Annotated in this window: 105 protein-coding genes and 8 pseudogenes (1 of these 113 cut by a window edge); 56 read left to right on the top strand and 57 right to left on the bottom strand. The window is 73.3% G+C overall.

What is annotated here, in order from left to right; all coding sequences use genetic code 11:
• The 5 genes from hemC to GEV43_RS25080 form a co-directional block, all read left to right on the top strand.
• Positions 1-421, top strand: the 3' portion of a protein-coding gene (gene hemC, locus GEV43_RS25100; RefSeq protein WP_160822797.1) for a hydroxymethylbilane synthase. 602 nt of this gene lie to the left of the window's left edge; 421 of the gene's 1,023 nt are visible here — the last part of the coding sequence; its start codon lies off the left edge, out of view; it ends in the stop codon at positions 419-421.
• 30 nt (positions 422-451) lie between these two features.
• Positions 452-1,450 (top strand): porphobilinogen synthase, encoded by a 999-nt coding sequence (gene hemB, locus GEV43_RS25095; protein WP_160822796.1) that lies wholly within the window; start codon positions 452-454, stop codon positions 1,448-1,450.
• The gene (hemG, locus tag GEV43_RS25090) at positions 1,447-2,583 is read left to right on the top strand and encodes a protoporphyrinogen oxidase (RefSeq protein WP_160822795.1); all 1,137 of its coding nucleotides are present in this window, start codon (positions 1,447-1,449) and stop codon (positions 2,581-2,583) included. The genes hemB and hemG overlap by 4 nt, the downstream gene beginning before the upstream one ends.
• Complete coding sequence (locus GEV43_RS25085) at positions 2,574-2,906, top strand: FAD-dependent oxidoreductase (protein ID WP_160822794.1); 333 nt, start codon at positions 2,574-2,576, stop codon at positions 2,904-2,906. Before hemG ends, GEV43_RS25085 begins: the two co-directional genes overlap by 10 nt.
• A gap of 65 nt (positions 2,907-2,971) precedes the next feature.
• Positions 2,972-4,648 (top strand): MFS transporter, encoded by a 1,677-nt coding sequence (locus tag GEV43_RS25080; RefSeq protein ID WP_160822793.1) that lies wholly within the window; start codon positions 2,972-2,974, stop codon positions 4,646-4,648.
• Positions 4,649-4,820: 172 nt separating this feature from the next.
• On the opposite strand, the gene GEV43_RS25075 is transcribed toward GEV43_RS25080, so the two are convergent.
• The 5 genes from GEV43_RS25075 to GEV43_RS25055 all read right to left on the bottom strand — a co-directional run bounded on the left by GEV43_RS25075 (position 4,821) and on the right by GEV43_RS25055 (position 9,776).
• Positions 4,821-5,447, bottom strand: coding sequence for a hypothetical protein (locus GEV43_RS25075; RefSeq protein WP_160822792.1), 627 nt, complete (start codon positions 5,445-5,447; stop codon positions 4,821-4,823).
• Between the two features lie 82 nt (positions 5,448-5,529).
• Positions 5,530-6,003, bottom strand: a complete 474-nt coding sequence (locus GEV43_RS25070; protein WP_160822791.1) for an L-2-amino-thiazoline-4-carboxylic acid hydrolase — start codon at positions 6,001-6,003, stop codon at positions 5,530-5,532.
• Between the two features lie 100 nt (positions 6,004-6,103).
• A complete protein-coding gene (locus GEV43_RS25065) occupies positions 6,104-7,228 on the bottom strand; it encodes an IS701 family transposase (protein WP_160822790.1) in 1,125 nt (374 codons plus the stop codon).
• Between the two features lie 628 nt (positions 7,229-7,856).
• A complete protein-coding gene (locus GEV43_RS25060) occupies positions 7,857-8,522 on the bottom strand; it encodes a response regulator transcription factor (protein WP_160822789.1) in 666 nt (221 codons plus the stop codon).
• A 657-nt stretch (positions 8,523-9,179) separates the two neighbouring features.
• Positions 9,180-9,776, bottom strand: a complete 597-nt coding sequence (locus GEV43_RS25055; protein ID WP_160822788.1) for a TetR/AcrR family transcriptional regulator — start codon at positions 9,774-9,776, stop codon at positions 9,180-9,182.
• A 144-nt stretch (positions 9,777-9,920) separates the two neighbouring features.
• Between GEV43_RS25055 and GEV43_RS25050 the strand changes: the two genes are divergently transcribed.
• Genes GEV43_RS25050 through ccsB form a run of 3 tightly spaced genes read left to right on the top strand, consistent with a single transcriptional unit; the run spans position 9,921 to position 12,839 of the window.
• The gene (locus GEV43_RS25050; RefSeq protein WP_206681268.1) at positions 9,921-10,955 is read left to right on the top strand and encodes an ABC transporter ATP-binding protein; all 1,035 of its coding nucleotides are present in this window, start codon (positions 9,921-9,923) and stop codon (positions 10,953-10,955) included.
• Entirely contained in the window at positions 10,955-11,716 is a 762-nt protein-coding gene (locus GEV43_RS25045; RefSeq protein ID WP_160822786.1) for an ABC transporter permease, read from the top strand. The genes GEV43_RS25050 and GEV43_RS25045 overlap by 1 nt, the downstream gene beginning before the upstream one ends.
• A gap of 28 nt (positions 11,717-11,744) precedes the next feature.
• Complete coding sequence (gene ccsB, locus GEV43_RS25040) at positions 11,745-12,839, top strand: c-type cytochrome biogenesis protein CcsB (RefSeq protein ID WP_160822785.1); 1,095 nt, start codon at positions 11,745-11,747, stop codon at positions 12,837-12,839.
• A gap of 36 nt (positions 12,840-12,875) precedes the next feature.
• Here the strand turns inward: ccsB and GEV43_RS25035 are convergent, their stop codons facing one another.
• The 7 genes and pseudogenes from GEV43_RS25035 to GEV43_RS25005 form a co-directional block, all read right to left on the bottom strand.
• The gene (locus GEV43_RS25035) at positions 12,876-13,649 is read right to left on the bottom strand and encodes an MgtC/SapB family protein (protein WP_160822784.1); all 774 of its coding nucleotides are present in this window, start codon (positions 13,647-13,649) and stop codon (positions 12,876-12,878) included.
• 47 nt (positions 13,650-13,696) lie between these two features.
• Positions 13,697-15,196 (bottom strand): CoA-acylating methylmalonate-semialdehyde dehydrogenase, encoded by a 1,500-nt coding sequence (locus tag GEV43_RS25030; RefSeq protein WP_160822783.1) that lies wholly within the window; start codon positions 15,194-15,196, stop codon positions 13,697-13,699.
• Positions 15,197-15,228: 32 nt separating this feature from the next.
• Entirely contained in the window at positions 15,229-17,145 is a 1,917-nt protein-coding gene (gene iolD / locus GEV43_RS25025; RefSeq protein WP_160822782.1) for a 3D-(3,5/4)-trihydroxycyclohexane-1,2-dione acylhydrolase (decyclizing), read from the bottom strand.
• Complete coding sequence (gene iolB, locus GEV43_RS25020; RefSeq protein ID WP_302931289.1) at positions 17,142-17,978, bottom strand: 5-deoxy-glucuronate isomerase; 837 nt, start codon at positions 17,976-17,978, stop codon at positions 17,142-17,144. The genes iolD and iolB overlap by 4 nt, the downstream gene beginning before the upstream one ends.
• Before the next feature lie 13 nt (positions 17,979-17,991).
• Entirely contained in the window at positions 17,992-18,843 is an 852-nt protein-coding gene (locus GEV43_RS25015) for an aldolase (protein WP_160824765.1), read from the bottom strand.
• 154 nt (positions 18,844-18,997) lie between these two features.
• A pseudogene (gene iolC, locus GEV43_RS25010) lies at positions 18,998-19,923 on the bottom strand (5-dehydro-2-deoxygluconokinase).
• 86 nt (positions 19,924-20,009) lie between these two features.
• Positions 20,010-20,945: a TIM barrel protein gene (locus GEV43_RS25005; RefSeq protein ID WP_160822780.1), complete on the bottom strand. Its 936-nt coding sequence runs from the start codon at positions 20,943-20,945 to the stop codon at positions 20,010-20,012.
• 183 nt (positions 20,946-21,128) lie between these two features.
• Here GEV43_RS25005 and GEV43_RS25000 point away from each other — a divergent pair, with 183 nt between their 5' ends.
• The 5 genes and pseudogenes from GEV43_RS25000 to GEV43_RS55115 all read left to right on the top strand — a co-directional run bounded on the left by GEV43_RS25000 (position 21,129) and on the right by GEV43_RS55115 (position 24,389).
• Positions 21,129-21,845, top strand: coding sequence for a GntR family transcriptional regulator (locus tag GEV43_RS25000; protein ID WP_160824764.1), 717 nt, complete (start codon positions 21,129-21,131; stop codon positions 21,843-21,845).
• A 107-nt stretch (positions 21,846-21,952) separates the two neighbouring features.
• The gene (locus tag GEV43_RS50995; protein ID WP_241683033.1) at positions 21,953-22,573 is read left to right on the top strand and encodes a phytase; all 621 of its coding nucleotides are present in this window, start codon (positions 21,953-21,955) and stop codon (positions 22,571-22,573) included.
• Positions 22,564-23,316 carry a phytase gene (locus GEV43_RS50990; RefSeq protein WP_309239830.1) on the top strand — a complete coding sequence of 251 codons (753 nt, stop codon included), beginning with the start codon at positions 22,564-22,566 and terminating at the stop codon, positions 23,314-23,316. Before GEV43_RS50995 ends, GEV43_RS50990 begins: the two co-directional genes overlap by 10 nt.
• 237 nt (positions 23,317-23,553) lie before the next feature.
• Positions 23,554-23,892 (top strand): annotated as a pseudogene (locus tag GEV43_RS56260) (hypothetical protein); the annotation flags it as partial.
• Complete coding sequence (locus GEV43_RS55115; RefSeq protein WP_309240034.1) at positions 23,814-24,389, top strand: substrate-binding domain-containing protein; 576 nt, start codon at positions 23,814-23,816, stop codon at positions 24,387-24,389. The pseudogene GEV43_RS56260 and the gene GEV43_RS55115, both read left to right, overlap by 79 nt.
• Positions 24,390-24,425: 36 nt before the next feature.
• On the opposite strand, the pseudogene GEV43_RS24975 reads toward GEV43_RS55115, so the two are convergent.
• The 10 genes and pseudogenes from GEV43_RS24975 to GEV43_RS24930 all read right to left on the bottom strand — a co-directional run bounded on the left by GEV43_RS24975 (position 24,426) and on the right by GEV43_RS24930 (position 33,880).
• Positions 24,426-25,276: pseudogene (locus GEV43_RS24975) on the bottom strand (HAD-IIB family hydrolase).
• Positions 25,273-26,133, bottom strand: a complete 861-nt coding sequence (locus tag GEV43_RS24970; RefSeq protein ID WP_160822776.1) for an inositol monophosphatase family protein — start codon at positions 26,131-26,133, stop codon at positions 25,273-25,275. Before GEV43_RS24970 ends, GEV43_RS24975 begins: the two are co-directional and overlap by 4 nt.
• On the bottom strand, positions 26,130-26,969 hold the full coding sequence (locus GEV43_RS24965; RefSeq protein WP_309239829.1) for an HAD family hydrolase: 840 nt from the start codon (positions 26,967-26,969) through the stop codon (positions 26,130-26,132). Before GEV43_RS24965 ends, GEV43_RS24970 begins: the two co-directional genes overlap by 4 nt.
• On the bottom strand, positions 26,966-28,099 hold the full coding sequence (locus GEV43_RS24960; RefSeq protein ID WP_160822775.1) for an ABC transporter ATP-binding protein: 1,134 nt from the start codon (positions 28,097-28,099) through the stop codon (positions 26,966-26,968). The genes GEV43_RS24965 and GEV43_RS24960 overlap by 4 nt, the downstream gene beginning before the upstream one ends.
• A 2-nt stretch (positions 28,100-28,101) precedes the next feature.
• A complete protein-coding gene (locus tag GEV43_RS24955; RefSeq protein ID WP_160822774.1) occupies positions 28,102-29,925 on the bottom strand; it encodes an iron ABC transporter permease in 1,824 nt (607 codons plus the stop codon).
• A 61-nt stretch (positions 29,926-29,986) separates the two neighbouring features.
• Positions 29,987-30,640 carry a substrate-binding domain-containing protein gene (locus GEV43_RS24950; RefSeq protein WP_160822773.1) on the bottom strand — a complete coding sequence of 218 codons (654 nt, stop codon included), beginning with the start codon at positions 30,638-30,640 and terminating at the stop codon, positions 29,987-29,989.
• A complete protein-coding gene (locus GEV43_RS24945) occupies positions 30,637-31,098 on the bottom strand; it encodes a hypothetical protein (protein ID WP_160822772.1) in 462 nt (153 codons plus the stop codon). Before GEV43_RS24945 ends, GEV43_RS24950 begins: the two co-directional genes overlap by 4 nt.
• A gap of 150 nt (positions 31,099-31,248) precedes the next feature.
• Positions 31,249-31,908 (bottom strand): DUF47 family protein, encoded by a 660-nt coding sequence (locus tag GEV43_RS24940; RefSeq protein WP_160822771.1) that lies wholly within the window; start codon positions 31,906-31,908, stop codon positions 31,249-31,251.
• Positions 31,905-32,888: an inorganic phosphate transporter gene (locus tag GEV43_RS55110; protein ID WP_160822770.1), complete on the bottom strand. Its 984-nt coding sequence runs from the start codon at positions 32,886-32,888 to the stop codon at positions 31,905-31,907. Before GEV43_RS55110 ends, GEV43_RS24940 begins: the two co-directional genes overlap by 4 nt.
• Positions 32,885-33,880: a Gfo/Idh/MocA family oxidoreductase gene (locus tag GEV43_RS24930; protein ID WP_160822769.1), complete on the bottom strand. Its 996-nt coding sequence runs from the start codon at positions 33,878-33,880 to the stop codon at positions 32,885-32,887. Before GEV43_RS24930 ends, GEV43_RS55110 begins: the two co-directional genes overlap by 4 nt.
• A gap of 269 nt (positions 33,881-34,149) precedes the next feature.
• Between GEV43_RS24930 and GEV43_RS24925 the strand changes: the two genes are divergently transcribed.
• Together GEV43_RS24925 and GEV43_RS24920 are read left to right on the top strand one after the other, a co-directional pair.
• On the top strand, positions 34,150-35,499 hold the full coding sequence (locus tag GEV43_RS24925) for a cytochrome P450 (RefSeq protein ID WP_206681267.1): 1,350 nt from the start codon (positions 34,150-34,152) through the stop codon (positions 35,497-35,499).
• A 55-nt stretch (positions 35,500-35,554) separates the two neighbouring features.
• Positions 35,555-35,980, top strand: coding sequence for a VOC family protein (locus GEV43_RS24920; protein WP_206681502.1), 426 nt, complete (start codon positions 35,555-35,557; stop codon positions 35,978-35,980).
• An 84-nt stretch (positions 35,981-36,064) separates the two neighbouring features.
• Here GEV43_RS24920 and GEV43_RS24915 read toward each other — a convergent pair whose 3' ends face one another.
• Positions 36,065-36,703, bottom strand: a complete 639-nt coding sequence (locus GEV43_RS24915) for a TetR/AcrR family transcriptional regulator (RefSeq protein WP_164717211.1) — start codon at positions 36,701-36,703, stop codon at positions 36,065-36,067.
• Positions 36,704-36,816: 113 nt separating this feature from the next.
• On the opposite strand from GEV43_RS24915, the gene GEV43_RS24910 reads away from it, so the two are divergent.
• Positions 36,817-37,449 (top strand): FMN-dependent NADH-azoreductase, encoded by a 633-nt coding sequence (locus GEV43_RS24910; RefSeq protein WP_160822766.1) that lies wholly within the window; start codon positions 36,817-36,819, stop codon positions 37,447-37,449.
• Positions 37,450-37,503: 54 nt separating this feature from the next.
• Here the strand turns inward: GEV43_RS24910 and GEV43_RS50970 are convergent, their stop codons facing one another.
• From GEV43_RS50970 to GEV43_RS24900, 3 genes are all read right to left on the bottom strand, one after another.
• Positions 37,504-37,875 (bottom strand): NAD(P)/FAD-dependent oxidoreductase, encoded by a 372-nt coding sequence (locus tag GEV43_RS50970; RefSeq protein WP_241683828.1) that lies wholly within the window; start codon positions 37,873-37,875, stop codon positions 37,504-37,506.
• Positions 37,812-38,630, bottom strand: a complete 819-nt coding sequence (locus tag GEV43_RS24905) for an NAD(P)/FAD-dependent oxidoreductase (RefSeq protein WP_241683031.1) — start codon at positions 38,628-38,630, stop codon at positions 37,812-37,814. Before GEV43_RS24905 ends, GEV43_RS50970 begins: the two co-directional genes overlap by 64 nt.
• A gap of 127 nt (positions 38,631-38,757) precedes the next feature.
• The gene (locus tag GEV43_RS24900) at positions 38,758-39,927 is read right to left on the bottom strand and encodes an erythromycin esterase family protein (RefSeq protein WP_309239828.1); all 1,170 of its coding nucleotides are present in this window, start codon (positions 39,925-39,927) and stop codon (positions 38,758-38,760) included.
• A gap of 90 nt (positions 39,928-40,017) precedes the next feature.
• Here GEV43_RS24900 and GEV43_RS24895 point away from each other — a divergent pair.
• Positions 40,018-40,751: pseudogene (locus tag GEV43_RS24895) on the top strand (TioE family transcriptional regulator).
• Here the strand turns inward: GEV43_RS24895 and GEV43_RS24890 are convergent.
• A complete protein-coding gene (locus GEV43_RS24890) occupies positions 40,748-41,302 on the bottom strand; it encodes a hypothetical protein (RefSeq protein ID WP_160822765.1) in 555 nt (184 codons plus the stop codon). The pseudogene GEV43_RS24895 and the gene GEV43_RS24890 sit on opposite strands and share 4 nt — an antisense overlap.
• A 412-nt stretch (positions 41,303-41,714) precedes the next feature.
• Here GEV43_RS24890 and GEV43_RS24885 point away from each other — a divergent pair, with 412 nt between their 5' ends.
• Entirely contained in the window at positions 41,715-43,157 is a 1,443-nt protein-coding gene (locus GEV43_RS24885; protein ID WP_160822764.1) for a serine/threonine-protein kinase, read from the top strand.
• 54 nt (positions 43,158-43,211) lie between these two features.
• Here GEV43_RS24885 and GEV43_RS24880 read toward each other — a convergent pair whose 3' ends face one another.
• Complete coding sequence (locus tag GEV43_RS24880) at positions 43,212-43,775, bottom strand: nitroreductase family protein (RefSeq protein ID WP_160822763.1); 564 nt, start codon at positions 43,773-43,775, stop codon at positions 43,212-43,214.
• Positions 43,776-44,105: 330 nt separating this feature from the next.
• Between GEV43_RS24880 and GEV43_RS24875 the strand changes: the two genes are divergently transcribed.
• Both GEV43_RS24875 and GEV43_RS24870 read left to right on the top strand, forming a co-directional pair.
• Positions 44,106-44,690 (top strand): papain-like cysteine protease family protein, encoded by a 585-nt coding sequence (locus tag GEV43_RS24875; protein ID WP_160822762.1) that lies wholly within the window; start codon positions 44,106-44,108, stop codon positions 44,688-44,690.
• Between the two features lie 11 nt (positions 44,691-44,701).
• A complete protein-coding gene (locus tag GEV43_RS24870) occupies positions 44,702-45,484 on the top strand; it encodes a hypothetical protein (RefSeq protein ID WP_160822761.1) in 783 nt (260 codons plus the stop codon).
• Positions 45,485-45,547: 63 nt separating this feature from the next.
• Here the strand turns inward: GEV43_RS24870 and GEV43_RS24865 are convergent, their stop codons facing one another.
• A complete protein-coding gene (locus GEV43_RS24865; protein ID WP_160822760.1) occupies positions 45,548-46,081 on the bottom strand; it encodes a hypothetical protein in 534 nt (177 codons plus the stop codon).
• Positions 46,082-46,294: 213 nt separating this feature from the next.
• Positions 46,295-47,134: an NAD(P)H-binding protein gene (locus tag GEV43_RS24860; RefSeq protein ID WP_160822759.1), complete on the bottom strand. Its 840-nt coding sequence runs from the start codon at positions 47,132-47,134 to the stop codon at positions 46,295-46,297.
• A 75-nt stretch (positions 47,135-47,209) separates the two neighbouring features.
• Here GEV43_RS24860 and GEV43_RS50965 point away from each other — a divergent pair.
• Together GEV43_RS50965 and GEV43_RS24855 are read left to right on the top strand one after the other, a co-directional pair.
• Positions 47,210-47,503 (top strand): annotated as a pseudogene (locus tag GEV43_RS50965) (cupin domain-containing protein); the annotation flags it as partial.
• A 107-nt stretch (positions 47,504-47,610) separates the two neighbouring features.
• Entirely contained in the window at positions 47,611-48,150 is a 540-nt protein-coding gene (locus GEV43_RS24855) for a helix-turn-helix transcriptional regulator (protein WP_375539055.1), read from the top strand.
• Between the two features lie 38 nt (positions 48,151-48,188).
• Here the strand turns inward: GEV43_RS24855 and GEV43_RS24850 are convergent, their stop codons facing one another.
• Complete coding sequence (locus GEV43_RS24850; protein WP_160822758.1) at positions 48,189-48,875, bottom strand: DNA alkylation repair protein; 687 nt, start codon at positions 48,873-48,875, stop codon at positions 48,189-48,191.
• Positions 48,876-48,962: 87 nt separating this feature from the next.
• Here GEV43_RS24850 and GEV43_RS24845 point away from each other — a divergent pair, with 87 nt between their 5' ends.
• Together GEV43_RS24845 and GEV43_RS24840 are read left to right on the top strand one after the other, a co-directional pair.
• Complete coding sequence (locus tag GEV43_RS24845) at positions 48,963-49,505, top strand: DUF1707 domain-containing protein (protein ID WP_160822757.1); 543 nt, start codon at positions 48,963-48,965, stop codon at positions 49,503-49,505.
• A gap of 75 nt (positions 49,506-49,580) precedes the next feature.
• On the top strand, positions 49,581-51,065 hold the full coding sequence (locus GEV43_RS24840) for an MFS transporter (RefSeq protein ID WP_309239826.1): 1,485 nt from the start codon (positions 49,581-49,583) through the stop codon (positions 51,063-51,065).
• 167 nt (positions 51,066-51,232) lie between these two features.
• Here GEV43_RS24840 and GEV43_RS24835 read toward each other — a convergent pair whose 3' ends face one another.
• Complete coding sequence (locus GEV43_RS24835) at positions 51,233-51,628, bottom strand: RidA family protein (RefSeq protein ID WP_160824760.1); 396 nt, start codon at positions 51,626-51,628, stop codon at positions 51,233-51,235.
• A gap of 136 nt (positions 51,629-51,764) precedes the next feature.
• Between GEV43_RS24835 and GEV43_RS24830 the strand changes: the two genes are divergently transcribed.
• Positions 51,765-52,739: a YafY family protein gene (locus GEV43_RS24830; RefSeq protein WP_160822756.1), complete on the top strand. Its 975-nt coding sequence runs from the start codon at positions 51,765-51,767 to the stop codon at positions 52,737-52,739.
• 57 nt (positions 52,740-52,796) lie between these two features.
• Here the strand turns inward: GEV43_RS24830 and GEV43_RS24825 are convergent, their stop codons facing one another.
• Positions 52,797-54,200, bottom strand: coding sequence for a hypothetical protein (locus GEV43_RS24825; RefSeq protein WP_160822755.1), 1,404 nt, complete (start codon positions 54,198-54,200; stop codon positions 52,797-52,799).
• 237 nt (positions 54,201-54,437) lie between these two features.
• On the opposite strand from GEV43_RS24825, the gene GEV43_RS24820 reads away from it, so the two are divergent.
• On the top strand, positions 54,438-55,058 hold the full coding sequence (locus GEV43_RS24820; RefSeq protein ID WP_160822754.1) for a hypothetical protein: 621 nt from the start codon (positions 54,438-54,440) through the stop codon (positions 55,056-55,058).
• Between the two features lie 57 nt (positions 55,059-55,115).
• Here the strand turns inward: GEV43_RS24820 and GEV43_RS24815 are convergent, their stop codons facing one another.
• Positions 55,116-55,514 (bottom strand): helix-turn-helix domain-containing protein, encoded by a 399-nt coding sequence (locus GEV43_RS24815; RefSeq protein WP_160822753.1) that lies wholly within the window; start codon positions 55,512-55,514, stop codon positions 55,116-55,118.
• Between the two features lie 85 nt (positions 55,515-55,599).
• On the opposite strand from GEV43_RS24815, the gene GEV43_RS24810 reads away from it, so the two are divergent.
• Together GEV43_RS24810 and GEV43_RS24805 are read left to right on the top strand one after the other, a co-directional pair.
• On the top strand, positions 55,600-56,790 hold the full coding sequence (locus tag GEV43_RS24810; protein WP_160822752.1) for an MFS transporter: 1,191 nt from the start codon (positions 55,600-55,602) through the stop codon (positions 56,788-56,790).
• Between the two features lie 113 nt (positions 56,791-56,903).
• Positions 56,904-57,413, top strand: a complete 510-nt coding sequence (locus GEV43_RS24805) for a CHAP domain-containing protein (RefSeq protein ID WP_160822751.1) — start codon at positions 56,904-56,906, stop codon at positions 57,411-57,413.
• Positions 57,414-57,485: 72 nt separating this feature from the next.
• On the opposite strand, the gene GEV43_RS24800 is transcribed toward GEV43_RS24805, so the two are convergent.
• The 4 genes from GEV43_RS24800 to GEV43_RS24785 form a co-directional block, all read right to left on the bottom strand.
• On the bottom strand, positions 57,486-58,106 hold the full coding sequence (locus tag GEV43_RS24800) for a GyrI-like domain-containing protein (protein WP_160822750.1): 621 nt from the start codon (positions 58,104-58,106) through the stop codon (positions 57,486-57,488).
• Entirely contained in the window at positions 58,093-58,695 is a 603-nt protein-coding gene (locus tag GEV43_RS53970) for a PadR family transcriptional regulator (protein ID WP_160822749.1), read from the bottom strand. Before GEV43_RS53970 ends, GEV43_RS24800 begins: the two co-directional genes overlap by 14 nt.
• A gap of 64 nt (positions 58,696-58,759) precedes the next feature.
• A complete protein-coding gene (locus GEV43_RS24790; RefSeq protein ID WP_160822748.1) occupies positions 58,760-59,698 on the bottom strand; it encodes a trans-aconitate 2-methyltransferase in 939 nt (312 codons plus the stop codon).
• 133 nt (positions 59,699-59,831) lie between these two features.
• Positions 59,832-60,320, bottom strand: coding sequence for a PPOX class F420-dependent oxidoreductase (locus tag GEV43_RS24785; RefSeq protein ID WP_160822747.1), 489 nt, complete (start codon positions 60,318-60,320; stop codon positions 59,832-59,834).
• Between the two features lie 221 nt (positions 60,321-60,541).
• Between GEV43_RS24785 and GEV43_RS24780 the strand changes: the two genes are divergently transcribed.
• Complete coding sequence (locus GEV43_RS24780) at positions 60,542-61,294, top strand: hypothetical protein (protein WP_241683029.1); 753 nt, start codon at positions 60,542-60,544, stop codon at positions 61,292-61,294.
• Between the two features lie 109 nt (positions 61,295-61,403).
• Positions 61,404-61,787 (top strand): VOC family protein, encoded by a 384-nt coding sequence (locus GEV43_RS24775; protein WP_160822746.1) that lies wholly within the window; start codon positions 61,404-61,406, stop codon positions 61,785-61,787.
• 3 nt (positions 61,788-61,790) lie between these two features.
• Here GEV43_RS24775 and GEV43_RS24770 read toward each other — a convergent pair whose 3' ends face one another.
• Positions 61,791-63,209: a helix-turn-helix domain-containing protein gene (locus GEV43_RS24770; RefSeq protein WP_160822745.1), complete on the bottom strand. Its 1,419-nt coding sequence runs from the start codon at positions 63,207-63,209 to the stop codon at positions 61,791-61,793.
• 368 nt (positions 63,210-63,577) lie between these two features.
• Here GEV43_RS24770 and GEV43_RS24765 point away from each other — a divergent pair, with 368 nt between their 5' ends.
• The 5 genes and pseudogenes from GEV43_RS24765 (at position 63,578) to GEV43_RS55105 (ending at position 68,322) form a co-directional block, all read left to right on the top strand.
• On the top strand, positions 63,578-64,342 hold the full coding sequence (locus GEV43_RS24765; protein WP_160822744.1) for an ArpA protein: 765 nt from the start codon (positions 63,578-63,580) through the stop codon (positions 64,340-64,342).
• Between the two features lie 69 nt (positions 64,343-64,411).
• Entirely contained in the window at positions 64,412-65,122 is a 711-nt protein-coding gene (locus tag GEV43_RS24760; RefSeq protein ID WP_160822743.1) for a LysE family translocator, read from the top strand.
• Positions 65,119-66,567, top strand: coding sequence for a serine hydroxymethyltransferase (gene glyA, locus GEV43_RS24755; protein WP_160822742.1), 1,449 nt, complete (start codon positions 65,119-65,121; stop codon positions 66,565-66,567). The genes GEV43_RS24760 and glyA overlap by 4 nt, the downstream gene beginning before the upstream one ends.
• Before the next feature lie 70 nt (positions 66,568-66,637).
• Positions 66,638-67,251: pseudogene (locus GEV43_RS50955) on the top strand (FAD-binding protein); the annotation flags it as partial.
• Between the two features lie 6 nt (positions 67,252-67,257).
• Positions 67,258-68,322, top strand: coding sequence for a BBE domain-containing protein (locus GEV43_RS55105; RefSeq protein WP_375539104.1), 1,065 nt, complete (start codon positions 67,258-67,260; stop codon positions 68,320-68,322).
• 28 nt (positions 68,323-68,350) lie between these two features.
• On the opposite strand, the gene GEV43_RS46965 is transcribed toward GEV43_RS55105, so the two are convergent.
• Positions 68,351-69,871: a DHA2 family efflux MFS transporter permease subunit gene (locus GEV43_RS46965; RefSeq protein WP_164717210.1), complete on the bottom strand. Its 1,521-nt coding sequence runs from the start codon at positions 69,869-69,871 to the stop codon at positions 68,351-68,353.
• Between the two features lie 306 nt (positions 69,872-70,177).
• Here GEV43_RS46965 and GEV43_RS24745 point away from each other — a divergent pair, with 306 nt between their 5' ends.
• The 8 genes from GEV43_RS24745 to GEV43_RS24710 all read left to right on the top strand — a co-directional run bounded on the left by GEV43_RS24745 (position 70,178) and on the right by GEV43_RS24710 (position 78,112).
• Positions 70,178-70,534 (top strand): glyoxalase/bleomycin resistance/extradiol dioxygenase family protein, encoded by a 357-nt coding sequence (locus tag GEV43_RS24745; protein WP_160822741.1) that lies wholly within the window; start codon positions 70,178-70,180, stop codon positions 70,532-70,534.
• Positions 70,531-70,905, top strand: coding sequence for an MmcQ/YjbR family DNA-binding protein (locus GEV43_RS24740; RefSeq protein ID WP_206681264.1), 375 nt, complete (start codon positions 70,531-70,533; stop codon positions 70,903-70,905). The genes GEV43_RS24745 and GEV43_RS24740 overlap by 4 nt, the downstream gene beginning before the upstream one ends.
• Positions 70,906-71,418: 513 nt before the next feature.
• Positions 71,419-72,408, top strand: a complete 990-nt coding sequence (locus GEV43_RS24735; RefSeq protein WP_160822740.1) for a hypothetical protein — start codon at positions 71,419-71,421, stop codon at positions 72,406-72,408.
• On the top strand, positions 72,351-73,694 hold the full coding sequence (locus GEV43_RS24730; protein WP_309239824.1) for an FAD-binding oxidoreductase: 1,344 nt from the start codon (positions 72,351-72,353) through the stop codon (positions 73,692-73,694). The genes GEV43_RS24735 and GEV43_RS24730 overlap by 58 nt, the downstream gene beginning before the upstream one ends.
• A 27-nt stretch (positions 73,695-73,721) precedes the next feature.
• Positions 73,722-74,525, top strand: a complete 804-nt coding sequence (locus tag GEV43_RS24725) for a VOC family protein (RefSeq protein WP_160822738.1) — start codon at positions 73,722-73,724, stop codon at positions 74,523-74,525.
• A gap of 44 nt (positions 74,526-74,569) precedes the next feature.
• Entirely contained in the window at positions 74,570-75,538 is a 969-nt protein-coding gene (locus GEV43_RS24720) for a VOC family protein (protein ID WP_160822737.1), read from the top strand.
• A gap of 12 nt (positions 75,539-75,550) precedes the next feature.
• Positions 75,551-76,936 carry an FAD-binding oxidoreductase gene (locus GEV43_RS24715; protein ID WP_160822736.1) on the top strand — a complete coding sequence of 462 codons (1,386 nt, stop codon included), beginning with the start codon at positions 75,551-75,553 and terminating at the stop codon, positions 76,934-76,936.
• A 105-nt stretch (positions 76,937-77,041) separates the two neighbouring features.
• On the top strand, positions 77,042-78,112 hold the full coding sequence (locus GEV43_RS24710; RefSeq protein WP_160822735.1) for an amidinotransferase: 1,071 nt from the start codon (positions 77,042-77,044) through the stop codon (positions 78,110-78,112).
• 77 nt (positions 78,113-78,189) lie between these two features.
• Here the strand turns inward: GEV43_RS24710 and GEV43_RS24705 are convergent, their stop codons facing one another.
• Together GEV43_RS24705 and GEV43_RS24700 are read right to left on the bottom strand one after the other, a co-directional pair.
• The gene (locus GEV43_RS24705; RefSeq protein ID WP_309239822.1) at positions 78,190-78,756 is read right to left on the bottom strand and encodes an XRE family transcriptional regulator; all 567 of its coding nucleotides are present in this window, start codon (positions 78,754-78,756) and stop codon (positions 78,190-78,192) included.
• Between the two features lie 39 nt (positions 78,757-78,795).
• Positions 78,796-79,350 (bottom strand): ester cyclase, encoded by a 555-nt coding sequence (locus tag GEV43_RS24700; protein ID WP_160822734.1) that lies wholly within the window; start codon positions 79,348-79,350, stop codon positions 78,796-78,798.
• Positions 79,351-79,486: 136 nt separating this feature from the next.
• Here GEV43_RS24700 and GEV43_RS24695 point away from each other — a divergent pair, with 136 nt between their 5' ends.
• From GEV43_RS24695 to GEV43_RS24675, 5 genes and pseudogenes are all read left to right on the top strand, one after another.
• Positions 79,487-80,512: a methyltransferase gene (locus tag GEV43_RS24695; protein ID WP_160822733.1), complete on the top strand. Its 1,026-nt coding sequence runs from the start codon at positions 79,487-79,489 to the stop codon at positions 80,510-80,512.
• A gap of 3 nt (positions 80,513-80,515) precedes the next feature.
• A complete protein-coding gene (locus tag GEV43_RS24690; protein WP_160822732.1) occupies positions 80,516-80,992 on the top strand; it encodes a (2Fe-2S)-binding protein in 477 nt (158 codons plus the stop codon).
• A pseudogene (locus GEV43_RS50945) lies at positions 80,985-81,584 on the top strand (molybdopterin cofactor-binding domain-containing protein); the annotation flags it as partial. The gene GEV43_RS24690 and the pseudogene GEV43_RS50945, both read left to right, overlap by 8 nt.
• 68 nt (positions 81,585-81,652) lie before the next feature.
• Positions 81,653-83,203, top strand: coding sequence for a molybdopterin cofactor-binding domain-containing protein (locus tag GEV43_RS24680; protein WP_309239821.1), 1,551 nt, complete (start codon positions 81,653-81,655; stop codon positions 83,201-83,203).
• A 5-nt stretch (positions 83,204-83,208) separates the two neighbouring features.
• Positions 83,209-83,625: a nuclear transport factor 2 family protein gene (locus tag GEV43_RS24675; protein WP_160822729.1), complete on the top strand. Its 417-nt coding sequence runs from the start codon at positions 83,209-83,211 to the stop codon at positions 83,623-83,625.
• Positions 83,626-83,682: 57 nt separating this feature from the next.
• Here GEV43_RS24675 and GEV43_RS24670 read toward each other — a convergent pair whose 3' ends face one another.
• From GEV43_RS24670 to GEV43_RS24635, 7 genes and pseudogenes are all read right to left on the bottom strand, one after another.
• Entirely contained in the window at positions 83,683-85,185 is a 1,503-nt protein-coding gene (locus tag GEV43_RS24670) for a DegT/DnrJ/EryC1/StrS aminotransferase family protein (protein ID WP_160822728.1), read from the bottom strand.
• A 6-nt stretch (positions 85,186-85,191) separates the two neighbouring features.
• A complete protein-coding gene (locus GEV43_RS24665) occupies positions 85,192-86,097 on the bottom strand; it encodes a VOC family protein (RefSeq protein ID WP_160822727.1) in 906 nt (301 codons plus the stop codon).
• A gap of 16 nt (positions 86,098-86,113) precedes the next feature.
• Complete coding sequence (locus GEV43_RS24660) at positions 86,114-86,836, bottom strand: PIG-L deacetylase family protein (protein WP_160822726.1); 723 nt, start codon at positions 86,834-86,836, stop codon at positions 86,114-86,116.
• Positions 86,820-88,343: an aminotransferase class I/II-fold pyridoxal phosphate-dependent enzyme gene (locus GEV43_RS55100; protein WP_160822725.1), complete on the bottom strand. Its 1,524-nt coding sequence runs from the start codon at positions 88,341-88,343 to the stop codon at positions 86,820-86,822. The genes GEV43_RS24660 and GEV43_RS55100 overlap by 17 nt, the downstream gene beginning before the upstream one ends.
• Complete coding sequence (locus tag GEV43_RS24650; RefSeq protein ID WP_160822724.1) at positions 88,340-89,116, bottom strand: VOC family protein; 777 nt, start codon at positions 89,114-89,116, stop codon at positions 88,340-88,342. The genes GEV43_RS55100 and GEV43_RS24650 overlap by 4 nt, the downstream gene beginning before the upstream one ends.
• A 56-nt stretch (positions 89,117-89,172) precedes the next feature.
• Positions 89,173-90,989, bottom strand: a pseudogene (locus tag GEV43_RS50935) (CoA transferase).
• A 3-nt stretch (positions 90,990-90,992) separates the two neighbouring features.
• Entirely contained in the window at positions 90,993-92,570 is a 1,578-nt protein-coding gene (locus tag GEV43_RS24635) for a class I adenylate-forming enzyme family protein (protein WP_160822721.1), read from the bottom strand.
• A 230-nt stretch (positions 92,571-92,800) separates the two neighbouring features.
• On the opposite strand from GEV43_RS24635, the gene GEV43_RS24630 reads away from it, so the two are divergent.
• Positions 92,801-93,766, top strand: a complete 966-nt coding sequence (locus tag GEV43_RS24630; protein WP_160822720.1) for a VOC family protein — start codon at positions 92,801-92,803, stop codon at positions 93,764-93,766.
• A 370-nt stretch (positions 93,767-94,136) separates the two neighbouring features.
• Here the strand turns inward: GEV43_RS24630 and GEV43_RS50930 are convergent, their stop codons facing one another.
• Together GEV43_RS50930 and GEV43_RS55095 are read right to left on the bottom strand one after the other, a co-directional pair.
• Complete coding sequence (locus GEV43_RS50930) at positions 94,137-94,340, bottom strand: SCP2 sterol-binding domain-containing protein (RefSeq protein WP_309240031.1); 204 nt, start codon at positions 94,338-94,340, stop codon at positions 94,137-94,139.
• Positions 94,262-94,789: a helix-turn-helix domain-containing protein gene (locus GEV43_RS55095; RefSeq protein ID WP_309239820.1), complete on the bottom strand. Its 528-nt coding sequence runs from the start codon at positions 94,787-94,789 to the stop codon at positions 94,262-94,264. The genes GEV43_RS50930 and GEV43_RS55095 overlap by 79 nt, the downstream gene beginning before the upstream one ends.
• Before the next feature lie 214 nt (positions 94,790-95,003).
• On the opposite strand from GEV43_RS55095, the gene GEV43_RS24620 reads away from it, so the two are divergent.
• Together GEV43_RS24620 and GEV43_RS24615 are read left to right on the top strand one after the other, a co-directional pair.
• On the top strand, positions 95,004-95,687 hold the full coding sequence (locus GEV43_RS24620) for a TetR/AcrR family transcriptional regulator (protein ID WP_160822719.1): 684 nt from the start codon (positions 95,004-95,006) through the stop codon (positions 95,685-95,687).
• 217 nt (positions 95,688-95,904) lie between these two features.
• Positions 95,905-96,777 carry an AraC family transcriptional regulator gene (locus tag GEV43_RS24615; protein ID WP_206681263.1) on the top strand — a complete coding sequence of 291 codons (873 nt, stop codon included), beginning with the start codon at positions 95,905-95,907 and terminating at the stop codon, positions 96,775-96,777.
• A 36-nt stretch (positions 96,778-96,813) separates the two neighbouring features.
• Here the strand turns inward: GEV43_RS24615 and GEV43_RS24610 are convergent, their stop codons facing one another.
• The 5 genes from GEV43_RS24610 to GEV43_RS24590 all read right to left on the bottom strand — a co-directional run bounded on the left by GEV43_RS24610 (position 96,814) and on the right by GEV43_RS24590 (position 107,365).
• Positions 96,814-97,272 carry a thioesterase family protein gene (locus tag GEV43_RS24610; RefSeq protein ID WP_160822718.1) on the bottom strand — a complete coding sequence of 153 codons (459 nt, stop codon included), beginning with the start codon at positions 97,270-97,272 and terminating at the stop codon, positions 96,814-96,816.
• A gap of 5 nt (positions 97,273-97,277) precedes the next feature.
• Positions 97,278-103,181: a type I polyketide synthase gene (locus GEV43_RS24605; RefSeq protein ID WP_160822717.1), complete on the bottom strand. Its 5,904-nt coding sequence runs from the start codon at positions 103,179-103,181 to the stop codon at positions 97,278-97,280.
• A 129-nt stretch (positions 103,182-103,310) separates the two neighbouring features.
• Entirely contained in the window at positions 103,311-104,309 is a 999-nt protein-coding gene (locus GEV43_RS24600) for an RnfABCDGE type electron transport complex subunit D (protein ID WP_160822716.1), read from the bottom strand.
• Complete coding sequence (locus tag GEV43_RS24595) at positions 104,306-106,291, bottom strand: VCBS repeat-containing protein (RefSeq protein ID WP_206681262.1); 1,986 nt, start codon at positions 106,289-106,291, stop codon at positions 104,306-104,308. The genes GEV43_RS24600 and GEV43_RS24595 overlap by 4 nt, the downstream gene beginning before the upstream one ends.
• A 105-nt stretch (positions 106,292-106,396) precedes the next feature.
• Positions 106,397-107,365 (bottom strand): DUF1702 family protein, encoded by a 969-nt coding sequence (locus GEV43_RS24590; RefSeq protein WP_160822715.1) that lies wholly within the window; start codon positions 107,363-107,365, stop codon positions 106,397-106,399.
• A 288-nt stretch (positions 107,366-107,653) separates the two neighbouring features.
• Between GEV43_RS24590 and GEV43_RS24585 the strand changes: the two genes are divergently transcribed.
• From GEV43_RS24585 to GEV43_RS24565, 5 genes are all read left to right on the top strand, one after another.
• Positions 107,654-108,502: a maleylpyruvate isomerase N-terminal domain-containing protein gene (locus GEV43_RS24585; protein WP_309239819.1), complete on the top strand. Its 849-nt coding sequence runs from the start codon at positions 107,654-107,656 to the stop codon at positions 108,500-108,502.
• 20 nt (positions 108,503-108,522) lie between these two features.
• Positions 108,523-109,473 (top strand): hypothetical protein, encoded by a 951-nt coding sequence (locus GEV43_RS24580; RefSeq protein ID WP_160822714.1) that lies wholly within the window; start codon positions 108,523-108,525, stop codon positions 109,471-109,473.
• A gap of 873 nt (positions 109,474-110,346) precedes the next feature.
• Positions 110,347-111,297 (top strand): hypothetical protein, encoded by a 951-nt coding sequence (locus tag GEV43_RS24575; RefSeq protein ID WP_160822713.1) that lies wholly within the window; start codon positions 110,347-110,349, stop codon positions 111,295-111,297.
• Positions 111,294-111,926 carry a hypothetical protein gene (locus GEV43_RS24570; protein ID WP_160822712.1) on the top strand — a complete coding sequence of 211 codons (633 nt, stop codon included), beginning with the start codon at positions 111,294-111,296 and terminating at the stop codon, positions 111,924-111,926. The genes GEV43_RS24575 and GEV43_RS24570 overlap by 4 nt, the downstream gene beginning before the upstream one ends.
• Positions 111,927-111,929: 3 nt before the next feature.
• Positions 111,930-112,136 carry a hypothetical protein gene (locus GEV43_RS24565; protein ID WP_160822711.1) on the top strand — a complete coding sequence of 69 codons (207 nt, stop codon included), beginning with the start codon at positions 111,930-111,932 and terminating at the stop codon, positions 112,134-112,136.
• Positions 112,137-112,141: 5 nt separating this feature from the next.
• Here GEV43_RS24565 and GEV43_RS24560 read toward each other — a convergent pair whose 3' ends face one another.
• Entirely contained in the window at positions 112,142-112,327 is a 186-nt protein-coding gene (locus GEV43_RS24560) for a DUF397 domain-containing protein (RefSeq protein ID WP_160822710.1), read from the bottom strand.
• Between the last annotated feature and the right edge of the window lie 31 nt (positions 112,328-112,358).

Here is a 112,358-nt window from a genome sequence, read left to right as displayed (position 1 = left end):
GGGCCAGGGCGCGCTGGCGATCGAGTGCCGGGCCGACGATCCCGCGACCGCGTCCGTCCTCGCCACCGCCGACGACCCGCCCACGCGCCTCGCGGTCACCGCCGAGCGCGCGTTCCTCGCCGGTCTCGACGCGGGCTGCACCTCCCCGGTCGGAGCCCTCGCCACGCCGGCGAACGCGCGGGGCCTGCGGCTGGACGGCCTCGTCGCCGCGCCCGACGGCTCCACCGTGCTGCGCAGCGCGGCGACCGCGACCGTCGAGACGCGCGCCGAGGCGACGGCCCTCGGCGAACGGCTCGCCCGAGCGCTGCTGGCCGACGGCGGCGCGGCACTGCTCACCACGCCCGCCGGGACGGCCGCCGCCGATCCGCGTACCCGTCCCGACCGGCCCGCCCGCGCCTCCCAGCCGCTCGGCCGCGGCTGACCACCCGCGACGTACCGCAGGAGGATCCACATGACAGGCACTCAGCCCCACACCGCACCGCGCCCGGTCGTACGCCCGCGGCGACTGCGCCGGACCGCGCCGCTGCGGCGGCTCGTCGCCGAGACGCGGGTGTCGCCCGCCGACCTCGTCCTGCCGATGTTCGTCAAGGAGGGCATCGCCGAACCGGTCCCCGTGCCGTCCATGCCGGGCGTCCTCCAGCACACGCGCGACTCGTCGCGCAAGGCGGCGCGCGAGGCCGTCGAGGCGGGGGTCGGCGGGCTCATGCTGTTCGCCGTCCCCGAGCGCAAGGACCCGGTCGGGCTCGCCGCCACCGACCCCGACGGCATCCTGAACGCCGCGGTCGCCGACCTGGTCGCCGAGGTCGGCGACGCCGCGACCGTGATGGCCGACCTGTGCCTGGACGAGTTCACCGACCACGGGCACTGCGGCGTCGTCGCGGACGACGGCACCGTCGACAACGACGCGACCCTGGAGCGCTACGGGCGGATGGCCGTCGCGCTCGCGGAGGCCGGGACGCACGTCGTCGGCCCGAGCGGGATGATGGACGGCCAGGTCGCCGCGGTCCGCGCCGCCCTCGACGCGTCCGGCCACACCGGCGTGGCCGTCCTCGCCTACGCGGCCAAGTACGCCTCGTCGTTCTACGGCCCGTTCCGCGACGCGGTCGACTCCTCGCTCACCGGCGACCGCCGGACGTACCAGATGGACCCGGCCAACGGCGCGGAGGCGATGCGCGAGGTGCGCCTGGACGTCGCGGAAGGCGCCGACGCCGTCATGGTCAAGCCCGCGATGGCGTACCTGGACATCGTGCGCCGCGCCGCCGACGCCGTGGACGTCCCCGTCGCCGCCTACCAGGTGTCGGGCGAGTACGCCATGGTCGAGGCCGCCGCCGCGCGCGGCTGGATCGACCGCGGGCGCGCGGTCGCGGAGACGCTCACCGCGATCCGCCGCGCGGGCGCGTCGATCATCCTCACCTACTGGGCCGAAGAGGCCGCCAGGGGGCTGCTGTGACGGACACCGGAACGCGGCCCGAGGCCGTGAACGGAGACCACGACGTCATCGTCATCGGCGGCGGCGTCACGGGGCTCACCGCCGCCCACCAGATCCTCGGGCGGGCCCCGGACGCCTCGCTCGCCGTCCTGGAGTCGTCCGAACGCGTCGGCGGCATCGTCGGCTCGCGGCACGAGCGGGGCTTCACCGTGGACACCGGCCCGCACGGGTTCGTGGTGTACGGGCCGGGCGGCGTCGGCGACCTCGCCGGCGAGCTCGGCCTCGGCGGGGAGCTCGTGCTCGCCACCGGAGAGGCCGAGAAGCTGCTCCTGCTGCGCCATGACGAGGAGCTGCTCACGCTGCCGACGACGCCGCGCGAGTTCCTGCGCAGCCCGCTGCTGTCGGCGCGCGGGAAGCTGCGCGTCGCTCTGGAGCCGTTCGTCGCCAAGGACCTGAGCGAGGAGCCGGTCTACGAGTTCACGGCGCGGCGCTTCGGCTGGGAGCTGGCCCGCACGCTGGCCGTCCCGGCGGTGCTCGGCGTGACGGGCGGCGACTCGCGGCGGCTGAGCATCGACGCCAAGTTCCCCTACGTCCGCTACCTGGAGGAACGGTACGGCAGCATCCTGCTCGGCGCGCTGCGCGTGCAACTGCGCGGCACGCAGACGGGCCGGTTCTACGTTCCCCGGCTGCCGAAGTTCGGCGAGTTCGGGATGCGGCTGCACACGTTCCGGGGGCACGGCATGCAGCGCCTGATCGACGCGCTGGAGAAGGAGCTCGCGGGCCGCGTCCGCCTCGGCTGCCGGGCCACCGGCATCGAACGCACCGCCGCGACCGGGGCCGGCGCGTCCGGCCGCCGCTGGCGCGTCGCGCTGGAGAACGGCGCGGAGCTGACCGCGGACCACGTCGTCCTCGCGCTCCCGGCCTACACGGCGGCCGGGCTGCTCGCCCCGCACCTGCCCGACGCGGCGGCGGCCCTGGACGCGATCCCCCACCCCGACGTCCGGGTGATCGCCCTCGCCTACCGGCGCGCGGACGTCGCGCGCGAGCCCACCGGCATCGGCTTCCTGACGATCCCGACCGAACGCACGCGGATCCTCGCCAGCATCCACACCTCGGCCATCTTCCCGAGCAGGCGCCCGAGGACATGGTGCTGATCCGCACCCTCGCGGGCGGGACGCAGGACCCGGCGTTCTCCTCGCTGCCGCGCGACGAGGCCGTCCGGAACGTCCACGGGGACCTCGTGCGCATCTTCGGGATCCGGGGCGAGCCGGTGTTCGCGTTCGACCACCTGTGGCGCCGCGCGATCCCCGAGTACCCGGTCGGGCACCGGCGGCGCGTCGACCGCGTGCTCGCCGCCGTCGCCGAACTCGGCGGCCTGCACCTGGCGGGCAACGCCTACCACGGCGTGGGCGTCAACGACTGCGTCCGCGACGCCCGCCGGGTCGCCGCGGACGTCACGTCCGCCCTGCCCGGCTGAGCCGCGGCCACGCCCACGGTCACCCCCGCCATCCCCGCGATCCCCGAGCCTCCGGGAGGCAGCCCATGTCCGGTGACGTCCCGCCCGCCGACCGCGTCCCCGCGCCGGCGGGCGGCGGGCGGCACGACCGCGCCCGCCGCTGGCTCTGCCTCGCCACGCTCAGCGTCGGCGTCTCGCTGATCATGGTGGACGGCACGATCGTCAACGTCGCGCTGCCCGCGATCATCGGCGGGCTCGGGATCGCCTCGACCGACGCCGAGTGGGTGAACGCCGGGTACACGCTGGTGTTCGCGGCGCTGCTGCTGCCCGCCGGGAGGGTCGGCGACGTCCTCGGGCACCGCCGGCTGTTCGCGCTCGGCGTGCTGGTCTTCGGGGCCGCGAGCGCCCTCGCCGGTCAGGCCCAGGGCGGCCCGAGCCTGCTGGCCGGCCGCGTCCTCCAGGGCGCCGGCGCGGCGATGATCCTCCCGGCGACGCTCGCCGTCATCAACACCGCGTTCCGGGGCCGCGACCGCGCCATGGCGTTCGGCGTGTGGGGGTCGGTGATCGGCGGCACGGTGGCGATCGGGCCCGTCCTCGGCGGCTGGCTCGCCTCCGCCCACTCCTGGCGGTGGATCTTCGTCGTGAACGTCCCGCTCGGCGTCCTGGTGCTGGCCGGGATCGCGCTGTGGGTGCCCGAGACCCGCGACCCGCGCGCCGCCCTGCGGACCGGCGCCGTCGGCGCGCTCGCCGCCGGCGCCGGGTTCGCCGCGCTGGTCTTCGCCCTCATCGAAGGGCAGCGGTACGGCTGGTGGACGCCGACCCGCGCGTTCTCCGCCGGGCCGCTGGACTGGCCGGCCGAGTCCGTGTCGCCGATCCCGGCCGCGGCCGTTCTCGGCGCGCTGTGCCTCGCGGTCTTCGCCGCCGACACCGGACGGCGGCGGAGGCGCGGCAAACCCGTCCTGCTCGACCTGACGCTGTTCGCGATCCCGAGCTTCCGCATCGGCAACGTCGCGATCGCCATCGTCGGCCTCGCCGAGTTCGGCCTGGTCTTCGTCCTGCCGCTGTACCTCCAGGGGGCGCTCGGGCTGGACGCGCTGCGCGCCGGGCTGGTCATCCTCGCGCTCGCGGTCGGCGCGCTGCTCGCGGGCCCCGGCGCCGGACCCCTCACCCAGCGGTACGGCGCGCGCCGCGTGGTGCTCGGCGGCCTGGCGCTGGAGACGGCCGGCATCGCGTCCGCCGCCGTCCTGATGGCGCCGGACGCGAGCGCGTGGCGGCTGGTCGGCCCGCTGCTGGTGTACGGCGTCGGGGTCGGGCTGGCCAGCGCGCAGCTCTCCAACGTCGTCCTCGCCGACGTCCCCGTCGAACGCTCCGGGCAGGCGTCGGGCGCGCAGAACACCACCCGGCTGCTCGGGTCGGCGCTCGGCATCGCCGTGCTGGGAACGGTCCTGGTCGCCGCCCTCGGCACCGGCCTGGACCGCCGCCTCGACCGGCTGGACGCGACGCCGCCCGCGACGCGCGAGCGGGTCTCCGCCGAGGTCCGCGACAGCCTCGGCGCGCGCATCCCGGACCTCGCCGGACGGCCCGGGACGGCGGCGCCGGCCGCAGAGGCCCGCGCCGCCCTCACCGGGGCCGCGCGCGCCGTCACGTTCCTGACCGCCGCGATCATGCTCGCCGGCTTCGTGCTGAGCCTGCGCCTCCCGCGCACCGCCGGCGCCCGCCACCACGCACCGTCCCCGGAGCAGGCGGGTCTCGACGTCCGCTGAACGGTCCCGCCGCCCACGCGGGGCCGCCGCGCACGCGGGGCCGCCGCGACGGCCGGACGGGCGCGGCGGGCGGCCCCGCACGGCCGGATGGGCGTGGCCGAGCAGTCCGCGGTGTCCCGCGGCCGCCGTGCACGCTCCATCCGGCTCATCGTGCGTTCCCCTTCCGTCGCGGCTAACCGGCGGGCGCCGCCTCGGGAGGCGTCCGGTACCACTCGTGCACGTCGGCGATGTCGGCGATCTCGCCCTTCATCACCTCGCCGGGGCGCTCCTCCTCGCCGACGGCCAGCACGAACCGCGCGGGCACCTCACCGAGGATCTCCATCGTGTAGGTGCCCTTCTCGGCGGACATGCGGCCGATGCTGTAGCTGATGTAGGACGTGTCGGTGTACGGCTCGTCGAACGTCTCGCTGCGGTTGGCCGTGAACACCTCGCGCTTCCCCGACGGCGCGACCAGCGTCAGCGACGGCAGCCTCTCCGGTTCGATCCCGGTCTCCGGCGCGAGCTTGGGGATCAGCATCTCGACGTACAGGACGTCGTCCTGCTCCAGGTCGGCCCGCACCGTCCGCTTCTCCCCCGGCGCGTCGATCACGCCGTAGAACGCGAACGACACCTTCCCGTCCGGCAGGACCGGCGCCGTCAGCGCGTCCCTGTTCAGCCGGGTCAGGACCACCGGGATGTGCGCCGCCAGCACCCCGGCGCGGTAGTCGCCCGCACTGGCCAGCAGCGCGCCGACGCCGGCGATCGCCGCCTGCGCGCGCCAGCCGAGCCGCCGGTGGACGGCCGTCAGATCGAGTCTCATGGTCACCTCCAGGTCGGGCCGGGACGTCCGTCGCCCCGGCCGGTGTCACGCCGTCCGGACCGTCCGCCGCGGTGGCGGGACGTCACCGGGCCGGCGGGATGTCGCGGCGGTAGCGGAAGACGCAGACGCGCCCGCCGCCGGTCCGGTGCGCGAGGGCGCGGACGTCCAGGCCGGGGAACGCCCGCCGGGTCGCCTCCGCCTCCAGGTCGCACAGCAGCGGCTCGGCCGCCCGCGGGTCGAGGCCGAGCACCTCGGCCGCGGTGGCGCAGGTGCAGGTCAGGGCGATCTCCAGCGCGGCGTCCTCGCCCGGCCGCGAGTCGTCCACCACCTCGTGGACGAGTCCCGCCGCCTCCAGCCACGGCAGGGCGCGGGCCATGCCGGCCGCGAGGCGTTCGCCCTCGACGGCCGGGCCGAGCCGCGCGGCCTGCTTCTCGGGGAGGCCCTCCAGCATCGCCTCGCGGGCGCGTTCGGGGCCGAGGCGCTCGCGCAGCTCGCGGTAGCGGCCGAGCCGCTCCGCCAGGCCGCGCCGGAGCCCGTCGTCGGTGATCTCGTGCATGGCGGTGCCTCCCGGGGATTCGGGGTCCGTACGGGGTGGGGCCGGAACGCCGCGCCGTCCGCGCGGCGGGTCCCGGGGCGGAAAGTCAGGGAGCGGGGAGTCAGGCGGCGGCGGCCAGCGTGACCCCGGCGTGGGCCAGCAGGCCCAGGGTGATGTAGCGGTACCAGGCCCTCCAGAGCCGCACCTCGTAGTGGTCGAGCCCGACCTCGCGGCGGGCGGCGGCCGCGCACAGCGGGGCGCGCTCGGCCTGGCGGGCGACCTCGGCCAGCTCGCGCAGGGACGTGGCCCTCGGCGCGGCGCACACGTACGCGCGCGTCCCGCGGCCGTCGCGGCGGACGAGCAGCCAGCGTTCGAGGCCGTCACCGCCGGGACGCCCGAGGAGCACCCGCGCGGCGTGGCCCGCGAGCCCGTGCCGCACCGGATCGTCGTGGTGGACGGTGCGCTGCCACTCGTTCGCCGGGATGGAGGCGATGGCGTCCTCGGGGACGCCGCGCGGCCTCCGGCCGTCCTGGCGGCTCCGGGAGCGCGGCTCCGTCCGCACGCCGAGGACGTAGGGGACCCCGCGCTCGTCGAGCCGTCCGCGCAGGGCCGCGTCGTGCCCGAACGGCGCCTCCGCGGCGACCCAGGCGGCGGGCGTGCGGGCGTCCAGGGCGCGTTCGACCATCTCCCAGCCGAGCCTTCCGCGGCTCCGGTACGGGACGTCGGCGGGGACGTGCGCCCGCGCTCGGCGGACCGGGTCCCCCGCCCACTCCGGCGGGAGGTAGAGCTCCCGGTCCACGATGGCCTGCGCTCGCGGCGCGGCGTAGGTGAGGAAGACGGCGACCTGGCAGTTCTCCACTCCCCCGGCCGCCGCCGAGAACTGCCGCCGCACGCCGACGGAGCGGTCGCCCTTCTTGGCGAACGCCTCCTCGTTCAGCACCAGCGCCGCGCGCGGGTCGCCGAAGTGCTCGACGACGATGCCGCGCAGGTCGTCCCGCAGCTCGTCGGCGTCCCACCGGGCCGTCGTCAGCAGCCGCTGCATGCCGTCGGGCCGGGCCTCCCCCGCGTTCTCGGCGAGCTGCCTGCCGTTGCGGCGGTCGGCGGACAGGACCATGCCGCGCAGGAAGGCGAACGCGCGGTCCCTCGGCTCGGCGCGCGCGAACCGCGGGGCGATCAACCGGTGCAGGCGGCGGAGCGCCAGCTCGGTGCGCTGGGCGTGCCCGTGGGGCGCGTTCGGAACGGCCACCAGCCTGCCCTCCCCGAGCGCGCCCCTGGCGCGCGGCCCCCCGAGCGGGCGCCCGCCCGGAAGGGGGTCCGCGCCGGGGCCGGGGAACGGGGGCTTGGGCGGGTGGAGTCGCCGTCCCGTCGATCCGACCGAAGAGGGAGAAGCGGAGGAAGAGGAATCCGCGACGTCCTGCCTACACATTTGCGCGCACATCGCCCCAGCCATTCATCAAGCTTTTCCTGGCGTCTTCGACTCGCTTGGACCGATGTCACGGTAATCTGCTCGGCGCGCGGCTGTCTTCAACACGTCGCTGATCTTCGCCCGGCGGCGGATCGACAGCCATTGAGCCGTTCCCGGCGGCGCTGCACATAACGTTCGGCGCGCACTCAACGGCGTGGCGGCGCGATCCGGGGAATCCTCCACCGGTGCGCAGGGAACGGCGCGGCCATTTCCACATCTGTGGAAGCCCGGCCGAAATTCCAGCTCATCGGCCGGCCGGGCCGGAGCGGGCCGGGAAGGGGAAGCCGCTCGTTCCCAATATGCATCATGGTTGCTCTTGCGACAAGTTCGCAAGAGCAACCGGTAAGCATGAAACGGGGGAGGCCGGATCGGCCTCCCCCGTTTCCTGACGCGCCCGGAGAACGGAGGGTCAGCCTCCTCCCGCGGGCTCTTCCACCATCAGTCCCTGGCGATAGGCGAACGCCACCACCTGCGTCCGTCCCGACATGCCCAGCTTCACGGTCACGTGGTGCATGTGGGAGCGCACCGTCGCGGTGGAGACGTGCAGCTCGGCCGCGACCTCGGCGTCCGACAGACCGCTGGACACCAGTTCCAGGACGCGCCGCTCGCGCTCGCTGAGCCGTTCCACGACCGCGTCGCGCACCGCGCTCGCCATCGGGACCCGCGCGGCCCAGTCGAGCAGGTGGCCGGTCATGGTGGCCGTGAGCACCGCCCCGCCCGCCGCCACCGCCCGGACCGTCCGGACGAGCTCCGACGGCGGGCTCTCCTTGCTCGCCACGCCCCGCACGCCCGCGCGCAGCGCGTCGAGCAGCGAGCCCTCGTGCTTCGGGGACGCCATCACCACCAGGCTCGGGCCGTCGCCGTCCCCGGCCGCGAGGACCCGCCTGACCAGTTCCAGGACCTCCAGGTCGGGCAGCGGCAGGCCGACGAGCACCGCGTCCGGGCGCCGCTCGCGCACCAGGGCGGGCAGCCGCCTGGCGTCGCGGGTCTCCCCGGCGATTTCGAGGTCGCGCTCCGGCTCGAATATCGCGCGCACTCCGAGCAAGGTGAGGGTCTGTTGGTCATAGACGATCACCCGAATCGGCATGCGACCCCCCGCCGGAAAAGTGTTGCCCGCCTTTCTCGCGCCATCAGGACACCCCCTGCAACATCCTCTGGACCACGCTCCGCCCGGACGATCCCCGACTCGTACTCACCGCTCATCCGGCGCGGCCGGCGCACCGTGCGGGCGGGCGCCGGCGGACGCGGCAGAAGGGGACGCCCCCGTCTGCGGCTACTGCGAACGGAACGTTCCGGCCACGACCGCCGGGGCGGCGGAGGGAACGGCCATCGCACGGTAAGGGTTTGGAAGCGATACGGACGACAACGCTTCGCACGCCAAAGTCAACCTTCTGTAATCGACCACGGCCTCACTTAATAGCGTATACATGGCGGCGGGTATGACGGCAATGCGCTGACACGAAGCGGTCCAGACAATTCCCGCGGGCCGTCCGCCGGATATTCCCGAAGGCGCACAAGTGCGGGAACGGATAACGACTACCGCACATCGGCGGGCGGCCGGCCCGCACCCGTCGTTACGACCGCCGCGGAATGGAGCGCGTCCGCGAAACGGCACGGCGACGGTCGGCCGGTGCCCGGATCACGGGCACGCCCGCGCGCGTCGTTCGCGGCGGCCGGTCCGTCAATGGCCCGCCGGAGGCAACACCGTCACCTCCGGGACCGGTCGCCCTCGTCACCCGCCGGTGCCGAGGCTGCGCAGGACGAACGTGGTGACCCGTTCGACGGTCGGCTCCAGCTCGCGGGCGCCCTGGCCGAGCGGGTAGCGCTCGGCGCCGAGGCAGGCGTGCACGAGGTGGGCGGTCTCGGCGGGGTCGCAGGGCGCGAACTCGCCGGAGTCCACGCCGTCGCGGATGATCCCGGTGAGAATCCGCCCGAGCGGGCCGACGTGCGCGTGCATCTGCTCGTAGCCGTCCGGGCCGAGCAGGGTGGCCAGCTCGGGGCCGGCGGGCTGCGGGTGCGCGGCGAAGTCGGCGAGCTGCCGGCGGACGTACACCGTGATGCGCTCGGTGGGGCCGTCGGCGCCGGCCAGGGCCCGGTCGAGCTCCTCGGTGAAGCGCGCCGTCTCGTGCTCGGCGTGGGCGATCAGCAGCGCCCGCACGTCCTCGAAGTAGTTGTAGACGACGCTGCGGTTGAGGCCCGAGCGGTTCGCCACCTCCGCCATGGACAGCCTGTCGACGCCGTCGGCGGTCATGATCTCCCGCACCGCGACCAGGATCCGCTCGCGCATGGCGGTGCGGTGCTGATCGAGGGATCCGGAGATGCGGGGCACGCTCTGCATCGTAGGCGACTCCCGTTCCGCGCCGTCCGCTGACCAGCGTGGACGGCCCTCCCGGCGGGCCCCGGCGGAACGTCCTGGCGCGCTACAGGGTGGTACTACAAGACGTAGATACAAAGCGTCTGTATGGTGTGCTGCGTGGCATCCCGCAGCAGGACCGAATCCACGGCCTCGCCGCCCCCGCGAGGGGACGACGCGCACGGAGACGACGCGCGAGGGGACGACGCGCACGGCCGCGCGCGCGAAGCCTCGCGAGCGGTCTGCGAGGCGACCGCGCTGAGCCGTTCGTACGCCGGCGCGTCCCGTCCGGCGGTGGACGGCGTGACGCTGAACGTCCGTCCGGGCGAGGTCTTCGGGGTGCTGGGACGCAACGGCGCGGGCAAGACGACCCTCGTCCGGATGCTCGTGGGGCTGCTGCGCCCCGACACGGGCCGGGTCCTGCTGGACGGGACCGACGTGACGGCCCGTTCCGCGCACGCCGCCGTCCACCTGGCGTACCTGCCGCAGCGCGAGTCGGCGCTGGCCGACATGTCGGTGCGCACCGCTCTGGAGACGACCGGGCGGCTGCGCGGCCTGCCCCGCGCGGCGGCCCGCGCGCAGGCCGACGACCTGGTGGCCGAGCTCGCCCTGGCCGCGATCGCGGACGACCGCGTCGGGCGCCTCTCCGGCGGGCAGCGCAGGCTCGTCGGCGTCGCGACCGCCCTCGCCGGGGAACGGCCCCTGCTCGTCCTGGACGAACCGACCACCGGCCTCGACCTGGACGCGCGCCGCACGGTCTGGGACGCGCTGGACCGGCGCCGCTCCGGCGGGGCGGCGGTGCTGCTGGTGACGCACAACGTCCTGGAGGCCGAGACCGTCCTCGACCGCGTGCTGGTCCTGCACGCCGGGCGCCCCGCCGCCCTCGGCACCCCGGGGCGGCTCAAGGAGCGGTTCGGCGGGCTCGTCCGCCTCGACCTGGCCTGGCGGGACGAGCCCGCGATCGACCCGGCCGGCCTCGGCGGCACGGTGCTGCGGCGCGGCCGCCGCTGGACGGTGCGGCTCCCGGTCGCCGAGGCGCAGGACGTCCTGGCCGGCATCCTCAACGGCCCCGCGTACGCGGCCCTCGACGACTTCGGCCTCGCGCCGCCCAGCCTGGAGGACGTCCTGCTGGCCTGCGACTCCGAGGAGGGGTGATGGCCGTCGCGCGCACGGGCCCGGGAGCGCCGGCCACCATCGCCGCCGTGCACACCGCCCAGCTCGGCCGGGCCCGCGCGGGCGGCGGCGCGGTGGTCCTCGTCGCCACCGTCCAGTCGCTGGCGATCCTGGTCCTGCTGCACGGCATCGGCCGGACCGCGGGCGAGGGGTCGCGCGCCGCGGTCGTCTCCGGAGCGGTCCTCTCGGTCGTCGCGTTCATCGCCTGGAACCTGCTCGCCCAGCGCCTCGCGGCCGTACGGGCGGGCGGCGGCCTGGACTACTTCGGCACGCTGCCCGTCCGCCCCGCCGCGGTGGTCCTGGGCTTCTGCTCCTGCTACGCGACGTTCGCCGTGCCCGGCATCGTCCTGACCGCCGCCGCGGGGACGGCGCTGTTCTCGCTCCCCGCCACCCACCTGTGGGTGCTGGTCCCGGCGGCGCTGACGTCCGGCCTCACCTACAGCGGGCTCGGCGCGCTCAGCGGGCTCGGCCCGTCCCGGCCCGAGACCGCCGCGATCACCGGGCAGCTCGGCCTCACCGCCGTCATCTTCTTCGGCCTGATCCCACCGGACTCGCTCCCGGACGGCCTCGCACCGTTCCGCGCCGCCGTGCCCCTCGCCTACGACATCGACGCGCTCGCGTCCGCCCTGACCGCCGACCCCGACTGGACGGGCATCGCGCTGCGCCTGGCGGGCTCGGCCGCGTTCGGGGCCTGCTGCCTCGCCCTCGCCGCCCGCGCGTACCGCAACGCGCTCGACTCATAGAACGCGATCGACCCACCAAGGGAGAACCATGCCGCCCGATTCCACGCTCGCGACCTGGAGCGACAGCCTGACCAACGGGGCGACCGCCCTCTACACCTTCGCGGCCCTGGCGTTCGCCGCCGTCTTCGCTTACCGCCGCACCAGGACCGAGGCCAAGACCAAGACGGAAGCCTTGGCCGAGTCTCCCGAACGCGTCCTCGTCGCGGCCGGAGGCGGAACGGCCGCCAGACCGGGCCCTCCACCGCCCGCCTCCTCCGCCTCTGCCTCCGAAGACGACGGCGAAGGCGAAGGCGAAGGCGAGCCCGAGCAGCGGATGTTCACCGCCGACTCCCTCGGCCGCTACGCGCTCGGCCTGACCGCGCTCGGCTGGGCCGTCCACCTGACCGCCCTCGCCACCCGCGGCCTCGCCGCCGGGCGCGTGCCGTGGGCGAACATGTACGAGTTCATCTGCGCCGTCACGTTCACCGCGGTGTCGGCGCTGCTCGTGCTGTTCGTACGCAAGCGGACGTTCTACCTGGGCGCGTTCGTGATGTTCCCGGTGGTCGTCGCGCTCGGGCTGGCCACCACCACGCTCTACACGCCGATCGACCCGCTCCAGCCGTCCCTGCACTCGTACTGGCTCGCCATCCACGTGCTGGCCGCGATCGCCGCCTCGGGCGGCTTCACCGTCGCCACCGCCCTCACCGCGCTCTACCTGTACCGCCTGCGCGCCGTTCCCGCGCCCGAAGACCCGGCCGACCGTCCGGCCGAACGCCCGGCCGACCGCCCTGCGGCCCGTCCCTCCGTCGCCGCGCTGGCCTCGCGCCTGCCGGGCGCGGCCACCCTCGAACGGCTCGCCCGCCAGACCCTGATGTTCGCGTTCCCGGTGTGGACGTTCGCGATCATCGCCGGGGCGATCTGGGCCGACAACGCCTGGGGCCGCTACTGGGGCTGGGACCCCAAGGAGACCTGGGCGTTCATCACCTGGGTCGTGTACGCCGCGTACCTGCACGCCCAGACCACCAAGGGCTGGAGCGGACGCAAGGCCGCCGTCATCGCCCTGGCCGGCTACGGCTGCCTGCTGTTCAACCTGGTCGGCGTCAACCTCTGGGGTTCGGGCCTCCACTCCTACGCAGGCCTCTGACCGCCCCCGGGCGCGGGACCGCCGCCGGACGCCGCGTCATTCGTCGTCCCGGTCGGAGCCGATCGTGACGGCGGTGATGCCGGGCAGCTCGCCGAGGACGGCGGTCAGGTCCGGCACCGAGCCCGCCCCTTCGAGCACGAGCGTCACGACCGAGCCGTACGGGTCGCGGCGGTCCGGCGGTCCGGCGCGCTCGCGGCGGGCCGCCGGGCCGTACTCCGCGCCGCCGAGCGGGCGCTCGTGCTCGACGTCGGCCTCCATGACGACGAAGCCGCGCCGCGTGCACTCGACCAGGACGCGGCGCAGCGCGCCACGCCCGTCCCGGTAGGCCAGCCGTACGCGCGCCGCCCCGGTCGGCTGGAACCGCGCCAGCGGCAGGCGCCTGGTCAGCGCGCTCAGCCCGTACACGACCAGGAAGTGGCCCGCGGTCACCGCGACCGCGAGCACCGGCAGGCCGCCGCCCGCCGCCATGCCCACGGCCGCCGTCACCCACACCACCGCCGCCGTGGTCAGACCGCGCACCGCGTCCCGCCGAACGAAGATCAACCCGCCGCCGATGAACCCGATCCCCGACACGATCTGCGCCGCCACCCGCGACGGATCGAACGCCACGTTCTGCCCCGGAACGTTGTCGAAGCCGTACTTGCTGACCAGCATGAACAACGCCGCACCGACCCCCACCAGCGTGTGCGTGCGCAGGCCCGCGCTCTTGTTGCGCAGCCCGCGCTCCAGACCGATCGCGGCGGACAGCACCAGAGCCAGCAGCAGCTCGCCGAGCTGCGTCCAGCCCTGGCCAGGGGACAGCTCCACCACCTAGCTCGACCTCCCGTCCGGCCCGGTGCGGCTCGCGGCCCCGCCGGTCATGTGGCGGTCGGGAACGCCAGCTCACCGGCGGACGGCGCGGCGGCCGGGGCGGACCCGGCCGGCGACCGCGGCCAGCGCGTGGTGATCGCCTTGGCCCGCGTGTAGAACCGCACGCCCTCGGGCCCGTGGACGTGGGCGTCGCCGAACAGCGACGCCTTCCAGCCGCCGAAGGAGTAGAACGCCATCGGCGCGGGGATCGGCACGTTGACGCCGATCATGCCGACGTGCACCCGGCGCTGGAAGTGCCGCGCCGCCTCGCCGGAGGAGGTGAAGATCGCGGTGCCGTTGCCGTACGGGTTGGCGTTGACCAGCGCGACGGCCTCGTCCAACGAGTCGGCGCGCAGCACGATCAGGACGGGGCCGAAGATCTCCTCCCGGTACGCGGCCATCGCGGTGGACACCCCGTCGAGCAGGCAGGGGCCGACGTAGAAGCCGGGACCCGGCAGCCCCCGGCCGTCCACGACGACCTCGGCCCCGGCCGCCTCGGCGGCGTCGACGTGCGCGACGACGCGGGTCCGGGCGTCGTCGCCGATCAGCGGGCCCATCTCGCTGCCCGGGTCGGCGCCGGGGCCGACGCGGAGCGCGCGGGCGCGGGACGCGAGCCGTTCGACGAGCGGGTCCGCGGCCTCGCCCACGGCGACCGCGACGGAGACCGCCATGCAGCGCTGCCCGGCCGACCCGTAGGCGGCCGCCGTGATCTGGGCGGCGGCCAGGTCCAGGTCGGCGTCGGGCAGCACCACCGCGTGGTTCTTGGCGCCGCCGAGGGCCTGCACCCGCTTGCCCGCGCGGGTCGCCGCCGCGTGCACGTGCCGGGCGACCGGCGTGGAACCGACGAACGACACCGCGGCGACGTCCGGGTGCGTGATCAGGGCGTCCACCGCGCGCCGGTCGCCGTGCACGACGTTGAAGACGCCGTCCGGCAGGCCCGCCTCGGCGTACAGGTCGGCGATCAGGTTGGACGCCGAGGGGACGCGCTCGCTCGGCTTGAGCACGAACGCGTTGCCGCAGGCGATCGCGATCGGGTGCATCCACAGCGGCACCATGACCGGGAAGTTGAACGGGACGACGCCCGCGCACACGCCGAGCGGCTGCCGGAACGAGTACGCGTCCACGCCCGCGGAGACCTGGTCGGAGTACTCGCCCTTGAGCTGCTGCGGGATGCCGCACGCGAACTCGACGGCCTCGCGGCCGCGGACGATCTCGCCCCTGGCGTCGTCCAGGACCTTGCCGTGCTCGGCGGTCACCAGCCGGGCCAGCTCGTCCTCGTGCCGTTCGAGCAGGTCGCGGAACGCGAACATGATCCGCGCCCGGCGGGCCTGCGAGACGTCCTGCCAGGCGTCGAACGCCCGCGCGGCGGCGGCGACGGCCGCGCCCACCTCCTCCTCGCCGGCGAGCGCGACCTCCCCGACGGCCTTCTCGGTGGCCGGATCGCGAACGGTGAGGGTGGCGCTCCCGCCGGTGCGGAAGCCGTCGATGCGGTGCTGGATCAGAGACATGTGTCCTCCTCTGGGGTGTGCGGGGGCCGTCGTCACCAGTGCCGCCGCTGGGCCTCGCGTTCCTTCTCGTAGCGGGCGCGGGCGCGCCGCGTGTCGGCGCGTCCCGACACCTCGGCGACGGGCACGTCCCACCAGGCGCCGCCGTCCGGTGCGGCGGGGGCGAGCGGGTCGGTCTCGACGTGGACGACGGTCGTCCGGGGCGACGCGATCGCCTCGCGCAGCGCCGCGCGGAACCCGTCCGCCCCGTCCGCGCGGAGCACGTCCGCGCCGAGGCTCGCCGCGTTGGCCGCCAGATCGACGGGGAGGGGGTCGCCGTCGAGGCCGGTGGCCGTACGGACCCGGTGCCGGGTGCCGAACCGGTCCGCGCCGACGCTCTCGGACAGGTCGCCGATCGACGCGTACCCGTGGTTCTGCACGAGGACGACGACGAGCTTGACGCCCTCGGCGACGGCGGTCGTCAGCTCCTGCGCCATCATCAGGTACGAGCCGTCGCCGACCAGCACGAACACCTCGCGCGACGGATCGGCCATCTTGGCGCCGAGGCCGCCCGCGATCTCGTACCCCATGCAGGAGTAGCCGTACTCGACGTGATAGCCCTTCGGGTCCCGGGCCCGCCAGAGCCGGTGCAGGTCGCCGGGCATCGAGCCCGCCGCGCACACCACCACGTCCCGTGGGCCGGACTCCTCGTTGACGATCCCGATGATCTGCGCCTGGGCGGGCGGGACGCCGTGGTCGCGCGCCACGGACCTCGCCACGTCGGCGTTCCAGCGCCGCGCCAGGTCGCGGGCCCTCTCGCGGTGCCCGTCCGGGACCGTCCACCCGCCCGTCGCCGCGCCCCCGTCCGCGAGCGCCGCGCCCTGGCTCGCGAACGCCGCGCCCTGGCCCGCGAGCGCCGCGTCCAGGGCGCGGATCGCCTCGCGCGCGTCGGCGGCGACGGCGAGGCCGCCGAGCTTGAGCCCGTCCACGCGGGCGACGTTGACGTTGACGAACGTGACGTCCGGATGCTGGAACAGCGTGCGGGACGCGGTGGTGAAGTCGCTGTAGCGGGTGCCGACGCCGACGACCACGTCGGCGTCGCGGGCGAGGGCGTTCGCGGCGGACGTCCCGGTCGCGCCGACCGCGCCGACCGAGCACGGATGGTCCCAGGGCAGCGAGCCCTTGCCCGCCTGCGTCTCCGCGACGGGCAGGCCGGTGCGTTCGGCGAAGGCGCGCAGGTCCTCGGCCGCGCCGGAGTAGACGACGCCGCCGCCCGCGATGACCAGCGGGCGTTCGGCGGCCCGCAGGATCGCGCACGCCTCGTCCACGGCGGCCGGCTCCGGAACGGGACGGGCGACCCTCCACACGCGGCGCGCGAACAGCTCCTCGGGCCAGTCGTACGCCTCGGCCTGCACGTCCTGCGGGAGGCAGAGCGTGACCGCGCCCGTCTCCGCCGGGTCGGTGAGCACGCGCATCGCGGCCAGCAGCGCGCTCGGCAGCTGCTCGGGACGGTTGACGCGGTCCCAGTACTTGGAGACCGGCTTGAAGCAGTCGTTCACCGACACGTCGTGGGACCGCGCGTCCTCCAGCTCCTGGAGCACGGGGTTGGCGACGCGTCCGGCGAACACGTCCCCGGGCAGCAGCAGCACCGGCAGCCGGTTGATCGTGGCCAGCGCCGCGCCGGTGACCATGTTGGTCGCGCCGGGCCCGATGGACGCCGTGCAGGCCAGCGTGGCGAGCCGGTCGCTCATCCGCGCGTAGCCGGCGGCGGCGTGCACCATCGCCTGCTCGTTGCGGGCCATCCGGTACGGCAGCTCGGCGGAGTGCTCCAGCAGCGCCTGCCCGACCCCCGCCACGTTGCCGTGCCCGAAGATGCCGAGGCAGGCGGGGAAGAAGCGGCGCGGCGTCCCGTCGCGCTCGCTCCACTGCGCCGCCAGGAAGCGCACCAGCGCCTGGCCGACGGTCAGTCTCATGATCGCCCTTCCGGTGAGGTCAGCGGCAGCCGGGGGTCCGCCGGCAGGTCCGTCCAGGTGTCGCGGATCCACGCGTGCGCGGGGTCGTCGCGGACGCGCCAGGCGCGCTCGGGCGACGGCCCGGCCATCACGTTGAGGTAGTAGAGGTCGTGCCCCGGCACGGCCATCGACGGCCCGTGCCAGCCGCTCGGCACGAGGACGGCGTCGCCGGTCCGCACCTCGGCGAGCAGGTCGGGGCCGCCGTACACGCGCTGGTAGGCCATCCCGGACTCGCCCGCGACCTCGAAGTAGTAGATCTCCTCCAGGACGCTCTCGCCGGGCCGTTCCTCGTCGTGCTTGTGCGGCGGGTACGACGACCAGCAGCCGCCGGGCGTCAGCACCTCGCACGCGATCAGCCTCTCGGCGAACGGGAACCCGTCCGGCGTGCCGAAGTTGTTGACCTGGCGGCTCGCCGGTCCCGCGCCGCGCAGTTCCACGGGGACGTCCTCGGCGGGGCCGTAGCGGGGCGGGAGCCGGCGCTCGCAGCGGGCTGCGGCCAGCGCGAACCGTCCGCTCCCCCGGATCACGACCCGCGCGTCACGCGGGACGTACGCGAAGTCGGTCACCCGGCTGAACACGTCGCGGCGGCCCGCCAGCTCGAACCGCTCGCCGTCGCATTCGACGGTGCACGACCCGGCCAACGGAAGGACGATCATCTCGAACGCGCCGGTCGCGAACACGTGCCCCGCCCCGTCGCGCAGCTCCAGGACGCGCAGGCCGCAGTGCTTCCAGTCCGCGCCGTCCGGCATGATCTCCACCGCGTACGGCGGGGCCGCCGCGCTTCCGGCGGGCAGGTAGGGGGCGGGCTCACAGCACCTCCACCGCGGCGTCCACGGCGGCGGCGACGTCGCCGTCCGCCGGGTAGAGGAGAGAGCGCCCGACGACCAGGCCGCGCACGGTCGGCAGCCGGAGCGCGCGCCGCCAGCCGTCGCGCGCGGCGCGCGGGTCGTCGGCGACCTCGCCGCCGAGCAGCAGCGCGGGCAGCGTCGAGGCGGCCATGACGCGCTCCATGTCGGCGACGACGGGCACCTTCAGCCAGGTGCGCGCCGAGGTGGTGCCGAGCCCGGACGCGATCGCGATCGCCCGGATCATCGCCTCCGGGCTGAGGTCGTTGCGGAGCCGGCCGTCCTCGCGGCGGGAGATGAACGGCTCGACCATCGCCATCAGCCCGCGCGCGGCGAGCCCCGACACCGCCCGCGCGCAGCCCTCCAGGGCCGCCGGGGTGGCCGGGTCGGCGGGATCGACGCGCAGCAGCACCTTGCCGCCGTCCAGCCGGGCCGCCGCGATCGCCTCCGCGTCGTAGGCGGTGAACCGGTCGTCGATCTCGAACGACGCGCCGAGCAGGCCGCCGCGGTTCATCGAGCCGATCACGACCTTGCCGTCCAGCACGCCGAGCAGCAGCAGGTCCTCGATCACGTCGGGGGTGCCGAGCACGCCGTCCACGCCCGGCCGCTCCAGCGCCCGGCACAGCCGGTCGAGCAGCTCGCCGCGGTCGGCCATCGCGAGCGGGTCGCCGCCCGCGCCGAGCGCGCCGCGCGCCGGATGGTCGGCGGCGACGAGCATCAGCCGCCCGGACGCGCCGAGCAGGGACGGCCGCCTGACCCGCCGCCCGGCGGTCTCGGCGACGGCCTCCGGGCTGGTCGCCCGCGTCGCGGCCAGCTCCGCCGCCCGGCCGGACGGCGCGTACGGGGCGGGCGGCGCGCCCGGCGGGCCCGCCCGGCCGTCTCCGGTGTCCTGTGCGTCCACGCTCACTGCGGCACCACCCTCCTGTCGGTCGGCACGGCGCCCGCGGGGCGTCCCGGACGCCGCGGCCTCATGCCGACTCCTTCCGCATCAGCGCCGCGACCTCGCCGTGCGCGGGCATGGCCGCGGCGCAGGCGAGGCGGGAGGCGACGACCGCCCCGGCGGCGTTGGCGAAGCCGATCGCGCGGGCGGGCTCCCATCCGGCCAGCAGGCCGTGGCAGAGCGCCCCGCCGAACGCGTCGCCCGCGCCGAGCCCGTTGACGACCTCGACCGGAACCGGCGCGGCCTCGACCATCGCGCCGGCCGCGTCGTACGCGAGCACGCCGTCCGGGCCGCGCTTGACGACGGCGAGGCGGACGCCGCGGTCGACGAGCGCGCGGGCGGCCCGCACGGGCTCCCGCTCGCCCACCGCGACCTCGCACTCGGCGAGGTTCCCGACGGCGACCGTGGCGTGCCGGAGCGCCTCGCCCGTCCAGTGGCGCGCGGCCCGCTCCGACTCCCAGAACATCGGCCGGTAGTCCAGGTCCAGGACGGTGAGGGAGCCGCGCGGCCGCCAGCGCAGGGCGTCCAGCGTCGCCGTCCGCGACGGCTCGGCGCACAGCCCGGTGACGGTCGCCCACAGCACCCGGCCGTCTCGATCGCGGCACGGTCCAGCTCACCGGACCTGATCTCCAGATCGGGCGCCTTGGGGTAGCGGTAGAAGTAGAGGGGGAAGTCGTCCGGCGGGAACAGCTCGCAGAACGCGACCGGCGTCGGGAGGCCCGGGACGTCCGCGACGAACCCGGCGTCCACCCCGTACTCCGCGAGCGCCCTCCGGACGAACCGCCCGAACGGGTCGGCCCCGGTCCGCGTGATCACCGCGGCCCGCCGCCCGTACCGGGCCGCCGCCACCGCGACGTTGGTGGCGCTGCCGCCGAGGAAGCGGCCGAACGTCTCGACCCGGTCCAGCCCGACGCCCGACTGCAACGGGTAGAGGTCGACCCCCACCCGGCCCATCGTCAGCACCTCCAGAGGGAACGGACCGGAGGCGGGCCCCGGCGCGGCTCCGGGCGCGGAGGCGGGGAGGGGGGCGGGCCCCCGCGTCACGAGGCGATCCCGGACAGGTACTCCAGGCAGGCGCGCACGTCGGCGACCGGGCCCGCGCCGGGTTCGGGCTCGCGGTCGAGGACGGTGTCCTGCTCCAGCACGTACCAGCCGCCGTAGCCGGAGCCCTCCAGCGAGCCGATGATCGCCGTGACGTCCACGTCGCCCTCGCCGAGCGGCCGGTAGACGCCCTTGCGGACGGCGTCGGTGTAGGACGTGCAGCCGTTCCGCACGTCTTCCGCGAGTCCGGCGTCGACGTCCTTGAGGTGCACGTGCGCGATCCGTCCGGGGGCGCGCGCGGCCAGCTCGGCGGGGTCGGTGCCGCCGATGAGCAGGTGCCCGGTGTCCAGGCAGAGCGGCACGCCGGACCCGTCGAGCACCCGCCGGACCTCGTCGGACCGTTCCACCATCGTGCCGGCGTGCGGGTGCAGCACCGCCCGCGCGCCGGCGTCCGCCGCGAGGGCGGCGATCCGGTCGAGGTTGGCGAGCAGCGCCGTCCAGCCGGCCGCGTCCAGGTCGGGACGGCGGTCGTAGCCGTCCAGGCCGTGCACGGCGGCCAGCACCAGCACCGGGGCGGACGGGGACGAAGACGGAGACACAGTGGGGGACGCGGACGAATTGGAGCGTTCCATGTCAAACCCGTCCGGAACGAGCCCGGCCAGCGCCTTGCGCACCGCCGGCTCCGGATCGCGGCCGGGATCGTGCAGGACGACCGGCGCGAACCCGCCGACCGGCCGCAGGCCGTGCGCGGCGAGCAGCGCGGCGCGCTCGACCGCGCCCGGGGGGAGGAAGCCGTCCGGCCCGGACTCGGTGGCCGCCAGCCCGAGGCCGCGCATCTCCGCCAGGACCCGGGACGGCCCGAGCTGGTGCCCCCAGCCGGGCACCTCGCACACCCCCCACGAGATCGGGGCTCCCGCGACGCGGTCAGTGATCATCGATCCTCCATCTCCGCGAAAAGGCGACACCGGCGCCGGCCGGCCCCGCCGAGTCTGCTGAAGGGCGCGCGGGCATGTCAATACTTTGTTAGGACATTATGAGGTAAGGAAGTCCAGCCAAGCGCCGGTTATCATCGAGGGGACGGCCTCGAAGGGAGCACGGTGTACCGACCTCGCGTGATCATGGACCGCAGCAGCCCGGTCCCGCTGTACTACCAGCTCGCCCGGCAGTTGGAGGCGGCGGTCCAGGCCGGCGAGCTGGCGCCGGGCACCCGCCTGGAGAACGAGCTGGAGCTCGCCGAGCGCTGCGGCCTGTCCCGCCCCACCGTGCGGCAGGCGATCCAGCACCTCGTCGACCGCGGGCTGCTGGTCCGCAAGCGCGGCGTCGGCACCCAGGTCGTCCTGTCGGAGATCCGCCGCCCGATCGAGCTCACCAGCCTCCACGACGACCTGGCGGCGGCGGGCAAGGACCCGCGCACCGAGGTGCTCGAACTCGGACCGGCCCCGGCGGACGACCTGGTCGCCAAGGAGCTCGGCGTTCCCCCCGGCACGGAGGTGACGCGGATCCGGCGCACGCGCTACACGGGCGACGAGCCGCTGGCCCTGCTCACCAACTACCTACCGCGCGACCTCATCGACCTCGGCGTGGACGACCTCACCCGGCACGGCCTGTACGAGCTGCTGCGCGGGAGCGGCGTCAACCTGCGCGTCGCCAACCAGTCGATCGGCGCGCGCGCCGCCACGTCGGCCGAGGCGCGGCGGCTGGACGAGCGGCGCGGCGTCCCGGTGCTGACGATGACCCGTACCGCCTTCGACGACAAGGGGGGCGCGGTCGAGTACGGCTGCCACGTCTACCGGGCCGACCGCTACTCCTACTCGCTCACGCTCGTCGAACGCTGAGCCGGCGGGCCCGGCGGCCTCCTGACCGATTAGAGCGCTCTATTGAATTAGAGCGCTCTAACGCTTACGGTGCGGGCACGACCCGCCAGCGCATCAGGAGGAACCCGATGCCCCACGGCAGCTTCCACCCCCTGCCGGCCCGCCCCTCGCGGCTGGCCGCCGCGGCGTTTGCCGCCGCCCTCGCCGCCGCCGTCCTGCCCGGCGCGGCGGCGTCCGCGGACGGCGACGAGCCCGCGGCCGTCCACGCCCGGCTGGAGACCCCCGCGGTCTTCGACGACGCGGCGGGCGGCGACGCCAACGCCGACGACCCCGCCATCTGGAGCCACCCCGACGACCACGGCGGCGACCTGGTCATCGGCACGCTGAAGCAGGCCGGCCTGGCGGTGTACGACACCGGCGGCAGGCAGCTCCAGCGCGTCGCGGCGCCGGCTCCGCCGCGCCCCGGCGACGAGCCGGGCCGCTTCAACAACGTCGATCTCGTCTACGGCTTCCGGCTGGGCGGCCGGACCGTCGACCTCGCCGTGGTCTCCGACCGCGGGCGCGACACCGTCCGCGCCTACGCGATCGACCCGGCCGCCGCCCGGCGGCACCGGGCCCCGCTCACCGACGTCACCGACGCCGCCGCGCCGCCGGTGTTCTCCGCGTCCCCGACGAGGTCAACGACCAGCGCACCGCCTACGGCCTGGCGTCCTGGCCCGACGGGAAGGGCGGCGGCTACGTGGCGCTGAGCCGGCGGCACACCACGCGGGTCGGGATCGTACGGCTGGAGGCCACGGCCGCGGGCACGATCACCTACCGGCGGGTCCGCGACGTCGACCTGCCCGCCTCGTTCCCGCTGCCGGGCGGCGCCACCTGGACGCCCTGCGAGGACCCCGGCCGCGGCCCGCAGGTCGAGGGCATGGTCGCCGACGAGGAGCACGGGGCGCTGTACGCCGCGCAGGAGGACGTCGGGATCTGGCGGATCCCGATCGGCGGCGGGTCGCCGAAGCTCGTCGACAAGGTCAGGGACTACGGCGTCCCCGCGACCTACAACCCCGAGACCGACGAGTGCGAGGTCAGCGGGCCCGACCCGGGCGCGGGCGGTGAGCACCTCACCGCGGACGCCGAAGGGCTGACGATCTACCGGCAGGACGACGGGGAGGGCTACCTGCTCGCCTCCAGCCAGGGCGACAACACGTTCGTGGCGTACGGCCGCGAGGCGCCCAACGGGTACCTCGGCCGCTTCCGGGTCGCTCCCGGCCGCGCCGTCGACGGCTCCGAGGAGTGCGACGGCGCGATGGTGACCAGCGCGCGCGTCGGCGACTTCCGCGACGGCCTGCTGGTCGTCCACGACGGGTTCAACACGCCCGACGTCGTGGACGGCAACGGCGAGGTCCGTACCAACACCGACTTCAAGTTCGTCGACTGGAAGCAGGTCGCCGAGCCGCTGGACCTGGACGTGACGCCCGGCGACTGGGACCCGCGCGACTGATCCGCCGACGCGGCCCGCGGCGGGCCGCTGTGATATCGATCCGGTACGGCGGCTCGCCGCAGGCCAGCGTTTGGAGATCCACGCCATGTCCCACCCGACCCTTGAGGACGTCGCCGCGCGCGCGGGCGTCTCGCGCGCGCTGGTGTCCCTCGTCATGCGCGGCTCCCCAAGGTCGGCAAGGAACGGCGCGAGGCGGTGCTGGAGGCGGCCCGCGAGCTCGGGTACCGGCCGAACGTGATGGCCCGGAGCCTGGCCGCGGGCCGTACCGGCATGGTCGGGCTGCTGGCCGACCTGCACGATCCGGCGTGCGCGGCGCTCCACGACGGGATGGCCGAGGCGGCGGCCCGGCGCTCCGTCCGGCTGCTGCTGGTCGGCGGCGGCGGCCGTCCGGCGCGCGAGCGCGCCGCCCTGCACCAGCTGCTCGACCTGCGCCCGGACGGCGTGCTGCTGGCGAACCCGAGGTCCTCCGCGTCCGACATCGAACGCGCCGCCGGGACCTGCCCGCTGGCGGTGGTGGGACGTTCGCCGCGTTCGGCGCGGCTGGACGGCGTCACGGGGGACGACGCGGCGGCGGTGGAACTGGCCGTGTCGCACCTGGCGGCTCTGGGGCACCGGGACATCGCCTGCCTGTCCCTCTCCCCCCGCCCCCGGCGTCGCTCCGCAACGCGTACGCCGCGGCCATGCGAGACGCCGGGCTCGGCGACCGGCCGATCGCCCGCGACCTGCTCGCGCCGCCCGCACCGGAGGACGGCGGGCGGGCGGGGGCGTGGCGGCCGTCCGAGCCGTTCAGCGCGGCGGTCGCCATCGGGGACGCCACGGGCGCCGGGGCGCTCGCCGCCCTGGGCCGGACCGGGCTGCGCGTCCCGGGGGACGTGTCGCTCGTCGTCGTCGGGGACCCTCCCGGCGCCGCCGCGATCGGCGTGACCACGGTCGCCCCGCCGCCCCGCGAACTCGGCCGGGCGGCGATGGAGCTCCTCCTCGACCGCATCGGCGGCGAACGGCCCGAGGAGGGACGGCGGATCACCGTCCCTCCCCTGGTCGTCGGCCGCCCGTCCACGGCCCCGCCCGCGTGACGGGCGCGGGAGGCGCGCGGGAGGCGGCCCGGAGGGTCACGGCATGACGCGGTCGACCAGGTCCGCGACCGCGCCGTCCGCGCAGTCCGCGACGACGATGTCGGCGGCGGCCCGTACCGCCGGGTCGCCGTCGCCGACGGCCGCGCCGAGCCCGGCCGTCTCGATCATGTCCAGGTCGTTCGGGTTGTCGCCGATCGCCGCGACGCGGTGCAGGGGCACCCCGCGCGCCGCGGCCAGCTCGCGGAGCGCCGCCCCTTGGTCGCGCCCGCGGGCAGCACCTCCAGGTAGGTGCTCTCCGAACGGACCAGGGTGGCCCCGGCGCCCGGGCCCGCCGGCGCGCCGTCCGGGCCCGACGCGACCTCGCGCAGGAGGGCGGCGGCGTCGTCGACGAGGCCGGGCCGTTCGCAGATCAGCATGGTCTTGACGACCTCGTCGAACGGCAGCTCGGCCCACGAGCCGACCCGGTGCAGGCCGATGCCGTCGCGGTGCGCGTACGCGCGCAGCGCGGCGGTCTCCGAACGCACGTGCGCGCGGCCTCCGCTGAAGGCGACCGGCCACACCCCCGCGGGCAGTTCCTCGAACAGCATCACGAGGTTCGCCCAGACGGCGGCGCTCAGGCACCGCCGGTACAGCACCGCGCCGCTGCTCAGGTCGACCACGCGGGCGCCGTTGTAGAGGATCGCCGGGTTCCGCAGGCCGAGCCGCTCGTAGTACGGGCGCGCCGACTCCTCGCCGCGTCCGGTCGCGACCACCACGTCGCCGCCCGCGTCCGCGAACCGGCGCAGCGCCGCCAGGTTCGGCCCGACGATCCGCAGGTCGCGGCCGACGAGGGTGCCGTCCAGGTCGGTGACGATCCAGTCGACCTTCCGGGTGGGCGCGTCGTTCACGTCGGGTCCCCCGCCGGAGCGAGGCCCGCGACCCCGGCCAGCGCGGAGCCGGCCAGGTCGAACCCGCCGACGCACGCCACGTAGCCGGGGGCGTCCCACTCGTTCCCGCCCGGCGCGCCGCCGAGCGGCAGGTAGGTCCCGCCCGCCTGCCGGACCAGCAGCAGCGCCGCGGCGACGTCCCAGGCGTTGACGGACGTGCCGTACGCCGCGTCCGCCCAGCCCGCCGCGACGTGCGCCAGGCACAGCGCGGCGCTGCCCGGACGCCGCAGCGTGGCGAACGACTCCACGAGCGCCCCGTACCGTTCCAGCGCCGCCTCGCCGTCGCGGCGCAGGTCGCGCGCGTTCGGGAAGCCGGTGAGGAGGACCGCGCCGCGGTCCCGCTCCGCGCCCGCGCTGCGGAGCGGCTCGCCGTTGCACTCGGCCCCGCCGAGCGAGGCGGAGAACAGGTCGTCGCGCACCGGGTCGTAGACCACCCCGGCGACGACCCGGCCGTCCGCCACGGCCCCGATGGACGTGCAGAAGAACGGCAGGCCCGCCGCGAAGTTGGCCGTCCCGTCGATGGGATCGACGTACCAGCGCACGCCGCCGTCCCGGTCGTCCACGCCGCCCGCGCCGTCCGCGCCGCCCTCCTCCCCGACCACCGCGCCGCCCGGCCAGTGCCGTTCGAGCACCTCGCGGATCGTCTCCTCCGCGGCGCGGTCGTGCTCGGTGACCGGGTCGTGGAAGTCGCGCTTGTGGAGCACCTCCGGCCGGGACCGGAACGCGCCGCGCAGCCGGTCGGCGGTGGCGCGCGCGGCGACCTCGGCGATCCGGGCCAGTTCCCGCGAGGCGGGTACGTCGATTCCGTCGGTGTTCATTGGTCTCCTTCGACCGCTTCGGTGAGCAGGGCCAGCAGTCCGTGCCCGTCGTCCACGACGGCGTCGGGCCGGTAGCGGACCTCGTACGGGACGTCGTAGGTGCCCTTGGCGACCATCAGCACGTTCCCCCCGACCCCGGCGCGGTGCCCGCACACCACGTCGCGGTCGAAGTTGTCGCCGACGTACCAGGCGTCCTCGGGGCGGACGCCGAGGGCGCGGGTGGCGATCCACACCATCTCGGGGTTGGGTTTGCGGACGCCCGCCTCGTCGCTGTAGACCTCCACCGCCAGCTTCCCGGCGAGGCCCGTCGCCTCGGTGTGGTCGCGGTGGACCGCGCCGGACAGGGCGTTGCTGACCACCCCGCACGGGACGCCCAGGGCCGCGGCGCCGTCGAGTAGCTCGGGGATCCCCGGGCGGACGCGGCGGTCCTGCCTCAGCTCCCCCATCCGCTTGCAGAGCGGGGAGGCGTGCGCGCGGACGAGCTCGCGCGCCGGTGCGGGCCAGTCGGCGGCGACGTAGTCGCACCAGAAGCCGGCGTGCGTCATCTCCGGCGGAGCGTACGGTCGCGACATCGCGTCCTTCCAGCACTTGTCGGCCGCCGCGCCCGCCTTGATGTCGGTCTCGACCGCGGCGGCGTCCAGCTCCCGGCAGCCCGCGCGGACGAGCAGCGCGTGCACCTCCTTGGCGAGCGCGGCCGGCCATCCCGGCCGGGCGGACGTCTCGACCAGCACGCCGCCGAAGTCGAGCAGCAGCGCCCGCGGCCTGCGGAGCGTCCGGCCCGACACCACGCGCGACCCGGACGGGCCAGGGGACGAGCCGGGGGGCGCGGCGTTCACGAGGCCGCCCCGCTGACCGGAGCGACGCTCTCGTCCCAGGCCGTCGTACGGGTGCCGTCCTCCGCGAACAGGTGCAGGTTCTCGGGCCGGGTCCAGCAGCGCAGCGTGTCGCCGGGGCCCGCCTCGGGGTCGTCGTGCGTGATGGCGAACATCCTGGTGCCGAGGACGCGCAGCTCGACCGTCCAGCTCGCGCCGGTCGGCAGGACGGTCTCGACGACGGCGTCCTCCGACCAGGCGGCGTCCGGCACCGCGCCCGCCTCCCGCGCCAGCCTGAGCGCCTCGGGCCGCACCCCCGCGCAGCCCGGCGCTCCCATGTCCCCGCGCTTCCCGGCGAAGCGCAGCAGCGAGCCCGCGAGGCCGCCGGGCTCGGGGCCGGCGGCCGGGACGATGTTCATCGGCGGGCTGCCGACGAACTCGGCCACGAACCGGTTCGCCGGCCGCGCGTACATCTCCATGGGCGGCGCCACCTGCTGGAGCTCGCCGCCGGACATGACCGCGATGTGGGTCGCCATCGTCATCGCCTCCATCTGGTCGTGGGTGACGAACACGATCGTCGCCCCCGTCTCCTCGTGGATGCGCTTCAGCTCGGCGCGCATCTCCAGCCGCAGCCGGGCGTCCAGGTTCGACAGCGGCTCGTCCAGCAGCAGCACGTCGGGGTCCACGGCCAGCATGCGCGCGAGCGCGACGCGCTGCTGCTGGCCCCCGGAGAGCTGGGACGGGTAGCGGTCCATGCAGTCGGCGACGTGCACCTTCTCCAGCGCCTCCTTCGCGCGGGCCGCGCGCTCGGCCGCCGGGACTTTGCGCATCCGCAGCCCGAACTCGGTGTTGCCCCGGACGGTGAGGTGCGGCCAGAGCGCGTAGTTCTGGAACACGAGCCCCATGGCGCGCTTCTCCGGCGGGACGTAGACGCCCCGTTCCACCGAGTCGAGCACGCGGTCCCCGACGGTGATCTCGCCGCGGGTCGGCTGCTCCAGCCCGGCGATCATCCGCAGGGTGGTGGTCTTGCCGCATCCCGACGGGCCGAGCAGGCAGGTGAACGACCCGTCCGGGACGGTCAGGTCGAGGTCCTTCACCGCCGCGTGCCCGCCGGCGTAGTTCTTGACCACTCCGCTGAGCGTGATGGCCGGCATGGTCAACCTCCGATGCCCGAGGCCAGGCTGCTCCGGGTGAGCCGCTGGGCCAGGTAGGTCATGGTGAACGAGAGCAGTGCGATGACGAGCACGACGCCGTTGGCGAGCTGGGTGTAGCCGTAGTCGACGAGCCCGATCGACAGCGTGGTCAGCAGCTGGGTGCCCGAGGTCGTCAGCATGATCACGATGCTGAGCTCCTTCAGCCCGGATACGAAGGGCAGCACCACGCCGGTGACCAGCGCGCCGCGCTGGATCGGAATGATGATCCGCAGCATCCGGACCGGCCACCGCGCGCCGCTGATCTGCGCGGCCTCCTCCGGTTCCCGGCCGAGCTGCATCATGGCCGAGATGCCGGACCGGGACGAGTACGGCAGGTGCGTGATCACCAGCACCAGGACGAGCAGCGTGACCGTGCCGTACAGGGCGGGCACGGGTCCGCGCCGCACGGCGAACAGCGACAGGCAGGCGGCGGCGAACGCGATCCCCGGGACGAGGTAGGGCAGGAACGACACCTGCCGCAGGAACATCGAGACCCGGGTGCCGTCGCCGCGCACCACCACGTACCCGATCAGCAGGCCGAGCAGGCCGCAGACCAGCGACGCGAGGCCGACGATCCGCAGGCTGTTCCACGCGGCCTCCCAGAGTTCGCCGCCGCGCAGCACCCCGTGCGGGAAGCCGACGGCGCCGGGGATGTGCGAGCCGAACCAGTACTTGAGCGTGAAGTTGTCGAAGCTGAAGACGCCGGGCGTCTTGGTGACGGTCGACAGCAGCAGCGTGGCGACGGGCGCGACGACGCTCGCGGCGAAGACGGCCATGGCCAGGGCGCAGGCGGGCCACCGCCAGCGCCGCAGGTCGCCGCGCCGGTCCATCGCGCCCTTGCCGCCGACGGTCACGAACCGGCGCTGCTCACGGACCAGGCGGGTGTCGATGAGGACGACCAGCACGCCGACCAGGACGATGACGCCGGCGAGGGTCGAGGCGACGCCGGTGCTGCGGTCGCGGATGGCGCGGTAGAGGCTGGTGGACAGCACGTTGTAGTCGCTCGGCAGCCCGAGGATGTAGGGCGTCCCGAACGTGCCGAGCACGCGGCCGAGGACCAGCAGCACCGCCGAGGACAGCGCGGGCATCATCAGCGGCAGCGTGACGCGGCGCAGCACCGTCCGCCCGCCCGCGCCGAGGATGCGCGCGGAGTCCTCCAGCTGCGAGTCGATGCGGCGCAGGGCGTTGCCGAACAGCAGCAGGACGAACGGGTAGTAGTGCAGGCCGAGCGTCACGACGATCGGCAGCGGCCCGTACGCCAGCCAGTCCGGGGTGCGGATCCCGGCGCCCTGGAGGTAGCCGACCTGCCCGCCCGACCGGTCGTTCTTGAACAGCGCCAGCCAGGCGAGGGCGAACGTCCAGGACGGCAGCATGTACGGGACGACCAGCGCGGACGCCAGGAACCTGCGGCCCGGCACGTTCGTGCGCGTCACCAGCCAGGCCATGGAGCCGCCGACCGCGAGGGCGAACGCGACGACCCCGGCCGCGACGAGGGCGGTGTGCCACAGCGGTTCCCAGAACAGCAGGTGGCTGACGGGCGAGCGGAACACCCGCCACAGGTAGTAGCTCGTCCACGAGCCGGTCCGCTGCCCGGAGCGCGCCTCGTCCCCGTACTGGACGCGGCCGGCGTCCGAGATCACCGAGATCAGCGGGGCGATGACGAGGTAGAGCAGGACCAGGCACATGAGGATGCCGAGCAGGACGGTGGGATCGCGCAGGAGCACGCGGGCCCGGTAGAGCGCGCGCCGGCCGCGTGACGCCGGCCGTGCGGAGGCGGCGACCGCCATGGGGGGTTCCTCCGGGGTGAGGGGCCCGGCGGGGCGCCGGAGCGCCCCGCCGGAGGGGTGGTCAGCGGTGGTTGATGCGCCAGAAGTCCTTGATGTCCTGGCGCGCGGCGAAGTCGGCGCGCAGCTTGGCCGAGGAGAAGCGGAAGAGCTGGCCGTCCCAGTCGGTCAGGCCCGGAGGGTTGTTGGGGCTCTTGCCGACGGACTTGTTGCCGGACACCCCGCCGCTGCCGGACTCCAGCTCGAAGCCCTGCTTCTCCAGCACGAAGTGGACGAACAGCTTCGCGGCGTTCGGGTGCTCGGACCCGGTCGCGACCGTGGCGAACTTCGGATAGGAGAAGCCGGCCCAGGGGTCCAGGCCCTCGCAGACCTTCATGTGGAAGCCCTTCTCCTCCACGTCCCGGAACTTGGCGATCGACATGAGCCCGATCCGGGTGTCGGTCTGGTTGGGCGCGGCGACGCCGGTGGCGACGTCCTCGTCCTCGGTGGTGAGGACCGGGGCGTTCTTCGCGAGCCGCTTCACCCACTCGCGCGCGGGGTCGTCCTCACCGACCTTGAGCGCGCCCTTGCCGAGCTTCCCGTACGCCGCGGTCAGCCTGTCGCCGCCCTGCTCCGACATCTGCGTGAACCACTGGGTGAAGACCTCCTTGCCCAGCGGGTCCTGGAACATCACCTTGCCCTTCCACCGGGGCTCGGTGAGCTCCCACAGGTTCCTCACCGGGCACCCCGCGGGTTGAGCCTGGGGTTGTAGACGAAGACGTACGCCTTCTCCAGCATCATGAGCGGGTTGCGGTCGGCCTCGTCGATGTGCGCGGCGAGGTCCGGCGGGATCCAGGTCTGGACGATCTTCTGCGGGAGGAGCTGGCCGACGAGCATCGGCCCGTCCTCGAACAGGCTCACGTCGATCGTGACGTTCTTGGCCTGCGCCTCGCGGGTCATCTTCTCTGCGGTGTCGGCGGCCTTGGACTTCATTCCCTCGGCCTTGATCCCGTACTTCTTGGTGAACGCGGCGGCGACGTCCTTGACGTCCCCGCTGCCGTCGTAGGCGAGCACGCTGCCCTCCTTCTTGGCAGCGGCGACGAGCGCGCCCAGATCGAAGGACGCCGCGTCCTGGACGGTCGCCGAGGGCAGGGGGTCGCCTCCTCCCCGGCCTGCCCGCCGCTCGACGGCGCGCACGCGCCGAGTCCCGCGGCGGCCAGCACCGCCGCGACGGCCGCGGCGACGCGCGCCCGGGGTCCGGCGAGATTCGAGCTGATCATGATGGGTCATCTCCTCGTTGTGCCTCCGCGGTCCCCCGGCGCCCGCGGCTCTCCTCGTTCCGGCCGGTCAGTGACTGCGTTTGAGCATCGCGTCCGACAGCGCGTCGGCCGCCTCGCCGAGGCGCCTCCCCACCGCGTCGAGCCGGCCGAGCAGTTCCCGGCGGCGGAGCACGTCGACGTCGAACGGCCCGGAGAACAGGTCGGCCAGCGCGGCCTGCTCGGTCTCCCGGACCCGGTTGCGCGCCTTGCGCGCCCTGAGCGCCGCGACGGTGACCGCGGCGGGATCGTCGAGCACCTTGCGGACGGCGGCTTCGAGCGCGTCCAGCCCGTCCAGCACCGACTCCAGCGGGGCCAGCGCGAAGCCGAACTCCGGCGGCCCGAACAGGTCGGCCTCGCGGACGAAGTCGCGCAGGTTGTCCAGCACGTCGTCCACCGAGCGGGACAGCCGGTAGAGGTCCTCCCGGTCGATGGGCGTGACCAGGACGTCCCGCAGCATCGCGGCCAGCCCGGCGCGCTCGGCGTCGCCCGCGTGCTCGATCACCGCCATCCGGGCGCGGGCCGAGGCGGGCGCCGTCCGTCCCGCGGCCATCTCCCGGGCCAGCTCGGCGCCGTCCCGCACCGCGCGGATCTGCCGCGCGACCTGGTCGACGACCCGGTGGCCCGACCGGCCGCGCAGGTCGTCCCAGACGAGCCGGAACCGGTGGCCGGTGCGCGCCGCGCCGTTCACAGCGCCCTCATCGCCGCCGCGCACAGCGCGCCGCCCGCGAACGACAGCGGCAGCGTCAGCAGCCACGCCGTCCCGATCCCGAGCACGTTCTCCCAGCGCACCCGGCACGCGCCCTCGCTCGCCGCGACGCCGACCACCCCGCCGGTCACCGACTGCGTCATGCTCACCGGGGCCCCGGCGAACGAGCTGACCGTCACCGACGCCGCGGCGGCCGCCTCCGTCGAGACCACGTGCAGCGGCCTCGCCAGCACCAGCCGGCGGCCGAGCCGGTCCCCGACGCGGTGCACCGCGCTGAGCGCCCCGGCGCAGAACACGACCGCGACGAGGACGAGCAGGAGGGGCGTGGGCTGGAGCGGTCCCACCGCGCCGGGCCGCCGCGCCGCCACCACCTGGCGCGCCACGCCGGCGACCGCGAACATCTTCTGGCCGTCGTTGGCGGCGTAGGCCGCGCACTGCGCGCCGTAGGCGACCACGTGCGCCGTGCGCACCGCCCGCGGCATCCCCGCGAACATGGGGACGCGCCGCGCGGCCAGCCCGATCCCGTACCCGGCGGCGGTGCCCACCAGCGGCGCCGCCGCCCCGACGAGCAGGACGGCGCCGAGCGGGCCCCACGACACCGGCAGGCCGAGGCCGAGGCACGCGCCGCCGATGCCGCCGAGCACCGCGAGCGTCAGGCTCGTCGGCAGGCCCTTCCTGGACAGGCCGCCGACCACGACGAGCGCCACGGCCGCGCCGGCCAGGAACGCCTGGGCGCCCCGCGGCTCGCCGAGGTCGGCGAGCCGTTCGGTGAACGTGCGCGCGACCGCGGTCCCGGCCAGCGCCGGCACCAGCACGAGCGGCGCCACCGCGAGCAGCACCAGCAGCGGCGCCGGCGAGCGCGGGTAGCGCCCGCCGAGGCCGAGCAGCGCGGCCCCGTCGTTGACCCCGGTGACCCACACGAACGCCACCGCGACCGCCGCGAACGCCGCCGCCCAGATCACCGCAACTCCGCGAGCCGGACCCGCCGGTCCTCCCGCAGCGAGAGCGCGGCCGCCTCCGCGACGAGCAGCGCCTCGAACGCCTCGTCCACCGTGCAGGGGCTGTCGGCACGTCCCCGCGCCACGTCTAGGAACGTTCCAATCTCGCTCGCGTAGGCGGGCTCGAACCGCTCCCAGAAGTTCGCCCAGGCGTCCCCGGAGGGCCAGTCGACGCCGGGTTCGGCCGAACGGAGCGCCGCGCGCTCGTCCAGCCCGACCACCCACGTCTCCGCCGTGCCCGCCAGCTCCATCCGGACGTCGTATCCGGCGCCGTTGTAGCGGGAGCCCTGCATCGTGGCGACGGTGCCGTCGTCCAGGACCATGACCGCGGCGCTGGTGTCCACGTCCCCCGAGGCCGCGAAGTAGCCGTCGCCCCGGTTGGCGCCCACCGCGGTGACCGACTCGACCTCGCGGCCGGTGACCCAGCGCAGGATGTCGAAGTCGTGGATGTGGCAGTCCCGGAAGATGCCGCCGGACGAGCGGACGTACTCCGCGCCGGGCGGAGCCGGGTCCGCCGTGACCAGGTGCACGCGGTGCAGGTCGCCGAGCCGCCCGTCCCGCAGCGCGAGCCGGGCCGCCGCGTAGCCGGCGTCGAAGCGGCGCTGGAAGCCGATGTGCACCGGCGTCCCGGTCTTCGCGGCCCGCTCGCGCACCCGCCCGGTCGTCTCCAGGTCCGCGGCGACGGGCTTCTCGCAGAAGACCGGGACGCCGGCCTCGGCCGCCCGCAGCAGCAGCTCGGCGTGGGTGGCGGTCGGCGTCGCGATCAGCACGGCGTCCAGCCCCGCCGCGAGCACCGCCTCGGGATCGGCGGCGCGGGCGCCGAGCGGCCCGGCCAGGGCCTCCGCCCGCCGCGGGTCGGCGTCGCCGATCAGGAGCTCGCGCACGAGCGGGTGCCCGCTCAGGAACCTGGCGTGCCAGGCCCCGATCCGTCCCGCGCCCAACAGTCCGACCAGCATGGTGTGCCTCCCTGGCCCTTCGACGGGCGGTGCGTCCCCCCGGCGTCCCGTACCGGACACCGTCCGTTCACCGACCGGCCACCTGCCTGTGGCTTGGACCACAGTTGTAGCCTCGGCCGCCATGCCCCGTCAATAGTTTGTTCTTACATATGGACGTACAGACGTGTGGTCATCACAACCTCGCATCCGGCCATCGGCTCCCGCTCCGGTCCGGAGCGTGGAAGCATGGCGGCATCCCGGAACCACCGGATCGACGTCGGGAGAGCGCAGTGCGAGGCGACGGCACCACCCCACCGCAGATCCCCGGTCCGCCCGCGGAGGGCGACGGCGCCGCCGCCGTCGCGGCCGCCGGCGGGCTGCACAACTACCAGCTGAGGCTGCACGCCGAGTACGGGCCGGTGGTCCGCTTCCCGCTGCCCGGCGCGGACGTCGCGGTGTCGGTCGCCGACCCCGTGCTGCTGGAGGCCACAGCGAAGATCGACAAGCGGCCGGAGAGGCTGTTCGAGTTCCTGGCGCCGCTCCAGGAGTCGGGCAATCTCCAGACGCTCCCGGCCGGCGAGCACGGTCCGTGGCGCCGGGTGCTGCTGTCGGTGCTGGCGGGACGGCCCTCGCACGAAGCGCACTTCGCGCGGCTCAGCGCCCTGGCGACCGAGCTGGCCGGGCAGTGGGCCGAACGCGCCGCCCAGGGCGCGGTCGCCTTGCAGAAGGACCTGAGCGCGCTGTCGCTGCGCATGATCTGCGAGTACGCGCTCGGCAGCGGCTTGGAGTCCCCGGAGTCGGCCGGACGGGTCGTGTCCGCGTTCGAGGAGGTGCTCACCGCGTACCTGACGCGGGCGGACACGCCGGACGCCGAGCGGGAGCGGCGGGCCCGTGCCGAGGAGGCCCTGGCGTACCTGCGCGCGAGCGTCGACCGGGTGCTCGCCGCGCACCGCGAACGGGGCGCCGCGGAACGGGCCGACCGCAGCGACCTGATCGCGGCGCTGGCCGCCGCGGGCGAGTCCACGGCGCGGATCCGCGACACGGTGCTGATGACCATGCTGGCCGCCCACCACACCACCGGCGTCGCGATCTCCTGGACGCTCTACCTGCTGGCCCGGCACCCGGAGGCGGCCGAGCGCGTCACCGGCGAACTGGACCGCGTACTCGGCGACCGTCCCGCGCCCGGATACGGCGACCTCAAGAAGCTGACCTACCTCGACATGGTGCTCAGGGAGACGATGCGCCTCTACCCGCCGGGGCCGTACGGCGCGCGCGAGGCCACCGAGGACCTCATGCTCGGCGAGTACCGCGTTCCGGCGGGCACGACCATCTTCTATCCGTTCTGGGCCGTGCATCTGAATCCCGATCACTGGCCCGACCCGCACGTTTTCGATCCCGAACGGTTCACGCCGGAGGCGTCGGCCGGACGGCCCCGGCTCGCCTACATTCCCTTCGGGCTCGGCCCGCGCAGCTGTGAGGGCGCCGCCCTCGCGATGGTCGAGGCCCAGCTCGTACTGGCCGTCCTGCTGAAGCGGTTCCGTTTCGAATTGGCGCCCGGACAGACGGTCACCCCCGTCGAACGCTTCGTCCTATGGGCCGCCGACGACATCCACATGAACCTCACACCGCGCGAACCGTGACCCCGATGCCGGACGGCCGGCGTTCCCTATGCTCGACGCCATGACCATTCAGCGGATGGACAATGTCGCCATCGTCGTGGACGACCTGCGCGCGGCCGTCGCGTTCTTCACCGAACTCGGCATGGAGCTGGAGGGCGAGGCGCAGGTCGAAGGCGTCTGGGCGGACCGCACCGTCGGGCTCGACGGAGTCCGGAGCGAGATCGCGATGATGCGGACCCCGGACGGCCACGGCAAGCTGGAGCTGACCCGGTACCGCGCGCCCGAGGCGTCCGCCCCCGAGCCGCACGACCCGCCGCCCAACACGCTCGGTCTGCACCGCGTCATGTTCGCCGTCGACGACATCGACGACACCGTCGCCCGCCTGCGCGCCCACGGCGCCGAACTCCTGGGCGAGGTGGCGCGGTACGAGGACGTCTTCCGGCTCTGCTACCTCCGCGGCCCCGCGGGCATCATCGTCGCCCTGGCCGAACAGATCGGCTGAGCCGACCGGCCCGTCGCGTTCTGGCGAGCCGGGTGGCCTGGGGGCCGTTGTGGAACGACTTGCGCCGGGGCACGGCAGGGCTCGTCAGGCGGTGGGCGCGCAGACGCGTTCGACGAGGTCCTGCCAGCTGTCGCCCAGAGAGGGGCCGGACTCGAAGTCCGGGGAGTGCTCCGGCATGGACGCGGTCGCGCCCAGATACAGCAGGAACGGGCCTTCGAGGGCCGCGGTGAGCTGGATGGTCAGGGCGGCGATGTCGGTGAAGTCCGCGCGCCCCTCCCGGCGGATCTGCTCCAGGAGCATGCCGATGTGGAGCGTGGACATGCCAGCGACCCCGGCGAAGACCGGCCGGTTGCGGTCCAGGGAGGCGCGGACGACCGCGTGGTGGTCGCGGAGGAAGGCGATCCGGGCGCGGCCGTAGGCGATCATCCGCCGCACCGGATCGGCGCCGGGGCCGAGCGGCGGCGGCCCGCCCATCACCGATTCCTGGAGCGCGCGCTCGGCGTCGTCCACCAGCGCGGCGAAGATCCCCGCGCGGGTGCCGAACCGGCGGAACACGGTGCCCTTGCCCAGCCCGGCCCGTTCGGCCAGACCGTCCATGGTCACCTTCTCCACCCCGTCCTCGGCGATCATCTCGCGCGCCACCAGCAGCAGGTGCTCGCGGTTGCGCGCCGCGTCGGCGCGCTCGCCGCGGGGCCGGCCGAAGGGCAGCACGGAAGGTTCCACGCGCCTCAACCTACCGCCTGGAATATAAGCGGGGTAAAGTCCGCTTATGCTCGTGCGGGCCGTGGGGCCCGACGCCACCGGGCCGCGCCGCGGCCCCCGCCTGAGGAGAAGACATGAGCCTGTTCCGGTTGGACGCCAGCATCCTTCCCGGCACCTCCGCCAGCGCCGAGCTCGCCGACATCGTGGAGGCCAGGTGGAGCGCCGCCCACCCCGGGGAGCCGGTCGTGCGCCGCCACCTCGGCACCGACCCGCTGCCCGCCGACGCGTGGACCCAGGCCACGATCGGCCAGTACACGCCCGAGTCCGACCGCACCCCCGCGCACCGGGAGGCGCTGGACCTCGCCGCGTCGCTGGCCGAGGAGCTCCAGGCCGCCGACGCGGTGCTGCTGGCGGTGCCGCTCTACAACTTCGGCGTCTCGCAGCACTTCAAGACCTGGGCGGACCTGGTGATCGCCGGGGCCGGGCCCGCCGCCCCGGTCCTGAAGGACACCCCGACCGTGCTGGCCACCGTGCGCGGCGGCGGGTACGGGCCCGGCACCCCGCGCGAGGGCTGGGACCACTCCACCCCGTACCTGCGGCGGGTGCTGGCCGACATGTGGCAGGCCGACCTGAGCGTCATCGAGCGGGAGCTCACGCTCGCCGCCACCACCCCCGCGATGGAGCCGCTGCGCGATCTGGCCGCCCGGCTCCACAGCGAGGCGCTCGACACGGCCCACGAGGTCGGCCAGGCCCTCGCCACCAGGTAGCCCCGGACTCCGCGGCCGCGGGACCCCACGGGCCCGTGGCCGCACGCCGGGGGCTCATCGCGGCTGCCCGTTCCCCTGGAACATGTCGAGCAGGGTGCGGGGCGTGCCGTCGCCGAAGAGGATCTCGTGGAGTTCGGCGCCGTCGGCGGCGGCTTCGGCGCTGCGGGGGAACATGGCCCGCTCGTACTCGGCGAGCGCGGTCTCGATGTCGTCCGGGTGCGCGGCGATGGCCCTGCCGAGTTCGGCGCCGTCGAGCATGGCCAGGTTGGCGCCCTCGCCGTTCGGGGCCGCGAGGTGGGCGGCGTCGCCGAGGAGGGTCACCCCGGGAACGCGATCCCACCGGTGCTCGATGGGCAGGGCGCTCAGGGGCGCAGGACGGGCGCGGTGTCGCTCTCGGTGATGAGCGCGGTGAGCTCCGGCGCCCAGCCGTCGAACTCCGACGCGATCCGTACGGCGGCCGCGTCGGCGTCGGTGAAATCGACGCCGGCGAACCAGTCCTGCGACTCCGACAGCGCCACATAGGTGTGCAACGTCCCGCCGCTCTCCCTGTGGGCCTGGATGCCCTTACCCGGCGCGAGCGCGAACAGCGACCCGCCGCCGACCGCCTTCGCGGCGGCCGGGTGCCGGGTGTCGGCGTCGTACAAGTAGGTCTCGACGAACGACCGGCCGATGTACTCGGGCGCCGCGTCGGAGAGCAGCGGACGGACGCGTGACCACGCGCCGTCCGCGCCGACCAGCAGGCTCGTGACCACCGTGCCTCCGCCGGCGAAGCCCACCTCGTGGCGCCCGCCGCCGAGGGCGCGGACGCCGCTGACCTTGTGCCCCCACCGGACGGTTCCGGCGGGCAGCGAGTCGAGCAGCAACCGCCGCAGCTCGCCGCGCAGCACCTCGGGGCGTCCGCGCGCGCTGTCGTCGTCGAACAGGACGGTCCCGTCCCGGGCGAGGATCCGTGTCGCCTCTCGGCCCTCCAGGACGAGGTCGCGGAACCCGTCCGTCAGGCCCGCCGCCTCCAGGGCCGGTTGGCCGTTGTCCTCGTGGATGTCGAGCATCCCGCCCTGCGCGCGCGCCGCCGGGGACGCCTCCGCCTCGTAGACGGTGGACGGGATGCCGTGGACGTGCAGGACGCGGGCCAGGACGAGGCCGCCGAGTCCGGCGCCGATGATCGTGACGTGGGTGTTCATGGTGGCTCCTCAGCTCTGGAATGTTGTTCCATACCAGTGTGGAACGACATTCCAGGCATGTCAAGCCGGTGGTACGGCACGAGGGGCGGGCGGCGGCGGCGCGGGTTCCCGACCCGCGCGGATCAGCTCACCTCCTCCAGCTCGACGGCCTGCTTGAGGAAGACGATGCCGTCGATCTCCTTGAGCTGGGCCGGGTCCAGCGGGAAGTAGGCGAAGTCGCGGGAGACGCGCGGAGTGGGCTCCGCGAGGGTCCCGGCCAGGCGGCGGGCGTCGATGAGGGAGCGGTCCCACGGGAGCGTGGACAGGACGCCCTCGACGGAGTCCGGGGCGGGGCGTCTCCGCCGGCCGTCCCGAAGGCCGAGGCCAGGAAGGCGTACCGGTCGCCCAGGTGCGCCGCGGTGAGCGCGCCCGCGCTCCACCACTCCACCACGTGCTCGCCGAACGACATGTCGCTCTTGTTCCGCTGGAGGTGGAGGTTGTGGCTGAAGACCAGGGCCGGGCCGTTCTCGGCGACGGCTCGCAGGTTGGCGGCCATCATCGCGTCCCGCAGGGCCGACAGCCGGGTCCACCGCGCCGGGGACGCGTCGGCCAGCCAGTAGTGGTAGCGCAGCAGTCCGACGGCGGTGCGCCCGTACAGCGCCGCGCGCTCCCTGTCGGCCGGGCTGAGTTGCGGCGCCTGCGTGTCGAGCAGCGCGACCAGGTCGTCGGCGATCAGCCGCAGCCGCTTCGCGTCGGCGGACCGGCCCATCGACCGCGACGGGTCCATGGCCGTGGCCTCGTCCGACCACCGGTCGTCCGGGCCCAGCAACGTTTCGAGGGTCTCCCTGGTCGCGACGGCGTCGGTGAACGGGCCGTCGAGGAGCTCGTAGAGCCCGATGAGCGCCTGGCGCGGGCTCTCCGCCCAGTACTCCAGAGGGCCGTCGAACCCGAAGAACCGGAGCTTCTCGCCGTGCTCCTCGTTGTAGGCGCGCATCCAGCGGACGAGTTCGCGGTTGGCCGGCACCGTGCCGAAGCGGTGGCTGAAGCCGCGTTCCATGACGTCGTCGAGCGTGCCCGCGCCCGCCGTGATGTGGTCGTCCACCACGAGGCCCCTGAGGCAGTCGCTCTCGATGGCGAACGACCGGTAGCCCTCGTGCTCGACCAGATACCTGAAGACCTCGTTGCGCAGCTCGCCCAGTTCCCCGACGAAGTGCCTGGCCTCGCCCAGGCCGAGCAGCAGGGGCCGGGCGGGAAGCGACCGCAGGAACGCCGAGATCCCCGCGCCGTCGAGCGGCCGGGCCATGTCACTGATGTCCATGCCTTAAACGGTATCGTTGAACATTCAGTGTAAACTTTCCGGCGATAATCCCCGCTCTAACGCAATGGACCTTCAATCAGTGAGGCACTCATGAGGCCGGTGGACCTGGCGCGCGAGCACGGCCTGTCCACCCAGGCGGTCAGGAACTACGAGGACGCCGGGATCCTCCCCGCCGCCGAACGGACCGTCCACGGCTACCGCACCTACACGCCGCTGCACGCGCAGGCCCTGCGCGCGTTCCTCGCCCTCGTGCCCGGGCACGGCCACCAGACGGCAGCGGCGATCATGCAGGCGGTCAACCGGGGCGGCACCGAGGACGCGCTGCGGCTCATCGACGAGAGCCACGGCCGGCTCCTCGACGACCGCCGCACCCTCCAGGCCGTCGAGACCACGCTCCGCGACCTGGCGCCCGTCCCGCGGGAACGCGGCGACACGTTCATCGGGCCCTTGGCCGAACGGCTCGGCCTCCGCCCCGCCACCCTGCGCAAATGGGAGGAGGCCGGGCTCGTCCGGCCGCGCCGCGACCCGCTCACGGGCTACCGGGTCTACAGCGCGGCCGACGTGCGGGACGTCCGGCTGGCCCACCAGCTCAGGCGGGGCGGCTACCTGCTGGAGCAGATCGCCCCGCTGATCGCGCAGGTCCGTTCCGCCGGGGCGTCGCCCCGCTGGAGTCGACCCTGCGCGACTGGCGGGCCCGCCTGTCCACCCGGGGCCGCGCCATGCTCAAGGGCGCCGCCGACCTGGACGAGTACCTTTGCGCCCGCGCCCCTGAGGCCGAGCCGAACGGCCCGGCTTCGTCCGGTACGGCTTCGTCCGGTCCCTAGACGATGGTGTAGAGCACCGACCGCTGCTGCTTGTGGCGCTGGATGCGGCCCTTGGCGACGAGCGTCTCCAACGTGTTCCGCACGACCTGCGCTGTCGGGTTCCGGTCGGGGTGCTTCTCCAGCAGTTCGTCGCGCAGTTCCTTCGCGTAACGAGGTTCGTCGTGCGCCCTGAGCAGGTCGCAGAGAACGTCACCGAGCGGAGGCTGAAGCGGCTTTCCCTTCGCGTTTCCCTTCGCGCCGGATTTCGCCGGCTTCTTGTCTGCCCGCTTGCCCTTCGCCTTGCCCGATGCCGTGGGGCTGGTCTTTTCCGGAGTCGCAGCGGCTGGGACGTCGGCGATCGGGATCTCGGCGGCCGGTTCGGAAGGTGTGAGGACGGGTTCGTCCTGAGTCTTTTCCGGCGGGAGCGGCGGCTCCGATGAAACCTCGTGCCGGGCGGCGACAGCCAGGATGTCGACCAGGAGTGCCTCCTCCTGCTCCAGCAGCTTGATGCTCTCGGCCAGCTCCCGCTGCCGACGGCGGTTCGCCTCCAGGTCCGACGCGGCCTGCTCCACGTACCGCGACCGGAGCGTAGCGGCTGATTGGCTTGTCACAACCGTCCACTCCTTCATGTCGAAGGGCGCTGCGCATAGTGCCCACACCGCACCGCCAGTGCCGAGGAGTGCGCGAGGCCGCAGGCCCGCTGCCGGAGATGCTACCCCGCGGAATTCACCGGTCCCCCGCGTGTGTCCGAGGCGGAGCACACTCCCGAACGTGTCGCGACACACATTGCTCCGCGCACTCAGCCGTTGGAGCGAGAAACCTGGAAAGGAGTGAGACACCCGGAAACACGTGTGAGATGCCGTGCCGACGTCCGCTCGGAGCTCCACCGAACACCTTCACTCCGGGAATCGCTTCATGGATCGGCCGATGCCTGAGATGATCCGATCAGTCAGACAACGCTGTTCTTCTGGGAGGGGGTTCCGGATGGAGCCGCTGCGCGCGAGCGATCCGCGCCGGGTGGGGCCGTACCCGCTGGAAGGGCGGCTGGGCGGCGGCGGGATGGGCCGGGTGTATCTGGGCCGGTCCCGCGGCAGGCGTCCGATCGCGGTGAAGGTGGTGCGCCCGGAGCTGGCCGACGACGCGGGCTTCCGGCAGCGGTTCGCCAGGGAGATCACCGCCGCGCGCCGCGTGGGCGGCTTCTACACCGCGCAGGTGGTCGACGCCGATCCCGACGCGGACCCGCCGTGGATGGCCACCGCCTACATCAGCGGCCCGTCGCTGCACCAGGCCGTCCAGGCCCACGGACCGCTGCCGCCGGGCGCGGTGGACGTGCTCGGTGCCGGTCTGGCCGAAGGTCTCGCGGCCGTCCACGCCTGCGGCCTGGTGCACCGCGACCTCAAGCCCGGCAACGTGATCATCGCCGCGGACGGCCCGCGGGTCATCGACTTCGGCATCGCCCGCGCGCTGGACGCCACGTCCTGCACGCGGTCCCGGGCGGTGCTCGGGACCCCGGCGTTCATGTCCCCCGAACAGGCGCGCGGGGACGAGGTCGGCCCGGCCGGGGACGTGTTCTCGCTGGCCTCGGTGCTGCTGTACGCGGTCGCCGGCCGCAGCCCGTTCGGGGAAGGGCCTCCCGACGCGCTCCTCTACCGCATCGTGCACGACCGGCCCGACCTGGCGGGCCTGCCCGAACACCTCGTCGAGCCGGTCACCGCCTGCCTGGCCAAGGACCCCGCCGAACGGCCGGCCGTCGCCGAGCTCCTCGACCGGTTCGCCGCCCCCGCCGGGACCGCCTGGCTCCCCTCGGACATCACCACGATGATCTCTGAACGGGAGGAGGTCGCCGAGGTCTCGGCAGGCGATCCGCCACCGCCTCCCCCGGACCACCGGCAAGGCGCCGTTGCCGAGAACGAGGCGGAACGGCGGGTGCGAGGGACGCAGGAAAGCTTCACTCTGCTTCTGGCGCCCGTGGCGGTGGCCTCCTACATTCTCCTCGGGCTGCTGGCCATCGCGGCGGGCGTTGCGGGATGGGGTGTCGCGCTGGGTGGCTCCGATGACCAGCCGTGGCTGATCGCGTTGGCCGGGACGTTCTTCGCCCTGTGCGGCTACTGCATGGTGGACTTCGCGTTGCCGAAGCGGCTGACCGTCACCCCGGACGGCGTGGCGGTCGGGGCCAGCCTGCCGCTCCGGATGATGATGCGGTCGTCGGACACCGCCACCGCCATGGCGTGGCCGAAGGTCGGAAGCATCCAGGTCAGCCCGCGGAAGCCGGGACTCAGCCGAATAGCCGTCATGGACGCGAACCGAGCCGCGCCCATGCGGGATCTCCTCCTCTGGAGGTACGTCGCGGCGGACTCCGCGCAGCTCTCCGCCACTCTCCGCAGGCTCGCTCCGGCAACGGTCGAGATCAGCACCCAGCGCCCCTAGCGCTGCACCCGCGATGGCGGTGAGCCGTCCGCCCGGCCCACCGCGACCGGATCGTCAGGGCTGGTCGGGCGGGTCGCCGATCCAGCGGACCAGGCTGCTCAACGGCACGCGGCCTGAGGGGATCGCGGACTTGCCGCTGGGCGCGGGCGCCGGGTGGCCGAGCGAGATGGCGGTGCGGACCTTCCACGGCGGTTCGACGCCGGCCAGGCGCCCGGCCTGCTCGGCGTTGGACGCTGGGAAGAACGAGGCGGGACACGTGCCGAGGCCGAGGCCGTGCGCGGCGAGCATCAGGTTCTGGGCGGCGCGTCCGCCGTCGAACTCCGCGTCCTCGCCTCCGGCCGTGGCGTCCAGGGCCAGGAGGATGACCACGGGAGCGGCGGCCAAATGCCCGGCGTAGGCGCCGAGCCGACTCAGCCTCGCCCGCAGATCCGGGTCCGTGACGACGGTGAAGCGCCACGGCTGCCGGTTGCGGGCCGAGCCGGTCCAGCGGGCGGCTTCGAGAACCCCCATGACCTGATCCCTCGACACCGGCCTGTCCGCGAACCAGCGCGTGGCCCGCAGTGAGCGCACCTGCGCCTGCAACGATCCGCCCGCCTGCTCCAAGCCCTCTCCCCTCATGCCGCGCACCCGCGGCGCGGCCACGGTGGCGTTCCATGATCCCACCCGCGCGGGAACGGACGAGGTCTCGCGACGAGGACGGGCCGGGCGGCGCGTTCTCGCGGCCACTCGCCGGCACCTGGATTTTCACACGCGTTGGCGCCGCGGTCACCGCTTCGAGGCCGGTTGTTTTTCTCGTTTATTGCGGCGTTCATAACTGAAATACCAGGGGGCCGGAGGGGCTTGTTCCGCGTCGGCGGCGGACCGACCATTCTTTCGACGTCCCCCGGCGGGGACGTCCGTGGGCGCCCCGAACCTCCCTTCCGCCGAGCCCCGCAGGAGGGCATTTCCATGCAAGTACGTTCCGCCTGGCGTGCCGCCGTATGCACGCTGGCCCTCGCCGCCGCGGCAATGCCCGGCACTTCCTTCGCAGCTCAGCCCGGTACCTCCACCGCGGCCGCCACCAGGCTCAACATCACGATGCAGGCCCAGCAGAAATCGAACTGGTGCTGGGCCGCGTCCGGCAACACCGTGGCCGCCTACATGGGCAAGAGCTACAGCCAGAACCAGTTCTGCAATCTCGCCTTCAGCCGTTCCATGAACGCGTCCTGCCCGAACAACCAGGCCACGCTCGCGAACGACCAGACGGCGTTCCGGCAGATCGGGATCAATCCCGGAAACTACGTCTACGCCCATCTCTACTACTCCGCGATCGTCCGCGAGGTGGACGCGCGCCGGCCGGTGCTCGCCCGCATCCAGTGGACCGGCGGGGGCGGGCACATGCAGGTCCTCTACGGCTACGACCAGAGCTCGAACATGGTCTATTGGGGCGACCCGTGGCCGTCGAGCAACCGCTACAACTGGGCCTCGTACGACTACTACGTCAGCAACAACTCGTTCTTCTGGACCCACTCGCTCGACTACATCGGCGCATGAGGAGGCGTGAGATGAAGCTCTTCGCAGGTCTCGCGCTCGGCGGCGCGATCGTGTTCGCGGCGGCGACGCCCGCGGGCGCCGCCTCGCCGGCCCCCACCCCGCCCTCGGCGTCCGACCTGGCCGCCGCCCGGCAGACCGCCGTGACGGCGTCCCCGACCATCGCCCGCTTCTTCGCCAGCCACGGCGGCTCCGCGGCGGTCAGCGCCAAGGCGGCGCAGCAGATGGCGCCGCGGCTGAGCGGACAGGCCGTTCCCGTGTACGACCTGAACCCCGCCTTCGTCACCGGCCGGTCCAGCACGATCGCCCGGCTCGCGTTCACGGCCACCCAGGCGGTCTCGGCCGACGGCCAGCGCGCGTCGGTGTGGACCGTCCGCCGGGGCGGCGCCTGGCGGCTGGCCAACATCGCCTCCGGCGCGGACGAGGAGACCTACGCCCGCAGCGGCGGCACGGTCTTCCGCGAACCGCAGCTCAACGCCTGGTACGCCCTGCGCGAGGGGCGGGTACGGCCTCTCAACCTTGAGGCCCGCCAGGTGACCGGCGCGCCGTCGGTCTCCCTGGAGACCTACCGGCGGGCGGTGCACCAGCGCTACGCGGGCCGGATGCCCGGCTCCTCCTACGACCGGAAGGGCATGGCGGGCGGTTACGGCCCCGCCCAGAACGGCGAGGCCGGCAAGGCCGGCCCCGTCACCGGCAAGGCCGGCGACAGCGGCGGGACCCAGGGCCTGCTCCTCCTCGGCGGCCTGGCCCTCGCCGCCGGCGGCGGCCTGGCCGTCCGCCGGGTCGTCCGGCGGTAGCTCCCAGGTGGAGGGCCCGCACCGGGCCCTCCACCTCCTGGGGGGCGCGCCCGCCGGTCGTCGCTACTGGGTCTCCCGGATGAGGGTGGCGGCCTGGCCGGAGAAGCGCACGGTGGCGTTGTGCGGCGCGGCCTTCACCCACTCCTCGAACCCGGAGATGGAGCACTTGCTGGCGCCGGGCGGGGTGCTGCCGTCCGGGCACGTGCTCCCGGCGACGTACAGGACGGTGTCGTTCGCGGTGAAGAAGACGACGTTGCCGACGGTGAACTTGCCCGGCGCCAGGTACCGCAGCCGTCCCCACGTCGACCTGATCTGCCCGCCGCCGCCCGGGTGCCCGAGCGGGGTGTGCCGCGCCGCCGGCGCGCCCGTGCCGTCCGCGCCCCTCGGGGTGGACGGGGAGGACGAAGCGGACGGGGCACCGGGAGCGGACGGGGCGCCCGGCGCGCTGGGGGCGCTCGCCGTGGCGTTCTCGCTCGGCGCGGACGCGGTGTTCGCGGGCTGCGGCGCGGCCGCGGTCTTGCCGTCGCCGTCGCCGCCGCAGGCCGTCAGGCCGAGCGCCAGCGCCGCCGTCACCCCGGTGATCACGATCTTCCGCATGGCTCGTCGCTCCCGTCCTCGGTGCGCGGTCCTCTTGATCGCGCTGTACGGGGTGAGATGCGGGCGCGGCCCGGCCGGGTTGGCGCGCCGGGACGTGATCAATACGACCCGTTACGTCCCGAACCCACGGGCCGGTACGGGCGTCTGGATGTCTCGGAGGCGCGGGGAAGTTCACGCGGTCTTCGATCTTTCTCGCGCCCGGCGGCTCCGGGGTCAGCCGTTCCAGACTCCCGCCGCCGCGGTCGCCTTGACGTAGTCGGCGAACGACCTCGGGTCGCGTCCGAGCGCTCGCCGTACACCGTCGCTGATGTGCTCGCCGGCGCCGTCGCGGATGTTGACCAGGAGTTCGGTCACCAGGTCGGCACCTTCAGGGGGCATTCCCTGAGCCGTCAGCCCGGCGGTGAACTCGGCGGGCTCCAGCGGCGTGTAGCGGATGCGCCGTCCCGCCGCCTCGGCGATCATGCCGACAGCGGTGCGGAACGACAGCGCTTCGGGCCCGGACAGCTCGTAGACCTCGCCCGCGTGGCCGTCGCCGGTGAGCGCGGCGACCGCGACGTCGGCGATGTCGTCGGCGTCGACGAACGCCTCGCGGCCCTCGCCGGTCGGCAGCGCCAGTTCACCTGCGAGCAGCGGCTCCAGGAACATGAACTCGCTGAAGTTCTGCGCGAACCAGGACGGCCGCAGGATCGTCCAGTCCAGCTCTGTCGCGCGCACGGCGAGCTCGACCGGCTCCTGATGCCGGTCGGCCGCGCCGCCCGCGTCGGCGGCCGGGCGCGCCGACAGCAGCACGACCCGGCGGACGCCGCTCCCCGCGGCGACGGCGAGGAACTCCTCCACGGCGGCGGCCGGAACGGACTCGGTCATCGGAACGAGGTAGACCGCGCCCGCGCCGGACAGCGCCGGTTTCCAGGTGTCGCGGTCGGCGAAGTCGAACCGCGTCCCGCCGGAACGAGAGGCCCCGCGGAAGGGATGGCCGAGCTGGTCGAGGCGGGCGGCGACGCGGCGGCCGGTCTTGCCGCGGGCGCCGAGCACGAGAACGGGTGAAGTGGGCATGGGAGCCAGCACATCAGGGGTCGCGGGAGACGATCCATGGCCGTCTATCTCGTTCGCATGTGAGATCGTCTCAAGGTGGATCTGCTGGAGGACTATCTCGCGGACGTCCGGGCGCACGGCGCGGTCTTCTGCCAGTCGGTCGCCGAGCCGCCGTGGGCCGTGCGGTTCGCCGATCCGGCCCCGCTGGCGCTCGGCGCGACGCTGCGCGGCGAGTGCTGGATCGTCCGCGCGGGCACGGCTCCCGTCCGGGTCCGGGAGCGGGGCATCGTGCTGGTGCGCGGCCTGCGGCCGTTCACCGTGGCCGACCGCCCGGACACCGAGGCGCAGGTGGTGGTCCAGAGCGCGGACGACTGCTGGACGACCGGCGACGGCCCGGTGGCGAGGGGGGACGACCTGCTGCTGGGCCGCGCACGTACGGGTTCGGCCCCGACGGCTCCGACCTGTTCGTCACCGCCGAGTACCCGCTGCGCAGCGACGTGTCCGGGCGCCTGCTCAGGGCGCTGCCGGAGGTGGCGGTCATCCCGCCGGAGCCGGAGTTCGCGCCGCTGCTGGACCTGCTGGCCGTCGAGGTCGGCCGCGAGGAGCCGGGCCAGCAGGTCGTCCTCGACCGGCTCCTGGACCTGCTGCTGGTCCGGGCCCTGCGGGCGTGGTTCGGGCGGCCGGACGTCGAGGCCCCGCCCGGCTACCGGGCCCCGGCCGACCCGCGGATCGCGCGGGCGCTGCGCCTGATGCACGCGCGGCCGGACCACCCGTGGACGGTCGCGTCCCTGGGCGAGGAGGCGGGGATGTCGCGGGCGGTGTTCGCGCGGCGCTTCGCCTCGCTGGTCGGGCAGCCGCCGCTGGTCTACCTCACGGAGTGGCGGATGACGATCGCCTCCGACCTCCTCCGCGAGCCCGGCAGCACCGTCGCCGCCGTGGCCAGGAGGGTCGGGTACGCCGACGGGTTCGCCTTCAGCAACGCCTTCAAACGGGTCCGCGGCGTACCGCCCAGCGACCTGATCGGCTCCCGCCGGTAGCGCGCCGCGACGCCCCGGGCCGTGGGGCGCGGCCCTTCCTACGCGCCGTCCCGCCTGCGCACCATCTCGTTGATCCAGACGGGCGCGAACGGGGACGTGCAGCCCGGGGAGGTCGGGTAGTCCTTGAGCACCTCCAGGCGCTCGCCGATGCCGACGGCGCGGGCGCGGTGCCCGGCGTGCTCGATCCCGATCTGGGCCAGGCAGGTGTTCATCGCCCATTGCAGGCGTTCCGGAGCGTCCTTCATCTCCGCCTCGATGACGTCGAGCAGCGCCGAGAGGTCGAGGCCCTCGGGCTTCTTCGCCACGCGTTCGGCGGTCAGCGCCCACCCGGCGCTCGCGACCACCGGGTCCGGATCGGCGAACCAGGCCAGCCGCAGTTCCTCGCGGTGCGGGTTCTTCTTCACCACGTAGTTCACGAGCCAGTCGTGCACCTTGGGCGTGCGCGCCTCGCGCAGCATGGCGTCCAGCTCGTCGCGCTCGAACGCCTTCGGACGGCAGACCAGCAGCGCCAGCAGCCTCGCCGCGGTGTCGCCGGTCCGCCAGAGCCCGCGCGCGAGCTCCTGCTGCGTCTTCAGCCGTTTCGCGAGGGCCCGCAGCCTGCCGAGATTCACACCGTGATCGTCACCGTGCCTCTCGTTCACCTCGCGGATCTTCGGGTCCTCCAGCCCGGCCAGCTCGGCCAGCACCTCGGCCACCGGGTCCTCGGCGGGCGTCGTCTCGGCCACCTCAGCCTCCTGCCATGGCGTAAACCTCAGCCTACGACGGAAGATCCCCGCAGCGGTCCTCGGCCGGACAGGCCCTAGAGTGAACCGGTGACTCCCCGGCCAGAAGATCCGCTGGCGCCGGTCGCCGAAGACGACCGCGACACGGCCGTGCGGCGCCTCCAGGAGGCGTACACCCAAGGGCACATCTCCCACGAGGAGATGGACGAACGCCTCCATCGGGCGCTCACCGCCGCGACGCACGGCGAGCTGGTGTCGGCTCTGGCCTCCCTTCCCGGAGAGAAGCCGGCCACCGAGTCCACGATCGCCGCCATGAGCGGACGGATCCGGCGGCGCGGCGCATGGCGGGTCCCTCGGATCCTCAAGGTCGAGTCCGCGCTCGGGAGGGTGAACCTGAATCTGTCCCGGGCGGTCATCGAGCATCCGGTGGTCGACATCGAGCTGCGCCTGGGCACCGGCCGCGCCAAGATCACGGTGCCCCGCGACGCCGTCGTGGACGTCGAGGGCCTGCACACCGGGTGGAAGGACGCGCTCTACCGGCCCCGCCGGCCCTCCCGTCCGGGCGGGCCGAAGATCCGCGTCTCCGGGACCATGGGGATGGGACGGCTGAAGATCCGCCACGCCCGGCGCTGACCCCCGGCCCCGCACGCCGCCGCCACGGGACGGCCGGCGGGAGCGATTGACCTCGACTTAAGTCGAGGTTGCAGGGTGGTGATCACGTTCGAGTCCCGGGAGGACCTTGTGAGCACCATCGGCATCGGCGCGCGACCCGTCGGAAGGGTCAGCCCGCCGGTCACCGCGGCCACCGTGCTGCTGGGCGTGCTGGCCCTGGCCATGTCGATCGCGGGCACCGCCGTGGCGGTCCCGCGCATCGGCGCCGAACTGGGCGCCTCCGGCGCGCCCCTCCAGTGGGTCGTGGCGGGCTACAACCTGACCTTCGCCGCGTTCACCCTGGTCTGCGGGTCGCTCGCCGACCTGTTCGGCCGCCGCCGGGTCTTCGTCCTCGGCGCGTCGCTGTTCACCGCGGCGGCGCTGCTCAGCGCGGTGGCGAACGGCATCTGGCTGCTGGACGCGGCGCGGCTCCTGGCGGGCGTCGGGGCGGCCGGGATGATGGCGGCGGGCGGCGCGATCCTCGCCGCGACCTTCGACGGCGCGGCCCGCACCCGCGCGTTCGCCGGGATGGGCACGATGGCGGGCGTCGGGATCGCGATCGGGCCGAGCCTGTCGGGCTGGGCGGTCGGCGCGTTCGGCTGGCGCGGCACGTTCGGCGCGTACGTGGTCGCCGGTCTGGTCGTGCTGGCGGGCAGCCTCTTCGCGCCCGAGTCGCGCGCCGACGAGCGGCCCCGCGTGGACCGCGCCGGGGCCCTCACCTTCATCGCGGGCCTGGCGGCGCTGATGTTCGGCATCATGCAGGGCCCCGAGCACGGCTGGGGTTCCGTGCCGGTGCTCGCGGCACTGGTCGCGGGCGCGGTCCTGCTGGCGGTGTTCGGCGCGGTGGAACGCCGCGGCGACCGGCCGGTGCTGGACCTGACGCTGGTGCGCAACGTTCCGTTCATGGGGTGGTGCCTCGGCACCCTGGCGACCTCGGTTGGCTTTCTCGGGGTGCTGGTGTTCCTGCCCACCTACCTGCAAGGGGTGAACGGCGCCTCGACGGGCGAGGCGGGCCTGCTCATGCTGATGCTGACGGCCCCGGTGCTGGTGGTCCCGCCGCTGGGCGGGCAGCTGGCCGCCAAGGGCGTCTCCGGACGGGCGCTGATGACGGGCGCCCTGGCCATGGTCGCGGCGGGCAACGCCTGGCTCATGGTGCTGCATCCCGGGATCGGCGCGGTCGCGCTGCTAGGCCCGCTGCTGCTCATCGGCGTCGGCATGGGCCTGTCGTTCGGCATCACCGACGGGCAGGCGATGGGCCTGGTCGAACGGGACCGCGCCGGGATGGCGGCCGGGTTCCTCAACACCGTGCGCGGCACCGCTGAGGCGCTGGTCATCGCCCTGTTCGGCGCGGTGCTGGTCAGCCTGCTGCGGGCGAGCACCGGCTCGGCGCGGGCGGCGGCCCGGATCACCGCGGGCGAGATCGGCCCCACCGAGCGCGCGGCGTTCACCGACGCGTGGCAGGTCGCGCTCGGCGGCGTCGCGGTGATCACCGCCCTGTGCGCGGTCGCCGTCTGCGTCATGCTCCGCCTCTCCCGGAACTGACGGCCGAGGCCGCGTGCAGCTTCGTGGCGATCCTGGCGCCGTACGGCGATGATCACCACGTCGGAGCGGTCCACCACCTCCTGGCCGCCGAGGCGCACGCCGCGCTTCCCGCGCCGCTGCCCGTGCCGGTCGGACCGGCACGGGCGGCGGGCAAGCGGCAAGGCCGTTCACGCGACGGCGGTGCCCTCCAGCTCCACCATCAACGAGGGAATCGCCAGCCGCGTCACTCCGAGCATCGTGGTCGGCGGCGCCGCCCCCGCCGCGCCCAACCGCGACGCCAGGACGCCATAGTGCTGGAACAGCAGATCGACGTCGGTGGTGTAGACGTTCAGCCGCACCAGATCGGCCAGCGACATGCCGGCCTCCCCGAGAACGGCCTCCAGGTTGTCCAGGCTCAACGCCACCTGCGCCGCCATGTCACCCTCATGCTCGGGCTTGCCGTCGCCGCTCATCGCGGTCTGCCCGGCGCAGAACAGAGTCCGGGTGTTCCCCGACACGACCTCGCCCTGGTTGTAGCCCATCTCCGCCGACCACGCCCACGGGTTGACCGCCACACGCTCCACTGCCACGCCTGCTCCGTTCGGTTCGTTGGACATCGCGTACGCCCGCCGGCCCGGTGGCCGCCGTCTCCGGACGCCGTGATGAAAGCCTCCCAACGAATCACGACATCCTGTGTCGTGTATTTCGTAGAGTTCTCGGATGCGCGCGGATCGGCTGGTCTCACTGGTGCTGCTGCTGCGCCAGCGCGGTCGGCTGTCGGCGGCCACGCTGGCCCGCGAGCTGGAGGTCTCCACCCGCACCGTGCTGCGCGACATCGAGGCGCTGTCCGCCGCCGGCGTCCCGGTCTACGCCCAACGCGGCCGCCACGGCGGGTTCGCGCTGCTGCCCGGCTTCCAGACCGAACTCACCGGACTCAACCACGACGAGGCCCTGGCCCTGCTGATCGCCGGTTCGCGACGCGGCGCACAAGCGTTCGGCCTCGGCTCGGCCCTCGCCTCGGCCATGCTCAAAGTGATCGACGCGCTCCCCGAGTCCCACCGGCACACCGCCGCCGGCGTAGCCGAACGGCTGCTCATCGACCCCGACACCGACCTGCTCGCACGCCGCACCACCACCGACGAGATCCCCGACGCCACCATGGCCGAGATCCGGCGCGCGGTGTTCGCGGGCCGCAAACTCCGCATCCACTACGCGGCCCTGGACCAGGCCCCGCAATGGCGCACCGTCGACCCCATCGGCCTGGTCACCGTACGCGACCAGGGCTACCTCCTGGCCACCCGTTCCGGCGCCGACCGCACCTACCGCCTCTCCCGCATCCACGCCGCCCAGAAACTCGACGAACCCGCCGAACGGCCCGACCGGATCGACCTCGACCGGGCCTGGCAGGAACGCAGTACCCGCTTCCGAACCGGCGGCGACCAGGTCACCGTTCTCATACGGCTCAATCCCAAACGGCGAGAAGAGCTGGTGAACACCGCACTGGCCGTCCACACCGAACGAACCGACGCCGACGGCTGGCTACGACTAGAAGCGTCCTTCCAGGATTCGCGTCACGCCGAATGGGCCCTGTGGCAGCTCTCCACCCAAGCCGAAGCCCTCGCCCCACAATGGCTGCGCACCTCCCTGCACAATCGCGCAACCGCGCTCGCCACCCGTTACAACGAGACGATCTGAGCCCCGGCGGCGAGAAGAGAACGGGCCGCCTTCGGTGGGAAGGCGGCCCGTTTCCTATCAGGGCTTGGCGGTCAGGTAGACCATGCGTTTGCCGGGGTGTTCGGTCAGCGTCCACAGGCCGGAACGGTTGGCGTCCGAGCCGGGCCAGTGCGACAGGTCCTCGACGCCGACGGCGGCCGGATGCGAATCGCCGACCTTGGTGAGGTAGCCGGTCGCGCCGCCCGGCTGCGACGCCTTGATCAGGGCGCTGGTGCCCCGGTCGCCGTTGCTCTGGGCCAGGTACCAGGAACCCGCGTAGCGGGTCGCGCCCTGGATGTTGCCGACTCCGGGCGGCATGGCGTACGCGGCGGTGGCGTGCCAGCACGGGATCGTCGCGCCTCCCGCGGGGTCGGCCACGCACCTGGCGTTCATGTCGGGCATGCCGTCGTCGCGGTTCAGCGGCCATGCGGCGACGCGGCCGCCGCGGTCCTTCGGGGCCTCCCGGCCGGCGCAGTACTCACCGGTGAGCAGGTACCTCGTGCCGCCGTCGCGGTCGGCGGTGCGGTCGAGGGAGACGTAGGAGGTCGTGGGCGAGCCCGTCCCCTCGCACCGGTCGCCCTCGGCCGGCCGCGGGACGGTGTTGGTGTACGCCTCGCTCTCCGGCAGGACGAAACGGTAGCCGTGGCCGTAGAACACGCCGTCCTGACGGCCGATCTTGCCCTTGTCCGTGGTGTTGCCCTTGTCGCCCGCGGCCTTCAGGTCGAAGATGTTCCGCAGGTCGAAAACGCGCAGGCCCCGCGCGGTGTCGGCGACGTACAGGTAATTGCCGTACCAGACGATGCCGCCCGCGTGCAGCGAACCGCCCTCGGCGTTCTGCTTGGTGCGCAGGCTCATGTAGGTGGCGTTGCCCGAGTCGTTCTTGAACGGGTACACCAGCAGCACGTGCGCGTACTTCCCGGTGCTCGGGTCGATGATCGAGATCCGGACGCCCTTCTTGTTGTCCTTGGGGCATTCCGCGGGCTGGTCGACTCCGATCCGGCGCTCGCAGTTGTACCAGGTGGTGATGAGCGGCTTCTCCGTTCCCCACGCCTTGTCCTCCACGGCGTCGGCCACCGTGGTGATTCCCTGCGGGGTCCACTCGTAGGTCGGCTTGCTGCCGCCCGCGTCGTCGCCCTCCCAGCAGAAGCTGAACTTGACCGGCGGGTCGGGAGTCTCGTTGACGGCGTTGGAATTGCACACGCCGTTCGCGGTCCTACCCGTGTGGGGCGCTTCGGCGAGGATGTTCTGAACGCCGAGCTTGGGGAGCTCCTTGTCCAGCTCCTCGATGCGTTGCCGCATCTCAGTGCCGTTGTTGGCGGTGCGCATGTAGTAGTTGCCGAGGTTCGGCTCGGCGTGAGCCGGGGCGGACACGGCGTTCAGGCCGCCGGCGACGAGCAACGTCGCCAGACAGCACCGAACGACCGACCGCAGGGGCCATGCCATGGAGGGCTCCTCGCGTGACGATCCGCCTCGCGAGGGAACGGGACCGCCGCGAGAAACGATCTGCGGACAAGATCGTTTCCAAGCTGCCCTACACCCCCCGCCCCCCGCAATCCCCACCCACCCGAAATTATCCTTCCCTCTCACCTTCGATCACGAAAGTCAATGCCGTCCCCTGGGCGGCCGAGAACTGCCCGCAGGCCAGGGCCCCAACCGGAATGGGCCAGCCATAATGGGGGCGTGTCTCCTGGGACCCGGCGTGAACTGGGGAGCGGTGGCCTGGAAGCCCGCCCGTCAGCCGGGTCGGCTTTCGCGCACGCGTGGAACGATGTCGGGTTCACGCTCTTCCTCGTCGGACTGTTCGCGGCTGTCGTGGGCGGAACGATCGGCCGGCAGTGGGAGGTGATCCTCGGCTGGCTGCTCTGGATCGGGTTGTTCGCCTACGCATGGCTGCGGTGGCGCGACAGAACACCGCAGCGGGCGTGGCTGGACGGGACCGTGCTGACCGTCCGAACGGGCCAGCGGATACGGCGATGTGATCTGGCGACTGCGCGGAGCGTCCGGCTGGGCTCGACCGTTACGGCCCAGGGCGACGAAGCCTTTTCGGTGCTCCAGGCCCGGGATGCGGTGACGGGCGTCAAAGTGCGATACGTGCTGCGGACCGTCAGCGGACACAGATTGCCGGCCGAAGACCTCCGCATCTTGGCCGACGTTGTGGAAACAGGGTCGCGACCAGCGACATCTGCGCCCGCCTTGGCCGCGAAACTACGAGAGATCGCCCAGTACGGAAGAGAACTGGGCTCCTCCGAACGCGTCGACTGGAGTCACCGGACCACGCACCGAGAGCCCCCACCGCACTGAGAAGAACGGAAGCGGTTGCGGGTCAGGTGGGGTGGCGGACTGAGGTTGTGTCGCTGGTCAGGGGGTTCCGGTCGGGGACGCGGGGATGAGGGCGGGGACTCGGGTGCCGGTGGCGTCGACCAGGACGGAGTGGGGCTCGTCCGGGTCGAAGGCGTGGCGTTCGCCCCACTGGCGCAGGGCGACGATCACGGGGAAGAGGTCCTTGCCCGCCTCGGTGAGCGCGTAGAGCCTGCGCCTGCCGGACGGGGCGTCGACCTGGGCGAGCAGGCCGTGGGCGGTGAGCTTGCGGAGCCGTTCGGTGAGAATGTTGCGGGCGATGCCGGTGCGCCGCTGGAAGTCGGTGAACGAGCGGGCGCCGTCCATCGCGTCGCGGAGGATGAGCAGGCTCCACCGGTCGCCGACCAGATCGACCGTGCGGGCCACCGGGCAGTTCGGGTCCGTCCACGCCGGGGCCATCACTCCTCCAATGAGTTGCGTATTGAAACCATTCTGCCCTACCCTCCGGTTGGTTGCAAAATGCAACCAAACGGGGGGTGTCTCGATGGACTGGAGGACGCGGCTGCTGCTGGCGGTGGTGTGCGGGGTCGCGGTGGCGAGCGTGTACGCCGGGCAGCCGGTGCTGGGGCCGATGGGGCGGGAGCTGGGGGTTCCGGTCGGCTCGCTCGGCTGGTTCGTGGCGATCGGGCAGTTCGGCTATCTGGCGGGGCTGGTGCTGCTGGTGCCGTTGGGCGACATGCTCGACCGCAGGCGGTTGATCGCCGCGCACCTCGCCCTGGTGGCCGCGGGAACGGCGGTCACCGCGGCCGCTCCGGCCGCCTGGGCGGCGTTCTCCGGGCTGGCCGCGGCGGGCCTGTTCGCGGTGGTGGTGCAGACCGCCGTCGCGTACACGGCGTCGATCTCCCCGCCCGCCGAGCGCGGACGCAACCTCGGCGTCGTGACCTCGGGCGTGGTGGTCGGCATCCTCGGCGCGCGCGTCGTCGCGGGAGTGCTCGCGGACCTGTGGGGATGGCGGAGCGTCTATCTGGCGCTGGCGTTCCTCGCCGCCGTCCTCGCGTTGCTCACGCTCGCGCTGTTGCCGCCGGACGTCCGCCCCCGGACGGCAGGGTACGGGCGGGTGCTCCGGTCCTTCGGCGGGCTGTTCGTACGGCCGGTGTTCCTCAGCCGGGGGCTGATCGCGTTCTTCCTGTTCGCGTCGTTCGGCACGCTGTGGAGCGGGATGGCGCTGCCGCTGGCCGGTGCGCCGTGGCACCTCAGCGAGGCGCGGATCGGGCTCTTCGGCATCGCCGGGCTCGCCGGAGCCCTCGGCGCGGCGCGGTCCGGGCGCTGGGGCGACGCCGGGCACGCGCGCCGGGTCACCGGCATCGCGCTCGTCCTCCTGCTCGTCTCCTGGGCCGCGATCGGACAGCTCCCGCGGTCGCTGCCGCTGCTGGTCGCCGGCGTGGTCCTGCTCGACTTCGCCGTTCAGGCCGTGCACGTGAGCAACCAGCACACCCTCGCCAACGCCTACCCCGAACGCACCAGCAGCGCCATCGGCGCCTACATGGTCTTCTACTCGCTCGGCTCCGCGCTCGGAGCGGCGGCGACCACGGCCCTGTTCGACGTCGCGGGCTGGGTCGGCCCCACCGTCCTCGGCGCGGCGTTCGCGGGCTGCGCCCTCGCCACCTGGGCGTTCAGCGGGCGTTCGGCGGGTCCCGCGGTCCCTCCCCGGCTCAGGCAGGCGGAGAAGGTGTGACGGGCGGGGGCCGCCGCGCGCCTCCTGGGGCGGGGTCCGCGGGTCCGGCATGTAATGATCTTGATTGCCCGACAGCTCGGACCCGCGTCCGAACGCCCCTCGAAGGAGACCGCATGCGCTGGGCCATCGTCACCGCCGCCGCCGTCACGGCCGGCGGCCTGCTCTCCCCCGCGGCGTCCGCCGCCGCCGCGCCCGCACCCGTGAAGTCCGCCGCCTGCGACAAGCCCTGCGACCGGACGATCAAGGACGACTACCCCTACAAGAGCCGTCCCAACGTGCAGGACCCCTGGTACTTCTGGACGGGCCAGTGCACGTCGTTCGCCGCCTGGCGGATCAACAAGCGGCTCGGCGTCAGGTTCACCAACGCCTACAAGGGCGTGTCCTGGGGGAACGCCAAGACCTGGGACGACGCCGCCAAGAAGGCGGGGATGAAGGTGGACGGCAAGCCCAAGGTCGGCGACATCGCCGTCTGGAACGCCGGCGCGTACGGCCACGTCGCCTACGTGGCCAAGCTCGACGGCTCGAAGATCGTGGTCGAGGAGTACAACAAGTCCAAGCCCCTCGCCTACACCAAGCGCACGATCGCCGCCAACACCGTGGACGACTTCATCCACTTCTTCTGACCCGGAGGGCCTGGTCGAGCCCAGCCCCCCGACCAGGCCCGATCCTTATTTTCGGCCATTCCCGAAGACGCTTCAGCTCGCCGTCCGGACGGGTTGCCGCAGGATGGTCCTGAGCTTCGCGGGGTCGGTCCGGCGGGGATCGCTGAGGTAGACCTCGTGGTGGTGCCCGGACATCCGCAGGCCGTTCGCGGCGAGGTACTCGTCGTGGAGCCTGGCGAGAACGGGTCCTTCGTCGTCGTACGGCCCGATGTGCAGGGCCTGGGCGCTGGTGCCCTCCTCCAGGGTCTCGTGGCGGACCTCGTTGATCGCGGGAAGCCCCTTCTTCGCCAGCGCGGCCCGTTTGGCCTCCTCGACGAGGTCGCCGGTGATCCAGTCGGGCTGGTTGAGGAGCATCCGCCAGTGCCAGGCGCCCTTGTCCCGGGTGACGAACACCTCCGGGCGGTCGGCCCACCACAGCCCTTCGAGCGGTCCGACGACGAAGTCCCGGCCGAGGGCGTTCTTGCTGGTGAACTTGATCGTGTAGGCGACGCTGTAGAGCGCCTCGACGGCGCGGGCGTAGTCGGCGCTGGTGTTGGGGTCGCCGCTGCCGTCGACGGCGATGAACCGCTGCGCCGGCACGTCGACCAGCGCCCAGTCGGTGTTCCGCGGCGCGTAGCACTGCTTGAGCTCGCGTTTGACGTCATAGCGGGTCATCGCCGCCGCCTTCCTGTCCGGGGTCGTCGGGAGGGTGCTCGCCGGGATCGGCCGCCCGGTAGGCGGCCAGCCACCGCTGTTCGGCGGCGAGCTGGCCCAGCGCGTGGTCGAAGACGGCGCGAACGAACCCGGGCGCGTCACGCTGGGCGTCGCGGGCCGCGCCGACGGCGGCGATCCTCTCCGCCAGCGCCGCGGCCCGGCGGTCGAGCGCGGCCCGGAGGCGCTCGGGCGGGATGAGCGGCTGGTTGGCCAGCCCGACCAGCAGAGGCGAGAACACCGGCCGGAGCTCGGCCACCGCCGCCTCCGCCGACCGCGCGCACGCCCGGCGCCCCTCGGCCGTCGGCCCGTACACCCGGCGCGCCTTCCCCCGGACGGCCCTCCCCCGGACGGCCCGAGGCGCGCCGATCTCGGTGATCAGCCCGCGGTCGCGGAGCCGGCCCAGCAGGTAGTAGATCGAGCTGAAGCCGATCTCTGTCCACTCGCGCATACCGCGCGCGCTGATGACCTCGTCCAGCTCGTAGCCGTGCCTCGGCTTCTCCACGAGCAGGCCGAGCAGGGTCAGCTCGGCGGGCGTCAGGTCGGCTTCCACTCTTTTACTCTAGTACTAGAATAGAAGCGCGCGCGACGCCCGCCGACTCCTGCTGCGGCGGTGGTCAGGCGCCGCGGCGTGCGGCCCAGACTGTACGTTCGGTACGTACCGCGAGATCGTCGCGGCGCAGGATGCTGGACGGGCCGCCGGTGTCGAGCAGACGGTCGAGCGCGGCGAGGTCCTCGGCCGCGAGCACGTCGGCGACGCTGGTACGGACGCGTTGCAGGGTGGCCAGGGCGTAGCGGCCGACCGCCTCGCTGCGGGAACCCTCGATGTTCACGGGGACGGTGCGTTCGCCCTCCACGGTGAATCCGGCGGCGGTCAGCATCGGCCCCCAGTCGGCTCCGCGGTGCGGCACCTTTTCGGCGTGGATGCGGTCGTTGGCCACGTGGCAGCGTTCTTCGAGGCCGGGCCGGTCCTGCGGGGCGTCGCCGGGCAGGAACCGGGGGAACCCGGCCAGCTCCACGACGGCGAACAGGCCGCCCGGCGCCAGGATGCCGTGCACCTTGCGCAGGGCGCGGTCGGGGTCGGCCATGTGGTGCATCGAGGCCGAGGCCCACACCAGCTCCGGCGCGCCGAGGTCGGGCCAGTCGTCGTCGAGGTCGGCCTGAACGGTGCGGACGCGCTTCTCCACCCCCTGCGCGACGGCTTTTTCTCGCAGGCGGTGGAGATGCTCGGCCGAGGAGTCGACGGCGGTGACGTGCGCCTCGGGGAAGCGGGCGAGCAGGGCGAAGGTGCCGGCTCCCGTTCCGCAGCCGAGGTCGACGATCCGGCCGGGGGCCGTCTCGACGGGCAGCCAGGCGGTGATGGCGGCGATGTGCCCGGCGAGGACTTCGGCGTCCAGGTCGAGGATCTCGGCCGCGCCGTCGTCACCGTCCTGATGGCCGTGGTGCGCGCCGTGGTGTGCAGCGTGGTGCGCGCCTTGGTGGGCAGCGTGGTGTGCGCCTTGGTGGGCACTGTGCTGGGCGCCTGGGTGCGCTGCGTGCGGGGACTTGTCGGTCATGCCGCCACACTAAAGTGACCATGCGTTCACGGCTCCGCGACTTCCCGTATACGCAAAAGGATGCCCCTCTGCGCTGCCGAACGCGCAAGTCGCCGTGCGACGCGGGAGGTCGTCGGGGGGCGGCGCGTCTCGGTCATTCCGCCACAGGGCCGTCCAGGGCCGTTCCGTACACGCGCGACACCCGGAGCCTGATGACCACGCGCCGGTCCCGCACCATCCGTTCGAAGAACTCCGCCTCGTCCGCCGGGTCGGTGATCCCGAACAGTCGCAGCAGCTCCCGGCCGACCGCGTCGCCGGGCTCCGCCGTCGCTTCCGAGACTTCCGCCTCGCCCTCGGCGATGGCATAGGAGAGGACGGTCTCGCCCTCCACCTGGAAGGTCGCGCGCGGATCTCTGAGCAGGTGGCGCACCTTGATGCGGTCGGCGACCGACGGGATCCGGATGATCCGCTCATCGGGGTCCCAGGCGAAGACCATCGAGGCCATGTGGGGCCGGCCGTCGCGCTTCAAGGTGGCCAGCACCCCGAACCGCCGGTCGCTGAGGATGCGCCCCGCCTCCTCCTCGCCAAGGGCGCGGGGGCCGGGCCCCTGGCCCGGACGGTACTTGATCGCGTTCTCGGTCATGTCGTTCGATCCCTTCCGTGTCGCCCCGGCTCAGACCTACCGGTCCGGCGGGTTCCAGCCCCTTGCGAGGCCGACAAAAGGAACACTAGCAGATAGTTTTGTTGTAGACGATTGTGGTCGCGAGCGGGGACGCCCAGATGTCGACTTTGGTCGGTGGGACGTGGGCCATAGGCCGTCGCGGCGCCGGGCGGTGGAGCGCGACCCTCGGCGTGGAGGACCACATGGGCGAGGAGAGAAGCATGGACATGCGCAAGGAATCCGAACGGGAACCGCAAGGTGGCAAGCTCACCGAGCTGCGCGAACCGGCTTGGAGGACTGCGGGCGTCTACCTCGTGTTCGCGGTGCTGGGGGCGGGCGTCGGCTGGCTCGTCGGTCTGCTGGCCGACTGGCTGGTGACGCTGTCCTGGACGCCGATGCAGAAGCCGACGGAGTTGGTCGCGTCGCTCCCCGATGTGGTGCTGCCCGTCGCCGGTTTCCTGGCGGGCCTCGTCCTCGGAGCCATCGCCCAGCATGAGCAGTTGGCGATCAGCCTTTCGAACGAAACGGTCGTGCTCGTTCGCGAGGGCCGTCGGCAAGAGCTCTCGCGGGAGGCCGTCGCCACCGTTCTCCGAGACGGCAAGCAGTTGGTCGTCCTCGGCCACGACGGCGGAGAACTCGCCCGGCACGAGTACGACCTCAACACCGACCGCGTTGCCGACGCGTTCGTTCGGCACGGGTACGCGTGGGCGGACGCGGACCCGTACAAGGACGACTTCCGCCGCTGGGTACCGGACCTTCCCGGCCTCCCGGACGGAGCGAACGCCCTCCTCAAGGCCCGCCAGGAGGCGCTGGAGAAGGACGGCTCCGGCGACGACGTTCGGGAGCTCCGCGATGAACTGGCCCGGCTCGGCGTCGTGGTGAAGGACGAGAAGCGGCGCCAGCACGTCAGGACCTTCGGGAGCGCGAGGCGGACGCGGGACCGCGACGGAGGATGACGCCCACGCCGGCCGCCGACCCGGCACCTCGCGAACGCCCGGAGGCCGGAGCGGTGCTCGGCTAGGATGGCCGGGTTCCATTCCAGGTCACCGTGGGAGCGCAAGGGTCATGGCCACCGCGCGGCTGTATCGGATCATCGTTCCGGTGTCCGACATGAAGCGAGCAACGGCCTTCTACGGCCACGTGTTCGACGACGCCGGGGAGCGCATCTCCGAAGGGCGCCACTACTTCGACTGCGACGGCACGATCCTGGTGTGCTACGACGCGGTGGCCGACGGCGACGCGCGAGGCGCCTTCCGCGCCAATCCGGGCCATGTCTACTTCGCCGTCTCCGACCTCGAATCGGTGTGCGGGCGGGTGAACGCCGCGGGCGGGCTGTCGGTCGGCGAGATCAAGACGCGCACGTGGGGCGAGCGGAGCTTCTACGGCAAGGACCCGTTCGGCAATCCGATCTGCTTCGTGGACAGCACCACGCTGTTCACCCGGCCGTAGCGGTCACGTCCGGGCGGCGTTGAGCAGCAACGGGAACGCCAGCAGGATCGGCGGGTCGGTGAGCCGCCGTTCGCGCAGGGCGATCCGGAAGGGCCGTTCGCCGGCCGCCTGGTCCAGGTCGATGGGGTCCTCGGCGGCGCCGACGTAGAACGCCGCTCTGGGGCTTTCGGTCAGGACCTCCCGGACCGACGCGTCCGCCCGTACGCTCACCGCGAGCGCCGTCACGGCCCCGGTGGCCGACACCTTCGGCAGATGGACGGGCCCCGGCGGGGCCAGTCCCGCGCAGGCCACCGGCTCCTGCGGTATTCCGGACGGGAAAAGCCCCACCAATGCCACCCCGTTCGTCCCGTCGGGCCGGGCTTCGAGCCAGCCGCGGATTCCGCCGTCCGCGCCGTGGCCGTCCCCGCTGATCAGGTCGCCGAGCAGGATGTGGATCGGCACGTCGGCGATGGGGCGGACACAGGCCCTGAATTTCCCCGGAGGCAGGCCGACGAGTTTCGTAAACGTTGTGGTGAAGGTGCCGAAACTGGAATATCCGACTTTGAGACCGACCTCGGTGGACGTTATCGAGGTCTCGATCAGGAGCCGTTTGGCGCGTGCCATACGCAGGGCGGTCAGGAACCGGCCAGGGGACGTGCCGCAGGTCGTCCGGAAGATGCGGTGGAAATGGAACGGGCTCATGAACACCGTCTGCGCGATGTCGTGCAGTTCGTGCGACTCGTCGAGCCGCTCGTTCATCCGGCCGATGGCGCGGGCGACGGCCGTGCTCCGCAATTCGGTCGTCCACGCCCGGCCGTTCTCGATGTCGACGTGGGAGAGGTCCTCCCCCGCCTCCTCGGCCAAGGTCCCCGCCGCTTCGGCCAGGCGCTCCGCCTCCGCCGTCTCCTCCGGCGCGCGGCGCGGGGACGGCGGCCCGCCCGCCGCGGGACGGCACGCGGGGGCGTCCCTCCGCTGCTCCGCCGCCAGGCCGTCGTTGTACCGGTTGAGCATGCTGAACACGGCGGCGATCAGCACGGCGTCGTGGATCTCGACGTCGGTCGCCCCGGCGCGCCGCGCCGCGCCGACGACCTCGCCGGTCACCGCGTGCCCGCTGTCCCGGACGGCCTTGGCGATCGCCAGCAGGGCCCTCAGCTTGGAGGAGATCGGGGCGCTGGCGGGATCGGCCAGGATCTTGTCGACCAGGGGACGCCCCTCGGGCAGCAGCTGGGCGCACACCTCCGTGGTGGTGGAGGCGCAGAACCTGCTGTCGTTCAGGACGGAGACGTAGGCGGCGATCAGCGCGCGGTCCGCGCGGCCGAGATCGCCGGGGGCGTGCAGCAGCGCTTCCACGAGCTCGGTGAGCGGGCGGCCGGTCTCGGGGCGGTACTGCGCGAGCCCCAGGGTGCCGGGCGGGAGTTCGGGCGGCAGGGCGATGTGCGCCATCGCGACTCCTTCGAAGCACGCTGCATGGTTCCAGACCGGCATTCCGCGCGAAGTGGGGATTAATCGCAGTAGATAGCTAGAAAACCGTACAGTCAAGCGCCCGATCTGGCCGACGCGGGACGGTCACCGTGCGCTGAGCGGCCCTCACGAAGGGCCGGTACCGGACGCCCGAATCACGGCTCAAGAGCAAACGCCGAGAAGCCTTCTTCGGAGACTGATCTCTACGCTCGCGTCATGACGGTGCGTTAACCGGTGCGGGAGGCATTGCCGGTGCGCCAGGGGCCGAGGATCCCGAAGCCGAGCCGCTTGTCGATGCCCGTTCGGTCACCGCTCGGCCACCCGTGTCCGACCGACCAAGAGGAGATGCCGTGTCCGAGCAGTCAGCGCCCAACCTGGCCGAACACGTGGCCGAGCAATTCACCCCGGAAAAGGTGCGGCACCTGCGCAACCGTTTCCACCGCGACGGCTTCATCAAGATTCCCGAAATCGTCACCGACGAGGTCCGCACCGCGATGCGGGCCGAGGTCAACCGGCTTCTCGACCTGCACGCCGAGCGCCGCGACCTGGTGCTCGGCACCACCGGCAACACCCCGCGCTTCATGAGCGTCGTCCGCAGCGAGCTGATCGCGAAGGAGAGCGAGTTCGTCACCCGGCTCTACCGGTCCGAGCCGCTGCTCAAGACGCTGAGTGAGATCGCGGGCGAGCCGCTGTACCCGTGCCCGGCCAAGGACGAGGAGTTCCTCATCACGCGGCAGGAGCGCAAGGGCGACACGCACGGCTGGCACTGGGGCGACTTCAGCTTCGCGCTCATCTGGATCGTGGAGACCCCGGACGTCGAGGTCGGCGGAATGTTGCAGTGCGTGCCGCACACGATCTGGGACAAGTCCAATCCCGGCGTCCACCGGTACCTGTGCGACAACCTGATCGCGACCCACGGGTTCGTTCCGGGCGACATTTATTTCCTGCGCACCGACACCACCCTGCACCGGACGGTCCCGCTGCGGGAGGACGCCACCCGGGTGATCGTCAACCTGACGTGGGCGGCGCGCAAGGACCTCGAAGCCGGCAAGGAGGGCGACGACCGGTGGTGGGAGGACAGTGAGGTCTCGGCCGCCAAGGCGACGCAGGACTGACGCGCGCCGGCCGTCACCGCGCGGGGTCCGCGCTCCGGCCGGGGACCCCGTCCGCGCCGTGGGGGCGGGATGGGCGCCGACAGGATCGTGACGTTGGCGGTGCTCTGCGTCACGCTCCTCGCGACGCCGGGCCCCGCCACGATCACGCTCGCCGCGTGCGGCGCGAACCTCGGCGTCCGCCGTTCCGTCCCCTACGTCCTCGGGCTGACCACCGGGGTCCTCGTGAGCCTCGCGCTGGCCGTCGCGGGGGTCGGCGTGTTCCTCGTGCGCGCCCCGGGCGCCCTGCTCGCGCTCCAGATCGGCAGTGCCTGCTACCTGCTCTACCTGGCCTGCCAGCTGGTGCGGAAGAGGACCCTGACGGGCGGGAGCGCCGCCGGGCCCGGCGGCGCGGACGGCACCGGCGGGCCCGACGGCCCCGCGGGCGGTCGCGCCGAGCCCGGCGCGACCGCGCCGCCGCCCGCGGCGTCGTTCGGCTACCGCCACGGCGTCGTCCTCAACATCATCAACCCCAAGATCTATCTGCTGACGATCGCCCTGGTCGCCGAGTTCGTGCGCACCGGCCCCCGCCCCGCCGAGAACGTCCTCGTGGTGACGCTGGTCCTGCTGAGCATCGAGTTCGGCGTCGACCTGGCGTGGTGCTACGCGGGCGACCGGCTCCGGAGGGTCCTCGCCGGTCCCCGCGCGGCGCTCGTCACCAACAGGGTGTTCGCGGCCGTGCTGGTCGGCGTCACGGTCGTCATCGTCGGACCCGCCCTCACTGCCACCGGAGGCCATTCGTGACGTTCACCAAGGGCACCGAACACGACCGCGAAGCGCTGCGGGCCGCCCGGGAGTTCCTCGACGAGCACGGCGGCGCCGGGGCCGCCGCGCGCGTCCACGAGCTGGTGCGCCGGAACGGGCGCTGGCGCGGCCAGAAGTGCGTCAACCTGATCGCCGCGGAGAGCCCGACGAGCCCGGCCGTCCGCGCGCTGCTGTCGTCGGAGATCGGCACCCGGGCGTCCGGCGGCCATATCGGCGCGGACTCCCGCTGCTTCCCCGGGCTGCGCCACGCCGACGAGGTCGAGGCCCTCTGCGTGGAACTGCTCAAGGAGGCGTTCGGCGCCGGATGGGCCGACCAGCGCATGCTCGGCGGGATGGCGGGCTGCATGGTCGCCTACACGGCGCTCGCCCGGCCCGGCGACCTGATGATGAGCGTCCCGCCTCCGGCCGGGGGCGACTCCAGCGGCCGTTCGGACGGGCCCGGCGGAGCGCGCGGGCTCCGGGTGGCGGACATCCCGTTCGACCTGGACGAGCTGGAGGTCGACCTCGACGCGTTCCGGCGGGAGGCCGAACGCCTCCGCCCCCGGCTGGTCTCGCTCAACCAGACGATGGTCCTGTTCCCGCTGCCCGTCCGCGAGCTGAAGGAGACCGTCGCCCCCTGGGGAGGGCGGCTGTACTTCGACGGGGCGCACCAGGCGGGGCTGATCGCCGGCGGCTGCCACCCCAACCCGCTGGACGAGGGCGCCGACATCCTGACCGGCTCCAGCGGCAAGACCTTCAGCGGCCCCCAGGGCGGGATCATCGCCTGGAACGATCCGGACCTCACCGAACCGGTCAGCACCGCCATCTTCCCCGTGCTCACCGGGTCCCACCAGATGAACCGCGTCGCCGCCCTGGCCGTGGCGACCGCCGAGATGCTGGAGTTCGGCGCCGACTACATGCGGCGGACGGTCGCCAACGCCAGGTCGTTCGCCCGGTCCCTCGCCGACCAGGGGTTCAGGGTGCTCTGCGCGAACCGCGGCTACACCCGCACCCACCAGGTGATGGCCGACGTGCGGAGCCTCGGCGGCGGCCTCGCCGTGGCGCGGACGCTGGAAGAGGCCAACATCATGGTCAACAAGATGCTGCTGCCGTCCGACCCCGACTCCCCGGACGCCGAACCCGGCGGTATCCGCATCGGCACGACCGAAGTCACCCGCCTCGGATTCGGCGCGGCCGAACTGGACGCCGTGGCCCGCCTGATGCGCAGGGCCCTGATCGAACGCGAGCCGGTGAACAGGATCCGCCGCGAGGTCGAGGACCTCCGCTCGGGCTTCCAGACCCTGCACTACACCTTCGGCACCGGCGCCCCCCGCCCCCGCCGTCCCACCGAATCCGCCGAATCCGCCGAGCCCGCTGTGGAGCCCGCCGAATCCGCCGAATCCGCAGAGGTCGCCGCGAAGCCTTCAGGCCAGACGTCCGCCTGACCTGTCGCCGGGCCGGGCCCCGTCCCGTCCCGTCCGTCGTCAGATCGGGCGCCCGTCCGTTCCGCAACCGATGCAACCGACGCAACCGATCGTTCCCCCTCCTCCCAGACGTTCGTCGCCATTGAAAGGACGTGCCGCCATGAGCAGCCTTTCCCGCCGGAAGTTCGTCGCCGGGTCCGCCACGGTCGGCGCGGCCTCCCTGGTCGCCCAGCCGCAGGAAGCGGCGGCGGGAGCCGCCGCGGGCGGCGCGCCGCGGTCCGGCCCCGCCGTCGTGACCAAGGACGACCCTCGCTATCCCACGCTGGTCTGGGGCTCCAACCAGCGGTGGGTCGGCACCCCGGACGCGGTGCACGTCGTCACCTCCACGGCCCAGGTCGTCGCGAGCGTCCAGGAGGCCGTCCGCACCGGGAAGAGGGTCGCGGTCCGCAGCGGCGGCCACTGCTACGAGAACTTCGTCGGCGACCCCGCCGTCCGGCTGGTGATCGACCTGTCGCGGCTCAACGCCGTCTACCACGACCGGCAGCGCGGGGCGTTCGCGGTCGAGCCGGGGCGACGCTCGGCGACGCGTACCGGGGGCTCGACAAGCAGTGGGGCGTCACGCTCCCCGGTTCCGCGTGCCCGACCGTCGGCATCGGCGGGCATGTCGTCGGCGGCGGTGTCGGCCAGTTGTCGCGGTGGCACGGGGCGACGGTGGACCACCTGTACGCGGTCGAGGTCGTGGTGGTGGACGCGAACGGCACCGCACGCGCGGTCGTCGCCACCCGCGACGCCGGCGACCCGAACCGGGACCTGTGGTGGGCGCACACCGGGGGCGGCGGCGGCAACTTCGGCGTGGTGACCAAGTACTGGTTCCGCTCCCCCGGGGCCACCCGCGCGCAACCGGCGCAACTGCTGCCCAAGGCGCCGTCCGAGATGCTGGTGAGCACGGTGGCCTGGGGCTGGCCCGAGCTGAACGAGACGTCGTTCGGCAGGATCATGAAGAACTACGGCGCCTTCTACGAGCGCAACAGCGCGCCCGGCACGCCGTACGCGCGGATGTTCGCCTACCTCAACCTCATCCACAAGGCGTCGGGCGTCTGCACCATGGTCACCCAGATCGACGCGCGGCTGCCGGACGCCGAACGGCTGCTGGACGAGTACCTGGCCGCCGTCCACGAGGGAGTGGGCACCTCGCTGCGCGTTCTCGACCGGCGGCGGTTGCCGTGGTTGCATTCGGCGACGCAGTGGCCGGGCTACTCCGCGCCCGACAACACGACCCGCTTCAAGGGCAAGTCGGCCTTCCACCGCAAGAACTTCTCGGACCGGCACGCCGCCACGTTCTACAAGCACCTGACGCGGGACGACTACGGCCACCCGGGGGCGATCGTGCAGGTGATGGCCCACGGCGGCCAGATCAACACCGTGCCGTCCCCGGCGACCGCGCTCGCCCACCGCGATTCGATCCTCAAGCTCAACTACCTGAACTTCTGGACCGATCCGGCCGAGGACGCCAAGCACCTGGGCTGGATGCGGGAGTTCTACCGGGACGTCTACGCCGGCACCGGCGGGGTCCCGGTGCCCAACGACGAGACCGACGGGTGCTTCATCAACTACGCCGACGTGGACGTCGCCGACCCGAAGTGGAACACCTCCCAGACGCCCTGGTCGCAGCTCTACTACAAGGACAACTACCCGAAGCTCCAGCAGGTGAAGGCCCGCTGGGACCCGCGCGACGTCTTCAAGCACACCCTCTCCGTGCGCCCGCCCGGCCGTTGAACGATCCCGCGGCCTGCGGGCCGAGGGGTCAGGAGACGGCGCGGTCTTCGGGACCGGGACCGGGACCGGGGCCGGGACCGGGGCCGGGACCGGGGCCGGGACCGGGGCCGGGGTCGGGGCCGGGGTCGGGGCCCGGGGCGGCGGCCTCGGCCTCGGGCACGGACGGGGCGGGCGGACGGATCGCGGCGGCCGCGACCAGCCCGCTCAGGGCCAGTACCGAGACCACCAGAACGGCCGGACCGAATCCGTCCGTGACGTCGTCCGGAGAGCCGAACCCGCCGAAGGTGGAGAAGGTGGCCGCGGCCACCGCCACGCCGAGGACCGCGCCGAGCTGGCGGATCGTGTTGCTCACCCCGGCGGCCACGGCGTAGCGCGACCCGTCCACCGACCGCATCACCGCCGACGCGACGGTGGGGAACGCGGCGGACACCCCCACGCCCGCGATGAAGAGCGGCACGATCATCGCGCCGTAGCCGCCGCCGGCCAGGGAGATGAAGCCGATCGCGAAGAACGAGCCGAGGTAGAGCACCAGCCCGGTGACCACCAGCGGCCGTTCGCCGATCCGGTCGGCGATCTGGCCGGCGACCGGGGAGACGATCGGCGCCAGCGCGACCCACGGCAGCAGGCGGACCCCCACTCCGAGCGGATCGTGGCCCAGCGCGAGCTGGAGGTACTGCGCGAAGATGAACCCGTGGCCGAACAGCCCGACGGCCAGCCCGAAGCTCGCTCCGCACCCGCCGGTGAAGCTGAGGTTGCGGAACATCTCCAGCGGCAGCATCGGGGTCCTCCCGCGGCGCTGCGACTCCACGAACGCCGCGAGCAGGACCACGCCCGCGGCGATCCCCAGCAGGATCGACGGCGAGGTCCAGCCCGCGTCGCCGCCTCGGATGATGGCCTGGGAGAGGACGACGGCGCCCGAGGTCGACAGGATCAGCCCGAGCACGTCGATGTTGAACGAGTCGCCGCGGCTCTCGTTCAGCTTCCAGAGGCTGAGCAGGATCAGGACGGCCCCGACCGGGACGTTCACCCAGAAGATCGCCTGCCAGGTCCACACGTCGATGATCGCGCCGCCGATCAGCGGGCCCAGCGCCACCGACATCCCCGTCGCCGCGCCCCAGACGCCGAACGCGGCGCCCCGCTTGGCCGGCGGGGTGGCGGCGGAGATGATCGCGAGGCCGAGCGCGGTCGCGATGCCGCCCCCCATGCCCTGGACGGCGCGGGCGGCGATGAGCATCTCGACGCTGGACACCGTCGCGGCCCAGGCCGAAGCGAGCGTGAACACGCCGACGCCGGCGATGAACAGCGCCGTCCTGCCGTAGCGGTCGCCCAGCGCCGCGCCGACGAGGATGAGCGCGCCGAGGCCGATCTCGTAGGCGTTGATCGTCCAGCCGAGGCCCTCGGTCCCGGCGTCGAGCTCCTCGTGGAGCGTCGGCAGCGCGGTCATGATGGCCAGAACGTCGAGACCGACCATGAACGCCACGATCGAGGCGACCCCGACCGTCCAGCCGTAACCGGCCCGCGCGCCGGCCTCTTGACCGTTCGTAACCATGGACGCTCCACCTCTGCGGGATCGGATCCGCGTTACCCTTGGACCGGTTGAAACTTCTGTAGCGGGAGCCGCGATCTGACGGGCGCCGACCAGGGTCCACGGAAGGAACGCCGGAACCTGCGTGAAGATCCGGTTTGGAAGCGCACCGACGACCTTCCGAGCGATGCCGATTGGCGGTGACGCCGATTGAAACACATATTGCGAATCCAGGAAAGAGTCCGGCAGACTGGCCGTGACACCGAACGGCACGTCGCACGCGAAGCGCCCCGCACCAAGTGCGGAGGACCGACCGAAGGAGACGGCACGGTGACCTCGCAAGGCTTTGAGCTGATTTACATAGAGACCCACGACTGGGACCGGAGTCTCGCGTTCTGGCAAGGGCTGGGCTTCAAAATGGAGTTCGAGACCGACCACCAAAGCGGGATCCTCGTCGCGCCCAACGGTTCGCGCATCTATCTGGCGCAGCAGTCGCTCGACGACCCGCTGGCCATGGACCTCTACCTGGGCGTCGCCGACGCGAAGGACGTCCGGCCGGACGCCGCGGTCGACGTGGTGCGGCCGTTCACCACGACGCACTGGGGCACCGAGGTGATGACCGTCCGCGACCCCGACGGGCGCATCATCCGGATCCAGGCGCCGTCCGAGCAGGGCGAGCACTCATGAGCAACATGGACAGGCTGGAGCGGATCGTCGCCGCCCTTCCCGACACCAAGCGGGTCGACATCGAGGCGTGGGACGGCGAGCCCACGTTCCGGGTCAACAACAAGGCGTTCATCTTCACCGACCCCGAGGCCACCGGCGTGTGCGTGAAGCTCCCCAAGGAGGAGGCCGCCGCGGTCATCGCCACCGACGAGCGCGCCAAGCCCGCGGGATACGGCCTCGGCCGCCACGGCTGGGTCGACATCCGGTTCGGCGACGACCTCGACGAGCAGCGCTGGCGCGAGATCACCGAGTGGATCCGCACCTCCTACACCCTCGTCGCGCCGAAGCGCCTGGCCCGCCAGGTCCTGGCGGAGGAGTCCAAGACCGACTAGGCCCGCTCCTCCGGCCTCCACGCCGCGCCGCCCGCACCACCGCGCGCACCACCGCGCGCACCGCTGCGTGGCCTCACCGCACGTCATCACCGCGCGAGACGCTCGCGCCGTACGCGGCCGCCCGCCGATCCGCCCGGCGGGCATGACGCCGCGCCTTTTCGCATGCGCTCCGTTCCGCGCCGCCGCGCCACTCCACGCCTCGCGTGTGCGCGCCGCCCCGGACGACGCCTCCGCCCGCCGCACCCGACGCGCGCGCCCGCGCGGTCCCGCCCGGAGCCTGAGGCCGCGGGGCGCGGGGCGGCGCCGGCCGCGGCCCCGCCGCCCGCGGAAACGAAGGCAATCCACGAGAAGACATCTCGCCGCGCCCCGATGAAAGTATGTGGCCAGTAAGAGATCCGGCGGCCGGACATTTATGTTGTCGACCACCCAAGGGAATCGGAACGTCGGTCAATTGTGCCCGAATTCATTTTCGGACCAACGGTAAATGGCGCCCACAAGCGAAGGAGACGCCACATGTTGGGCAACCTGTACCGCAACGAGACCCTCGTACAGATGGAGACGTACGAGACCGAGCCGGCCAAGGTCGAAGAGCTGGTCAGCCAAGTCCGGAGCAAGTGGGCCCTGCTGCGCGAGAAGGGCCACGCGGGCGACTACCCCGTCGAGGTCCTGCGCAGCGCGCGCAACGGCGGATCCGTCGTGAAGGTCGTCGAGGTATTCCGGTGGCGGTCCGTCCAGGACAAGGTGAACGCGTCCACCGACGCCGATTACCGCGCGCTGACCGACCGCATCTCGGCCCTCACCGTGAACAAGACCATCGAGGAATACACCCAGGCGGTCCGGGGATTCAACACCAACTTCCCGGGCATCGGCGGCGTGGAACTGCTCAAGGGCGTCTGCTCGTGCCTGCTCACGGTCGACGGCATCGTCGAGAACTACCAGATGAGCGTCAAGAACGGCGTGGTGCTCATGCACCGCAGCCCGCAGATGGACCTCGACGGCGACGGCAAGAACGAGATGTACCTGAAGATCCTCATGCACGGCGGAGAGATCATCCAGGCCGGGCTCGGCCCGATCCGCGTCGAGCAGAACTTCAACGTGCCGAACGACGGCATCGTCAAGTCCAACGGCGGCGAGAACGACTTCCCCGGAACCGCGATCTGGCGCGTCGGCTGGCGCATCAAGACCGCCATGGGGCCGGTCCTCACCGACCCGGACACCCCGCTGATCTTCGGCCCGGCGAAGGTCGAGCACTACCCGCCGGTCGGGACGCACTTCCACTCGCCCACCGGGCCCGTCGCGCTCATCCACGAGGAGACCGGCAACCGGGTCGGCACCCTCACCCCCGGCGAGCTCACGGCGTTCGACATCGTCGTCACCAAGGACGACGAGATCTACGCCGACGTGCTCAACACGCCGCCGTCCGACATCTTCGAGATCCTCGAAGAGTGGAACCAGCGGACCCGCGGCGGCGAGGACGTCGAGCCCGTCCTGGCGAGCGACTGACCCATCCGCCCCGACGGGACGTACCCCATGACGGCAGATCGCGTACCGGCCGGCCCTCGCGCGCCGAGGGCCGGTCGGCCCGTGCCGAGCCCGGACCGGCGGCCGGCCGCGGCCGGCCGCCGACCTACTGGCTCGAGTCCGCGGACCCCGACGCGTTCGCGCCGCCGGCCGTACTGCCCGCCCGCGCCGACGCGGTCGTCGTCGGCGCGGGGCTGATGGGGGCGGCCACCGCGTACTGGCTCGCCCGCCTCGGCGTGGACGTGCTCGTGGTCGAGGCCCGCAGGCCAGCCTGGGGCACGTCCGGCCGCAACGCGGGGCTGTCGCTCAACGGGCTCCGGCCCGTGGAGGACGGCGAGCTGACGCTGACGGTCCTGCGGGAGGAGGGGATCCGGGCGGGGTACGAACGCCGCGGGCACCTCGCCCTCGCCTCGTCCGCCGAGGTCTGGGAGCGCTTCCGGGCCGAGGCCGCGCGGCTGCCCGCGCCGGCCCGGCTGGTGGAGGCGCTGGACCTCGCCGCGTGCGAGGAGCTGCTCGGCCGCCGGATCGACCGGCGCTTCTTCGGCGGCAGGTGGTTCCCCGGCGGGCACGTGATCCATCCGGTACGGCTCGTGCACGGGCTGGCCGCGGCCGCGGTCCGCCACGGCGCGGCGATCGCGTCCGGCACCCGGGTCCTGGGTATCGGCGCTTCGGCGCGGGCGCGGTTCGAGGTGCTGACGGACCGGGGGCGGATCGGCGCGGACCACGTGGTCTTCGCGTGCGGTCTGGCGGCGCGCGAGCTGGCGCCGCCGCTGAGGGACGTCCTGACTCCCGCGCGCGGGCAGATGCTGGCGACCGCTCCCCTGCCGCCGGTGTTCGGGTTCCCCCTCGCCGTCGACTACGGCAGCGTGTACTGGCGCCAGGTCGCGGACGGCACGGTGCTGCTCGGCGGCTGCCGCGGCCTCGACCCCGACGCCGAGGCGAGCGCGGAGGAGCGGGTCAACCCGCTGATCCACCAGGGCCTGGACGCGTTCCTGCCGAGGACCTTCCCCGGCTTCCCGCCCGTCACGGCCCGACGGCGCTGGGCCGGGATCATGGACTGCACGCCCGACGGCCGGCCGGTGGTGGGCGCGCTGCCCGGCGCGCCGGGCCGGTGGGTCATCGCCGGGTTCGGCGGGCACGGCATCCCGCCCGCGCTCGGCTCGGGCAGGGCCCTCGCGGAGACCGTCGTGACGGGGCGGACGCCGATGATGCTGGAGTCCTTCGCCCCGGACCGCCTGCTCCGCGAAGCAAGAACGACTCCCTCGTGACATCCGGTCGGGACAAGGAGCGGCCTCATGAACGGCACCGACGGCGGGCTGGCGCACGCACCGCTGATGTTCGTGTTCCTCGACATCTCCTCCCTTCCGCGCCACCGGCGCCTGCTGGAGGACGTGCTCCGGCTGCGCGTCATCGAGAACCAGTTCCACCCCCCGCACGACCACCACGGGCTGGTCAAGTACGACGCCGGCGGCACCATCATCGGGATCAACCTCTTCGCCGAGCGCAAGTTCCGCAAGGCCGTGGCCGACGGGGCGACGCTGATGTGCCGGACGGGCCTCGGCCCGGACGAGCTCGCCCGGCTGGACGACTTCGGCGGGCGCTCCGGCGGGCTGTTCACCGACGTGGACGGCCACCACTACGGATTCGAGCACGCGCCGCCGGGCGACGGCGGCCTGACCACCGAGGTGGACCATCTGGTCCTCGTGGTCGCCGACCTGGCCGAGTCGGTGGCGTACTACGGGTCGGTGCTCGGGCTGCGCCTGCTCGACCGGGACGGGACGTCCGCCCGGTTCGGCACCGGGACGATCGACCTGGTGCTGCGGCAGGGCACGAGCGCGCCCGACGGGAGGCCCCTCAGGTACGACGCGTGCCTGCCCGTGTTCTACACCGCCGACGTCGTCGCCGCCGAGGCGGAGCTGTCCGCGCGGGGCCTGCGCACGCGCGGCCTCGGCTTCAGCGACATCGGCGGCACGGCCCGTTTCACCGATCCGTCCGGGCACGTGCTCTGCCTGTACCAGCCGTCGGCCGAGAGCCTCGCCTGGGGCAGCGGCCAGAAGGTCATGGAACTGATGACGAGTGCGCCCCGGGCGCACCGCTGACGAACGGCCCGCCGACCGGGAACGTGGGAAAGGAAACCCGCATCATGCTGACCGACTCTCGCATCGTCTACCTCTTCCTCTACGTCAGGGACCTCGGGGTCTCGCGCGGCTTCTTCGAGGACACGCTCGGGCTGCGCGTGCTGGAGGAGGACTCCGGCTCGGTGAAGTACGACACCGGATCGGTCATCCTGGCCCTCAACCGGGCGTCCGACTACGGCATCGAGCTGCACGACGGGGAGGACCACTCCACCGACATCGTGTTCCTGGTGGAGGACCTGGACCGGGCGCGCGCCGCGCTGGAGGAGCGCGGCGTCCGGTTCACCGAGACGCACCGGTACGAGATCGGCGCGATCACCGACTTCTACGACCCGGACGGCCACTGGTTCACCCTCTACGAGACCTCCGACGAGTCGCTGACCTGGCCGAGCGGCGACCGGATCCAGGCGGTCCGCGCGCTCCACAACGGCCACGGCGGCTCCAACGGCTCGTCCGTGCCCGGGGGCGACGACGGCGAGAAGTTCGTGCTCGCCGGCAAGCCGCTGATCTACCTGTTCCTGTTCGTGCGCAGCGCCGACGAGGCGTACCAGCTCTACGCCCGCGACCTCGGGCTGACGGACCTGGAGGGCGGGCCGTGCAGCCGCGAGTCCGCGGCCGACGAGGAGGGCGTCATCAAGTACGACACCGGCGGCGTCATCCTGACCACGCACGCGCTGGAGACCGTGCGCGAGGAGCACGAGATCGCCGACCACCCGTGCCCGCCGCGCACGATGAACCCCACGCGGATGCGGGGCAAGGCCGTCGTCTTCCACGTCCCGGACGTCGAGCGGACGGTGGCCGGGCTGACCGAGCGCGGCGTCCGGTTCGAACGCGGGATCGTGCGGTCGCAGATCGGCGCCATCGCCGAGTTCGAGGACCCCTCGGGCCACCTGTTCTACCTCTACGAGCCGTCGGACGAGGCCCTGGAGAGCCCGAGCGGCGCGAAGATCAGGAACCTTCTGGCCACCGCGCTCTGACGGCGCCGGTCCATGCCGTCTCTGAACGCGGCCTCGGCCGCCGCCCTCGGCCGCGTCCTGCACGGTCCCGTCCTGCGTCCGGGCGACGCCGGCTACGACGCCGCCCGGCGCGTGTGGAACGGGCGGATCGACCGGCGGCCGGGGCTCATCGCGCGCTGCGCGGGCGCGGCCGACGTCGCGGCCGCCGTCCGGTTCGCCCGCGAGGGCGGGCTGGAGCTGTCGGTCCGCGGCACCGGGCACAACGTGACCGGCCGCGCCGTGACCGAGGGCGGGCTGATGATCGACCTGTCCGGCCTGGCCGGCGTGCGCGTGGACCCTGGGCGCCGCCGCGTCCAGGCCCAGGCGGGCGTGACGTGGGCGCTGCTGGACCACGAGACGCAGGCGTTCGGCCTGGCGACCACGGGCGGCCGGATCTCCACGACCGGCGTCGGCGGCCTGACGCTCGGCGGCGGGTACGGCTGGCTGATGCGCCAGTGCGGCCTGACCGTCGACAACGTGCTCGCCGTCGACCTCGTCACGGCCGACGGCCGTGCCGTGACCGCCGACGAGACCGGCGACCCGGACCTGTTCTGGGCGCTGCGGGGCGGCGGCGGCAACTTCGGGATCGCGACGGGCTTCGAGTTCGCGCTGCACGAGATCGGGCCCCGGGTCCTGGGCGGCGCGGCGTTCTACCCCGCCGCCCAGGCCGCGGAGGTCCTGCGGACGTACCGCGACCTGATGGCGGGCGCCCCGGACGAGCTGGCCGCCCAGTGCAACTTCCTGCTGGCGCCGCCGGCGCCGTTCGTGCCCGCGCACCTGCACGGCACGCCGATCGTCGCCATCGCGGTCTGCCACACCGGCGACGCGGAGCGGGCGCGGCACGACCTGGCCCGCCTGAAGGGCCTCGGGGAGCCGCTGGTCGACCGGATCAAGCCGATGCGCTACACCACGCTCCAGCGCCTGTACGACGTGGCGGGGCGTTTCGGCTCGTGCGTGCACGGCCGCTCCGGGCACCTCCCGCTGCTGGGCGACGGGGCGATCGAGGTGCTGGCGCGGCAGGCGGTGCGGCTCACCTCGCCGCTGTCCATCGTCATGATCTCGGCGCTGGGCGGCGCGGTGGCGCGCGTCGGCGAGGCCGCCACGGCGTTCGGGCACCGCCGCGTCGCGTTCAGCTACTCGATCGACTCGGTGTGGACGCGCCCCGACGAGGAGCGGGCCGCGATCCGGTGGGCCGACGACCTCTGGACGGCGCTGCTGCCGTTCTCGGAGGGCGTCTACGTCAACGAGCTGGGGGACGAGGGAGAGGAGCGGGTGCGGGCGGCCTACCTCCCCGAGTCCTACGCCCGGCTCGCGTCGATCAAACGGCGGTACGACCCCGACAACGTGTTCCACCTCAACCAGAACATCAGACCGGCCTGAGAGGCGCGCCCGGCCCCGTCCCCCGCGCGGCCGGGCGCGCCGCGGTCAGGCCGTTCCCGCGCGAGAAGCGATATCCGTTCCGACCCCGCGAGATGGAGCCAGCTCATGCCGAACACGGTCTCGTCCTTCAACGAGTGGGACCCGCTGGAAGAAGTGATCGTCGGAATCGTCGACGGCGCCATGCTGCCGTCCTGGAACATGATCAACGAGATCACGTTCCCGCCACGGGTGTGGGAGCTCGACGAGCTGAGGGCCGGCGGCGGCGTCCCCTACCCGCCGGACCGGGTCGAGGCCGCCGCCGCCGACGCCGAGGAGTTCGTGGGCGTGCTCGAATCGGCCGGCGTCCGGGTGCGCCGCCCCGAGCCGATGGACTTCGCCGCCCCGTACGGCACGCCGGACTGGAAGGTCGACAACGGGTTCTGCGCGGCCAACCCCCGCGACGTGCTGCTCGTGGTCGGCGACGAGCTGATCGAGGTGCCGATGGCCGACCGCGGCCGGTACTTCGAGACCTGGCCGTACCGGCCGCTGCTGCTGGAGTACTTCGCGGCCGGGGCCCGCTGGACCGTGGCGCCGAAGCCCCGGCTGCGCGACGAGCTCTACGTGCGGGACGCCGATGCGGCCGAGGGCGACTCCACCCGCTGGATCACGACGGAGGTGGAGCCGACGTTCGACGCCGCCGACTTCGTCCGCTGCGGCCGGGACCTCATCGGCCAGCGCAGCCACGTGACGAACCTCGCGGGCGTCGAGTGGCTGCGCCGCACCCTCGGCCCGGACTACCGCGTCCACCTCATCGAGCCGCAGTGGGGGCAGGCCGCCCACATCGACACCACGCTCATGCCGGTCGCGCCCGGCAAGATGCTCGTCAACGCCAAGTACTTCGACCCGGCCGGGCTGCCCGAGGCGTTCCGCTCCTGGAAGGTGCTGGTCCCGCCGGAGCCCGTGCCGTCCGTGGCCGGGTTCAGCACGGTCAGCTCGTGGATCAGCATGAACGTGCTGATGCTCGACGAGAAGCGGGTCATCGTGGAACGCCGCCAGGAGCCGCTGATGCGGGCGTTCGAGGAATGGGGCTTCGAGCCGATCCCCTGCTCGTTCGAGAACTACTACGCCTTCGCGGGCTCGTTCCACTGCGCGACTCTGGACGTCCGCCGGCGCGGGGAGCTCCAGTCGTACACCTGAGGCGGCCCGGTCCCGGACCGTCGCCGGCACCGGTCCACCGTCGGACCGGTGCCGGCGACACCGAGAGCGCGGAGCGTTCAGGGGTCCGCGATCGCGACCGTGTAGACCAGCGGCGTGTCGCCCTCGTTGGCATAGCTGTGGGGCCATTCACCCACGAACACCGCCGCCGCCCCCTCGGTCACCACGTACCGGCGCCCGTTCACGGTGATGGTCAGCGTGCCCTCGTCCACGTACGTGATCTCACGGTTCCCCTGCGGATGCGGGAAGCCCTCGCGGATCTCGCCCGGCGCCAGCCGCCACTTCCACATCTCCAGGTAGAGCCGCGGGTCGCTCGCCGCGAGCATGGTCCCGGTGCCGCCCTTCGGCCCGTGCCACAGGGCGGGCTGCCGCTCGGGCGGGATCAGCCGCATGCGCGGTTCGACCTCGTCGCTCACCAGCCTCGCCAGCGGGATCTCCAGGGCGTCCGCGACCGCGATCAGCAGCTCCAGGCTGGGCCTGGTCTCGCCCTTCTCCAGCGCCGCGACCGCGTCCTCGCCCACGCCGGCCCGCGCCGCCACGTTCTCCAGGCTCCAGCCGTACGAGCCCCGGACCGACTTCAGCACCTGCGCCACGACCTGCGGGATATCGTCCGAGCCGTTCTTCACGCCATCTCTCCAATCACCGGGGGCCACTCGACGGACGGGTCAGGACGCTCGCTCGCTCGGGCGGTCGCCCGGCTCGCGGCGCAGTCCGTGGCATTTGACGTACGCGCGGAATTTCGGGTGCTCCAGCACTTCCGGGTCGAGGAAGTCGAACGTCTCAAGGAACTGGAGGCCCACCGCGCCGACATGCTGAACGATCCGGCCGCGCTCGATCCGGTTGATATCCCAGCCCGAATACGAGACCCACTTGTCCGACGCGGGAATGCCGAGGAAATCGGCGTGGTGAAAACCCGTCATCCGGTGCTGGAGGTAGACCATGTCGCCCTCCGCGACGCAGACCTCCTCCTCGAACCGCAGGTCCTTGAACGACTTGTGCAGGTCCTGGATCGAGCGCTTGATCCCCTTGGCCCCGCGGAAGCTCGGCGGGAGCGGGACCTCGTCCATGTAGTCGGAGAAGTCGAGCTGGTCGATCAGGGTGACGTCGCCGGTGTCGAACGCGGTCAGCACCTGCCGGACGATCGCCTTGTTGCGGCGCCGGATCTGCGGCCCCAGCGGATACTTCCACCACGGGATGGGTTTCGGCTGCATGACGGACATGCGAGTCATGGTAAATCGGCGTCCTCGCCCGGGGCCTTCTCTCTCCTTGCCTTTTTGATCGGCCCGCCCGGCGGCCGGCGGGAAGAAGGCAAACCGCGAGAAGGACGGCGGCGGCGGCGATTCTAGGCTGGGCGGCATGCCTCCGGACGAGCGTTCCGCCGCCCAGTTCCTCGCGGAGATGGTGCGCGGAAACCAACTCCAGCAGGCGGTCTACGTGGCCGCGCGGCTGGGCGTCGCCGACCGTCTCGCCGACGGCCCGCGGAGCGCCGAGCGGCTCGCCGCGGACGTCGGGGCCCATGCCCCGGCGCTGTACCGGCTGCTGCGCCTGCTCGCCGGGCACGGCGTGTTCCGCGAGGACGCCGGACGGCGGTTCGCCCTGACCCCCGTGAGCGAGCTGCTGCGGGAGGGGCCGCGGTCGGTCCTGCCGTTCGCGCTCTGGTCCGGCGGGGTCGGCTACCAGGCGTTCGGGGGCCTGGAGCACAGCGTGCGCACCGGCGAGCCGGCGTTCGAGAAGATCTTCGGGAGCGAGTTCTTCGACTACCTGGACGACCACCCGGAGTCCGGCGAGGTGTTCGACGCGATGATGGCGCGGCACACCGGGCCGATCGCGCGGGCCGTCGCGGAGTTCGACTTCTCCGGTGTGGAGACCGTCGTGGATGTCGGCGGCGGGCGGGGGGACCTCCTGACCGCCGTGCTCCGGCGGCACCCGCGGCTGCGCGGCGTGCTGGTGGACCGGCCGCGCGTCCTGGACGCCGCCCGGCGCGCGCTGGACGCGTCCGGGGTCGCCGACCGCTGCGAGGCGGTGAGCGCCGACATCCTCCGGGAGGTGCCGCCGGGCGACGCGTACATCCTCAAGAGCGTGCTGCACGGCCTGTCCGACGAGGACGCCGCCGGGGTGCTGGCGGCGTGCCGCCGGGCGATGCGGCCGGACGGCGTGCTGCTGATCGTCGAGTTCCTCGTCACGTCCGGCGGCGAGCCCTCCCCCGCGAAGCTGATGGACCTGCTGATGCTCGTCGGCTGCCACGGCAGGGAGCGCACGGAGGAGGAGTTCGCGGACCTGCTGGCCGCCTCGGGGCTTCGCCTCGCCGGGGTCTCCGCGGCCAGGCACGGCTACGGCCTGCTGGAGTGCCGGGCCGCCGGGGCGAACGCCTCGGGAAGCTGAGCCATGGACGTGGAACTCGAAGTCAACGGCGTGCGGCGCGTCATCGACACCGACCCGGACCGCAGCCTCCTGCACGTCCTGCGGGAGGACCTCGACCTCACGGGCGCGAAGCCGGCGTGCGGCGAGGGCGTGTGCGGCGCCTGCACGGTCCTCGTCGACGGGCGGCCCGACCGCTCCTGCGTCGTCCCGGCCGGCGAGGCGGCGGGGCGCCGGGTGACCTCGGTCGAGGGCCTCGCGCACAACGGCAGCCTGCATCCGGTCCAGGAGGCGTTCCTGCGGGCGGGAGCCGTCCAGTGCGGGTACTGCACCCCGGGGATGATCATGGCGGCGGTCGGGCTGCTGGCGCTGAGCCCCCGGCCGTCCGAGGCCGACATCGCCGCGTTCATGCGCGCCAACATCTGCCGGTGCGGCGCCTATCCGCGCATCGCCGCCGCGATCAGCGAGGCCGCGGCCGTCCTCCGCGAGGGTTCCGATGGCTGAGCGCCCCGCCGACGCCCCGGCCGCGGGCGGCCCCGCCCGCGCGGACGGCACCGGAGACCCCGGGGACGAGCACTTCGGAGACCGGTTCTTCGAGATCGCCGGTGACGGCATCGTCGTCGTCTTCCTCATCCCGGAGAAGCCGCCGCCTCCCGGGCCGAAGGCGTCCGGCGCGAAGACCCCCGGCGCGGCGGCGGCGGACGGCGCGGCGGCCGCGGACGGCGCGCGGTCGCGGCCCGTGATCGGGAGCTGGCTGCACATCGCCGGCGACGGGACCGTCACGGTCTACACGGGCAAGGTGGAGGTGGGGCAGAACATCCGCACCTCGCTGACGCAGGTGGTCGCCGAGGAGCTGTCCGCGCCGGTCGCGGCGGTGCGGCTGGTGATGGGCGACACCGACGTCTCGCCGTACGACATCGGCACCTTCAGCAGTCTGACGACCCGTACGGTCGGCACCCAGCTCCGCAGGATCGCGGCGGCGGCCAAGCAGGTGGTGCTGGCGCTGGCGGTGCGCCACAACCTGCCCGGCCGGGTCCCCGTGCTGCTCGACGGCATCCTCACCGACCACCGGACCGGGCGCAAGGCCACGCTCGGGGAGGTCGCGGCCGGGCGGCGGGTGGTCGAGACGGCGTCCGGCTACCGGGCGGTGACACCGTACGACCAGTGGCTGATCGCCGGGCTCCCGGCCGACAAGTCCCAGGGGCGCGACTTCGTCACCGGGGGCCACCGGTTCTCCTCCGACGTCGTCCTGCCCGGCATGGTGTACGGCCGGGTCCTGCGGCCTCCCGCGTTCCACGCGTCGCTGGAGACGCTCGACACCGCCGCCGCGGAGGCCGTTCCCGGGGTGACGGTGGTCCGGGACGGCGACGTCGTCGGGCTCACCGCCCCGACGGCTGGACGGCGGCGCGCGCGCTCGCCCTCGTCGAGGCGACCTGGCGGCGCGTGCCGCAGATCGGACGGCAGGACCTGTTCGGCTACCTCCGGCAGAACCCGGTGGACGTCCCCGGCCGGGCCGGCGCCGTCACCCACCGCGGCGGCTCGCTGGACGAGGGGTGGGCCGCCGCCGCGACACGGCTGCGCCGCACCTACACCATGGACTACATCGCCCACGCCCCGATGGAGCCGCGGGCCGCCGTCGCGGCCTGGCGGAACGACCGCCTGGAGGTGTGGACGGCGACGCAGCGGCCGTTCGCGGTGCGCGCCGAGCTGGCCCGGGTCCTCGGCGTGCCCGAGCGCGACGTCCGCGTGGTCGTTCCGGACGCGGGCTCGGCCTTCGGCGGCAAGCACACCGGCGAGGCCGCCGTGGAGGCCGCGCGCCTGGCGCGGGCGGTGCGCCAGCCGGTGAAGGTCCTGTGGACGCGCGCCGAGGAGTTCACCTGGGGCTATCTGCGGCCGGCCGCGGTGGTCGACGTCGGCGCCGGGGCCCGGACGGACGGCACGCTCACCGCGTGGGAGTTCTCCTGCCGCAACGCGGGAGCCGAGGGCCTCCTCAGCCCGTACCACGTCGAGCACCAGCGGGTGGAGTACCAGCCGTCCCGCTCGCCGCTCCGCCAGGGCCCGTACCGCGCCCTGGCCGCCACCGCCAACCACTTCGCGCGCGAGACCCACATGGACGAGCTGGCGCGGACGATGGAGGTCGATCCGCTGGAGCTGCGCCAGCGCAACCTCCGCGACCCGCGCCTGCTCGCGGTCCTCAACGCCGCCGCCGACGCGTTCGGGTGGGAGGGGCGCGTCCGGAGGGCCGACCGCGGCTTCGGTCTCGCGCTGGGCCGGGAGAAGGGCGGCCACCTCGCCACCTGCGCGGAGGTGGCCGTGGACCCGGAGACGGGGCACGTCCAGGTGGAACGCGTCGTGCAGGTCTTCGAGTGCGGCGCGATCGTCAACCCCGACCACCTGAGGGGCCAGGTCGAGGGGGCGGTCGTCCAGGGCATCGGCGGCGCGCTGTTCGAGGCCGTGGACTTCGACGACGGCGTGATCGCCAACGCGTCGTTCGCGGGCTACCGGGTGCCGCGGTTCCCGGACGTGCCGAAGCTGGAGGTCGTCCTGCTCGACCGGCGGGACCTGCCGCCCGCGGGCGCGGGAGAGAGCCCGATCGTCGGGGTGGCCCCGGCCCTCGGCAACGCGATCTTCGACGCCACCGGGGTCAGGCTCCGCGCGCTGCCGCTGGCGCCGCGCGGAGTGCTCGACCATGCCGAGACCGGTTCATGGAGGTGAACCCCGTGGGAGACGACGCATCGCGCCTGAGCGCGGACACCCGGTCGGTGCTGGCGCGGCGCGCCGAGGCGGTCGCGCGCGCGTTCGCCGGGGAGGGGAGCTTCGCGGACGTGCTCCGGTTCCACGCGGAGGACTACGTCTGGCTCTCCCCCACCGGGGTCAGGGTCGGCCACGACGAGGCGATGCGGCAGCACGCCCGGCGCATGGCGCATCTGCCGCCCGAGGCGATGGCGGGGACGCGCGTGCTCCGCCAGGAGGTGGCCGGAGAGTACGCCTTCACGCTGTTCAAGACCGACACGATCCCGTTCGGCACGGACACCTACCGCGTGGTGGACGGCCAGGTCGTCTTCCACTCGAACGCGGTCTACCTGCCGGAGCGGTACCGGGCGGCCATCCTGCGCCCGCCGGACGCGGACCGCTAGCCGCCGGAGGCGGGGCGCTAGCGCCGGACGCGGGACGTCGGCGCGGGCGTCCTGGGGTCAGGGGCGGGCTGTGCGCTCGTCCGCGGTCCGGATCGCCGCGGCGATGGTCGCGCAGTGCTCCGGCTCCAGCCGGGGGTTGGTCTGGATCACCGCGATCCTGGCGATCAGGTCCAGGCTCTCGTCCATGAACCCCTCGGGGTAGCTCGCCGTGCCGTCGTAGAGCGGATGCGTCCAGGGGCTGGAGCGCGCGTCGATCGACCGCCGCCCGGTCATCGCCGGGTACTCGGTCGCCCAGTGCCCGCCGGCCTGCGGGATGGGCTGCTCTCCGGCCATCGCGGGCCAGCAGTGGTAGATCTCCGCTCCGGCGAACTTCTCCTGGGACGTCGTGACGTGCCGTACGCCCTGGGCCCGCATGGCGGCGGCGAACGCCTGGCAACGGTCGGCGTCGGGGAACAGCAGCAGCGTGCTCCATCCCGCCGAGCCCGCGGGGTCGTTGCCGGGGACGACCCGGAACCCCCGGCCCTCGCCCACCCGCGCGAAGATCTCGTCCCTGGCGCCGCGCAGGCTCCCGAGGAGCCGGTCGAGCCGCTGGAGCTGGGCGAGCGCGACCGCGCCGGTGAGCTCGGTCATGCGCAGCGTGCTGAACGGCAGGACCGGCGCCGACAGGCCCAGGTCGCGCTTGCGGGCCGGGAACGCCTTGCCCCCGGTGAACCGCACCGCGAACGCGTAGACGTCGTCCCGGTCGGTCGCGATGAAGCCGCCGTCCCCGGCGGCGACGAACTTCATGAAGTTCGTGCTGAAGACCGCCGCGTCGCCGTGGCCGCCGAGGCGCCGGCCGCCGTGGCTCGCGCCGCACGCCTGGCAGCCGTCCTCCAGCAGGGCCAGGCCGTGCCGGTCGGCGACCTCCCGCAGCGCGGCGAGGTCGCACGGGTTGCCGAGCAGGCTCACCGCCATGATCGCCTTGGTCCGCGGGGTGATCTTCCGTTCGGCGTCGGCCGGGTCCATGCCGAGGGTCTCGTCCACCTGGGCCGGCACCGGGACGGCCCCGCACAGGATCGCGGCGTCGGCGCAGCCCACCCAGCCGACCGCGGGGATGACGATCTCGTCGCCCGGCCCGATGCCGAGCGCCATCATCGCGATCTGCAACGCCACGGTGCCGGACACCGTCGCGTGCACGTGCCGTACGCCGAGGAGCCGTTCGGCCTCGTGCTCGAAACGGGACACGTAGGAGTCGGCGGACGGCACCTCGTACCGCCACAGGCGCCTCCGCCTGAGCACGTCGAGGACGTTGCGCTCCTCGTCCTCGCCGGTCAGCTCGGCGGCCGTGGGGGTGTACGGCAGGTCCAGGTGGAGGCCGAGGCCGGCGAGGCGCAGGGCCCTCTCATGGCGCCGCGCGCCGACGCGTTCGCGCGCCCTGGCGGACACGACGGCGAACGCCGCGGGCCGGCAGGTGTCGTTGCTCTCGCGGAGCAGTTCGGCCAGGGCCCCGTCACCGTCGGCCTGGTCGATCTCGCCGAGCAGGACCCGGAAGGGCCGTCCGCGGACCTTGCGCACGGTCATCGCGTGTCACAGGCTCGCGGTGACGATGTGCCGCATCTTGTCCCCGCCGGGCCGCGCGAGCGCCGCCTCCGAGACCTCCGCGAGGTGGTAGACGTGGCCGCCCGGGTCGGAGAACGAGGCGATCGCGCCGAGCGGGCCCGTCCCCCGCGTCACGTCGAGTCCCGCGCGTGCCAGCTCGGCCGCCGCCGCGTCGAGGTCGGGGACGTGGAACCCGACCGCGAGCCCGCCGGAGCTCTTGGTGGTGACCTTGTGCAGCGCCGCGTGCTCGGCGTCGCCGACGTGGTGGGTGGTCAGCATCGTGGCGCCCACGTCGTACTTGACCACCCCGTCCGCGAGGCTCGTCACGCCGCGGTTGCACGTGGTCACCTCGATCGGCTGGAACCCCAGGCCCTCGTGGTAGAACGCCGAGGAGCCCGCGAGGTCGTCCACGAACAGGAACAGGTAGAGGACGTCGTGGTCGTTCAGCCCGGTCCGCGCCGGCGACGGGCGCCCGTCCGGCGCGGACCGCAGCGCCCTGACCTTCGCGGCGCTGGGCCAGCCGAGCGCCTTGCCGGACGGCTGGTAGAGCGAGAGCCAGTGCCCGTCCGGATCGTAGAAGTCGATCATCGACCCGGCCGGGGACACCAGCGTCTTCGGGAGCTTGGCGCCGCGCGCCTCCAGTGCCGCGCGCATCTCGTCGATGTCGTCGATGAGGAACGTGACGGCGATCGAACGGTCCCGGCCCTGCGGCGGGGGGACGCCCGCGTCCTCGGCCCGGTCCAGGCACAGCACGGCGTGGCCCGCCGGGTAGCTCACCGTGCCGGGCCCTTCGGCGATCGGCTCGAAGCCGAGGTCGTTCTCGTAGAAGGCCCGGGCCGCGGCGAGGTCGCCGACATGGAGGTTCACGTAGAGAAGGCGCCAGTCGTTCAGCATCGGTCGGCCCCGCCTTTCACAGAGTGATGCGCCTGAAGTGTTCGGCGTACTCGTAACCGCATCCCGCGCCGACCCCGCGCATCCACTCCCCGACCCACGCGGGCGGTTCGGCGGGGTCGCCGTCGCCGAGCTGGCTGCGGTGGCACAGGATCGCCTCGGTCTTCTTGTCCATGAACGCGGTGGCGTCCACGAACAGGTCCGGGCGCTCGTAGCCCGGCAGCCACACCTCGGCGACGCGGTGCGGTTCGAGGCCCTCGCCCAGCATCTCCGGGAAGGCGCGGGGCGAGCCGGCGTCGAGCGTCGCCGCGTCGAGCGCGGCCTCGCCGACCGCGACGTGGTCGGGGTGGGACGCCTCGACCGGCAGGTTGAGGACGCGGCGCGGGAAGTGGGTGAGCAGGAGGCTCGGCCGGTACCGCCGGATCTGGCGGGCGATCGCCTCGCGCAGGGCGGGGCCCGGCGTGAGCCCTCCGTCGGGCAGGCCGAGGAAGGCGACCTCGCGGACGCCGAGCACCGCCGCCGCCTCGCGCTGCTCCCGGGCCCGCAGGGCGGCGACCTCCAGGTCGGACGGCCGGGGGTCCGCGACGCCCCGCGACCCGTCGCTGCATATCGCGTAGAACACCTCGGCACCCGAGCCGACGAGCCTGGCGACGGTCGCGCCGAAATGGAACTCCGGGTCGTCGGGGTGCGCCGTCACGACCAGGACGCGGCCGTGGCGGGACCAGTCATCGTCCGTCGTCATCCGCGCGGTCCTCCTCCCGGTGCGAGGCGAGCTTCTCGAAGAGCGCGATCCGTTCGTCCGACAGCGGCACCGTCAGGTGCAGCAGCCCGGCCTGCCGCGGCGAGGCGACGGGCCCGGCGACCGGGCGCAGGCCGCGTATCCCGCGCTCGTGGAAGAACCGCGTGGCGGCCCCGTCCTCGTCCCGGACGACGATCCACGGGATGTCCGGATGGCCGCGGATCACGTCCAGTCCGTCGGCGGCGACGCGGTCGGCGAACGCGGGCTTGACCTGGTGGATCCTGGCCCGCAGCTTCCCGAACACGTCCCCGGCGGCCAGGAGGCGCAGCGCCGCCTCGAACGCCAGCTCGCCCATCTGGAGCGGGGTCACCAGTTCGCGGACGCGCCCCGCGACCCCCTCGGACGCGAGCGCGAACCCGCCGCGCAGCCCGCCCCACGAGTACGCCTTGGTGAACCCGCGCAGCACCACGAGGTTGTCGGCGCGTCCGACGAGCCCGGCCGCGCTGCCCTCCGGGCCGAGGTACGGGGCGGGCGCCTCGTCGATCAGGATCACCGTTCCGGCCGCCGCCGCGATGCGCGCGAGGTCCTCCAGCTCGTCGAGCGCGAGGACCTCGGCGGTGAACGTCGGCCGGTCGAGGTGCAGCAGCGCGGGCCGGAGGTCCCGGACGGCCTCGGCCAGCCGGGCGTGGTCCAGCGGCCCGTCGATGACGTGCAGTTCCGCGCCGTCCGCCACGGCCCAGGTCTCCAGGTCCGGGTGGACGAGAGCGGGGGCGGCGATCGGCCCGCCGTCGGCGAGCCCGCCGAGGTCGTGCAGCAGCGAGGTCACCCCGGCGGCGAACGTGACCTGATGCGGCGCGAACCGATGGCCGAAGTGGCGGCCGACCGCGTCCGCGCCCCGGACGCCGCCGTACGGGTCGTACACCGGGTAGCCCGCGATCAGGTCGGCGCCGCCCGCCTCGGCGGACCGTACGGCGTCCTGCCAGACCTCGCGCGGCGACGGGTCGAGCCACGGCGCCTCGTCGTCGGCGTAGCGCAGATCGAGCTGCGCGTCGGCGGGCGTTCCCCAGTCGGCGACGGCCAGCGATCCGGGGGGATGCGGCAGGGCGCGGGCCACGAGCCACTCCGACGCGCCGCCCGCGGGCTCGGCGGCGGGCTCGGCGGCGGGCTCGGCGGCGAAGCCGCAGCGGCGCAGCGAGCGTTCGAGGCCGGTCTCACCATCGGCGTCGATGACCAGGACGCCGCCCGGTACGAGGTGCTCGCGGATCCGCCGGAGCAGGCGCCGCCGGTCGGTTTCGCGGTCGCCGTCCCGCCGCCCGGCGCACACGGCCGCGTCGATCTCGCCGGCCGTCCAAGGCGCGAAGCCGTTCCGGACGTCGAGGACGGTGACGGTGAAGCCCGAGCGCGCCAGCTCCGGCGCGTCCGCGTCCGCGCCGGGGCCGATGCCGAGGACCCGGCGGCCCGGCGCCTGCTCGCCCAGGATGCGGAGGAGCTCCTCGCGCCGCGCGGTCACGGGTGCCTGATCTCGGTCGGCGCGGCCGGGCGCGCGATGAGCTCCTGGAGCTTGCGCCCGCTCGGCCAGGTCAGGCTCTCCTCGGACGGCTCGTAGAGGCAGAACCGGTGCCCGGTCGGGTCCTCGAACCGCACGGTCCGGCCGATCTCCTTCGACCCGACGAACGGGCTGCTGAACTCCAGCCCCCGCCCGCCGAGGTCGTCCCGCGACCGCTCGATGTCGTCGGTGTGGAGAACCAGCAGGTAGGTGTCGTGCCGGGCCTGGCGGCCGTCGACCGCGCGCTCGGCCTCCTCCAGCGTCAGCGTGATCTCCCCCAGCGCGAACGACGCGGCGTCCGGCCGCCCGTCCCGGGGCTCCAGCCCGAGGACGTCGCGGTAGAAGGCGGCCGAGACGGCCAGGTCCTGCACCCCGAGCCGCAGCTCCACCACGACGGGCGGCCTGCGCTCCCGCGCGCGGTCCTCCGGCGTCGGGACGAACGCGTAGTGGTGGCCGTGCAGGTCGACCAGGCCCGTGCCGCTCCGCCAGTGGCGGTCGACCTCGAAGACCATGACGAGCGCGTCCGAGGTGTCCCACCGGAACCTCTTGGAATGGGAGAGGTTCAACGACAGGATCACGTTGCCCGCGTCGTACTTGACGACGCCGTGGCGGGTGCCCGGACGGGACTCGACCTCCAGGACGGGCAGGCCGACGTACGACTGGAGGAGCTCGCGCTGTCTGTTGAGGGCCTTCGCTTCCAGGAAGATGTAGGTCAGAAGGCTGTGGCTGAGGCTCACAAAAGCTCCTTCTCCTCTAACGGCGAGCATAGGAACCGAGGCACGGCGAACACTTCTCAGCGGTTGCTCGTGAAGCGCCACGGGGCTCCAGGGGCCCAGCAGTCGCCGTTGACCGACTCCAGCCGGCCCTTCACGCGCGGGTCGTCCGGCAGCTCGCGCGGATCGGCGCACACCCTGGCGGCGGGGACGCCCGCGTCACGCAGTCGCTCCTCCCACACGGCCGCCGGCAGCTCGCGCAGCCGGTCCGCGATCCGTTCGGCCGCGACCGCGCCCGTCGCGCCCGCGTCCAGGCCGCACGCCTGCTGGAGCCGCCGCCGGGCGGCGGGGTCCGGCGCGTCCACCACCAGATGCCCGTCGACCGTCTCCAGCGGGCCGTCCAGCACGTCCCAGCCGAGGAGGTTCTCGGGCGCGGCGGCGCGCAGGGCCCGCGCTCCCGCCAGCAGCGACGTCTCCACGGCGGACCCGCGGCCGGTGCGTTCCCGCAGGTAGAGGCCGGCGAGGACGCCCTCGCACGCCAGCAGCCCGCCGGTCGCGTCCACGATGGTGGCGCGCGTCGGGAACGGCGGCTCGCCGGGCGGGTTCAGCCGCTCGCCGCAGCCCGCGTACGCCTGGACGAGGTAGTCGCCCGCGATCGGGCTGGGCGGTTCCGGCTCCCCGCCCCAGCCCGAGGCCCCGGCGTAGACCAGGCGGGGGTTGCGGCGGCGGAGGCTCCCGGCGTCCAGGCCGAGCTTCCCGGCCCGGCCCGGCCGCCAGTTGTGCAGGAAGACGTCCGCCGTGGCGGCGAGGTCCGCGATCTCGGCCCGCCCGGCGGGGCTCTTGTAGTCGATCTCGACGACGCTCTTCCCCGGTTGTACGCGAGGTACGCGGCCCCGGTCGTACCGGCCAGCGGCCGGCTGCCCCGGCCGAAGTCGCCGCCGGGCGGTTCGACCTTGACCACCTCCGCGCCGAGCATCCGCAGGAGCAGGCCGGCGAGCGGCCCCTGCATCCGCGAGGTGGCCTCGACCACGCGCAGGCCGCTGAGCGGCGCGTCGTCCGCCACCGGGCGGGACGCGGAGAACGCCGGGGGCGCGGCCCCAGGCATCTCCGGGTGCGGGCTGATCGTCCAGGGCGGTGCCGCCTCCGGTCCGCCGTTCACGGGCGTCTCGGTCCGGAGCGGGCAGAGCGCGACGCCGGAGGACTCGGCCGCGCCGCGCAGCTCCGCCAGAGTGCTGCGCCGCGTCGCCTCGTGCAGCTCGGCGGGCAGGGCGCAGCGTCCGGCGAGGTAGCGGAGCACGTACGGCAGCCAAGCGCGGCCCACGATGTCCTTGCGGACGACGCCGAGCCGTCCCCAGAAGGCCATCCAGTGCTCGGGCGACAGCGCCTCCACCTCGACCCACCGCCCGTCGGCCGTGGCGAACGGCGGGCCGGGCGCGGGCCCGGACTCGTGGGGCGGGAAGTCCCCGCCGCTGGTCGCGATCGTCACGTGGTGGTTGAGCAGGAACAGGCCGGCGTCCAGGGCGGAGACCTCCACGCCCCGTACGTCCCGCCCGCGGCTCCTCGCGATGAGGGCCGCGAGGACGCCCTGGGCCGCGACGACGCCCGTCGCCACCGAGACGGCGTCGAGACCGAGCCGCCGGGGTACGCCGCGGTCCCGGCCGTGCACCGCCATGAGACCGGTCACGGCCTGCGCGGTCGCCTCACCGTCCGCCCCGTCCGGCCCGCCGATGAGGCAGCCGACAGCGGGTTCCGGACTGCGCACCGCGCCCAGCCAGGCGAGGTGGGCGGCGCAGGTGTCCACCGCCCGGACGGGGCGTCCGCGCGGCGAGACCGCCGCACCGGCGAGGACCGCGCGGAGGGAGTCCCGGCCCGCCGCTCCGACGACCTCCAGCGCCATCGTTCACCGCCGGACGAGCCGTTGAGGCCGCCGGGCGTCCATCAGGTCGCGCAACCGGTCGGAGTCCACCTTGCCGATCCGGGTCCGGGGGATCTCGTCCAGCAGGTAGAGCACCTCGGGGAGCTTGTGCGGAGCCAGCCGCTCGCCCAGCGCGTCCCGCAGCCCCGCGAGCGTCGGCGCCTCGCCCGGGGACGGCGCGACGCAGGCGCAGACCTCCTCGCCGAGCACCGGGTTGAGCAGGCCCAGCACCGCCGCGTCGGCCACCTCGGGACGGGTCAGCAGCGCGTTCTCGACCTCCATCGGATCGACCTTGAGCCCGCCCCGGTCGATCTGGTGCTTGAGCCGGCCGACGATGTAGAGCCGCCCCTCCTCGTCCAGGCGGCCGAGGTCGCCGGAGTAGTACCAGTCGCCGTTGGCCACCGGCTCCGGCTCGGGCGGGCGCAGCGCGTCGTGGTCCTCCCAGTAGCGCACCGGGTACACGCCGCGCGAGAACGCGACCTCGCCGACCGTCCCGACGGGCAGCGGCCGGTGGTCGGGGCCGACGATCGCGGTCGAGCCCGGCGCGGGACGCCCCACCGAGCCGCGCATGATGTCGTCCTCGTCGGTGGTGGCGACGCCGACGCCCTCGCTCGACCCGTACATGAACATGAAGCGCACGCCGAGCCGTTCCCAGATGTCGGTGACCAGCTCCGGCGCGAACGGCGCGGCGGTGCCGACGCTCAGCCGCAGCGTCCCGACGTCGTGCCGCGCCTGGTCGAGCCGGTTCAGCAGGAGCTTGAAGTGCGCCGGGGCGCCGTTGACGACGGTGATCCCCTCGTCGCCGACGGCGGCGAGGGCCGCCTCCGCCGAGAAGCGTTCGTGCAGGACGAGCCGTCCGCCGGACAGCAGCGCCGCCACGGCCATCATCATCCCGAACCCGTGGGACAGCGGGAGCTGGGCGAGGTGCACGTCGTCGGGCGAGAACTCCAGCCAGCCCCCCAGCCGCCGCCAGCGCCGCGCGAGGTTGCCGTGGAACCCGACCGTGGCCTTCGGCCTGCCCGTCGTTCCCGACGAGACGAACACGATGGCCGGGTCCCGCATCCCGGGCCGGGCCTTCGCGAACGGCTCCGCGCCGGAGTCCACCAGCTCCGACCACCGCGTCCACTCCTCGTGGACGGGGACGTCGCCGACGATGACGACGTGCAGGTCGGGGTGGACGCGCCGGACGGTCTGCATCGGCGCGAGCGGATCCGCGCTGCCGGGCACCGGCTCGTACAGGAGCAGGTCCGCGCCCGTCTGCTCGACGATCGCCGCGAGCTCGGGCCCGGTCGAACGGTCCTCGGCGCCGACGTGCACCGCGCCGTACCGCCACGCCGCGCCGAGCGCGATCAGGGCCTCGCACCGGTTGGAGACGCAGGAGACGACGCGCGCGCCGCCCGCGAGGCCGAGGCGCGCGTAACCGGCGGCGAGCCGCGCGACGGCGTCGGCGAGCTCCGCGTGGGTCAGCCGCCGGTGCCGGTCGATCAGGGCGGGCCGTTCGGGCCACCGCCGCGCCGCCTCTTCCAGGGCCTCGGCCAGCGTCTCGTTGTCGGCTCCGGACACGCCCTCGCCTCACTGCCGTACGGGAACCGCCGGACGGTGGCCCGGCGGCCGGAGTGCCCAGCATCGGGCCGGCGCGGCGCGGGCGGCTTCTCGTAGATTGCGCGGTCGCCGGACGGCCCTTTGCGCAAACGGCGAGAAGCCCGGCGGCGCCGCCCGGTGCGAGCATCGGTGGCCCGGACGGTGTTCGGACGTCCGCACAGGCCCTACGTCGCGTCCTTCGAGGTGCTCTCATGCTGACCGGATCCCATCTTGACCACCTCATCGTCTACGTCCACGACCTGGCCGAGTCGACGTCCTTCTACAGCGGCAAGCTCGGGCTGCCCCTGTTCGAGTCCGACGAGCGGCGCGCCTTCCTGGGCGCCGGCGGCCTGGAGATCTGCCTCCAGCCGGCCGCCGACCACGGCGTGCAGCTCTACGGCCGCCGCGACGACTCGTCCGACGTGGTGTTCCTGGTCGAGGACCTCGAACGCATGCGGACGGCGCTGGAGGCCCGCGGGGTCGAGTTCATGCGGCGGCGCAGCTACGAGGTCGGGCTCGTGACCGACTTCTACGACCCGAACGGCCACCGGCTCATGCTGTACCAGCCGTCCGAGGAGGCGCTGACCTGGCCGAGCGCCCCGAAGCTGCGCCAGATCTGGCGCTGCTGGGGACGCGGCGGCGACGAGCTGATGGGCCCGGCGGCCGAGCCCGCCCGGGGCACGGACCTGGAGACCGGCCTGCGCGGCAACCCGCTGTGCTACCTGTTCATGTTCGAGAACGACCAGACGACGGCGTTCGAGTTCTACGACGAGACGCTCGGGCTGAACCTCCTGGAGCGGGTGCACTGCTGCAACCAGAACTGCGCCGAGGAGATCGAGGGCATCGCCAAGTACGACGGCGGCGGCGTGCTGCTGTCGACCCACCACATGCACCCGAGCGGCATCGTGACCGACGACCTCGGCGTCCCGTACTCCCCGCGCGAGTTCGACCCGGCGCACGGCCAGGGCATCGCGCCGGTCTTCCGCGTCGACGACATCGAGAGCACCGTGGCCAAGCTGACCGAACGCGGCGTCGGGTTCGCGCGGGGCATCGAACGGCGGCCCGAGGGCGCCTTCGCCCGCTTCGAGGACCCGTTCGGGCACCCGTTCTACGTGCGCGAGCTGGCGGTCGAGGCGGACAAGGACCGCAACTGGATGATGCCGACCGCCCACCGGTGACCCCGCGGTGCCCGCACCAACCCCGCACCCACCAGAAGCCCCCGCCGGGCCCCACCCCCACCGACCACCCCGGCACCCCCGCACCCCCGCACCCCCTGAGAAACCGCGTCCCCACAACCCCGCCGACCCCGGCGGAGAGCCCGGCCCCGGCGGATCGCGCGAAGAGCGCGGACCTGGCGGCCCCGGCGACTCCGGCGGACCCAACGGCCCCGGCGGGCCGCGCGAAGAGCGCAAACCCGGCGGGCCGGGCGGAGACCGCGGCCCCGGCGACGACCCCGGCGGCCCCGGCGGGGCGGGTGGAGGGTGGGGGCCCGGGGTACTTCGCGCTCACTGTGGGGCGCGGGAGTTCGGTGGTGGGGGGTGGGGCGGGTCAGGGGAGCAGGCCGAGGAGGCGGGAGCAGCGCAGCACCGCCCCGTCGTCGCCCTCCATGGACAGCCGCCGGGTGAGCGTCGCCTCCAGCGGGTCCAGCCGTCCGGCCCCGATCTCGACGAAGGTCACCGGATCCGTGGTGACCACCAGCGCCGGCTCGGCGGCGGCCTTGCCGTCGCGGACCGCGACCCTGCCGCCCTCGATCTCGACGTGGAAGACCTCGCCGTCGATCCTGAACTCGTACCGCTCGTCCCGCTCGACCGCCCCCGGGTCCACCATCGCCTCCACGGCGAGCGCGCCCCACCTAGGGCGGACGACGTCCTCGGCGCGCGGCGCGTGCAGGGTGCCGAGCCCCAGCGCGCGAGCGCGAGCACCGGCTCGCGCAGGCCCTCGCCCTGCTCGGTCAGCTCGTACAGCCTGACCTTGGAGCCCTCCCGGCCCCGCTGCCGGACGAGCCCGGCCTCGGTCAGGAACCTCAGCCGCTCGGCGAGCAGGTTGGTGCCGATGCCGGGCAGGTTGGACTGGAGTTGGTTGTAGCGGCACGGGCCGACCAGGAGCTCACGGACGATCAAGAGGGTCCAGCGCTCGCCGACCAGGTCGAGCGCCCCCGCGAGCCCGCAGTACTGGCCATAGATCCGACGTCGCCGCTTCACGTGAGCACCTCTCAGAACGCTTGAGAAGCATATTCCAACCGGGGCCCGGAGCCGGCCGAGACCGCGCGCGGCCCGGACCCCGGAACCCCCGCGCCTCGGGCCCGAGACCCCGGTACCGACGAGGCAATCTCAGAGATGCCGCACTGGTCTCCCTGTCGTTACCCTGAGGGCGGCCGTGCGGGAGACCAAGCGACCAGGAAGGAAGTCCCGCCGGATGAGCCCCCGCAAGGCGGACCCCCAGGCCCGCCTGCTCATGGTGGAGATCGCCGCCCGCCTGCTGGCGGAGGAAGGCCCGAGGGCATTGTCGGCCAGGCGGATCGCCACCGAGGCCGGCAGTTCGACAATGCCCGTCTACACGCATTTCGGCGGTATGAGCGGCCTGCTCCGCGAGATCGTCCATGAGGGCTTCGCCCGCATGCAGCGCTATTTCGATATGGCGCGGACGACCGATGACCCGGTCGCCGACATGGCGCTGCTCGGCCGCGCCTACCGGCACAATGCCCTCGCCAATCCGCACTTGTACGCGGTCATGTTCGGGAGTTCCTCGCCGGCGGCGTTCTCCCTTTCCGAGGAAGATCGGCAGCATGGGCGCTACACGCTCGTCCCGGTGATCGAATGCGCGGCGCGGTGCATCGGGTCGGGCCGGTTCCAGGCCGCCGACGCCGAGCTGGTCGCGCACCAGATGTGGGCGGCCACGCACGGGCTGGTCATCCTGGAGCTCGGCGGCTACCTCGTGCCCCCGTACCCGCCGCAGGAGTGCTTCGAGGCGCAGCTCGTCAGCCTCATGACCGGGGCCGGGGACGCCCCCGGGCCGGCCGCGCGCTCGGTGCGGCTGTCCCGGCGGCGGTTCGAGGAGGAGCTGATCCGCCCGGCGGAGCCGTCCCGGCAGGCCGTCTGAGCGGCCCGGCCGCCCCGCCGCAAAGCGCTTGAAACATCAATCCCAATGCCCCGGAAGCTCCCTTCGGGGTTGGCCACTTCTGGAGCTTGAAAAACCATCTCGCACGAGTTTTTCTGTGTCTAGACGGGACCTCCGCCTACCCTTTAAACACAGGTGCTAACTATTGGTGAAAGTGTCCACAAAGATCATTTGGAGCGCCCCAGTGGAGCCGCAGGTCGTGAATTCCATCGAGCGGACGATCGAGGCCATGCAGCGGAACCTGAGCGAGCAGATCACGGTCGACGACATGGCCCGCGTCGCGATGTTCAGCAAGTTCTATTTCACTCGGATATTCAGGGATTCCACCGGGCTGTCACCGGGCAAGTTCCTCTCGGCGCTGCGGCTCCAGGAGGCCAAGCGGCTGCTCACCGCCACGTCGCTGAGCATCGCCGAGATCAGCAACAGGGTCGGCTACTCCAGCGTCGGCACCTTCAGCTCGCGCTTCAAGACCAACGTCGGGGTCGCGCCGACCGTCTACCGCGCCACCGGCGGTCTCACCCCCGAGCCCGGCGGCGACCGCGAGGGGGCCGCGCCGTCCGGCACGGCGACCGTCCTCGGCGACGTCTCGGCACCGGGGGGCCGGCAGGCGCCGGTCTTCATCGGGCTGTTCCCTGAGCCGATGCCCAGGGGCACCCCCGCGAGCTGCACGGTCCGGCACGGCCAGGGCCCCTTCACCCTGACCGACGTTCCCCAGGGCACCTGGCACCTGCTCGTCTACTCGCCGCCCCTCCAGCCGGACGCCGCCCGCGGCCGTTCGGAGGAGGAGCGAGGGCCCTCGATCGGCAGCACCGGGCCGATCGACATCAGGGCCGACACCCGCCGCGTCACCTCGGCGGACGTGCGCCTCAGGCCGATCACGCCGTTCGACCCCCCGCTGCTGCCCATGCCGTTCGGCCCGCCCGTGGTCGTGGCGCCGCGCGGGCCGGCGATGAGCGGACGGCGCAGCGCCGGGCCGCGGCATCCCGCGGAGCGGCCGGTGCCGGCGGGCCGGAGCGGTCGGCCGGCGCCGGCGGCCCGGGGCGGCCTGTCCGGCGGGGCGCACCGCGCGTGATCGCGCCGCCACCGGGGCAGCCGCCGCCCGTCGCGGTCAGGCGGGCGTCCCCGATCCGGCCCGCGGCCCGGGCAGGTACGGTCCGAGCGCCCTGACCAGGGAGTCCGGGACCCGCGCGGGAACGGTCCGCGCGTTCGGGCCGCGCATGCACGCCACCCGCTGCCGGCCCCGGGCGACCAGCGACTCCGGCCCGTCCGGATCGAGCCGGACGTAGTCGAACCCGAACTCCAGCTGCGTCTGGGTCAGCTCGAACAGCCGCATCCGGATGGACAGCTCGTCGAACGCGGTGATCTCCGCGAAGAACTCGCAGTCGACCCTCAGGGTGAACAGCTTCAGGCCGTCCCGCAGTTCGGCGAGCACCTCCGGGGCCTCCCGCTTCAGGAACATCTCGCGGCAGCGGCCCTGCCAGCTCAGGTAGTTGACGTAGTAGACGTTGCCGACGAGGTTGGTCTCCTCGAAGCCCACCGTGTGCCGGTACTCGAAGTGGTCCGCCATGTGGTCTACGACCGCCCTTCGACGAGGATCGCGAACGCGGCCGGGTCCGGCGCGTCCCGCAGTGCCGTGACGAACGTGCAGACGCGCAGGCCGCCGGAGCCGAAGACCGTCCACCCGGCGCCGTCCGAACGGATGAGGGCGAGGGGCGCGTCAGCGGGGAGGCCCGCCTTGCGCAGGCACTCCAGTGCCGTCCAGACCCGCGTGCAGGCGGCGTCGCGGCCGTCCTCCCGCGCCTGCGCCGCGACGAGCCCGGCGAGCGGCTCGTGCGGGCCGAGCAGCCCGGCCCAGTCCGCGGCGGATCTGGCGGCGACCGTCTCGACGTCGCAGGCCACCGCGCCGGTGTCCGCCGCGAAGAGCGTCAGGCCCGCGCCGTGCGAGGCCGAGACCGCATGGCCGCCGGGGACCTCCGGCCGTCCGTCGGGCCGGTGCGCGACCGTCACCGCGCGGCCGAACGCGCGTCCGGCGGCCAGCGCGGTCCGCGCGCGGCGCTCCCTCATGCGGTCCGGATCGCCGACGGGTTCCACCACGACCGCGGGACGGGCGCCGGTGAGGTCCTCGACGCTCCGCTCCAGATGGGGCCCGAGGAGGGGGGCCGCCCACGGGCCGCGCCCGTCGCCCTTGCGGACCGCGCGCAGGTGCAGGCCGTCCCACCGTTCGACGACCTCCCCGGCCTTGGTGCGGAGGGCGATGTCGTAGACGTAGGTGTCCCCGTCGCGGTACCTCTCGGTCGCGCAGTACCGCAGCGGCCCGGCCGCGGCGCTCAGCCCGCCGCCGCCCGGGACGAGCCGTTCGATCCTGACCGGCAGGAGCGTGGCGTCCGGGACGCACACCTGGTTGCCGTGCATCAGGGCGTCCCTCACCCCGGGATCGCCGAGCAGGAGCTCGTCCGGAAGGAATCCGGCGAACCAGTCGGCCTCGCACGCGGCCACCTCGGCGTCCACGGAACGGGCGGCCACCCGGTGGTAGCGGCGCAGCCGCTGGAAGCGCCGCCCCTGGAACAGCACGCTCCCGTAGAGGTCGGCGGCGGGGTCGAGCGGCACCGCGGGCAGATCGTCGTCCGTCTGGTAAGGCGGGCCGTCCCGTACGACGCCGATCGCTCCGCCGGGCGTCCCGTCGACCGTCGCTTCGGTCGTTTCGGCGGCTTCGCCGCCGAGGCGCAGGCGGGCGCGGAAGTGGTCGGCGGCGAAGCCCGTCTCGGAGCTGCGGACGGCGGCCTGGACGACGCCGTCCCCGGTGACGACGGCGGCGATCCGGATCATGGTGCTCGCGTCCGGCGGGACGACGACGGGCCGCACGAACTCCGCGTTCTCGATCACCGGCAGGGCGCGCCGGCCGGTGACCGCGGCGGCGGCCTGGGCCATCGCCTCCAGGCCGAACACCGCGGGGAACAGCAGGGCGCCGTCCAGCAGGTGGTCGGCCAGGTAGCGGTCCGTCCCCGCGTTCAGCTCGACCTCGGTGACCAGCTCCACGCCGTGGTAGCGGACGAGCGGCCTGTCCACGAAGCGCAGCAGCGGCAGCGGCGGCAGGTCGCGCCGGACGGTGTCGACGCTCCCGGTACGGCCGCTGACGACCACGACCGGCGGCGCGTCCGGATCGGTGACGAGGCGGCGCATGATCCGTACGCCCTGGTCCGGGGTGAGCGGGGTGACGCCTTCGCGCGCGAGGGACTCGACCACCGACAGCCGTTCGCCCATCCCGACGCCCGACCACACCGACCACTCCATGCAGACGGTGCGGCATCGCGGATGCGCCGCGGCCGCGTCCCGGGTGAGTTCGGCCAGCCATTCGTTGGCCGTGGCGTAGTGCGCCTCGCCGGGGAGCCCGGCCCGGCCGATGATGCTGCCGAACGTGACCAGCAGCCTGAGCCGTCCGGGGTCCACCGACGCGAGCACGGTCCGGAGCCCGTCGATCTTGGGGGCGAACGTCTCCCGGAACGCCTCGGCGTCGAGTCCGCCGAGCGCCCGGGGCTCGTTCCGCCCGGCGCCGTGCAGGACCGCCGTCACGGGCCCCAGCTCCCGGGTGACCTCGCCGACCGCCGCCTCCACCTGGGCGGGCTCGGTGACGTCGGCCCGGACGTACCGGACGGTCACGCCGCCGTCCGCCATCCGCTGGAGGTTCGCCGCGAGCTCGGCGTCGCCCGCGGGGTCGGACCGGCCGAGCAGGGCGAGCGCGGCGCCGGTGTCGTTCGCCACGGCCAGGGCGCACTCGGCGGTGATCCCCTTCCCTCCACCGGTGACCAGCAGCACGTCGTCGCCGTTCAGCGGCACGTCGGTGCGGGCCTGCTCCACCGGCATCGGCCGCAGCGTCGGAACGCGGCGGACGCCGTCCGCGCCGTAGTGCGCCTCGCTGAACCCGGTCGTCGCGGCCACCTCCGCGACGATCCGTTCGACCGTCGCGAGGGGCGCGGGGGCCTGGACGATGGTCACGCGCAGATGCGGCGCCTCCTGGCGGAGCGTCTTGGCCAGTCCGGCGGCTCCGCGGCCGTGCTGGACGAGCACGAAGCGGCTGTCCCGTTCGCCTCCGAGGGCGGTCTGCGCCCCGTTCAGCGCCAGTTCCAGGTGCGCTCGCGTGCAGTTCTCCGGGAGCCACACCAGCACGCCGCCGCCGACCCCGGCGTCCCGGAGCGCGTCGCACAGCGGGCCTGCCAGCTCGTTCGCCGCGTCCGCGAAACGCACCCACTCCCCCGCCCGCGATGCGGGCGGTGCGGGAGGCGGGACGGGCAGCGGGACCTCATCGAGGTCGACGGTGAACGGGCGCGCCCACGCCTCGGCGCCCTGCACGATCTCGGGCGCGCCGTGGGCCGCGCCCGCGGCCAGCGTGTCGAGCGCGCCGGCCAGTTCGGTGACGGTCGCGGTGGCGAAGTTGAGCGGAGGCTGCACGACGGACACCCCGAGCGAACGGGCCGCGTCGTTCATCACCTGGCCGACGGTGATGGAGCTGAGGTGCAGGTCGTCGAGCAGGTGACTGTCGTCGCCGACCGTCTCCACCGGCAGCTCGACGCGTTCGGCGACGAGGCGGCGGAGCAGCTCCTTGCTCGACTCGCCGCTCTCCAGGACGGCGTCCGCGGCCTCCGCGTCCGTTCGCCCGGGGACGGGGGGCGCCGGCTGGACGGCGCTCGCGATGTCGACGGCGGGCATCCGCTCGCACGGGCTGGTGAAGAACGCGAACTCCGCGCCGATGTCGAGCGGCCGGAGCACGCGACCGCGGAACAGCGCGCCGTGGTCGACCGGCGCGCCGATCACGAACGCCGCGCCCGCCACGCGGAGCAGCCCGGCCAGCGACTCGTCGTCGGTGTCGAGCGCGACCGCCGGGACGCCGATCGCCTCCGACGCCAGGCCGGTGAGCACCCGGCCCGGCCCGACCTCGACCAGCAGGCCGGTCTCCTCGGCGGCCCGCTCCAGCGCCTGGGCGAACAGCACGGGGGCGGTGATCTGGCGGCGGAGCAGGGCGCGCAGATCGGCGTCCGGTGCCAGCGCCTCCCCGGTCACCGTGGACACGACCCTGCGCGCGACCCGGCCGAACGGCTCCCGCGCGAGGCGCGCCGCGAACGCGTCGGCGGCCGGTGCGACCAGGGGCGAGTGGAACGCGAGCGGCACCGGCAGGAGCGTCCAGCGCATCCGGGCGTCCTCGGCTCGGGCGACCGCCGCCCGGACCGCCTCGTCCTCCCCGGCGACGACCGTCTGCGCCGGGCCGTTGTACCCGGCGACGACGACGGGCAGGCCGGTGATCAGCCGCTCGACGGCCTCGGGCGGCGCGCTGATCCCGGCCATGCCGCCCGGCCGCCCGCGCTCGGCCATGATCTCCCCGCGGGCGGCGGCGACCCGCAGCAGCGCCTCGCCGTCCAGCGCGCCCGCCCAGTGCAGCGCCGAGAGCTCGCCGAGGCTGTGGCCCACCGCGACGGACCCGTGCAGGCCGAGCGCCGACAGCGCCCGCAACCCGGCCATCGAGCCGGTGACGATGCGCGGTTGCGCGACGGCGGTCGCGGCCATGTCGCCGGTCGCGGGCAGCGCCGCCCGCGCGTACACGTCCTCGACCTCGGCGAAGCGGCGCCGCAGGGCCCCGCCGCTCGTCCCGCGACCCGACCCCTGCCCGGGGAACAGGTAGCCGATGCGCGTGGTGCGCGCCGTCCGGCCGGTACCGCCGATGTCGCCCATGTCGCCGAGGAGGACGTGGCCGTCCGCCGTGATCTGCATGTGCCTGCCCGAGTCGAGGGCTTCCAGTGCCGCGCGGAGCCGCCACGCGGCGTCGTCCGGGGAGGACACGATCAGCGCGGCCCGATGCGGCAGATCGCGCAGCCGCCGCTGGAGGGCGCCCGCCAGGTCGGCGAGCTGGGCGTACGACAGGCGCGGGACCCAGTCGGCCAGCTCCGCCAGCCGGTCGCGGAGTTCGGCGGGCGTGGCGCCGTCCACGAGCAGCAGCTCCGCGTCCTGCGGCGAGGAGGCCAGCTCGCCGGTGCGCGAGTCGAAGGAGGCGGAACGGCGCGGGCCCGCGCCCTCGACGACGATGTGGGTGTTGATGCCGCCGAACCCCATGGACATGACCCCGGCGCGCACCGGCACCCCGGACGGCCACGGCTCGGCCTTGCGCAGCGCCCGCAGCGCGCCGGACCCGTCCGCCAGCAGGGGGTGCGGATCGACGCAGCCGACGGTCGGCGGCAGCACCTGCTCGTGCACCGCGAGCGCGGCCTTGATCAGCCCGGCCACTCCGGCGGCGGCCTTGGTGTGCCCGATCATCGCCTTGATCGACCCGATCGCGGCGGGCGGCGCGGACGCGCGGTCGCCTGCCGCGGACGCGGACGCGGACGCGGACTCGGCTTCGGCTCGGGCTTCGGAGAGGGCGGTGAGCTCGGTGGCGTCACCGACCTCGGTGCCGGTGCCGTGCCCCTCGAAGAGGCCGACCGTGTCGATCCCGAACCCGGCCCGTTCGTACGCGCGGCGCAGCGCCAGCCGGTACCCGGCGGCCTCGGGCCGCGTGATGCCGCCCTTGCCGTCGGAGGACACGCCCCAGCCGGGGATGCGGGCGTAGGGCGGACGGCCCGCGAGCGCGGCGTCCTCCTCGCGCATCAGCACGACCATCCCGCAGCCCTCGCCCGGCCAGAACCCGTTGGAGCCGCGGTCGTACACGCGCATCTCGGTCCTGGCGAGCGCGCCCGTCTTGGCGAACCCGACGATCTCGAACGGGTCGATGGACAGGTCCACGCCGCCCGCCACGACGACGTCCGCCTCCCCGTCCTGGAGCGCGCGGCACGCCGCCGCGACCGCCAGCAGCGACGAGGAGCAGGCGCCGTCGACGGTGTAGCCGCCGCCGTTCAGGTCGAAGTGGTTGCAGATCCGTCCGGCGATCGTGTTGGACAGGGCGCCGGCGAGGGTGTCCTCGTCGATCTCGGGGAACGGGGTCTTGTAGGAGCGTTCGAGGCCGTCCAGGAACGGCGCGAGGCGGTCCTCGTCCCAACCCTGTTCGAGGAGGGCCGCGCCGACGACGCGGCGGACGTACGGCCACCGCACGCGCATCAGGTTGGCGCGGGTGAATTCGCCCGTCAGCGTGTTGCCGACCACCACGCCGGTGCGCTCGCGCGGCAGTCCCTCGGCCCTCGGGAACCCCGCGTCGGCGAGCGCCCGGCCCGCGACGTCCAGCGCGAGCCAGTGCGTGAGGTCGGTCGAGCGGTAGGTGCTGCCCGCGATCCGGTGGGCGAGCCGGTCGAATTCGTAGCCTTCGATGACCGCCGCGGTACGGGCGTAGAAACGGTCCGGCGCGGCGGGATCGGCATCCCAGTAGTCGGCCAGCCGCATGCGCTCGTCGGGCAGCCGCCGGAATGCGCGGCGGCCGGCCAGGACGTTCTCCCACAGCTCCCGGGGCGACCCGGCGTCCGGATAATGACACGCCATGCCGACAATGGCAATCTGGACCATGCTGCACCGCCCGATTTCCGAGCTCCGATATGCGCGGACACGTTCCAGCGTGCATCACAAAGGGCAGTGCGTCTTCTTCCATTGTGCTTCAATGGCTATAACGGCGTTCCATAATGGTGTGATTTATGCTTATCCGCCGCCGACGGGCGCGGCCACCGGGCTCGGCTGGGCGGCCGCCGGCGCCTCCTCGTTCCGGCGCGCGCGCCAGTGCGCGGCCCACCAGCCGATTCCGCGCAGCGCGCAGACGATCGAGGTCGCGAAGAACAGCGTGTAGACGACGTTGAAGAGCATGAGCACGCCGTAGGCCACCGCGACGCCGGAGCCGAAGACGAACTGCGCGCGCGGCTTGGACGGCGTCGTCCCGGGGTCGGTGATCATGTAGTTGGTGAACAGCACGAACGCCACGCCGGTCATCACCGCGAGGCCGGTGAACAGCGGGGCGTCCCAGATCAGATGCCTGACCAGGGCCTGGATCGCGAAGCCGCCCATGAAGCCGACGATGAGCATCACCCGGCGGGTGAGCATGGAGTTGATCACGGTCCCGGCGACGATGATGATCAGCGGGATGAGGTTGCGGAACATCGTGCCCGCGTACTCGGTGAACATGTAGGGCGGCGCGATGCTGACCCACGACCCGAAGCACAGCAGCACCACGGTGATGCCGAAATTGGACGGGTTCATGAAGTGCCGCATCCGGCCGTTCACCGGCGCCTTGAGCACGTGTTTGGCGCCCACTCCGACCACGACGCCCATCATGATGGGCCACCACTGGTTGTTGGCGTAGAGCAGCATGTTGACGGCCAGCCCGGTGATGTGCGCGGGCAGCAGGAATTCGTACACGCCGCGCGCGCCCTTTCCCCGGAACCGGGCGGGACGCCTTTCCGCCCAGCCGCTGAGCGCTTCGAGCGACAGATCGGTGGCGTAGGCGGTGGCCATCGCCAGCAGCGGCCAGAGCCAGGGCTGCTCGAATCCGAGCACCGTGTAGCCGAGAATGTTGAACACGGTGAGCGAGATGGAGAAATTGCGCAGCGCCAGGTATCGGGCGTCGGGGGCCGCCTTGCCCTGGCCCGCCGAGGGGGGCTGCGGGGCCGGGGCCCCGCCGCTCACAGGCTGGATGGTGGCCGTCATCGGTTCGTGACCTCCCGTGCCGTGCTCTCCAGGAGCAGGTCGTGGTCGCCGGGCTTCAGTTGCAGGGACTGCTGGTGCGGCCGGCCCTGCGCGTCCCGCCACCGCAGGTCGACGGCGACCGGCGCGGTGGAGGCGCCGAGGCCGAACCCGACCTCGAAGCCCCGCCGCCCGCTGTGCCCGCCGCCTCCGTCCAGGCGGGAGATCCGCGTGCGCCCGTCCGCGGTGCGGACCCGCACGGTCGCTCCGTACGCGGGCGCGCCGGCGGCCTTCATGCCGTCCCCGCCCGTCCCGGCGGCCGCGGGCCGGTACAGCCGCAGGCCGAGGCGCTGGCCGCGGTTCGGGGACTCGTTGGCGTAGAACGCCGGCGGCCCCCACTGCCGGGCCACGGCGAAGTCGAGCGCGCCGGTGCCTCGGGTGTCGGCGGTCGCGATGCCCCGGGTGGGGATCGGCACGTCGAGGCCGAGGTCCTTGGTGATGTTGACGAACGATCCGCCGCCCGGCCGCCGGGCGTGGAACGCGATCGGCTGGCTTCCGGCGATGTCGTCGCCCGGCTGCACGTTCGGCCACACCCCGGGGTCGGTGTAGAGGTTGTCGTTGGTCATGGCCATCTCCTGGAGCCACGGCCAGCGGTTGATCTTCCCCTTGACGAACCCCTCCGCCTGGACGACCTCCAGGTCGCCGCTGTTGAGGAAGTCGTCGGCCTTGACGTCCCAGCCCCAGCCGCTGAACGCCAGGCCGAGCTGCTGGGCCTTCTGCTCGAACGGCGCGGTGCCTCCGGCGAGCTTGCGCGCCATCTCGGCCTCGCTCCTCGCCTGGTTGATCCAGGCGAAGTTGCTCTCCTCCAGCCCCCAGGCGGTCGTGATGTTGCTGACCACCATGTCGAACCGGCCCGTGTGGTTCAGGTCGGCGAAGTCGACGCCCATTCCCTTGAACGAGCTGTAGCCGAGCACGAACGACTTGGGCGTGTTCGGACGCCGTTCGCCGGTGACCTGCTCGAACCTGATGGCGCCCGCCGTCGAGACGTTGCGGAACAGGCGGTCCTTGCCGAAGTCGTTCGCGACGTACAGCTCCGGCTTCCCGTCGCCGGTCAGGTCGGCGCTCGACGCCGCCAGGCTCCAGCCGGTGGCGTACTTGTGCGGGATCGCGTCGGGGACCTCGACGAAGCGGGCCGTCGGTCGCTCGCCCGACGTCGCGTCGTGCCAGCGGAGGACGTGCGCGCCGCCGCCGTTCGTCGCGTTGGACATCGAGGAGTTCATCTGCACGTTGTCCTGGCCGTTCGGGTCGAGCACGTCCGAGTCCGGGAAGTAGTTCGCGATCAGCAGGTCCGGGTGCCCGTCGCCGTCGTAGTCCGCGACGTTCACCGTGTTCGTGTTCCATTTCGGGCCGTGGTACGCGCCGTCGGCGGAGCCCGTCGGGACCACTTCCACCGGCTCGTACGCGCCGGGCGCGAGGGTCTTGGCATCGGACCGGGCGAGGAAGAGGACCGGCGTCCGGCCCCAGTAGTTGACCAGCAGGTCCATGCGGGCGTCGCCGTTGAAGTCGCCCGGCGTGCAGCCCATGGGGGCGATCGCCGGTCCCATCGGCAGCGGCGCGGGGTTCAGCGTGAACGGCGTGAACCGGTCGGCGGGCGCGGCCGTGGGCGCGTAGGTGACGACCACCTGGTCGGTCCGGGGATCGACGATGCACAGGCCGTCCTCGCGGCCCGTGCCCCGCAGGTCGTTCAACGCGACGGCGGCGCCGACCGCGGAGATCCACGACCGCAGGTGGTGGTAGGCGGGGTTCACCTTCCGGACGGTCTGGGCCGGCCTGTAGCCCGGCGGCATCGCGATCGGCATCTCGGTGAACCGGTACCGCGCCGCGAGACCGTCCCGGTCGGCCCCGGAGGCCGTGGGGAGCCGCGCCACGAAGTACAGCGCCGTGACCAGCATGATGACGGCCAAACCCGGAACGAACTTGCGCCTGCCGCGCCAAAGAGCGGACATCGACGTCCTCCTAGCCAACTCGCCTGACCCGCGACCCGCCTGACAACGCGCACACCAGGACCAGGGGCCGGCGAGCCCCCGCCCCGCCTCTCCGGCCCGTTCCCATCAGCCGCCGACGTCCTCGAACGCGGCCCGGATCCGCTGCCGCCAGAGCTCGTACGCGGGCACGGGGCCGTCGGACGGCAGATCGACCAGCGCGTCCTGGGTCACCGCCGCGGCCGCCTCGACCGACGTGCGGCAGAACACCTGCGCCGCCGTCCTCGTGTCGGGCGTGACCAGGTCCGCCCGGAGGCGCGCCTCCGCGGCGAAGGCGCAGCCCTGGGCGAGTTCGCCGCGGAAACCCGTCGCGAGCTTCAACAGCGTCTCCGCCTCGTCGGCCTCGATCCCGCCCGCGTACGCGGCGGCCAGGCCGGCCCCGCTCCACAGGTCGGAGCGCCGGGCCGGCGCGAACTCGCCGATGACCGTGGCGAGCCGTTCGACGTCGGCCCCGCACACGAACCACAGCGCGCGCCCGATGCCCTGGTCGGCGACCCGTTCCGCGTAGCCGGAGGGGTCGGCCCAGGGGGCGCGCACCCCTGGCGCCCGCTTCTCGCGGACGTACCGCTGCGTGGCGAAGTACGCCTGGTGGAACCCGTAGCCGTCGATCGCGAGCCAGCGCAGCAACGGGTCCGGGACCGCGATCCCCCGCCGCAGAGGCCGGGGCAGGCGCGCCATCGCCCACCCGATCCCGACGTACGCCATATAGACGTGCGGGCTTCCCGGACCGTCGAGAAAAGCCCGCACCCGCGTGCGCCGCCACGGCGTCATAACGTCGGTGAGAGTGAAAGCCATGCTCGCGCCCTCGTACGCGAAACCGCGGAACGGCCGTTCCACGGTTTCGAGCAGCCGGCGCGTATCGTCCATATCCCGGCCGTCCATCGCATGGCCGAATCCCGCCAGAAACTGCCGGCCCGAATGTTCGAGAAGCAGCCGCGCCCGGGGGTCGCGCTCGTGGAATCCGCGTTTGTCGAAGGTGACCTCCGACAGGTCGGGCATCAGCAGCCGCCGGCGAAGCGCTCCCGCCAGTGTCGGCATCTGTCCTCCCAGGTCGGCGGGCACTCCACCACACAGCATCGCGCATGACGCCCCGGGGGGCATCTTCTGTATTGCCCTCACGCTCCGACGCCCGCCGCGCCGCCGGGGCAATACAGCACGTCAGAATAACGACGCCGTTCCGCCCCGCTGTTAACGTGATCTTGCCTGCGAGCCGTCACCCCACGGCCGGGCGGTCCGAGCGCGTTCGATTTCCCTAGGAGGAATGGCTCGGCCGCTCGCTCTCTTACTCGTTCCGCGCGGAAATGTCCGAGCAAGAAGGAGAACATCGTGGCGCCTCTGACCCGGGACACGTGGACGGCCACGCGCGGCTACCTGGTGAGGACCGGCGACCGGTTCGCCGAACTCGCGGAAGCGGTGGACCCGCACGCCCGCGCGACCGCGGACTGGTCCGTGGCCGACACCGTGGCCCACGTCGCGACCCTCACGCGGATAGGCGCCGCCCTCGTGGACTCGGATCTCGACGGGCTGCCGTTCCCCGGCGTCGGCCGCCTGATGGACGCGACCATCGTCGACACGGTCGCCGACTTCAACGAGGTGCTGCTCCAGCAGTTCACCGAACGGGATCCGCGGGTCCTGGCCCCCATGGTGCGCGCCGACATCGACCAGATCCGGCGGGCCACCGAGACCATGGACCCCGACCGGGCCGTACCGTGGCTCGGCGGGTCCGAGGTCCCGCTCGCCGGGGTCCTCGCCCACCTGCTCAACGAGTTGCAGATCCACGGGCGCGACATCGCCCGCGCGACCCGTTCGCCATGGACGGTCCCGGCCCGCGAGGCCGCGCCGTTCTTCGAGTCGTTCCTCGTCGGCGTGACCCGGTACGGCTACGGGCGGCTGCTGGACGGGCACGGACCCGCGCCGAAGGGGCGCATCACCGTCGAGTTCCGTTCGGGCCACACCACGCCCGTGACGATGGCGATGAACGACGGCTTCGTGACGATCGAGGAGCCCGGCGGCGCCCCCGACGTACGCCTGGGCTTCGACCCGACGACGCTCAACCTCGTGCTGTTCGGCCGCGTCAGCAGGCCGCGCGCCGTCCTCACCGGAAAGGTCACCGTCCGGGGGCGCAGGCCCTGGGTCCTGCCCGCCTTCCTGCGCATCGTGCGCCTTCCCTCCTGATCCGCCGGCAAGGAGCGATCATGGCCCAGAGAACCGACCCCGCAGCGTCCGTCCCCGCCCCGACCTTCGCCCCCGGCGCCGTCCCCCGCCGACGCCTGCTGATCGTCGGCCTCAGCGCGCTCGCGGGCTTCCTGCTCACGGTCGCCTGGTCGGCCGAGTTCGTCGACCGGACCATCGGCGACAACGTCGCCGACACCATGCTCGGCCACCACGCCAAGGGCACCCCGATCGCCGGCGTCCTCGCGGGCCTCGCGTTCGCGTTCTCCTCCGGGGTCGCCGGCACGTTCACCGCCTGCAACATCGCCGCGTTCGGCGCCCTCGCCCCCGCCGTGAGCCGGACCACCAGGCGCGGCCGCCTCCTCCAGATGGTCCGCCCCCTGGCCTGGCTCTCCGCCGGGATGCTCGCGGTGTCCGCCACGTACGGCGCGGTCGTCGGCCTCGTCGGCACCCACATGCCGCAGTTCCAGAACGCGAGGATGACCGCCGACTGGTCCCCGCGCATGATCCAGTCCATGGTCGTCTTCGGCGTCGTCGGCCTGGTCATGGTCTGGCTCGGCCTGGCCGCCCTCGGCGTGGTCCCCGACCCCCTGGCCCGCGTCTCCGCGCGCTTCCCGAACGCGCCGATGATCCTCATGGGAGCCCTGATCGGCGCGTTCCTGATCGGCCGCCCGTTCGCCCTGTTCCGCCAGATGTTCCGCGACGCGGCGGAAAGCCACAACCCCCTCTACGGAGCCGCGGCCTTCAGCCTCCAGTCGATCGGCAACATCGCCGTCATGTCCGTCCTCTTCCTCCTCATAGCCCTCCTAGCCGGCTCCCGCCTCCAAACGTGGATAGCCGCCAAACCCAGCCGCGCCGCGGTACTGGTAGCGGCAGCCTTCATCACCGCAGGCGTCTTCACCGTCCTCTACTGGGACGTGAGAATCCTCGCCCGCCGCGAAATAATCTGGTACCCCACCGCCCCCTGGACCTGACCCGATAAGCCAGCCCACAACCCCCCGACCACCAAAGCCGGGACGGCCCCCGCCGCCCCGGCTTCCCCCTCCCCAAGACCACTCGGACCGCGCCCCCTGGACGCACCGGAACGGGTCCACCGAGGACACCCGGACCCGCCCCGCCCTTCCCCGAGCCGACGACCCCAGAGGGTCCCCAGGGTTCACACCCGCCTCAGTCCCGCCGCGCGCCAGCGTGAGATGGTCGCCGCCAGGGTGCCGTTTCCCGGCCATTCCATGCGGTAGGCGGTTGATCGCTCTCCGCCAAACCGGCAGGGGATCGTGGACGGGCGGCCGGGAAGTGAAACTGGAGCGCACCAATTCGCATCCGAAATGCCAGTTAATGCCCGCTCTATGCGCGTCCATGGCAAAGAGGCCGCCCGGTAGAAGATCGGCGATTCTTGTAACATACTGGCGCCACGGCTGAATGACGATGAACCAAAGTGGACCATGGGCGAGCGGCCCGGCATCGGAGGTGCGGCGTCATGGACCCTGGGCTGGCAGGTCTCGCCGGAGCCGCCGGTGCGGCCCTGGTGCAGGCCATGGCCACGGACTTCTGGGACTCGGCCAGGGTCCGGTTCGCGCGGATCGTCGGCCGGGGCGGGCCGTCGGCCGAAGAGACCCTGTCCAGGGAACTGGAGGAATCGGCGCGCCGACTGAACCGCGACGAACGACCGCATCCGGCGCTATTCGCAGCCGAACGGGAAAGGTGGACGGCGCTGCTGGCCGCGTTCCTCGCGGAACACGCGGAGATAGCATCGGAGATCCGGGACTTCGAGGCCCACGTGCGGCGGTCGCTGGACTCCGCAGGCGCCGCAGGCGTCGTGCAGAACGTGAAAGCAGTACGGCAAGGACGTGAAAGCGGAACACGCCGAGCACGTCCTCACCCACGCGTTGGACGCCACACGACTGGCGTTGCTGCTCACAGAACGCCACCTCATCATTCCCGCCTCGTTCCTCTTCGAGATCCCCTGGTTCCCGCTCTTCCTCGGCTGCCTCGAACCGCTGGTGCACGCCGGAGCCGTCCGCTACACCTCCCCGGTCCCCGACCTCGCGGTGTACCGGGAAATGAAAGCGCACGAATATAGGAACGACCCGCTCAATCCCTATCCCGGCACCGACCTTCGCGGCCTCGCCGCGAATCCCGACTTCCTCTGGAGCGCGCGGCAAGGCGGGAGGACCGCGGACGGTATCGGCGACCTGTGGCGAACGGCGCTCCAACCGGGCGGCGACCTGCACGGCATCGTTCGTGGTGCCGCGAGGAGGTGGCATCGGCCGCACGGCCGCATCGAACGGCTGCTCGCCAAGACTCCGGAGCGGCTCGAAGGCCAGGCGTTCATCGGACGGTTCGTCGAGAGCACGCTTCCGGCCCGCCTCTCGCCGGCGGAGAGCACCATGCTCGCCCTCTTCATCTCCCGCGCCTATCTGCGCAGTTACCTTCTCGACCTGGACGCGGCGCTCCTGGTGGACCTTCCCATGGGCGATCTGGCCTGCGGTCTCGCCACGAGGGCCGAGGAAGAGATGGACGGCAGATGGCTGTCGGCGCGCCGGCTGGACTCGACACTTCATTGGCTGGGAACACATGTTTTCGTCCACCGAATCGCATCCTGGGAGGAACTTCTTCGATTGCGATCTTTGCCGGAATTCGGCTGGCTCATTGACCGTGTCTATCGCGAACGCTCCACCATCGCATTGCGCATCGCTACACTCGACGCCAGACGGTCCGAACGTTTCAGAAACGCCGAGACCTATGCCGAGGCGAAGTCGAACGTCATCGCGGTCGCCGACAAGATGTGCAATCTATGACCATCACGAACCTTTTCGTGGAGAGCCGAATGACGACCATTTCCGTGTACTGTTCAGGATCTATCATGAAAGGCGTTTCGGACGAGAGGAAGCTCTGCTGGTCCGACGCTGAGAGGGCCGATGTCACCACGGGAGCGGCGCCGCGGGAGGTGGTGTTCCTCAATCCCGACGACCCGATCACGGATCCGCGCAACACGCTCGGGCAGTTCGGGCGCGACATGTACCAGGTCATGGTCGCGACGGCGGTCATCGTGGACGCCAGGGAGCGGCGCGGGATCGGCATCGGCGTCGAGATGACCGCCGCCGCGCTCCTCGGCACGCCCATCATCGTCGTCGCCCCCAGGAACTCGAAGTACCGTGCCGACGAGCTCGAGTACCGCGGCGCACTCGTCCAGGATTACGTGCACCCCCACGTGGCCGCGCTCGCGACCGCCGTCACCGACGACTTCGTCACCGCCGGCGAGAAGCTCGCAGAGCACGCCCACGAAAAGAAGACGGAATGGCCCCCCATGCCCGAATGGCTCGACCGGGCCATCACGGAGTACCGCGACAACGTTCTCCCAGGCGACCCGCCCATGCAAGCGGCTCTGGAGCGGCTGAAGCCCTACCCATGCGCGGGAAGACGATGAAGAATGCTGACGAACTTGGGGCAGAGCACCGCCGAACTCCTCGGTAACGGCCACGATCCACGCCTCTACCTCGTCCACAACACGGCGCTCGAAGACCTGCTGTTCGACCGGAATCTCACCGGCGTGGCGTTCCGCCGAGCATGTCTGCGTTCCAGCCGCCATTTCATCGCCCAACCCAACCCGTTCCCCGGCCCGCAACCAACCCGTTAGGACGGCTACCGCTGCCCGTCCTTGACCCGCTCAAGGAGCACACCGAGCTGAGCGACGCTCAAAGCAAGGTGCCCACCCTCCGGATCCTGGGAATCCCGAACCCCGCACCCGGACGCGAGCCGCGCCAGCTCAACGCATGCCTTGTCGTCCACGCCGCCGCTGTACGAACTCTTGCGCCACTCCACGATCATGAGTATCGCTCCAGGTAGTACTTGATGATCT

This window comes from Actinomadura sp. J1-007 (assembly GCF_009793335.1).
Lineage (GTDB): Bacteria > Actinomycetota > Actinomycetes > Streptosporangiales > Streptosporangiaceae > Spirillospora > Spirillospora yumaensis.
Note: the sequence above shows the minus strand (reverse complement) of the source record. Positions and strands in the feature narration are given on the sequence as shown.

Excerpts from the sequence above, each read along its gene's own strand:
- hemB (WP_160822796.1), top strand. The coding sequence starts at position 452 with ATGACAGGCACTCAGCCCCACACCGCACCGCGCCCGGTCGTACGCCCG.
- GEV43_RS25085 (WP_160822794.1), top strand. The coding sequence starts at position 2,574 with ATGGTGCTGATCCGCACCCTCGCGGGCGGGACGCAGGACCCGGCGTTC.
- GEV43_RS25080 (WP_160822793.1), top strand. The coding sequence starts at position 2,972 with ATGTCCGGTGACGTCCCGCCCGCCGACCGCGTCCCCGCGCCGGCGGGC.
- GEV43_RS25075 (WP_160822792.1), bottom strand. The coding sequence starts at position 5,447 with ATGAGACTCGATCTGACGGCCGTCCACCGGCGGCTCGGCTGGCGCGCG.
- GEV43_RS25070 (WP_160822791.1), bottom strand. The coding sequence starts at position 6,003 with ATGCACGAGATCACCGACGACGGGCTCCGGCGCGGCCTGGCGGAGCGG.
- GEV43_RS25045 (WP_160822786.1), top strand. The coding sequence starts at position 10,955 with ATGGCCGTCGCGCGCACGGGCCCGGGAGCGCCGGCCACCATCGCCGCC.
- ccsB (WP_160822785.1), top strand. The coding sequence starts at position 11,745 with ATGCCGCCCGATTCCACGCTCGCGACCTGGAGCGACAGCCTGACCAAC.
- GEV43_RS25030 (WP_160822783.1), bottom strand. The coding sequence starts at position 15,196 with ATGTCTCTGATCCAGCACCGCATCGACGGCTTCCGCACCGGCGGGAGC.
- iolD (WP_160822782.1), bottom strand. The coding sequence starts at position 17,145 with ATGAGACTGACCGTCGGCCAGGCGCTGGTGCGCTTCCTGGCGGCGCAG.
- GEV43_RS25005 (WP_160822780.1), bottom strand. The coding sequence starts at position 20,945 with ATGATCACTGACCGCGTCGCGGGAGCCCCGATCTCGTGGGGGGTGTGC.
- GEV43_RS25000 (WP_160824764.1), top strand. The coding sequence starts at position 21,129 with ATGGACCGCAGCAGCCCGGTCCCGCTGTACTACCAGCTCGCCCGGCAG.
- GEV43_RS50995 (WP_241683033.1), top strand. The coding sequence starts at position 21,953 with ATGCCCCACGGCAGCTTCCACCCCCTGCCGGCCCGCCCCTCGCGGCTG.
- GEV43_RS24970 (WP_160822776.1), bottom strand. The coding sequence starts at position 26,133 with ATGAACACCGACGGAATCGACGTACCCGCCTCGCGGGAACTGGCCCGG.
- GEV43_RS24960 (WP_160822775.1), bottom strand. The coding sequence starts at position 28,099 with ATGCCGGCCATCACGCTCAGCGGAGTGGTCAAGAACTACGCCGGCGGG.
- GEV43_RS24955 (WP_160822774.1), bottom strand. The coding sequence starts at position 29,925 with ATGGCGGTCGCCGCCTCCGCACGGCCGGCGTCACGCGGCCGGCGCGCG.
- GEV43_RS24930 (WP_160822769.1), bottom strand. The coding sequence starts at position 33,880 with ATGCTGGTCGGACTGTTGGGCGCGGGACGGATCGGGGCCTGGCACGCC.
- GEV43_RS24920 (WP_206681502.1), top strand. The coding sequence starts at position 35,555 with ATGGACAATGTCGCCATCGTCGTGGACGACCTGCGCGCGGCCGTCGCG.
- GEV43_RS24910 (WP_160822766.1), top strand. The coding sequence starts at position 36,817 with ATGAGCCTGTTCCGGTTGGACGCCAGCATCCTTCCCGGCACCTCCGCC.
- GEV43_RS24905 (WP_241683031.1), bottom strand. The coding sequence starts at position 38,630 with ATGAACACCCACGTCACGATCATCGGCGCCGGACTCGGCGGCCTCGTC.
- GEV43_RS24900 (WP_309239828.1), bottom strand. The coding sequence starts at position 39,927 with ATGGACATCAGTGACATGGCCCGGCCGCTCGACGGCGCGGGGATCTCG.
- GEV43_RS24885 (WP_160822764.1), top strand. The coding sequence starts at position 41,715 with ATGGAGCCGCTGCGCGCGAGCGATCCGCGCCGGGTGGGGCCGTACCCG.
- GEV43_RS24880 (WP_160822763.1), bottom strand. The coding sequence starts at position 43,775 with ATGAGGGGAGAGGGCTTGGAGCAGGCGGGCGGATCGTTGCAGGCGCAG.
- GEV43_RS24875 (WP_160822762.1), top strand. The coding sequence starts at position 44,106 with ATGCAAGTACGTTCCGCCTGGCGTGCCGCCGTATGCACGCTGGCCCTC.
- GEV43_RS24870 (WP_160822761.1), top strand. The coding sequence starts at position 44,702 with ATGAAGCTCTTCGCAGGTCTCGCGCTCGGCGGCGCGATCGTGTTCGCG.
- GEV43_RS24865 (WP_160822760.1), bottom strand. The coding sequence starts at position 46,081 with ATGCGGAAGATCGTGATCACCGGGGTGACGGCGGCGCTGGCGCTCGGC.
- GEV43_RS24860 (WP_160822759.1), bottom strand. The coding sequence starts at position 47,134 with ATGCCCACTTCACCCGTTCTCGTGCTCGGCGCCCGCGGCAAGACCGGC.
- GEV43_RS24830 (WP_160822756.1), top strand. The coding sequence starts at position 51,765 with ATGCGCGCGGATCGGCTGGTCTCACTGGTGCTGCTGCTGCGCCAGCGC.
- GEV43_RS24825 (WP_160822755.1), bottom strand. The coding sequence starts at position 54,200 with ATGGCATGGCCCCTGCGGTCGGTCGTTCGGTGCTGTCTGGCGACGTTG.
- GEV43_RS24815 (WP_160822753.1), bottom strand. The coding sequence starts at position 55,514 with ATGGCCCCGGCGTGGACGGACCCGAACTGCCCGGTGGCCCGCACGGTC.
- GEV43_RS24810 (WP_160822752.1), top strand. The coding sequence starts at position 55,600 with ATGGACTGGAGGACGCGGCTGCTGCTGGCGGTGGTGTGCGGGGTCGCG.
- GEV43_RS24805 (WP_160822751.1), top strand. The coding sequence starts at position 56,904 with ATGCGCTGGGCCATCGTCACCGCCGCCGCCGTCACGGCCGGCGGCCTG.
- GEV43_RS24800 (WP_160822750.1), bottom strand. The coding sequence starts at position 58,106 with ATGACCCGCTATGACGTCAAACGCGAGCTCAAGCAGTGCTACGCGCCG.
- GEV43_RS24790 (WP_160822748.1), bottom strand. The coding sequence starts at position 59,698 with ATGACCGACAAGTCCCCGCACGCAGCGCACCCAGGCGCCCAGCACAGT.
- GEV43_RS24785 (WP_160822747.1), bottom strand. The coding sequence starts at position 60,320 with ATGACCGAGAACGCGATCAAGTACCGTCCGGGCCAGGGGCCCGGCCCC.
- GEV43_RS24780 (WP_241683029.1), top strand. The coding sequence starts at position 60,542 with ATGGGCGAGGAGAGAAGCATGGACATGCGCAAGGAATCCGAACGGGAA.
- GEV43_RS24775 (WP_160822746.1), top strand. The coding sequence starts at position 61,404 with ATGGCCACCGCGCGGCTGTATCGGATCATCGTTCCGGTGTCCGACATG.
- GEV43_RS24770 (WP_160822745.1), bottom strand. The coding sequence starts at position 63,209 with ATGGCGCACATCGCCCTGCCGCCCGAACTCCCGCCCGGCACCCTGGGG.
- GEV43_RS24760 (WP_160822743.1), top strand. The coding sequence starts at position 64,412 with ATGGGCGCCGACAGGATCGTGACGTTGGCGGTGCTCTGCGTCACGCTC.
- GEV43_RS46965 (WP_164717210.1), bottom strand. The coding sequence starts at position 69,871 with ATGGTTACGAACGGTCAAGAGGCCGGCGCGCGGGCCGGTTACGGCTGG.
- GEV43_RS24740 (WP_206681264.1), top strand. The coding sequence starts at position 70,531 with ATGAGCAACATGGACAGGCTGGAGCGGATCGTCGCCGCCCTTCCCGAC.
- GEV43_RS24735 (WP_160822740.1), top strand. The coding sequence starts at position 71,419 with ATGTTGGGCAACCTGTACCGCAACGAGACCCTCGTACAGATGGAGACG.
- GEV43_RS24725 (WP_160822738.1), top strand. The coding sequence starts at position 73,722 with ATGAACGGCACCGACGGCGGGCTGGCGCACGCACCGCTGATGTTCGTG.
- GEV43_RS24720 (WP_160822737.1), top strand. The coding sequence starts at position 74,570 with ATGCTGACCGACTCTCGCATCGTCTACCTCTTCCTCTACGTCAGGGAC.
- GEV43_RS24715 (WP_160822736.1), top strand. The coding sequence starts at position 75,551 with ATGCCGTCTCTGAACGCGGCCTCGGCCGCCGCCCTCGGCCGCGTCCTG.
- GEV43_RS24710 (WP_160822735.1), top strand. The coding sequence starts at position 77,042 with ATGCCGAACACGGTCTCGTCCTTCAACGAGTGGGACCCGCTGGAAGAA.
- GEV43_RS24700 (WP_160822734.1), bottom strand. The coding sequence starts at position 79,350 with ATGTCCGTCATGCAGCCGAAACCCATCCCGTGGTGGAAGTATCCGCTG.
- GEV43_RS24695 (WP_160822733.1), top strand. The coding sequence starts at position 79,487 with ATGCCTCCGGACGAGCGTTCCGCCGCCCAGTTCCTCGCGGAGATGGTG.
- GEV43_RS24690 (WP_160822732.1), top strand. The coding sequence starts at position 80,516 with ATGGACGTGGAACTCGAAGTCAACGGCGTGCGGCGCGTCATCGACACC.
- GEV43_RS24670 (WP_160822728.1), bottom strand. The coding sequence starts at position 85,185 with ATGACCGTGCGCAAGGTCCGCGGACGGCCCTTCCGGGTCCTGCTCGGC.
- GEV43_RS24665 (WP_160822727.1), bottom strand. The coding sequence starts at position 86,097 with ATGCTGAACGACTGGCGCCTTCTCTACGTGAACCTCCATGTCGGCGAC.
- GEV43_RS24660 (WP_160822726.1), bottom strand. The coding sequence starts at position 86,836 with ATGACGACGGACGATGACTGGTCCCGCCACGGCCGCGTCCTGGTCGTG.
- GEV43_RS24630 (WP_160822720.1), top strand. The coding sequence starts at position 92,801 with ATGCTGACCGGATCCCATCTTGACCACCTCATCGTCTACGTCCACGAC.
- GEV43_RS24620 (WP_160822719.1), top strand. The coding sequence starts at position 95,004 with ATGAGCCCCCGCAAGGCGGACCCCCAGGCCCGCCTGCTCATGGTGGAG.
- GEV43_RS24610 (WP_160822718.1), bottom strand. The coding sequence starts at position 97,272 with ATGGCGGACCACTTCGAGTACCGGCACACGGTGGGCTTCGAGGAGACC.
- GEV43_RS24605 (WP_160822717.1), bottom strand. The coding sequence starts at position 103,181 with ATGGTCCAGATTGCCATTGTCGGCATGGCGTGTCATTATCCGGACGCC.
- GEV43_RS24600 (WP_160822716.1), bottom strand. The coding sequence starts at position 104,309 with ATGACGGCCACCATCCAGCCTGTGAGCGGCGGGGCCCCGGCCCCGCAG.
- GEV43_RS24595 (WP_206681262.1), bottom strand. The coding sequence starts at position 106,291 with ATGTCCGCTCTTTGGCGCGGCAGGCGCAAGTTCGTTCCGGGTTTGGCC.
- GEV43_RS24590 (WP_160822715.1), bottom strand. The coding sequence starts at position 107,365 with ATGCCGACACTGGCGGGAGCGCTTCGCCGGCGGCTGCTGATGCCCGAC.
- GEV43_RS24580 (WP_160822714.1), top strand. The coding sequence starts at position 108,523 with ATGGCCCAGAGAACCGACCCCGCAGCGTCCGTCCCCGCCCCGACCTTC.
- GEV43_RS24570 (WP_160822712.1), top strand. The coding sequence starts at position 111,294 with ATGACCATCACGAACCTTTTCGTGGAGAGCCGAATGACGACCATTTCC.
- GEV43_RS24565 (WP_160822711.1), top strand. The coding sequence starts at position 111,930 with ATGCTGACGAACTTGGGGCAGAGCACCGCCGAACTCCTCGGTAACGGC.
- GEV43_RS24560 (WP_160822710.1), bottom strand. The coding sequence starts at position 112,327 with ATGATCGTGGAGTGGCGCAAGAGTTCGTACAGCGGCGGCGTGGACGAC.